83 protein-coding genes, 2 tRNA genes and 1 riboswitch (1 of these 86 running past the window's edge) are annotated in these 115,343 nt (G+C 63.3%); of the genes, 42 read left to right on the forward strand and 43 right to left on the reverse strand.

The genetic code is table 11. The features are described 5' to 3' along the window. Window positions 1–57: 57 nt before the first annotated feature. Together OKA04_RS03555 and OKA04_RS03560 are read right to left on the reverse strand one after the other, a co-directional pair. The gene (locus OKA04_RS03555; protein ID WP_264499751.1) at window positions 58–3,921 is read right to left on the reverse strand and encodes an NACHT domain-containing protein; all 3,864 of its coding nucleotides are present in this window, start codon (window positions 3,919–3,921) and stop codon (window positions 58–60) included. A gap of 112 nt (window positions 3,922–4,033) precedes the next feature. Next, window positions 4,034–5,443: a PQQ-dependent sugar dehydrogenase gene (locus tag OKA04_RS03560; protein WP_264499752.1), complete on the reverse strand. Its 1,410-nt coding sequence runs from the start codon at window positions 5,441–5,443 to the stop codon at window positions 4,034–4,036. A 110-nt stretch (window positions 5,444–5,553) separates the two neighbouring features. On the opposite strand from OKA04_RS03560, the gene OKA04_RS03565 reads away from it, so the two are divergent. The 7 genes from OKA04_RS03565 to OKA04_RS03595 all read left to right on the forward strand — a co-directional run bounded on the left by OKA04_RS03565 (window position 5,554) and on the right by OKA04_RS03595 (window position 12,468). Continuing rightward, window positions 5,554–6,183 (forward strand): C40 family peptidase, encoded by a 630-nt coding sequence (locus OKA04_RS03565; protein WP_264499753.1) that lies wholly within the window; start codon window positions 5,554–5,556, stop codon window positions 6,181–6,183. A 90-nt stretch (window positions 6,184–6,273) separates the two neighbouring features. Then, a complete protein-coding gene (locus tag OKA04_RS03570) occupies window positions 6,274–7,473 on the forward strand; it encodes a sugar isomerase (protein WP_264499754.1) in 1,200 nt (399 codons plus the stop codon). Between the two features lie 72 nt (window positions 7,474–7,545). Then, complete coding sequence (locus OKA04_RS03575; RefSeq protein ID WP_264499755.1) at window positions 7,546–7,959, forward strand: hypothetical protein; 414 nt, start codon at window positions 7,546–7,548, stop codon at window positions 7,957–7,959. Continuing rightward, complete coding sequence (locus OKA04_RS03580) at window positions 7,956–9,461, forward strand: sugar ABC transporter ATP-binding protein (protein ID WP_264499756.1); 1,506 nt, start codon at window positions 7,956–7,958, stop codon at window positions 9,459–9,461. Before OKA04_RS03575 ends, OKA04_RS03580 begins: the two co-directional genes overlap by 4 nt. Next, window positions 9,458–10,393 carry an ABC transporter permease gene (locus OKA04_RS03585; protein ID WP_264499757.1) on the forward strand — a complete coding sequence of 312 codons (936 nt, stop codon included), beginning with the start codon at window positions 9,458–9,460 and terminating at the stop codon, window positions 10,391–10,393. The genes OKA04_RS03580 and OKA04_RS03585 overlap by 4 nt, the downstream gene beginning before the upstream one ends. After that, on the forward strand, window positions 10,390–11,406 hold the full coding sequence (locus OKA04_RS03590; RefSeq protein ID WP_264499758.1) for an ABC transporter permease: 1,017 nt from the start codon (window positions 10,390–10,392) through the stop codon (window positions 11,404–11,406). The genes OKA04_RS03585 and OKA04_RS03590 overlap by 4 nt, the downstream gene beginning before the upstream one ends. A 63-nt stretch (window positions 11,407–11,469) precedes the next feature. Then, window positions 11,470–12,468: an autoinducer 2 ABC transporter substrate-binding protein gene (locus tag OKA04_RS03595; RefSeq protein ID WP_264499759.1), complete on the forward strand. Its 999-nt coding sequence runs from the start codon at window positions 11,470–11,472 to the stop codon at window positions 12,466–12,468. Between the two features lie 143 nt (window positions 12,469–12,611). On the opposite strand, the gene ahr is transcribed toward OKA04_RS03595, so the two are convergent. Beyond that, window positions 12,612–13,622: an NADPH-dependent aldehyde reductase Ahr gene (gene ahr / locus OKA04_RS03600; protein ID WP_264499760.1), complete on the reverse strand. Its 1,011-nt coding sequence runs from the start codon at window positions 13,620–13,622 to the stop codon at window positions 12,612–12,614. 129 nt (window positions 13,623–13,751) lie between these two features. Here ahr and OKA04_RS03605 point away from each other — a divergent pair, with 129 nt between their 5' ends. Further along, on the forward strand, window positions 13,752–15,122 hold the full coding sequence (locus tag OKA04_RS03605) for an autotransporter outer membrane beta-barrel domain-containing protein (RefSeq protein WP_264499761.1): 1,371 nt from the start codon (window positions 13,752–13,754) through the stop codon (window positions 15,120–15,122). A 49-nt stretch (window positions 15,123–15,171) separates the two neighbouring features. After that, complete coding sequence (locus OKA04_RS03610; RefSeq protein ID WP_264499762.1) at window positions 15,172–16,401, forward strand: class I SAM-dependent RNA methyltransferase; 1,230 nt, start codon at window positions 15,172–15,174, stop codon at window positions 16,399–16,401. On the opposite strand, the gene OKA04_RS03615 is transcribed toward OKA04_RS03610, so the two are convergent. Then, on the reverse strand, window positions 16,386–17,735 hold the full coding sequence (locus OKA04_RS03615) for a PQQ-dependent sugar dehydrogenase (RefSeq protein ID WP_264499763.1): 1,350 nt from the start codon (window positions 17,733–17,735) through the stop codon (window positions 16,386–16,388). The two genes, OKA04_RS03610 and OKA04_RS03615, sit on opposite strands and share 16 nt — an antisense overlap. Before the next feature lie 183 nt (window positions 17,736–17,918). After that, window positions 17,919–17,985: riboswitch (guanidine-III (ykkC-III) riboswitch) on the forward strand. Window positions 17,986–18,008: 23 nt separating this feature from the next. On the opposite strand from OKA04_RS03615, the gene OKA04_RS03620 reads away from it, so the two are divergent. Further along, window positions 18,009–18,335: a DMT family transporter gene (locus OKA04_RS03620; protein ID WP_264499764.1), complete on the forward strand. Its 327-nt coding sequence runs from the start codon at window positions 18,009–18,011 to the stop codon at window positions 18,333–18,335. Window positions 18,336–18,352: 17 nt separating this feature from the next. Here OKA04_RS03620 and OKA04_RS03625 read toward each other — a convergent pair whose 3' ends face one another. From OKA04_RS03625 to OKA04_RS03635, 3 genes are all read right to left on the reverse strand, one after another. After that, window positions 18,353–18,790 carry a type II toxin-antitoxin system VapC family toxin gene (locus OKA04_RS03625; RefSeq protein ID WP_264499765.1) on the reverse strand — a complete coding sequence of 146 codons (438 nt, stop codon included), beginning with the start codon at window positions 18,788–18,790 and terminating at the stop codon, window positions 18,353–18,355. A gap of 2 nt (window positions 18,791–18,792) precedes the next feature. Continuing rightward, window positions 18,793–19,023, reverse strand: a complete 231-nt coding sequence (locus tag OKA04_RS03630; protein WP_264499766.1) for a type II toxin-antitoxin system Phd/YefM family antitoxin — start codon at window positions 19,021–19,023, stop codon at window positions 18,793–18,795. Window positions 19,024–19,092: 69 nt separating this feature from the next. Next, window positions 19,093–20,247: a phosphotransferase enzyme family protein gene (locus tag OKA04_RS03635; RefSeq protein WP_264499767.1), complete on the reverse strand. Its 1,155-nt coding sequence runs from the start codon at window positions 20,245–20,247 to the stop codon at window positions 19,093–19,095. A 273-nt stretch (window positions 20,248–20,520) separates the two neighbouring features. Here OKA04_RS03635 and OKA04_RS03640 point away from each other — a divergent pair, with 273 nt between their 5' ends. Both OKA04_RS03640 and OKA04_RS03645 read left to right on the forward strand, forming a co-directional pair. Then, complete coding sequence (locus OKA04_RS03640) at window positions 20,521–21,111, forward strand: methyltransferase domain-containing protein (protein WP_264499768.1); 591 nt, start codon at window positions 20,521–20,523, stop codon at window positions 21,109–21,111. Window positions 21,112–21,922: 811 nt separating this feature from the next. Continuing rightward, complete coding sequence (locus OKA04_RS03645; protein ID WP_264499769.1) at window positions 21,923–22,477, forward strand: hypothetical protein; 555 nt, start codon at window positions 21,923–21,925, stop codon at window positions 22,475–22,477. Window positions 22,478–22,849: 372 nt separating this feature from the next. Here OKA04_RS03645 and OKA04_RS03650 read toward each other — a convergent pair whose 3' ends face one another. Further along, entirely contained in the window at window positions 22,850–24,160 is a 1,311-nt protein-coding gene (locus tag OKA04_RS03650; protein ID WP_264499770.1) for a glutamate--tRNA ligase, read from the reverse strand. 97 nt (window positions 24,161–24,257) lie between these two features. Here OKA04_RS03650 and OKA04_RS03655 point away from each other — a divergent pair, with 97 nt between their 5' ends. The 3 genes from OKA04_RS03655 to OKA04_RS03665 all read left to right on the forward strand — a co-directional run bounded on the left by OKA04_RS03655 (window position 24,258) and on the right by OKA04_RS03665 (window position 26,927). Then, the gene (locus OKA04_RS03655) at window positions 24,258–25,022 is read left to right on the forward strand and encodes an ABC transporter ATP-binding protein (protein WP_264499771.1); all 765 of its coding nucleotides are present in this window, start codon (window positions 24,258–24,260) and stop codon (window positions 25,020–25,022) included. A 27-nt stretch (window positions 25,023–25,049) separates the two neighbouring features. Further along, window positions 25,050–26,054: an MlaD family protein gene (locus OKA04_RS03660; RefSeq protein ID WP_264499772.1), complete on the forward strand. Its 1,005-nt coding sequence runs from the start codon at window positions 25,050–25,052 to the stop codon at window positions 26,052–26,054. Between the two features lie 342 nt (window positions 26,055–26,396). Then, entirely contained in the window at window positions 26,397–26,927 is a 531-nt protein-coding gene (locus OKA04_RS03665) for a hypothetical protein (RefSeq protein WP_264499773.1), read from the forward strand. Window positions 26,928–27,060: 133 nt separating this feature from the next. Here OKA04_RS03665 and OKA04_RS03670 read toward each other — a convergent pair whose 3' ends face one another. From OKA04_RS03670 to OKA04_RS03685, 4 genes are read right to left on the reverse strand one after another with little or no spacing between them, the layout of a single operon-like run. Then, entirely contained in the window at window positions 27,061–29,154 is a 2,094-nt protein-coding gene (locus OKA04_RS03670; RefSeq protein ID WP_264499774.1) for a TonB-dependent receptor plug domain-containing protein, read from the reverse strand. A 49-nt stretch (window positions 29,155–29,203) separates the two neighbouring features. Continuing rightward, a complete protein-coding gene (locus OKA04_RS03675) occupies window positions 29,204–29,611 on the reverse strand; it encodes a hypothetical protein (protein WP_264499775.1) in 408 nt (135 codons plus the stop codon). A gap of 22 nt (window positions 29,612–29,633) precedes the next feature. Further along, window positions 29,634–30,395, reverse strand: a complete 762-nt coding sequence (locus OKA04_RS03680) for a S1 family peptidase (RefSeq protein ID WP_264499776.1) — start codon at window positions 30,393–30,395, stop codon at window positions 29,634–29,636. 33 nt (window positions 30,396–30,428) lie between these two features. Then, window positions 30,429–31,475: an A/G-specific adenine glycosylase gene (locus tag OKA04_RS03685; protein WP_264499777.1), complete on the reverse strand. Its 1,047-nt coding sequence runs from the start codon at window positions 31,473–31,475 to the stop codon at window positions 30,429–30,431. Between the two features lie 226 nt (window positions 31,476–31,701). On the opposite strand from OKA04_RS03685, the gene OKA04_RS03690 reads away from it, so the two are divergent. From OKA04_RS03690 to OKA04_RS03700, 3 genes are all read left to right on the forward strand, one after another. Continuing rightward, window positions 31,702–32,961: a tyrosine-type recombinase/integrase gene (locus OKA04_RS03690; RefSeq protein WP_264499778.1), complete on the forward strand. Its 1,260-nt coding sequence runs from the start codon at window positions 31,702–31,704 to the stop codon at window positions 32,959–32,961. A gap of 1,407 nt (window positions 32,962–34,368) precedes the next feature. After that, window positions 34,369–35,259 (forward strand): toprim domain-containing protein, encoded by an 891-nt coding sequence (locus tag OKA04_RS03695; RefSeq protein WP_264499779.1) that lies wholly within the window; start codon window positions 34,369–34,371, stop codon window positions 35,257–35,259. Further along, the gene (locus tag OKA04_RS03700) at window positions 35,256–36,389 is read left to right on the forward strand and encodes an AAA family ATPase (protein ID WP_264499780.1); all 1,134 of its coding nucleotides are present in this window, start codon (window positions 35,256–35,258) and stop codon (window positions 36,387–36,389) included. The genes OKA04_RS03695 and OKA04_RS03700 overlap by 4 nt, the downstream gene beginning before the upstream one ends. A 536-nt stretch (window positions 36,390–36,925) precedes the next feature. Here OKA04_RS03700 and OKA04_RS03705 read toward each other — a convergent pair. Further along, a complete protein-coding gene (locus OKA04_RS03705) occupies window positions 36,926–37,399 on the reverse strand; it encodes a hypothetical protein (protein ID WP_264499781.1) in 474 nt (157 codons plus the stop codon). 561 nt (window positions 37,400–37,960) lie between these two features. On the opposite strand from OKA04_RS03705, the gene OKA04_RS03710 reads away from it, so the two are divergent. The 3 genes from OKA04_RS03710 (at window position 37,961) to OKA04_RS03720 (ending at window position 39,729) form a co-directional block, all read left to right on the forward strand. Beyond that, a complete protein-coding gene (locus tag OKA04_RS03710; RefSeq protein ID WP_264499782.1) occupies window positions 37,961–38,542 on the forward strand; it encodes a hypothetical protein in 582 nt (193 codons plus the stop codon). 81 nt (window positions 38,543–38,623) lie between these two features. After that, a complete protein-coding gene (locus OKA04_RS03715) occupies window positions 38,624–38,884 on the forward strand; it encodes a hypothetical protein (protein ID WP_264499783.1) in 261 nt (86 codons plus the stop codon). A gap of 20 nt (window positions 38,885–38,904) precedes the next feature. After that, the gene (locus OKA04_RS03720) at window positions 38,905–39,729 is read left to right on the forward strand and encodes a DUF3800 domain-containing protein (RefSeq protein WP_264499784.1); all 825 of its coding nucleotides are present in this window, start codon (window positions 38,905–38,907) and stop codon (window positions 39,727–39,729) included. Between the two features lie 214 nt (window positions 39,730–39,943). On the opposite strand, the gene OKA04_RS03725 is transcribed toward OKA04_RS03720, so the two are convergent. Next, a tRNA-Pro gene (locus OKA04_RS03725) sits at window positions 39,944–40,020 on the reverse strand. An 87-nt stretch (window positions 40,021–40,107) separates the two neighbouring features. Here OKA04_RS03725 and argC point away from each other — a divergent pair. From argC to OKA04_RS03740, 3 genes are all read left to right on the forward strand, one after another. Next, window positions 40,108–41,151: an N-acetyl-gamma-glutamyl-phosphate reductase gene (gene argC, locus OKA04_RS03730; protein ID WP_264499785.1), complete on the forward strand. Its 1,044-nt coding sequence runs from the start codon at window positions 40,108–40,110 to the stop codon at window positions 41,149–41,151. A 62-nt stretch (window positions 41,152–41,213) separates the two neighbouring features. Further along, entirely contained in the window at window positions 41,214–42,467 is a 1,254-nt protein-coding gene (gene argJ, locus OKA04_RS03735; RefSeq protein ID WP_264499786.1) for a bifunctional glutamate N-acetyltransferase/amino-acid acetyltransferase ArgJ, read from the forward strand. Window positions 42,468–42,531: 64 nt separating this feature from the next. After that, window positions 42,532–43,704 carry a hypothetical protein gene (locus OKA04_RS03740; RefSeq protein WP_264499787.1) on the forward strand — a complete coding sequence of 391 codons (1,173 nt, stop codon included), beginning with the start codon at window positions 42,532–42,534 and terminating at the stop codon, window positions 43,702–43,704. A gap of 100 nt (window positions 43,705–43,804) precedes the next feature. On the opposite strand, the gene OKA04_RS03745 is transcribed toward OKA04_RS03740, so the two are convergent. From OKA04_RS03745 to OKA04_RS03770, 6 genes are read right to left on the reverse strand one after another with little or no spacing between them, the layout of a single operon-like run. Then, window positions 43,805–56,389, reverse strand: coding sequence for an Ig-like domain-containing protein (locus OKA04_RS03745; RefSeq protein ID WP_264499788.1), 12,585 nt, complete (start codon window positions 56,387–56,389; stop codon window positions 43,805–43,807). Between the two features lie 26 nt (window positions 56,390–56,415). Beyond that, complete coding sequence (locus tag OKA04_RS03750) at window positions 56,416–57,438, reverse strand: peptidylprolyl isomerase (RefSeq protein WP_264499789.1); 1,023 nt, start codon at window positions 57,436–57,438, stop codon at window positions 56,416–56,418. Next, complete coding sequence (locus OKA04_RS03755) at window positions 57,422–60,037, reverse strand: Calx-beta domain-containing protein (protein WP_264499790.1); 2,616 nt, start codon at window positions 60,035–60,037, stop codon at window positions 57,422–57,424. The genes OKA04_RS03750 and OKA04_RS03755 overlap by 17 nt, the downstream gene beginning before the upstream one ends. A gap of 45 nt (window positions 60,038–60,082) precedes the next feature. Next, window positions 60,083–68,851, reverse strand: coding sequence for a hypothetical protein (locus OKA04_RS03760; RefSeq protein WP_264499791.1), 8,769 nt, complete (start codon window positions 68,849–68,851; stop codon window positions 60,083–60,085). Window positions 68,852–68,886: 35 nt separating this feature from the next. Further along, window positions 68,887–71,457, reverse strand: coding sequence for a hypothetical protein (locus OKA04_RS03765; protein ID WP_264499792.1), 2,571 nt, complete (start codon window positions 71,455–71,457; stop codon window positions 68,887–68,889). Window positions 71,458–71,487: 30 nt separating this feature from the next. Beyond that, the gene (locus OKA04_RS03770; protein WP_264499793.1) at window positions 71,488–72,531 is read right to left on the reverse strand and encodes a hypothetical protein; all 1,044 of its coding nucleotides are present in this window, start codon (window positions 72,529–72,531) and stop codon (window positions 71,488–71,490) included. A 285-nt stretch (window positions 72,532–72,816) separates the two neighbouring features. Between OKA04_RS03770 and OKA04_RS03775 the strand changes: the two genes are divergently transcribed. The 13 genes from OKA04_RS03775 (at window position 72,817) to OKA04_RS03835 (ending at window position 83,102) form a co-directional block, all read left to right on the forward strand. Further along, a complete protein-coding gene (locus tag OKA04_RS03775) occupies window positions 72,817–73,173 on the forward strand; it encodes a hypothetical protein (protein ID WP_264499794.1) in 357 nt (118 codons plus the stop codon). A 132-nt stretch (window positions 73,174–73,305) separates the two neighbouring features. Next, window positions 73,306–73,755: an SRPBCC family protein gene (locus tag OKA04_RS03780; RefSeq protein WP_264499795.1), complete on the forward strand. Its 450-nt coding sequence runs from the start codon at window positions 73,306–73,308 to the stop codon at window positions 73,753–73,755. Beyond that, window positions 73,752–74,138 carry a hypothetical protein gene (locus OKA04_RS03785; RefSeq protein ID WP_264499796.1) on the forward strand — a complete coding sequence of 129 codons (387 nt, stop codon included), beginning with the start codon at window positions 73,752–73,754 and terminating at the stop codon, window positions 74,136–74,138. Before OKA04_RS03780 ends, OKA04_RS03785 begins: the two co-directional genes overlap by 4 nt. Before the next feature lie 27 nt (window positions 74,139–74,165). Continuing rightward, on the forward strand, window positions 74,166–74,582 hold the full coding sequence (locus OKA04_RS03790) for a VOC family protein (protein ID WP_264499797.1): 417 nt from the start codon (window positions 74,166–74,168) through the stop codon (window positions 74,580–74,582). Between the two features lie 48 nt (window positions 74,583–74,630). Further along, window positions 74,631–75,062 (forward strand): urease accessory protein UreE, encoded by a 432-nt coding sequence (locus tag OKA04_RS03795; protein ID WP_264499798.1) that lies wholly within the window; start codon window positions 74,631–74,633, stop codon window positions 75,060–75,062. Window positions 75,063–75,207: 145 nt separating this feature from the next. Continuing rightward, a complete protein-coding gene (locus OKA04_RS03800) occupies window positions 75,208–75,846 on the forward strand; it encodes an urease accessory protein UreF (RefSeq protein WP_264499799.1) in 639 nt (212 codons plus the stop codon). Then, window positions 75,812–76,477, forward strand: coding sequence for an urease accessory protein UreG (gene ureG / locus OKA04_RS03805; protein WP_264499800.1), 666 nt, complete (start codon window positions 75,812–75,814; stop codon window positions 76,475–76,477). Before OKA04_RS03800 ends, ureG begins: the two co-directional genes overlap by 35 nt. Then, on the forward strand, window positions 76,458–77,312 hold the full coding sequence (locus OKA04_RS03810) for an urease accessory protein UreD (protein ID WP_264499801.1): 855 nt from the start codon (window positions 76,458–76,460) through the stop codon (window positions 77,310–77,312). The genes ureG and OKA04_RS03810 overlap by 20 nt, the downstream gene beginning before the upstream one ends. Window positions 77,313–77,506: 194 nt before the next feature. Beyond that, the gene (locus OKA04_RS03815; RefSeq protein WP_264499802.1) at window positions 77,507–78,349 is read left to right on the forward strand and encodes a hypothetical protein; all 843 of its coding nucleotides are present in this window, start codon (window positions 77,507–77,509) and stop codon (window positions 78,347–78,349) included. A gap of 118 nt (window positions 78,350–78,467) precedes the next feature. Continuing rightward, entirely contained in the window at window positions 78,468–79,727 is a 1,260-nt protein-coding gene (gene urtA / locus OKA04_RS03820; protein ID WP_264499803.1) for an urea ABC transporter substrate-binding protein, read from the forward strand. Window positions 79,728–79,950: 223 nt separating this feature from the next. After that, entirely contained in the window at window positions 79,951–80,946 is a 996-nt protein-coding gene (locus OKA04_RS03825) for a YybH family protein (protein ID WP_264499804.1), read from the forward strand. 22 nt (window positions 80,947–80,968) lie between these two features. Beyond that, entirely contained in the window at window positions 80,969–82,885 is a 1,917-nt protein-coding gene (locus tag OKA04_RS03830) for a tetratricopeptide repeat protein (RefSeq protein WP_264499805.1), read from the forward strand. A 142-nt stretch (window positions 82,886–83,027) separates the two neighbouring features. Beyond that, a tRNA-Glu gene (locus tag OKA04_RS03835) sits at window positions 83,028–83,102 on the forward strand. Window positions 83,103–83,178: 76 nt separating this feature from the next. On the opposite strand, the gene OKA04_RS03840 is transcribed toward OKA04_RS03835, so the two are convergent. Continuing rightward, window positions 83,179–84,909 carry a hypothetical protein gene (locus OKA04_RS03840; protein ID WP_264499806.1) on the reverse strand — a complete coding sequence of 577 codons (1,731 nt, stop codon included), beginning with the start codon at window positions 84,907–84,909 and terminating at the stop codon, window positions 83,179–83,181. Beyond that, window positions 84,906–86,381 carry a hypothetical protein gene (locus tag OKA04_RS03845; protein WP_264499807.1) on the reverse strand — a complete coding sequence of 492 codons (1,476 nt, stop codon included), beginning with the start codon at window positions 86,379–86,381 and terminating at the stop codon, window positions 84,906–84,908. The genes OKA04_RS03840 and OKA04_RS03845 overlap by 4 nt, the downstream gene beginning before the upstream one ends. A 130-nt stretch (window positions 86,382–86,511) precedes the next feature. On the opposite strand from OKA04_RS03845, the gene OKA04_RS03850 reads away from it, so the two are divergent. Beyond that, window positions 86,512–87,774: an MgtC/SapB family protein gene (locus OKA04_RS03850; protein WP_264499808.1), complete on the forward strand. Its 1,263-nt coding sequence runs from the start codon at window positions 86,512–86,514 to the stop codon at window positions 87,772–87,774. A gap of 231 nt (window positions 87,775–88,005) precedes the next feature. Here the strand turns inward: OKA04_RS03850 and OKA04_RS03855 are convergent, their stop codons facing one another. From OKA04_RS03855 to OKA04_RS03870, 4 genes are all read right to left on the reverse strand, one after another. Continuing rightward, window positions 88,006–88,320 (reverse strand): YHS domain-containing protein, encoded by a 315-nt coding sequence (locus tag OKA04_RS03855; RefSeq protein WP_264499809.1) that lies wholly within the window; start codon window positions 88,318–88,320, stop codon window positions 88,006–88,008. Between the two features lie 2 nt (window positions 88,321–88,322). Next, window positions 88,323–88,568 (reverse strand): hypothetical protein, encoded by a 246-nt coding sequence (locus tag OKA04_RS03860; protein ID WP_264499810.1) that lies wholly within the window; start codon window positions 88,566–88,568, stop codon window positions 88,323–88,325. A 145-nt stretch (window positions 88,569–88,713) separates the two neighbouring features. After that, a complete protein-coding gene (locus OKA04_RS03865) occupies window positions 88,714–90,849 on the reverse strand; it encodes a multicopper oxidase domain-containing protein (protein ID WP_264499811.1) in 2,136 nt (711 codons plus the stop codon). Window positions 90,850–90,949: 100 nt separating this feature from the next. After that, a complete protein-coding gene (locus tag OKA04_RS03870; RefSeq protein ID WP_264499812.1) occupies window positions 90,950–91,333 on the reverse strand; it encodes a hypothetical protein in 384 nt (127 codons plus the stop codon). A 125-nt stretch (window positions 91,334–91,458) separates the two neighbouring features. Between OKA04_RS03870 and OKA04_RS03875 the strand changes: the two genes are divergently transcribed. Continuing rightward, a complete protein-coding gene (locus OKA04_RS03875; protein WP_264499813.1) occupies window positions 91,459–92,169 on the forward strand; it encodes a hypothetical protein in 711 nt (236 codons plus the stop codon). Here the strand turns inward: OKA04_RS03875 and OKA04_RS03880 are convergent. From OKA04_RS03880 to OKA04_RS03890, 3 genes are read right to left on the reverse strand one after another with little or no spacing between them, the layout of a single operon-like run. Beyond that, complete coding sequence (locus OKA04_RS03880; protein WP_264499814.1) at window positions 92,114–93,352, reverse strand: permease; 1,239 nt, start codon at window positions 93,350–93,352, stop codon at window positions 92,114–92,116. The two genes, OKA04_RS03875 and OKA04_RS03880, sit on opposite strands and share 56 nt — an antisense overlap. Before the next feature lie 10 nt (window positions 93,353–93,362). Further along, window positions 93,363–93,638 carry a metal-sensitive transcriptional regulator gene (locus OKA04_RS03885; RefSeq protein ID WP_264499815.1) on the reverse strand — a complete coding sequence of 92 codons (276 nt, stop codon included), beginning with the start codon at window positions 93,636–93,638 and terminating at the stop codon, window positions 93,363–93,365. A gap of 60 nt (window positions 93,639–93,698) precedes the next feature. Then, the gene (locus OKA04_RS03890) at window positions 93,699–95,342 is read right to left on the reverse strand and encodes a DUF4139 domain-containing protein (protein ID WP_264499816.1); all 1,644 of its coding nucleotides are present in this window, start codon (window positions 95,340–95,342) and stop codon (window positions 93,699–93,701) included. Window positions 95,343–95,471: 129 nt separating this feature from the next. On the opposite strand from OKA04_RS03890, the gene prfB reads away from it, so the two are divergent. Then, window positions 95,472–96,612, forward strand: a protein-coding gene (gene prfB, locus OKA04_RS03895; RefSeq protein ID WP_425503651.1) for a peptide chain release factor 2 whose coding sequence is annotated in 2 segments (ribosomal slippage) — window positions 95,472–95,549 and window positions 95,551–96,612 — 1,140 coding nt in all. Because the reading frame shifts where the segments join, the coding sequence is not laid out codon by codon here. Window positions 96,613–96,755: 143 nt separating this feature from the next. Here the strand turns inward: prfB and OKA04_RS03900 are convergent. The 11 genes from OKA04_RS03900 to accB form a co-directional block, all read right to left on the reverse strand. After that, window positions 96,756–97,415: a GDSL-type esterase/lipase family protein gene (locus OKA04_RS03900; protein WP_264499818.1), complete on the reverse strand. Its 660-nt coding sequence runs from the start codon at window positions 97,413–97,415 to the stop codon at window positions 96,756–96,758. 397 nt (window positions 97,416–97,812) lie between these two features. Beyond that, a complete protein-coding gene (locus tag OKA04_RS03905) occupies window positions 97,813–98,481 on the reverse strand; it encodes a response regulator transcription factor (protein WP_264499819.1) in 669 nt (222 codons plus the stop codon). A 21-nt stretch (window positions 98,482–98,502) separates the two neighbouring features. Beyond that, window positions 98,503–100,566 (reverse strand): ATP-binding protein, encoded by a 2,064-nt coding sequence (locus tag OKA04_RS03910; RefSeq protein WP_264499820.1) that lies wholly within the window; start codon window positions 100,564–100,566, stop codon window positions 98,503–98,505. 72 nt (window positions 100,567–100,638) lie between these two features. After that, window positions 100,639–104,424, reverse strand: a complete 3,786-nt coding sequence (locus tag OKA04_RS03915) for a glycoside hydrolase family 2 TIM barrel-domain containing protein (protein WP_264499821.1) — start codon at window positions 104,422–104,424, stop codon at window positions 100,639–100,641. Between the two features lie 494 nt (window positions 104,425–104,918). Further along, on the reverse strand, window positions 104,919–105,542 hold the full coding sequence (locus OKA04_RS03920) for a PEP-CTERM sorting domain-containing protein (RefSeq protein WP_264499822.1): 624 nt from the start codon (window positions 105,540–105,542) through the stop codon (window positions 104,919–104,921). Window positions 105,543–105,567: 25 nt separating this feature from the next. Then, complete coding sequence (locus OKA04_RS03925) at window positions 105,568–106,536, reverse strand: hypothetical protein (protein ID WP_264499823.1); 969 nt, start codon at window positions 106,534–106,536, stop codon at window positions 105,568–105,570. 447 nt (window positions 106,537–106,983) lie between these two features. After that, entirely contained in the window at window positions 106,984–107,946 is a 963-nt protein-coding gene (locus OKA04_RS03930; RefSeq protein ID WP_264499824.1) for a PfkB family carbohydrate kinase, read from the reverse strand. 11 nt (window positions 107,947–107,957) lie between these two features. Next, window positions 107,958–108,314: a four helix bundle protein gene (locus tag OKA04_RS03935; protein ID WP_264500184.1), complete on the reverse strand. Its 357-nt coding sequence runs from the start codon at window positions 108,312–108,314 to the stop codon at window positions 107,958–107,960. Between the two features lie 15 nt (window positions 108,315–108,329). Continuing rightward, the gene (thiE, locus tag OKA04_RS03940) at window positions 108,330–108,977 is read right to left on the reverse strand and encodes a thiamine phosphate synthase (protein ID WP_264499825.1); all 648 of its coding nucleotides are present in this window, start codon (window positions 108,975–108,977) and stop codon (window positions 108,330–108,332) included. 70 nt (window positions 108,978–109,047) lie between these two features. After that, window positions 109,048–110,400, reverse strand: coding sequence for an acetyl-CoA carboxylase biotin carboxylase subunit (gene accC / locus OKA04_RS03945; protein WP_264499826.1), 1,353 nt, complete (start codon window positions 110,398–110,400; stop codon window positions 109,048–109,050). A gap of 117 nt (window positions 110,401–110,517) precedes the next feature. Further along, complete coding sequence (gene accB / locus OKA04_RS03950; RefSeq protein WP_264499827.1) at window positions 110,518–110,991, reverse strand: acetyl-CoA carboxylase biotin carboxyl carrier protein; 474 nt, start codon at window positions 110,989–110,991, stop codon at window positions 110,518–110,520. 190 nt (window positions 110,992–111,181) lie between these two features. Here accB and trmB point away from each other — a divergent pair, with 190 nt between their 5' ends. Further along, entirely contained in the window at window positions 111,182–111,808 is a 627-nt protein-coding gene (trmB, locus tag OKA04_RS03955) for a tRNA (guanosine(46)-N7)-methyltransferase TrmB (protein ID WP_264499828.1), read from the forward strand. Here trmB and OKA04_RS03960 read toward each other — a convergent pair. From OKA04_RS03960 to OKA04_RS03970, 3 genes are all read right to left on the reverse strand, one after another. Next, window positions 111,797–114,046 carry a ComEC/Rec2 family competence protein gene (locus OKA04_RS03960; RefSeq protein ID WP_264499829.1) on the reverse strand — a complete coding sequence of 750 codons (2,250 nt, stop codon included), beginning with the start codon at window positions 114,044–114,046 and terminating at the stop codon, window positions 111,797–111,799. The genes trmB and OKA04_RS03960 overlap by 12 nt on opposite strands. A 4-nt stretch (window positions 114,047–114,050) precedes the next feature. Further along, window positions 114,051–114,734, reverse strand: a complete 684-nt coding sequence (locus OKA04_RS03965; RefSeq protein WP_264499830.1) for a tetratricopeptide repeat protein — start codon at window positions 114,732–114,734, stop codon at window positions 114,051–114,053. A 66-nt stretch (window positions 114,735–114,800) separates the two neighbouring features. Further along, window positions 114,801–115,163, reverse strand: coding sequence for a hypothetical protein (locus tag OKA04_RS03970; RefSeq protein WP_264499831.1), 363 nt, complete (start codon window positions 115,161–115,163; stop codon window positions 114,801–114,803). Window positions 115,164–115,260: 97 nt separating this feature from the next. On the opposite strand from OKA04_RS03970, the gene OKA04_RS03975 reads away from it, so the two are divergent. Beyond that, on the forward strand, window positions 115,261–115,343 hold the beginning of the coding sequence (locus OKA04_RS03975; RefSeq protein ID WP_264499832.1) for an N-acetylmuramoyl-L-alanine amidase family protein. 649 nt of this gene lie beyond the right edge of the window; 83 of the gene's 732 nt are visible here — the first part of the coding sequence; it begins with the start codon at window positions 115,261–115,263; the stop codon falls past the right edge of the window.

Consider the following 115,343-nt stretch of genomic DNA (forward strand, 5'->3'; position numbering starts at 1 on the left):
AAGCCCTCATCCACCTGTCGATGTCGAGGCGCATGCTGGCGAGAATTACAGCATGAGTTATTTTTCAGACGGCTTCTCAGGAACCAAGCTCCAAGCTTCGACGAGAATGTCGGTTCGTAGACCGCGGCGTGGTTGGACCTCACGATTCACCACCACCCTGGACTGCTGGCCAATCCGATCTCGAAGCCAGCGGGCAATGTAATCTGAAACTGCCTCCTCATCCTTATGGCGGAAATTCGCCCTGCGAAGTCCTCCACTCTCCCATTGCCAGAGATCTTCCACCGCAGGCAGTGTTGTTCCCTTCAGATGGCGTTGAAGCGCATCCAATGATTCCAACACCAAGTTCATGAGATCTCCGCTGTCGCGGACGAAACGCATCCGATCATCAAGCAAGACCGCAGCAAGATTTGACAGTAGCGGCGGCTGCCACTCATTCCGACGGAAAGAGCTCAATGTCTGCTGGCAACGGCGGAGGAGCCATGTTGCCTGATCGGGCAGCGCTACGGCGAGACGCCTCAGTTGAGAGCATGCTGCCCTATTACTGCGTCCCGCGAGAGAATCCAATATCCCGCTCCGAAGGTGGGTAACAGCACGTCGGGGAGTGATCTCACCAGATCGCTCCGCGGGATCTTCCGAATGCGGAAACAATCGGCAAAGCAAAAGGTAAAAGTCGGCGATCTCATCCTCGGTTAGATTCTCAGTGACATTCTTGTTCCGCAATTCAACGCCATCTGCCACCGACAGAATGACCCGCTTGCCGAGTTCGGGCTGTGAACTGAGCACCTGATAGGCAGACCGCCATAGGGACCGAGAATTCGTTCCGATTCCCGCGATGATCAACTCCTCCACCATCGAGTGGTCAGGTCGCCGTGCCCGAAGCGCTCTGCTCAAGAGATATGCCGCCAGCTCCCCAGACAAAGTCTCGTCAAACTCCCTGAGCTCGTAAATCGCCATACTCACGGTCCGAGAATGCTTCAAGCCGATGAAGAGATTGATCAGCTCCTTGGCGAGTATTTCGTCGAAGCAATCTTGTGCCCTTCGAATTGCGAATGGGTGACCATCCCGTTCGCAAGCCCGTCGAACCTCCCGAATCCAGCCATTGATAGCGCGCACCGGATTGATCCTGTAAGCTAGAGCAAAGAGTTCCTTTGCATGTTCAGAAGATGAATCCCAAATCCCCAGAATTGCCTCGATCCACTTTGTCTCGACAGCCTTGCAGAGGGCATCGTCCGATTCAATATCGCCCCGAAGCATCCAAATCGCGACCACACCGGGATCGAAATAGTTTGTGCGACATCCCATTTCTTCCCAACCATCTGATCGCTCCATCAAAAACCTGCGCGCAGCAATACTCACAAATTCTTTCTCCTGATCGGAAATGATAGACCAACCCGGGTAGTTGACGATCTCGTGGTGTGAGAAACCGCGTGATCGACCAGTCTCGTCCAAAGAAAGGGCCCAGCACAGATTGATGAACGCCCATGACTCACCTCCAGATATCTTAGCAATAGCATTTTCTATTTCTAATTTTGGACGGACTTGAGGACGCCTGTTCTGAATCCGTTCGAACCTTCGCTCACGCCAAAGCCACCCAGCTTTTTCACTGCGGCGAGAAGGAGTATCAATTGAAACTTCTTCAATCCATTTCATCCGATCTTGAAGCTGAGGTGAGCAGCGATAAGCCGTGATGAACTCATCCCAGGAAGCTATTCTGACTTTCTCATCCCAAATCATTCGCTGGACAGCCTCCGCCCAACGGGGAGCCGCCTCTGCTCCCGAACTCAGCAAGTTATCCAATACCCAGCAAAAATCATCCTGCTTAATTAGCCTGTAAGTCTCCCAAGTGAGGTGGTCGATTCGATCATCTAGTTCTGGAGAGGGCGAATTTATGATTGCTGCAACCCATTTCAGCCTCGACTCGTCCTCCATCTTCGCGAAGTCGTCGTCGTCCTTAGCACCCGTCCTGAAGAATTCCCGAAAGTTACTCGCCTTGTCTGTCCAGAGCTTCACCAATTCCTCACAGATTGCTGGTTCGTCAATGCGCGACAGACCCCACAACAGAAAGGCCATGCAGAGCTTTCTCCGAAAACTGGTGGAAGAAAATCCGCCGCGCCACGCTTGGATCGCCCGAAGTCCCGGGAGAACATCATGATCCATTATGTGCTTGGGCAGTTCTTCCAAGGCTCGCCAATAGCTGCCGAAATGATTGGGGTCCTTCGTCTTTCCGATGAACCGCAGGACATCGGTGACCGAGAGGTGTGCGGGCACCAGCCTCTGAAGAGCATGGCCAAGGATGGATTGATCAGGATCACTTCCCACCTCTCCCCGAACCAAAGACTCTAGTTCAGCCAAGCGATCGTCCGGCATCGAACTACACAAGGCGTCGGCGACAGAACGTCGGAAATACTGGTCTCCTTCCTCTGATTCGAGGATTTTTAGAAGCGTTGGAACCATCTCTGAACGGCGGCATGCTTCTGCGATATCCACTGCGATTCTCCGTACCGTCGAATGGCCAAATGGAGCCGTCAGTATATTGATCAACTGACCGGGAAGTCCGGGATGATCCAGATCACTCCAGAAGCGCCAATACCCCGACTCATCGAAGAATTGGTTCCTGCCTGCCAAATCGAATATCCGCTCAACCAATTTCGCCTTCTGTTCCGGATCGGCGTAAGCCACTCCACTGCGAAGCAGCACGCCTAGATCGATCTCGACCAGATGTGCAAAGAAGCCGCTGTGGTCGCCAGCGACCCATGCGGCAAGCTCGACAAGTTGCGGAATCACATATTCGGCACCGTCCGCCGGATCTGTCGCGCAAAGTAAGTTTCGGAGCTGGGACAGCGGGAGCTTGGAAAGGGACTGAGCCGCCAGGCACTCCGCAAAGGTTTGATGGGTGAAGCCGAAGCAATCTCCCCCCAATGCAGTAAAAAGGCCCGTTGCTAGGGAATGGTCCACCGAGTTGTCTAGCAGCAACCCGCTGCGGATCAGATCTGCTGCGCCGCATATATTACCACTTGGCTCAGGTGAACGAGTCGACGGGTGCCAAATGGCATTCTTGCCACCGAGTAGGAGCCCGCAAGCCAGCTTGCCAGAAGCATCGAGTTTCTCATCGGTAGAGCAGAAGCGGCGCAGAAGGCGCGCGCGTTCGGGATTACTCTCTTCGCAAAGACGCCGACAACCGTTCTTGTAAAGTTGCCGTCGTGAGACGGTGTGGAATTCCTCGCCATGAAACTCAGCAAGGAGAAGAAACAGGGTGATCGGACGTGAAGCGAGCGAGGCGACATCTGCCCTGTGGACGGCTTCGATGAACTTGTCCCCATCGTGCCCCTTCTGCTCTGCCGCAAGGCGCGCATCCTCCCGGCGAAGAGGCTCAAGCTCGAAAATGAACCCGGTATTTTCCTCTCTCTTCCATAAAGACGCCAACTGATTACCCTCCGCTTCCGGCCATTCAAACGAACGGCAAGAGAGGATCAATCGCAGCCTGTCCGTGGGCTTTGACTCAAGAAAGGGCTTGAGCCTCGTCACGAAGGCCGGCATCAGGATCAACCCTTCATCCAAGCCGTCCAATAGGATGGTCAACCGATCTCCATCTGAAAGCCAATCTGGCCAAAAAGGATGCCCCTCGAGGTGACTCTGAAAGTCGGCAATCGACTCGAAATCGCGGGCTTTCAAAAAGATCAACCGGTCCTTCGGCCCGGAGGATGCCATGAGCCCATCACGCAGTAGCTCCAACTCCGTGGTTTTCCCTAAACCGGGCTCACCACAAAGAACCAAGAGCCCGGTCTCAGGCGCGATCTGTGAAATGGTTACCGCTTGGGGATGCAGATTCTTCCCAAACAAGCCGTGCGGATCTTCGAAAAACTGGCTCGACGTTCCATGGACTCGATCTTTCCTCGGCGACCAGAAGCGCGTCCATGGCAACAGGGCTCTCGAATGTGGGGAGGGGGGCATTGACTGGAGTGACGCTGCTCCATGTGTCAGCACAACTCCATACCGATTTGTCCCCCTCCCTGATATTCGCCGTAGATAGATATCACTCCGCCGGGATGAGGCGGATCACGCGGTCGGGGTCATTGAGGAGGACGTAGATGTAGCCGTCCGGGGCCTCGGTGACGTCGCGGACGCGGCCGATGTTCTTCAGGATGACTTCCTGCTCGGTCACCTTCTTGTCCACGATGCGGAGGCGGCGGATCTCCTGCTGGGCGAGGGCGCCGGCGAAGAGGTCGTTCTTCCACTTCGGGAACTTGTCGCCGCGGTAGAAGGAGAGGCCGCAGGCCGCGATGCTGGGCTGCCAGTAGATCACCGGCTGGTCCATGCCTTCCTCGTGCGTCTTCCCGCTGATGGGCGTGCCGTCGTAGTTCATCCCGTAGGTGATGACGGGCCAGCCATAGTTGTGGCCGGGCTGGATCAGGTTCAGCTCGTCACCGCCGCGCGGGCCGTGCTCGGTGCTGTAGATGGAGCCGTCGCGCGGGTCGATGTCCAGGCCCTGGGGATTACGGTGACCATACGACCACAGGCCTGGGACCGGGGTCTTGCCCTCGAATTTCGGGTTGTCCTCCGGGACCCGGCCGTCGTCGTGCAGGCGGTAGATCTTGCCCTTGGCATTCTCGACGTCCTGCGCCTCGTGCCAGCCGCCGCGCTCGCCGACGGGGAAGTAAATGTAGCCCTTGTCGAAGATGAGGCGCGTGCCGAAGTGGACGCCCACGCCGCTGTAGAATTTCTGGTCCGCCTTCCAGATCCATTCCTGGTCCGTCCACTGGCCGTCCTTGATCCGGCCGCGGACGTAGGCGGTGATGGTCTTCACCCCGCCGTCGCGGGTGCCATCGGCGAAGCCGAGGTAGATCCAGCCGTTCTTCTCATAGTCCGGGTGGACGGCCACTTCCATCAGGCCGCCCTGGCCGTGGTCGATGATGGTCGGGATGCCCTTCACCGGCTCCTCCACGAGCTTGCCATCCGCCCCGATGATGCGGAGGCGGCCCTGCTTCTCGGTCACCAGCTTGCGGCCGTCCGGCAGGAAGGCGATGGCCCACGGGGTGCGGAGGCCCTTCTCGACGACCATCTCGATCTTGTAGTCCTCGTGCTGGGTCTTCGTCACCTTGCCCAGCTCGGGTTTGGGGAATTCGATGCCGCGCTCCTTCGCCTGCTTCTCCTTTTCGCGGATGAAGATGACCAGCGAGCGGATCTGGCGGTCGTCCAGCACGGTCTTGAAGGGCGTCATGCCAAGCTGCTCGTTCCCCTCCTTGATGGACTTCATCAGCTCCTCGTCGCTGCTGCCGTGCTTCCACTCGCCATCGATGAGCGAGCCGCCCTGACCTCCGCTGAGGTCCTGCCCGTGGCAACCGGAGCAGAGCTGCTGGAAGACCTGGTCGGTCTTCATTTTCGAGAAGTCTTGGGCGGATAGCGGCGCGACGAGGGCGACGGCGAGGAGGTGGGCGCTTTTCATGTAACGTGGGAAACGCATACGAGAACGGTTTGGGATTTCAAATTCCCTCGGATTTTCGGCGCGAAAAACTCTCCGTTCGCCCCGGCCCGGGAGCGGTGTTAGGGTGAGGGGTGAAACTGTCCATTCTCCTCATGCTGGCCGCGCTGCCCGCAGCGGCGGCGGATGCCCCCTCACCGGCACGTCCCGGCAAGATCGCTGCGACGGAGCTGAAGGAATACGCGGCCCTGGAGGGCACGCGAAAGAAGATCGTGGACGAGGCACTGGAGCTGGCGGCGCGGGATACATGGCTGCGCTACCGCTTTGGCAGTGCGGAGCCGGAGAGCGGCGGGCTGGATTGCTCCGGGTCCGTTTATTTCGTGCTGCAACAGGCTGGCATCCAGCCACCTAGGTCGTCCGCCGCGCAATTCACCTGGGTGAAGGATCGCGGAGCGCTGAAGGAAGTGTCCTCCTCCATTACCTCCACCGAAGATGCGGCCCTGAAGGACATGAAGCCGGGCGACCTGATGTTCTGGTCCGGAACCTACGAGCCAAAGGACGGCCGCACGGTCCCGGTGTCCCACGTGCAGATTTTCCTCGGTCACGAGAAGGCGACCGGAAAGCCCGTGATGGTCGGCGCCAGCGATGGCCGCACCTACCGCGGCACGAAGCGCGAGGGCTACGGGGTCTTCGATTTCAAGCTGCCGAAGGCCGGATCGAAGGCGAAATTCCTCGGCTACGGGCTGCCTGCGACCACCAAATAGCCCCTGCGGGTGAAGACTTGGAAAATTCTTGCGGATTCATAAGAAACGTTACCTTATCGCGTTCGCGCCGCCGAACCCAAGTCTGCAGCCATGTCCAATCCCAAGGAATCCATCCATCGCGCCCTCGACTCTTTCCGCATCGAAACCCCGTCCTGGGGCTACTCCGACACCGGGACCCGATTCGGGAAATTCCACCAGCCCGCCGCGGCGATCGACCTTGATGACAAGCTCGCCGACGCCGCGCATGTCCATCGCCTGACCGGCTGCTGCCCGACCGTGGCGACGCACGTGCTGTGGGACTTCGCTCCGGGCACCGATCCCGCCGCGGTGGCCAGAAAGGCAGGGTCGCTGGGCATCGCCATCGGCTCGATCAATCCGAATCTCTTCCAAGACCAAGCCTACAAGCTCGGCTCGGTGGGCAGCCCCTTCGAAGCCGCCCGCGACCAGGCGCTCGCGCACATCATCGACTGCATCAAGCTCGGCCAGGTGACCGGCAGCAAGGCGGTATCGCTGTGGTTCGCCGATGGCACGAACTACCCCGGGCAGGACAATATCCGCGCGCGCAAGCACCGCTTCGAGTCCGCGCTGAAGGAGGCCCACGGCCATCTTTCGCAGGACCAGATCATGCTTGTGGAGTACAAGCCCTTCGAGCCCGCCTTCTACCAGACCGACCTCGCGGACTGGGGCATGTCCTTCCTTACCGCGAAGAAGGCCGGCCCGCAGGCAAAGGTGCTCGTCGATACCGGCCACCACTACCTTTCACAGAATATCGAGCAGATCGTCGCATGGCTGCTCGATGAGGACATGCTCGGCGGCTTCCACTTCAACGACCGCCGCTACGCCGACGACGACCTCACGCTCGGCTCGATCGATCCCTACCAGATCTTCCGCATCTTCCACGAGATCCACCTCTTCGCGTGGGAACGCGGCGGCGTGTATCCGGAGATCGAGTACATGATCGACCAGTCTCACAACCTGAAGCCGAAGATCGAAGCGATGATCCAGACGGTCTGCACGGCACAGGAGCTCTACGCGAAAGCCGCGCTGGTCGATCACGAGGCACTGCTCGCCGCCCAGGCAAAGGGCGACATCGTGGATGCCGAGCTCTGCTTGAAGAAGGCATTCAACACCGACGTCACGGAAGCGATCGCCGCCTGGCGCACCGCGAAGGGCCTCGCCGCCGACCCTCTCCTCGCCCACCGCGCCAGCGGCTACGCCGAGAAAGCCGGAGCCGAGCGCGCCAAGCGCAGGCAGGAGCTCGGGATCGCGACGGAGCACAGCTACGCGTGATGTGAATCGCGTATCGAAAGCTCTTCAATTTTGGCGTTCTATCGCGACGTTTTATAGTTAGAAAACGTCTTGGTGATCTCCAAGAAACTGATCGAGAATGCAGTCATTGTCATCTTCGCGCTTCCCATGCTCGGGATCGTTCTCGGAGGTATCTACTCAATTCCAGCGATGAAGGTGACCCGCGAAAAAGATCCGTGGCTTACCCTCCTACTGATCCTTGGATTGGGTTGCACCGCCCTTGGCATCGGATTTTCGACAAATACTCCCTTAGTATGGTCGGCAGCCCTATGGATCTTTGGAATTGTCCTGCTCCTTGTTTCAAGGCGGCTTCACGGTTCCTTGAGGCACCATCTGGAGAGATTCGGAGTCGTCCATTACCCGATTTTCTTAATCTCGCTGTTTCTTGGACCCCTCGCAGACAAGCTTCAAAGCCGAACACAGTGGGAAGCGATTCAAGAAGCTCCGAGAACTAGTTCATCGCCTTGAAACCCATCCTCCAACTCTCCGACATCCGCAAATCCTTCGGCGCCGTGCGCGCCTTGAAGGGCGTGTCGTTCGAGCTATTGCCGGGCGAGGTCCATGCGCTGCTCGGTGAGAACGGCGCGGGCAAGTCCACGCTGATCAAGGTCATCACCGGCGCACATGCCCCGGACGAGGGGACGCTGGTGGTGGACGGGGAGACCCTGCGCTCGCTGACGCCGTCGAAGGCTCGCGAGCTGGGCATCGCCTGCATCTATCAGCAGCCCGCGCTTTTCCCCGACCTCACCGTCGCGGAGAACATCGGCCTGCGGCTGAAGAAGAGATCCGCATTCGCCCGGGTGAACCATGCCGCGCAGCGGGAAAAGGCGGCCGAATTGCTCAAGCGCATCGGCGCGGAAATCTCGCCGGATGCCGAGGTGCGCTCGCTCTCGATGCCGGAGCAACAGCTCGTGGAGATCGCCTGTGCTCTCGGGTCCGGCGCGAAGATCGTCATCATGGACGAACCGACCGCATCGCTCACGCAGAAGGAGCAGCACCTGCTCTTCGCCGTCGTACGCGACCTGCGGAAGAGCGGTGTGGGCGTCGTCTATATCTCGCACCGCCTGGAGGAAATCTTCGCCCTCGCCGATCGCGTCACCGTCCTGCGCGATGGCGAGAGCGTCGGCACGAATCGCGTCGATGACCTCGACGAGGCCGCGATGATCAAGCTGATGGTCGGCCGCGAGGTCGCCGCACTCTACCCGCCCGCAGAGGGCGAGCCCGGCGAGGTCGTGCTTTCGCTGAAGAACGTCTCCTGCGCCGCCGGTGGCGTGCAGGGCGTGAATCTGGAAGTGCGCGCCGGGGAGATCGTTGGGATGGCGGGCCTCGTCGGCGCGGGCCGCACGGAGCTGGCGCGCGTGCTCTTCGGCATCACGCCCGCGGACTCCGGCGAGATCTCGTTGAATGGCGGGAAGCTCACGATTTCCAATCCACGCGAGGCAATCGCGCGTGGCATCGCCTACGTGCCCGAGGACCGCCGCCGCCATGGCGTGATCCTGGAGATGCCCATCGCGCACAATATCACGATGGCCGTGCATCCCGTGCTCTTCCCCGGCACGTGGCTGCGCTTCAAGGCGGAGACGACAATGGCGCAGGACTTCATCCGCGACCTCGGCATCAAGGCCTACGGACCCGAGGCTCCCGGTGGCAGCCTGAGCGGCGGGAACCAGCAAAAGGTCAGCGTCTCGCGCTGGCTGGCGACGAAGCCGAAGCTGCTCATCCTCGACGAGCCCACCCAGGGCGTGGACGTCGGGGCGAAGAGCGAGATCCACCGCATCATCCGCGGCCTCGCGAAAGACGGCCTGGCCGTGCTGATGATCTCCAGCGACCTGCCGGAAGTGCTCGGCATGAGCGACCGCATCGCCGTGATGCGCGAAGGTACGGTGACCGCCGTACTTCCCGGCGGCACGGGCGCGCCCGAGGTGATGGCGGCCGCGCTCGGCCAGAACCGCGGAAAGGAGGTCGCGTGAACGGCAAGCACTCCCGCGAGATCACCGTGGCCGGGGCGCTCGCCCTGCTGCTGCTGGCGCTGGGCATCCTCGCGCCGAATTTCTACGACCTGCAGCCGCTGCTTTCCCGCACCACCTCGCAGATGCCCGCGCTGGTCGCGGCCATCGGCATCACGCTGGTGATCATCACGCGGCAGATCGACATCTCCATCGGCGCGCAATTCAGCATGTGCGGCGTGGTGGCCGGCGTCGTTGCCGCGGCCGGGTTTCCCCTGCCCGTGGCCGTGCTCGCCGCCGTCGGCACCGGAGTCGTGATGGGGGCCTTCAATGGCGTGCTGATCGCCTGGCTCGGGCTGCCGAGCATCGTCGTGACGCTCGCCACGATGGTCACGTGGAATGAACTGCTGCGCCTCTGGCAACAGGGCCGCCTGATGACCCTGCCGGATGGCTTCCAGTGGTTCGGCCTCAGCCAGGCGACCGGCCAGGGCATCGTCATCGCCGTCGCCGTGGCGCTGCTCGTCTCCGCCGCGTGGACGATGAAGCACCTCGCCGCGGGCCGCCATGTCTATGCCGTCGGCACCGATGCCGAGGCCGCACGGCTCGCGGGCATCAATCCGAAGTGGACCACCTTTGGCGTCTTCGTCCTGATGGGCGCGCTGGCGGGCATCGCCTCCGTCCTGAATCTCGTGCAGTCGCCGCAGGTCCAGCCGAATGCCGGGGACGGCCTGGAGCTGAAGGTCATCGCCGCCGCGGTGGTCGGTGGCGTCGCGATCACCGGCGGCCGGGGAAACCTGTGGGGCGTGCTGCTCGGCCTGCTGCTGCTCGCCAATGTGAATCCGGCGCTCACCCACTTCCACCAGCCGCCCTACTGGGAGCGCGCGATCCAGGGTCTGGTGATCCTGCTCGCCGTGGTCGCCGACGGGATGAAACGCACGAAGAAAGCCACCGCATGACTTCCGCAAGATCATCCCTCAAGAGCCTCTTCGCGCGCCATGAGTTCGTGCTGCTCGCCGTCATCGTGCTGGAGGTAATCCTCTTCCAGCAGCTCGGGCGCAGGTTCCTCGACGGTGCGAATGTCTCGAATATCTTCCGCCACTCCGTGGAGATCGGCCTGCTCGCCCTGGCTATGACGCCGGTCATCCTCACCGGTGGCATCGATCTCTCCGTGGGCTCCATGATGGGCCTGTGCGCCGTGTGCTTCGGCATGCTGGTGAAGCAGGCGGAGATGTCGCCCCTGCTCGCGGGCGTGCTTTCCATCGGCATCGGGGCGCTCGGTGGCGGGCTGAATGCCTTCCTCATCGCGCGGATGAAATTGCCGCCGCTGATCGTCACGCTCGGCACCTTCTCGCTCTTCCGCGGGCTCGCCGAAGCCCTCACGGAAGGCTCGAAGTCCTACTCCGGCTTTTCGCCGTCCTTCCTCGCGCTGGGGAACTCGGACATCGCGGGCATCCCTGCCCAGCTCTGGATCTTCCTCGTGGTCGCCATCGGCATCTGGCTGCTGGTCCACCGCACCACTCTCGGGCGGTCCTTCCGCGCGATCGGCTACTCGCCGGAGGGCTCGCGCTACGCGGGCATCCCGGTGGAGCGGAATGTGAGCCTCGCCTACATCCTCGCCGGAGCCGTCGCCGGGCTGGCCGCGGTGATCTTGGTGTCCCGCCTCGGCGAGGCCCGGGCAAATGCCGGCATCGGCTACGAGCTGCTCGCCATCACCGCCGTGGTGCTCGGCGGCACCAGCATCTTCGGCGGCTCCGGCACCATCGCCGGGACGCTGCTCGGCTACCTGGCCATCGCCATCCTGAACAACGGCCTGAAGCGCATCACCGCGCACGAGATCTTCGACCGTCCGATTTCCAGCGTCTCGAATGAAATGTCCGGCATGCTCACCGGCGTGCTGCTGCTGGTGGCGCTGGCCGCCGTGCCGGTGCTGAAATCGATCGCGGCCCGGCGATCGCGTGCCGGGACATGAAAGCATCCCGCGGGATCCCGCGTTCTGTCGCGCCGCACCAACCCCTGAAAAACCCTCGAACCCATGAAACGCATCCTTTGCTCCCTCGCGCTCTGCGCCGTGCCCTTCCTGTCCGCCTGCAAGCCCTCCGGCGGAGCCGCCGGTGGCAAGGGCGACGGCCTCACCATCGCCTTCCTGCCGAAGAGCAAGGGCAACCAGTACTTCGTAACCTGTGAAAAAGGCGCCCGCGCCGCCGCCGACGAGCTGGGTGCCGAGTTCCTTTTCGACGGACCCACGAACTCCGATCCCGCGAAACAGAACGAGATCGTGGAAAACTGGATTTCGCTCGGCGTGGACGTGATCGCCGCCTCCAGCGAGAACAAGGACGGCCTCTCCACCGCGCTGCGCAAGGCCCAGGCCGCGGGCATCAAGGTCATCACCTACGATGCCGACGCGCAACCGGACGCGCGCACTTTCTTCGTGAACCAGGCCACCGAGAAAGGCATCGGCGAGGCGCTGCTCGACAACACCGCCTCGCTCATCGGCGGCGAGGGTGACTTCGCCATCATCACCGCGAATCTCACCGCCGCGAACCAGAACGGCTGGATCGACGCGATCAAGGCGCACCAGGCGGCGAAGTACCCGAATATGAAGCTGGTGGATATCAAGCCCTGCGACGACCTGAAGGACAAGGCCCAGCAGGAAACCACCAACCTCCTCAGCGCCCACCCGAATCTCAAGGCCGTGATCTCCGTCTGCTCGCCCGGCGTCCCCGGCGCGGCTGAGGCCGTGAAGCAGGCGGGCAAGACCGGCACCGTGAAGGTCGTCGGCCTCGGCCTGCCGAGCGAGAACCGCGCCTACGTGAAGGAAGGCGTCACCCAGGCCGTGATCCTCTGGAAGGTGGAAGACCTCGGCTACCTCACCATCCAGGCCGCCGCCGCTCTCGCCAAGGGCGAGCTGAAGCCCGGCGACACCGAATTCAAGGCAGGCAAGCTCGGCACGATGAAGATCGAGGGCGACAACATCCTCCTCGGCACGCCCTTCGCCTTCACGAAGGAGAACATCGACCAGTTCGACTTCTAACAGACCTGAGTTTTCTAAAGTCAAAAGCCGGCACTCCATGTGGGTGTCGGCTTTTTCTGTCAGATGATCTGACCCGCTCTTGGGACGGGTTCGCCAAGTCCGTCCAAGCGGGATGAATCCCGCGGTCCCGGTTTTTGACCGGCTCAATTTTCCAGCACGATGCGGTAGCGTGCCTTGCCTGCCTTGAGGTGTTCCAGCGCGTCATTCACATCGGCCATCGCGAAGCTCTCGGTCTGGGGCGCGATGCCGTGGCGGGCGCAGAAGTCGAGCATGTCCAGCACGGTGGCGGGCGAACCGAGCGGCGAGCCGGAGATGCGTTTCCGCCCGCCGATCAGCGAGAAGGCCTGCACCTCGATGGGCTCCAGCACGGCACCGACGAAGTGCAGGCGGCCATCGGGAGCGAGCAGGTTGATATACGCGCTCCAGTCGAGCGGGACATTCACGGTGGAGAGGATGAAGTCGAAGCTGCCCGCGGCGGAGGCCATCGCAGCGCTGTCGCGTGAATTCAGCACCGCATTCGCGCCGAGGGCCTTTGCCTCCTCCGACTTGGAGTCGCTGGAGGTGAAGGCGGTCACGTGGCAGCCCCACTTCGAGAGGAATTGCAGCGCGAGGTGGCCAAGCCCGCCGATGCCGATGACGCCCACGCGGTGGGTCGGCTTCACGCCGAAATCCGCGATGGGACCAAAGACTGTGATGCCCCCGCAGAAAAGCGGACCCGCCTTCTTCGGGTCGATACCGTCCGGCAGCTTCAGCGCCCAGCTCCAGTGGCAGCGCACGCGATCCGCGAAGCCGCCGTGGCGTCCGACGATCGTTTGCTCGGAGGTGGCGCACAGGTTGTGCCGTCCCGAGAGGCAGGGGCGGCAATGCATGCACGAGCCCGCAAACCAGCCGAGGCCGACGCGGTCGCCCACCTTCACGCCCTTCGCATGGTCACCGGCGGCTTCCACGATGCCGATCGCCTCGTGACCGGCGACGAGCGGATAGACGGAGTTCCCCCATTCATTATCGATCATCGAGATATCCGAGTGACAGAGCCCGCAGCTCTCGACGCGGATCTGGACCTGCTCCGGACCCAGCGGGCCGGGAGAGTATTCGAAAGGCTGGAGTCTCGCCCCGCGATCCGCGGAAGCCCACGCATGAAAGGTATCGGCCATGATTTCACATGGCAGTTTGCACCGGATTCGCAAGCCGCCAGTGACAGTCACGCTAACAAAACGGCCCGACACCAAATCGTCACATGAAGGGATGAATAAATGATCGAAGGTCGGGGTCGCAAAGGCCCCATGAAAACCACCTATCACAAAAACCTCATATTCGCCGGACTCGCCTCGCTGGCCTTCATGGCCACCGCAGCAGCCGACGTCACGCTGAAGGGCACGATCGGGAACAACACGATCGACGACACCGTGGTGATCGCGCCGAACACCTCGTGCATCCTCAACGGCACCATCATCAAGGGCAACCTGCTGGTGCGGAAGGGCGCGAAGCTGGTGAGCAATGGCGCTAGCATCGACGGCAACGTCCAGTCCGAGGGAGGCAACCTCATCGAGCTGAATGACAACACCCGCGTGGAAGGCGATGTGCAGGGCAAGGCAACCCGCTCGATCATCGTCCGCAGCGGCACCACCGTCTCCGGCAACGTGCAGCTCCAGGAGGCGAACACCCCGAAGAACGTCCACGCGCTGCTCGTGCAGGGCGCCACCGTCGGCGGCGACGTGCAGGCCGAGAAAAGCAGCGGCCAGCTCAGGGCGCTGGGCAATACCATCGGCGGCAATCTCCAGTTCACCGAAAATCGCACGGGGGACTACGCCATCGACAACAACACCATCGACGGCGACCTGCAGTTCTTCAAGAACCGCGGCCAGGGCGTGATCAGCAACAACCGAGTGAAAGGCAATCTCCAGGGCAAGGAGAACCAGCCTCTGCCACAGGTGGGCAACAACGTCGTGGAAGGCGAAACCGAGATCCAGAGCGTGCCGCTCGGCTCTTCAAATCCGGGCACGCCGGGGAATCCCGGAAACCCCGGCACGCCACCACCTGCCGAGGATGCCAAGGGCAAGGTGGGAGCCATCACCATCGATGACGACTTCACCGTCGCCTCCGGCACCACGCGCACGCTGAAGGGCACCACGGTGAAGGGGAACGTGATCGTTCAATCCGGAGCCACGGTCATCGCCATCGGCGCGAAGATCGACGGCAATGTCCAGGCCTCCGGCGGGGCCGTCATCGACCTGCGCGGCAAGACCCAGGTCAATGGCAGCGTGCAGGGCATCGGCACCAGCGCCATCCTCATCGCGGGGAATGTCCGCGTGAATGGCAACGTGCAGGTCCAGGAAGCCAGCGCGAGCGGCCGCCAGCCCGCCCTCTCCATCCAAGGCTCCACCGTGGGCGGTGACGTGCAGGCCGAGAAGGGCCGCGGCATCCTGAAGGTCAATGGCACCACCGTAGGCGGGAACCTCCAGTTCACCGAAAACGCCGCCGGTCCCTACACGGTGAATGGCAACCGAATCGGCGGCGACCTGCAGTTCTTCAAGAACAACGGCGCGGGCACCATCAATGGCAACCGAGTCGGCGGAAACCTCCAGAGCAAGGAGAACTCGCCCGCCCCGAAGGTGAAGGGCAACAAGGTCGAGGGAAATACCGAGCTGGAGTGAGTCTCACCCCGCGCTTGGCAAACACGCTGCCGACCCGTAACCCCGGGTCGTGCAGCGTCCTCCGAAAAAATTCCACCCCCACCCCTTCGCCTACCATCAGGAGGTCGAGCTGCGCATCGACGCGCTCAGCAACCTGGGAGTGGGCATCGGCCGGATCGATGGCTGGGTGGTCTTCGTCCCCTTTTGCCTGCCGGGCGAGCTGGTGAAGGCGCGGGTCTTCCGCAACGACAAGAACTGCTCGAACGCGGACCTTGTCGAGGTGCTGGAGCCCTCGCCCGATCGGGGCGATCCGAAGTGCTCGCTCTTTGGCACCTGCGGCGGCTGCCAGTACCAGCACCTCTCCTACGAGGCGCAGCTCGCGTGGAAGACGCGCCAGGTGAGCGAGCTGCTCCAGCACATGGCGGGCATCGAGTTCCCGGTGCTGCCGTGCATTCCCTCGCCGCAGGTCTGGAACTACCGCTCGAAGATCACGCCCCACTTCGACCGCCCGAAGGACGGCGTGATCGGCCCCATCGGCTTCATGCCAAATGGCCGCCGCGGCATCATCGACGTGCCGAAGTGCCCGATCGCGATGGAGGAGATCAATGTGGCACTCCCGCGCGAGCGCGAGTCCTCCCGCCAGCGTGCGAAGCAATTCAAGAAGGGCGCCACCCTGCTGCTGCGCGCCACCGAGGGCCGCGTGGAGACAAATCCGAATGCGGTGGTGACCGAGCACGTCGGCGAGCTTTCCTTCGACTTCCTCGCCGGTGAATTCTTCCAGAACAACCCCTTCATCCTGCCCGCCTTCACCGGTCATGCAGCGGAGGAAGCAAAGGCCGGCGGCGAGCGCTTCCTCGTGGATGCCTACTGCGGCTCGGGGCTCTTCGCACTGACGCTGGCGAAGCATTTCGAGAAAGTCGCCGGCGTGGAGGTCAGCGAGGCCGCTGCCGATTGGGCGAAGCGGAATGCCGAGTCGAATGGCATCACGAATGCCACCTTCCTCGGCGCATCAGCCGAGACGATCTTCGCGGACATCGATTTCCCGCCGGACCAGACCGCGGTGCTCATCGACCCGCCGCGGAAGGGCTGCTCGCAGGAATTCCTCGACCAGCTCATCGCCTTCGCCCCGTCGCGGGTCGTTTACGTCTCCTGCGATCCGGCGACGCAGGTGCGGGATCTCGCCATTCTGAAGCAAGGCGGCTTCGAGCTGCAGAAGGTGCAGCCTTTCGACCTCTTCCCGCACACGCGTCACCTCGAGTGCGTGATGACGCTCACGCGCGCCACTCAGCCCCCCTCGTAGCTCACGCGATACACCCGGCCATTCTCTTCCTCGGTGAAGAGCAGGCTGCCGTCCGGATGCATCATCACGTCCACCGGGCGGCCCCAGGTGCGCGGCGTCGACTCATCGGTGAGGAAGCCTTTCACGAAGTCCTCGTAGTGCCCGGTCGGCTTGCCATCCGCGCCGAAGGGCACGAAGACGATCTTGTAGCCGGTGCCTGCATTGCGGTTCCAGCTTCCGCGGAAGGCGACGAAGGCACCGTTGCGATACTTCGCGGGGAACTTGTCGCCGGTGGAGAAGCAGATGCCGAGCGCGGCGGAGTGTGCCTGGAAAAGCAGGTCCGGTGAGATCGTCTTCGCGGCCAGTTCCGGGTTCTCGCTCTTGCCGTCCTTCACGCGGCGCGGGTCGAGGTTCTCCGGCTTGAGATAGGTGTACGGCCAGCCGTAGAAGCCGCCCTCCTGCACGTGCGTCAGGTAGTCCGGCACGAGGTCATCGCCCAGGCGGTCGCGCTCGTTCACCGTGGTGAAAAGCACGCCGGTCTTTGGGTGCAGCGCGAGGCCCACGGGATTGCGCAGGCCGCTGCCATAGACCGTGCGCGCGGAGCCATCGGGCTTCATCCGCAGCACGGTGGCGCGCGGTTCCTTCTCCACGTCCACATTCGACTCCGAGCCGACGGACACGTAGATCCACTCGCCCTTCTCATCGGCGATCACGTTGCGGGTCCAGTGCTGGTTGTAGCCACCGCCGGGCAGCTCGGTGATCTGCTCGCCCTCGCCTTCCAGCCTGATCTGGCCTTTCTTCCACGGATAGCGACGCACCGCATCGGTATTCCCCAGCAGGAAGTAGCCATCCACGAATGCCATGCCAAAGGGGACATTCGTGCCGTTCGACTTGTCGGCGAAGGTGGTGGTGGAGTCGATGCTGCCATCACCATCGGTGTCGCGGAGGATGGAGATCTTTTCCTCGCGGCTCTGAGCCAGCAGCACATCGCCATCCGGCGTGAGCGCGAGCCAGCGGGCCTGCTTCATGTCCGAGGCATAGAGCGTCACCTTGAATCCCTCCGGAGCCATCAGAGTGGCCTCCGCCGGGACGGGATCGATCTTCGGCCGCTTGCTCGGGCTGTCGTCCGGGGTCGGCTGCGGCAGCGCGTCCAGGTCGATCTTGATCTGCTCCGGGGTGAAAGGGACGGCCCTCAATTCCTCCGCCTTCAGGTCTCCCGAGATCCCGATCGCTAGCATCGCCGCGCCGACGAAGACGAAATTGAACATCCGGACCCGCTGGAAGCGACGGGGCGGGGCGGGACGCTGGCGGCGTCTGAGCAGCGAGAGCAGTGCGGAGAAGCGTGGGATCATCATGATGGTTGCCGCGCGTCCTTGCTCGCCTCGTGCCACCACCGGAATGCCCGCTCTTCCAACGTTCTTTCACATGAGTGGAGCAGCGCATCCATGCAGCGTGCGTGGTCCAGATGCATCTTGCGCGGCAGTGGCTCGTAGTACGCCGCATCTGCGCAGGCATTTCTCCCCTTGACCAAAGTTTGCCACGGGGCTTTGGTTCGGCCGCCCGGACGAGACGCGCCGTACCCGGTTAAGGAAAAGACGACGCACCTGAACCCCATTCACGGTGCTTCTATGAACTCCTGGACCCTACTCATCCTTGCCGGACTTTTGGAAATCTGCTGGGCCGTCGGCCTGAAATCGACGCACGGCTTCACCAAGCTCTGGCCCTCCGTCTTCGTCGGCAGCGCCGTCATCGCCAGCTTCGTGCTGCTCTCGCTCGCTATGAAGCAATTGCCCGTCGGCACCGCCTACGCGGTGTGGGTCGGCATCGGTGCCGCCGGAGCCGCCATCGTCGCGGTCTTCATCCACGGCGAAGCGATGACCCCGGCCCGGGCCCTCTTCCTCGGCCTGCTCGTCGTCGCCATCATCGGCCTGAAGATGACTTCGACGGCGCATTGAGGACTCACCCTCGTCGATTAGATGGTTGGCGTTATGACATTCAATCCGGCGTGCAAGGCTAGTTCTCGCTGTCGGGTATCAAAGGTCATGAAACCGGTTGCCGCGACCTGAACGGCGCAGGCCACGTGGAAGATATCCATCGTACGGCAACCGAGTCTTGGCGTCTCTGCGCTCAGAAAACGGAAAGTCTTCATTAGGTCGCTCCTGTGTATTTCCGGAAACAGGTAAAGGCCCCGCCTCTGGCGATCTTGGAACAGGCCGATCTGGACCTCCGCTTGCTCGCAGGTAATTTCTTTCCAGAAAGCTTTCAGACGGAGGGCGTTGATCAACTCCGCCTCTTGGATTTCCCAGATGGGAAGCGGCAGGTCTTGGCTAGCCACCTGTCGCTGAACCGCCTCTGAACCCTTCTCAAGGATGTAGAGCTTCAGCAGGGCGCTCGTGTCCAAATAGAGCATGATTACCAACGGCCTTCTCGATCTGCTTCGATGGTTTCTTCTGCGGAACGCCCCGCTGACGGAACGGCAGTCGCTAGGTGATTTTCCCACGCCAGAATCTGACGAGGCGCAGCAGGAACAATTCTGACGGTCGGGCGACCACGATTGATAACCTCAAAAGTTTCGCCATCCCGCACCTGCGCCTCCACCTCGGCCCAGTGAGCTTTCATTTCGCGAACTGTGATCGTTTTCACCCCTTCATCAAACCATTTGGGACACGCTTCGTCAAACTTGTGGATTTCAAAATGTGAAACATCAAATGTTTACCGCTTCCCGCGCCGCACCTTCCGCACGAATTTCTCCATCGCGTCCTGCTGGCGCTCGATTTCGGCCACGAGTTTGAATTGCGTGCGGCAACGGTCGAGGTTGTGACCCTCGCGGTGGATCTTGAAGTAGCCGTCGCCCTCAAGGAAATCGGTGAGGAAACGCATCCCGGTCTCGAAGGTGATGAGCTTGCCGCTGAAGGCGAGGTGCTCGACCTCGGCGTCATTCAGGAAATCATCCGCCGCGTCGAGATAGCCATCCACCAGCGCCTCGAACATCGGCATCTGCATCACCACCTTGGAAAGATCCTGCTCATCCTCCGCCGCCGGACTGGTGGCGGTGCGGACCAGATCCCCGAAGTCGTAGAGCGAGGCGCCGGGCATCACGGTGTCGAGGTCGATGACGCACACCGCCTCGTCCGTGTCGGCATCGATCATCACGTTGTTGATCTTCGTGTCGTTGTGGGTGATGCGCGTGGGGATCGCGTGCGTGGCGAGCAGGTCGATGATGACGCTCACGTCCTTCTCCCGCTGCATCACGAAGTCCAGCTCCGCACCCACGGAGCCGGCACGACCGTGCGGATCGGCATCGGCCACGCGCATCAGCCGCTCGAAGCGCTTCCGTGTGTGGTGGAAGTCCGGGATCGTCTCCTCGATCTCGCTCGCCGGCAGGTCGCTCACCAGGTCCTGGAACGAGCCGAAGGCACGCGCCGCTTGGTAGGCCTGGCGCGTATTCTCGATGATGTCGTAGGTGACGCAGCCCTCGATGGAATTGTAACAGCGCCAGATGCCGCCATTCGGACCCACGACCCACGAGCGCCCGCCGCGGCCGGGGTAGAGGCTGAGCGTCTGGCCGCCGAGGTCCTTCTTCACGCGCAGCACCTTCCAGTTGATGTGGCGGGTCACGCACTCCACGTTCCGCATCACCGCCAGCGGCTCCTTGAAGACCTTCTCATTGATGCGCTGCAGGATGTAGCGATGCCGCGCGCCGGATGCGGTCTCGAAGGTCGCCCGATAGGTCGAGTTGATATGACCGCTCTCGATCTCCTCGCCGACGATGAACTCTCCTTCGATGGCAAATTGATTGGAAATGCGGGCGATCGATTCTTGCAGGGCGGGATCGACAGGGTGGACGGGCGATGTGCTTGGGACCATGAGGCGCAGGATTCAGGGAGGAAAGGGAGGGTTGTAACGCCGGATCGGCCCGGATTCAAACTGGAATTCTCGCCGAGGTTTGGAGGCCTCGCGCGATCCTCCCGGCCACCGATGATCCGCGCGATACATTTCCCAGCCAGCAAATGAGAAATAAATGAGATAACAAAATCGCTCGTCCCGCGGATGAGACCGGAGTGCTCTTCAAGCTGCGGAAGGGAAAGCCTTGCAGCGATGGATGGGTCGGCGCATTGCTGCGCGCGCGTGAGTCCTGCCGTGCCATTCAGCTACCCGGGGATCGCCGCGGATGTCCGCCGCCTCGGCGATCTGCTGGCGCTGGGCCTGCGCGCGGCCGAGTGGCAACCACCCGACAAGGCGGCGGTGCTGAACCTGGCCTGCGGGCGGGCGGACGAAACGGGCGTACTGCTGGATGCCGTCGCTCCCCGCGCCACCGACCTCTTTTACCTCGGCATCGACCTGCGGCCACCCGAGATCGCCGAGGCGAAGGCGCGCTGGATTCCGAATGCTCCGCCGGGCTGGCAGCTCGATTTCCGCCCGGGCGACGCGTCGCGGACGGACCGGATGAAGCAATTGCCACCCTTCGATTTCATCTTCATCCGCCACCAGAACTACTGGCACGACGCCGCGGTGTGGGAGGTGCTTTTCCGCAACGCGCTCGACGGCCTGAAGCCGGGTGGCCTGTTGGCAATCACCTCCTACTTCGACCGTGAACACGAACTGGCGATGGCCTGCCTGGCCCAATGTGGCGGGCGGAAGATCCTCGACCTGCGGAATCCCGACACCCGCCTGCTTGAGGACGCACCGGGGAAATCCGTGGACCGCCGGCTGGCCATCTTCGCAAAGTAGCTGCCCGAAGCAGCATCTCAAAGCAACGAAGCGACCACGCAAAGTAGCGGGGCGACTGCGTCGCTCCGGCGGGGTGCGGCCCGCCTACGAAATCAAAGCGGCGATCTCCGGAGAGACCCCGCACAGCCGGAAGCGCGCAACGCTTCCGCTACTCTGGCGGTAGCGGGGCGACTGCGTCGTTCCGGCGGGGTACGGTCCGCCTACGAAATCTAAGCGGCGATCTCCGGGGAGACTCCGCCCAGCAGGAAGCGCGCAGCGCTTCCGCTACGTGCCAGGGAAACCATTCGACGCTCTCCGTCGTGAATGATTGGCTCGCTTGGCTGTCGTCTTCCCGTCACACCTATCATCGAGAGGCGTCCTCATATCCTCCTCCCCGCCCATCGCCGCTATTCGTGGCCTTCGATTTTCCATGAAGAAACGCACTGCCATTTTTCTCTTCGGTGGAGTGCTATGCGGCATCGCCAGCTATGTTGCGTGGTGCTTCCGGGCATTCTACCTGCCCCCACGACTGGAGTTTAACGGGAATCCATCACCCGAAGCACGGAGAGCGGTAGAGAGGTGGCGGTGGAGCCGAAGTTGCCCCCGCGAACTCGAGTTTTCCTGGGAGAGCGCTTGGTGGAGCCTGCAGCACCCTTGGAAGACATCCACAGGCCAGCCCTTGCAGGCAAGGGAGGAGCCGGATTTCGGCCTGTCAACGTGGATTGGCCTTGGCCCTCCCCACGCCCCATCCGGCGAGCGTTGGTGGACTTTCTCAAAGACAGCAGGAGCCTGGGATGCCTCTACCGTGATGGAGCGCGCGACGGCGAACCACATGAATCATGAAGACAGCATCTATACCCATGCAGCCGTGGCCACGCGAATCGGATTCATGGGGGACCAAGGGGCCTCCCTTGAGATCCTATCCTTGGGTGGCCCGAGTCCTCTCGGCAAGATCTTGCAACAAACGGAGCTTTATCCGGACGGTCAGCCGCCACTCTTCAGTATCTTCCGGCATCGCGAGATTCTCGGTAGCATGGTCGTGACGGATACCAACGATCGACAGCACCTGCTCGATGCACTCGCTCGCGCCATTCGCGAGGGAGATGAGACAAGGTATCCTGTGGGCTGGAGCATCGATGCGGAGTATGGAATCACTCTCACCATCGGAAATAAGCGCGCGGAGTATCTCATCAACTTCCGCGATGGCGATTGTGTCGCCTCTGACCCTGGACTCAGTGAAGTCCCTGATTATGTGAGCACCTATTTTGGGTCCCAGCCGATTTACCGCGACGGCATTGTTACCTTTCTCAACATCAATCCCCTCCGTGAGAAGGCCTTCATCGGGATTCTCGATAAGAGCGCCTACCGGCGGACTTCAACTGAGTGACGCCATGGCCTCCGGGGTAATTCGGGAAGCGGAGTTTTCAAAGAGCGGAGCGACTGCGTCGCTCCGGCGGAGTGCGGGCCGCCCACAAAAATCAAAGCGGCGATCTGCGGAAAGCCCCGCACAGCCGGAAGCGCCCAACGCTTCCGCTACTCTTGGCGGTAGCGGAGCGACTGCGTCGCTCCGGCGGGGTGCGGGCCGCCATAGGCCATAACAATGCCTACACACCCGGATCGCCGGGAGCCTGGATATTACTCCTGCTCGCCGCAGCCAGCATGGGCACGGGAGCGTGGCTCCTTTCCTCGCTCGTCGTGAAGTGGTGGGCACAGCGGAAGCACCCGCGGCCCACACCTCACGCCAAACGTTAGCCTACCTTTAAAGCTCCGCGGAGAATGCCTTCAGGCGCTCCACGCACTTCTCCCGGCCCAGCAGGCCGAGGATGTCGCCGAGATCCGGGCCGCCGGACTTGCCGCTGAGGGCGACACGCACGGGGAACATGAGCTGGCCGGGCTTCGCACCCGCGGCCTTCGCCGTCTCACCGATCTGGTGCTTCGCGGCGTCGATGGTCCACTCAGGGATCGCGGCGAAGTCATTCGCCAGCGCGGCGAGCAGGTCCTTCGCGGCGGCATTGCCACGGACCTTCTCCACCGCTTCCGCGTCGAGGTCGAAGGCATCGGCAAGCAGGAAGCCGATGGCAGCCGGAACTTCGGAAAGCAGGCGCACCTTCTCCCGCACCACCGCGGCGACTGCCGGGTAGCGGTCGTCGACCGGCAGGCCGGCGTCCGCGACGAAGGACTTCGCTTCTTCAGCAAATGCCTCCGGCGACAGCTTCAGCAAGTGCTGCTGGTTCAGCCAGGTGCACTTCTCCGCGTCAAAGCGTGCCGGGGCGCGGTTCACGGCTTCCAGCGAGAAGCGGGCGACGAGTTCCTCGAGCGTGAAGATTTCCTCATCGCTCTTCGACGACCAGCCGAGCAGGGCGATGAAATTGATCACGCCGGGAGCGATGTAGCCCTGCCGCGGGTAGTCGCCGACGGCGGCACCCACGTCACGCTTCGACATCTTCGACCCGTCCGCATTCAGGATGAGCGGGATGTGCCCGTACTGCGGGGCCTCCGCACCGAGCGCTTCGAAGAGCTGCAGGTGCTTCGGCGTGTTCATCAGGTGGTCCTCGCCGCGGATCACGTGGGTGATCTTCATTTCGAGGTCGTCCACCACATTGACGAAGTGGAAGACGTAAGAGCCGTCCGAGCGGCGGACGACCATGTCCGGCGTATTCGACTCGTCGCGATAGTCGATGGTCACCTCGCCGCAGACGAGGTCATGCATGGTGATGGGCTTGCGCTCGAAGCGGAAGCGCCACGCGCCCTCCTCCTCGTAGACGCGGCCCTTTTCGCGCAGCACCTCGAACCACTTGTCGTAGATCGCCGTGCGCTCGCTCTGGTTGTAGGGGCCGTAGTCACCGCCCTTCCCCTCGCCCTCGTCCCAGTCCAGGCCGAGCCACTGCATGCCGGAGAAGATCGCATCGCGGGCAGGCTGGGTGTTCCGCGCCTCGTCGGTGTCTTCCACGCGCAGGACGAAGGTGCCGCCATGCTTGCGGGCAAAGAGGTAGTTGAACAAAGCGGTGCGGGCGCCGCCGACGTGGAGGTAGCCGGTGGGCGATGGGGCGAAGCGCGTGCGGACGGACATGGGACGCGCACTCTAGGCGGCGGAACGCGGGAGTCGAGTGGGGTTTCGAGCCGCCGTGCTTGCCACCGGCCGCCGGGATTTCCGATGCTCCGCGCCGATGGCCGATCCTTTCATCCGCGTCCGCGGGCTCGAACAAAAATTCGGCACCCAGCACGTCCTCCGCGGCGTGGACCTGGATATCATCCGCGGCGAGACCCTCGTCATCCTCGGCGGCTCCGGCGGGGGGAAGTCCGTGCTGCTGAAGCACCTGCCCGGACTGCTGCGCCCGTGGCGCGGGACCGTGGAGATCGAAGGGGACGACATCTCCGGGCTGGATGAGCGCCAGCTCGCCCCCTACCGGCGGAAGGTGGGCATCATGTTCCAGGGCGGCGCGCTCTTTGACTCGATGAGTGTGGGTGAAAACGTCGCCTTCCCCCTGCTGGAGGCGGGGGAAAGGAAGGGCGTGCGCGAGCGGGTGGCGGAGGCGCTGGAAATCGTCCGCCTGCCTGGCCAGGAGAAGAAAATGCCGTCCGAGCTCTCCGGCGGCATGCGGAAGCGCGTGGCGCTCGCCCGCGCCGTGGTGGACCGCCCCGCCTGCGTGCTCTACGACGAGCCGCACGCCGGGCTCGACCCCGTCACGGCCGACTCCATCGACCACCTGATCAAGAACCTCCAGACCGGCCATGGTATGACGAATGTGGTGGTGACCCACGAGATGCGCAGCGTCTTCCACATCGCGGACCGCGTCGTCTTCCTCCAGGAGGGACGCATCCACTGGATCGGTGGGCCGGACGAGCTGCGGGCCACGCAGGACCCCCTGCTGCGGAATTTCATCGATGGAAACTCCGGGGAGCCTTGGCCCGGATCGACCTTGCGCGCGTGACCCGGTCCGTGGATGCTATCTCCACACATGGGAGAATCGTCCAGGAAGACGGAACTCTGGGTCGGGCTGTTTGTCTTCATCGGCCTCACCCTGCTCGGCGCGCTGGTCGTCCAGTTCGGCCGCTTCGGCGACCGGCTGCACGGGAAGTATCAGGTGATGGTCGTCTTTGACGATGCCTCCGGCCTCATCAAGGGCTCGGAGATCCGCATGGGCGGTGCCCGCATCGGCAAGGTGGAGGAGCACCCCGAGCTGAACTCCGACGTGAAGGTGCAGGTGGTGATGAGCATCAACGAGGCGATCCACATCCCGGAGAAGTCGATGATCCAGATCGCCTCCGCCACCCTGCTCGGGGACAAGATGATCGTCATCACCCCGCCTCCCTCGCGGGAATCCACCGGCCGCTACATCGAGCCCGGCTCCGTGGTGCGCGGCGGCGGTCCCTCCGGCCTGGACGCCATCCAGAACAATGCCGAGTCGATCAGCCGCGACGCCCGCATCCTGATGGAGGACGCCGGCGTGACCTTCAAGAAGGTGGACGCCGCGGTGGACGACATCCGCGCCGTGACCTCCCGGCTCGTCGCCACGCTCGACAAAGTGAACGACTCGATCCTCTCCGAGCAAAATCTCAAGAGCATCGACGGCACGCTCGCGAACTTCGAAAAGGCGACCGCCGAACTCGCACCCACCGTGGCCGAGGCACGCAGCGCCATCGCCGCCTTTGAAAAGGCATCCGCCAGCGCGCAGGGCACCTTTGCCAATGCCGACCGCCGGATCGACGAGCTGAAGCCCGCACTGGAAGAAGTGCCGAAGGCCGTGGCCTCGCTCTCCCGCGCTGCCGACAAGGCAGGCCAAGCCATCGACCGCGCCGAGCAAGGCGACGGCCTGCTGGGCACCCTGGCCTACGACCGCGATGTCTCCGACGACGCGAAGGTCTTCATCCGCAACCTCCGCCAGCAAGGCATCCTCCGCTACCGCGACAAGGAAACGCCCCAGGACGACCCGCGGAACCGTTTCCGGGGGAGACGGCGGTGATACATCCCCTCACGTAGCGGAACGACTTCGTCGTTCCGGCAGGGTGCGGTCCGCCATCCCCAGCAAACCTCCGCTACGAAGACTGTAGCTGGGCCATCTTGGCCCAGTCCGGTGAGAGGGCGTCCCGCCCTCTCCTATAGAGCCGGGGCGAGACGCCCCGGCAACGGACTGGAGCGAAACGCTCCAGCTACAGAGCTGGCAACGAATGCCGGGAACCGCGCCAAACACTTCTCACGGCAGTGCGGACCAAAGATATCCCCACGCCACGCAGAAGCGTGCGGCCCATCCGCTAAAACCAATCCGCCACGTGACAGCAGCCTTCCCGCTGCTACTTTCCCGCTCATGAAAGCCCTCGCCGCTCTCGCCGCTCTTGTCATGGCCTCTTGCAGCACTGCCACCTGTTGGAAAGGCGGGATCCCGATGCGCGACACGGAGATGCACGCGCAGTGGGGCGCGGAGGTGGACATCAACAAGTCCGCCAGCAGCGTGAAGATCTACCGCGGCCTCGCCCACCCGGTGGCGGACAAGTCCCGCTACGAGAGCCAGGTGAAGAAGGGCGGCTGGGTGGAATTCGAAGGCTTCAAGTTCCACTCCGAGCCCGCCTCCTTCCCCGATGGCACGGCGGACAAGGTGCTGGCGATCTACAAGCGCTCCGCCTCCCACGAGGCGCTGGCGACGAAGACGACCTGCGCCGGCTTCCACCCGGACTACGCGCTGGTCTGGACGAAGGGCGGGAAGCGCCGCGTGCTCCAGATCTGCTACGGCTGCCACGAGTGGAAATACTTCGGCCCCGGCGGCGACGTCCACACGGACATCGAGGACAAGACCTACTTCGGCGAGATGATGAAGGTGCTGCCGAAGCCGAGGAAGTGAGGCCGACCCAAGATGGGGGCCAGTCTGACCGAGGGGACTCTGCGCACCGGCATGAAAAAGGACCGCGGGATGCCTCCCGCGGCCCTTCCTTTACCGAATTACCACTAACGCTTGGGGGGGAACAAAAAAGGAATCACCACATCACCTTCGCACCCAGGATGGCATTGAAGCCGGGCTCGTTCTGTCCCGAGCCATGGTTGCGGTAGTCCTCGTCCGTGATGTTTTCGAGACCGGCGGTCAGCTCCAGATTCTGCGTGGCCAGCCAGCCGGCGTGCAGCATGCAGGTGACGTAGGAGGGAGTGCCGAGGGAAGGGATGCGCTGGTTGTCCGCGCGGTCCGAGGCGGTCAGGCGATCCTCCTCGGATGCGGCGAGCACGCGGCCCTCCACCCAGAATTTCTCCGATGAGTGCGTCCAGCGCAGCGCCAGCGACCCGGTGAGGGGCAGCAGGCGGGAGCCCGGCTCATCGACCAGCGGCCCGCCGAGGAAGGCGCTCGTCTCCGTGCGGCCATCCTGCCATGCGGCGAAGCCGGACAACGTCCACTGCGGGTGGAAGCGCCACGCGCCCTCCAGCTCCACGCCATAGACGTAGCCATCCCGGCCATTCGTCGCGACGGTGGTCGCATTGCCCGCGGTGATCGGCACGCCGACGATGAGGTCATCGATGTCGGTGTAGAAGACGGAGAAATTCAACGAGGTATTGTCCGTCGTGTGGCGCGTGCCGATCTCGTAGGTCAGGTATTCCTCAGGCTCCACATCGACCGATCCGGTGGCCGCCACGCCGGAGCGCGCGGTCAGGTTGCCGGAGAGATCATCCAGATTCGGCGCGCGGAAGGCCTGCGAAACCCCTCCGTAGATATTCCAGCAGGGATTGATGCGATACAGCGCGCGGATGGAGCCGACCACGTGATCCCAATCGTGCTGCGAGCCATACACGTCCGTCGCCGCGGCGGTGTCGTAGTAGCGGCCCAGCTCGGCCTCGGCGTACGTGTAGCGTGCCCCGGCGGTCAGTTCGAAGGCATCCGTGGGCCGCCAGACATACTGCGCGAAGGCACCGAAGAGATCGTAGGAAGAGTCATCGGCGATCGGGCGGAAGGTGCGATCATACAGCAGCGGATTCGCACCGCGCTTCCGGTAGCCCTCGGACTCCACCGTATCCTGATAGTAGTCGAGGCCGTAAACCAGCGAGCCATCCCCCAGCGGAGACTCGAAGGAAACGTCCACGCCCACGGTATCCACCTCGGCGATCTGGTAGCGGCGGTCGGTGACGGAGCGGTACTGCGCCTCCGAGTCGCGCGTGGTCTGGTAGGAGACCGTGGCATTCCAGCGCTTGATGAAGGCGGTATCGTCATTCTCCTGCTCCACGCGCACGTAAGTCAGCGAGCGCTCCTGATCATAGGTGCGCGCCAGCCAGGTGCCGGGCTGGATGACGTGGCCGGAGTGCTGCCAGCCGGGATTGAAGACCGTGGAGTGCCAGCGCGAGACGGAGTCCTGGTTCACCTGCTGGTGCACCACGGTGAGCGTGGTCTGCTCGTTCAGCGCGTAGTCGAAGCGGAAATCCAGATCCTGCTCCGGGTAGCCGGTATTCCGCATCAGGCCCACGGCCGAGTCGCGGATATCGCCGTAGTCCTTTGCCGAAATGCCGAACATCACGCCATACTTCCCGCCGACGCCGAAGGAGCTCTCGATGCGGCCGATGTGCGAGTCGTCTCCATTGCTACGATACTCGTAGTAGGCCGCGCCGTGGGTGAAGAAGGCGCCTTCCGTCTCGTCCTGGAAGCGGGACGACTTCGTGAAGACATTCGCGGTGCCGCCGATGGCGTCCGAGCCGAAGAGCACGGAGCCCTGGCTCTTCACCAGCTCCACGTGATCGATGGAGTGGGGATCGATGGTGTTCCAATACTGGACCGGGCCGCTGCGCCACGCCGAGTTGTTGACGCGGACGCCGTCGATCATCAGCAGGTTTTGCCTGCCGGTGAAGCCGCGGACGTAGGGTGAGCCATGGCCGTTCGCGGTCTTCTGGACCAGGACGCCGGGCGTGTACTGGAGCGCCTCCGGGAGGGTCCGGCGCTTGTTCTGCTCGATGTATTTCCCCGTGATCTCTTCGACCGTGTAGGGAGTGTCACTGCGCTGCGTCTCCAGACGCGACGCGGTGGTGACGAGGGGGTCCAGTAAATCCTGCCCGTGGAGAGCCAACGGCAGGGCTGTGAGGAGGTAATATGGTCGCATGCGAAGGCACGAACGCCCCGCTGAGGACTATCTTAGAGAAATCTTTGTCTTACTCCCCGCTCTCCCTCTTGAGGTTGCGCAGGACCTTCGTCTCCCGCTCCGTCATCTGGTAGGGACCGGCGAAGTCAATGGTGCTGCCGGTCGCGCGATGGGTCCGGCAGGCAAAGGCCCGACGGGTATCGAGATAGTAAAGGATCAGATACTGCCGGTCATCGCTGGAGGTCTCGGCGATGAAATCCGGCATGCCCCGGGATTCCAGGAAGACCCCGAGGTCCGGGTGCGCCGCGGATTGATACACCAGACGGCGGTGGCCGAGGGTCTCCGGCGCATTCCTCACCAGCATGATGCGATCCTGCGCCGCCTTCTCGGTCCAGCCCGCATTCCACCCGGCATTCCACGTCTGCGTCATGGGGACGCAGGAGGTGAAGGCGAGGGCGGCGAGGAGGGCGGACTTCATGGAGAGGGACTACGGAGGAGGATCAGGGCGAATTTCGGCGGCGATCTGCTTCGATCACGCGTTGTAGAGATCGCACGTTCGGACGGTTCGCCTCGGATTCAATGAAAAATGCAGTCTCGAGCGGCACCAAAAACTCCACCGCGGAATTCACGCCGACGAGCTGGCCGCGGGCATCGATCACCGCGCCGCCGCTGTCCCCCGGCTCCAGCGGGATATCGTGCTTGAAGCGGGCGGCATTCCCCCGACCCGGCGGGATGGAGGTGACCAGCTTTCCCGGATCGCTGCGGAAGCCGGTGGCGATCCCGGAGTGGATCACCGGCGTGCCTGCCGGGACCCATTGGTTCGGCGGGGTCCAGTCGTAATGATTCGGCGTGGCGACCGGGATGTGAAGCAGCGCGAGATCCGTCGAGGCGGAGCGCCAGATGATGCGGGCCTTCGTCGCCTGCAGGCCGCTCTGCTGGCCGTGGATGATGAAGATATTCCGCCCGGCCGAGCGCGCGAGGACGTGGTCCGCGGTGATGAAATATCCATCCGGCGAGATCGGCACCGCGGAGCCGCCGTCGGCATCGTCCGGCCCCTGGCCCTGCGTGAAGCGGCTCTCCACCCACGGGGCGAGCTCATCCTTCGACGATATGACCACCGCCGTCAGCCGGGATGCGGCCATCCGGCGCACCGCCTTGCCGGGCGGGGTGGCGTCGGGGGGCGGGACTTCCGGGACGGCGGTGCACGCCGGAAAAATCAATGCCACGAGGGCGATCTGGAACAGGCGGGCAAGCGATGGCATCCGGCCCCAATGAAGCAAAAGATCCGCTATCTCTCACGCGATTTCTTCCGTCTCGCCGAGAACTGCAATCAATGCAGCCCTATCTGCCGGTGGAATCACGAGATCCGCCCAGCGATCCAGCGCGATCCACTCCTCGCCCTCCGACGTCCCGGATGCCGGGTGGCCCTCCGGGCAATCGTGGACATAGAGCGTCACCCGGTAGCGGGTGATGCCGTATTTCCGCCGGTGGAGGACAGGGAGTGCGGCGATCTCGCCTTTTTCCCTGACGGGGAGCCGCCACATGCCCTCGCGGCGACCGCCACGGCCTTGGCGGGAAAGCAGGACCGCCCCCTCCCGCCGGATGAAAGCGGCATGTTCGTCGATTTCCTCGATCGCCTGCTTCTTCGCCTTCACCGGCAGCGCGGCAGGCTCGCGCGTGGAACAACAGGTGGCCACCGGGCAGGACAGGCAATCCGGCACGCCCGGCCGACAATGCGTCTGCCCGAGCTCCATCAGCGCGGAATTGAAGACCCGGGGATGCTCGCGATCGAGCAACGTGGCAGCCGTTTCCCACAGCCACTTCTGCATCGGCGTGGTGTCGATGGGATCGGCACGGTCAAAGAGCCGGGCGAGCACCCGCGCGACATTCCCGTCCACGATCGGTGCAGGCCGGTCAAAGGCGAACGACATCACCGCACCCGCCGTGTAGCGGCCGATGCCTGGCAGCGCGAGCAGCGCATCAAGGTCCGCCGGAAAGGAACCGCCGTGCCGCTCCAGCACCGCCCTCGCCGACTCCCGCAGCATCCGCGCGCGACGGTAGTAGCCCAGCCCCTCCCAGGTCTTCAGCAGGATATCGTCCTCCGCTGGGGCCAGCGTGGCGACATCCGGGAAGCGCTCCAGAAAGCGCGTGTAAAAGCCGCGCCCCAGCACCGTCGCGATCTGGGTCTGCTGCAGCATCACCTCCGACACCAGCACCGCATACGGATCGCTGGTCCGCCGCCACGGGTAGTCCTTCCCATTCCGGCCAAACCACTCCCGCAACGCCACACGGAACCCCGCGGGATCATCGGTCGGGACTTGGCGGGCGACAGGCTTCAGCACGCGCCAAGAATGTCCGGAAATCCTCCCTCCGCCACCCCGCAAAACACGCGGCGCGAAACTTTGGAAAGAAGTGGTCGGGCTGCCGGGATTCGAACCCATGATCCGATGGAGACCCTTGCAACCAAGCTAAAATCAGCATGTTCTGACTCCCCCTAACCAATAAAAGCTTGTAGATCCGGCAAAATTAGGCCACAGCCTAGGGCACAGTTTTTGACCCCTCCGAGCTATGGCCAGCATCTACAAACGACCCGGCAGCGATGTCTATCAGTGCCAGTTTTATGTTTCCCAGCCGGAAGGCGGGTTGAAAAAGATCAGAAAGAGCACCGGCAAGACCAACCGGAAGGAAGCCATGCAGGTGGCGGTGGAACTGGAGAGGACCGGCCAAGGTGCCATCAAGGCAGGGAGCGATGAAGGGCAGCGCGCCAAGGGAATTTTGGCCGAGGCCGTGTCGGAAGTCGAGCGGGGCACCTTCAATGCTGCTGCCGCTCGGAAATACGTCGCCCGGCTCTTGGCCGTGGCCACTGGTGAGGAAATGCCAGAGTTCAGCGTGGAAGGCTGGTGCCAAGAGTGGCTCAGACGGAAGGCTAGAGACAGCAGCAAGGGCACGATGGCCCGCTACAAGACGTCGATTGAATCCTTCCTCCTCCACCTTGGCGCGCGGAAGGTTAAGCCTCTTGAAAGTGTCACGATGGCCAACGTGCGCGCATGGCGGGAGACCTTGCAGGACGGCGGAAGGGCTGGAAAGACTGTGAACAAATACGCGAAAGACGTCGGATCAGCTTTCCGGGCCGCAATTCGGGAAGGACTGATTACGTCGAATCCTTGCTCCGCGTTGGAAGCTGTTTCCACCGAGGACAGCTTGGACCGTAAACCTTTTACCATTGGAGAGGTGGTTTCCCTCATGACTGCCGCCCCCTCCACAGAGTGGAGAGGGCTGATTCTGGCTGCGGCTTTCACCGGCCTGCGTCTGGGGGACGCCTCCCGCCTCTCATGGTCCAGCATCGACCTTGCGTCCAAGACCATCACGCTGGTTCCCAGCAAGACCAAGAAGAAGAAGCGGGAAGTCACTATCCCGATTCAACCGGACCTTCTGAACTTCCTTGAATCGCTGGAGATTGACGACGATTCCCCTGCCGCACCGGTTTTCCCAAAGCTTGCCATGATTGCGGACGCAGGCGGAAGCGGGCTCTCGAAGGCTTTTGAAAAGATCATGAAGAAGGCGAACGTCGACAGAGGACGGGCGTCACGGGAAACGGGTGAGGATGCAAAGGACGTTGGGGCCGGTCGTGTGATCTTCGAAAGGGGGTTTCACAGTTTGCGCCATACGTTCACTACATGGCTCCGCACTGCTGGTGTGGCTGAAGAAGACCGTATGGCACTGACCGGGCACAGCACCCGTGGCAGCCATGCAATCTATTCGCACGCGGACGCTGAAGTGCTTCACAAGGCGATTGCAAAACTTCCCTCACTCACCGAATCGAAGTGATGAATGGCGACCTTCCCTCTGCGCTACAGTTGGCAACGATTGCAGCCGCCACAGAGCGAACCCTTCCCACAAACGACCGGCTGCGGGAGGCTTTCACCCTCTGGCGGGAGGCGGACGCTTTTCTGAAACTGGAGCAGCTAAAGATAGATGCTGCAAAGCATCGCTCACATCGGGAGATCCAACAATGCAACGCGGAGAATGCCAAACGAAGGGCAGAGGCCGAAGAGCACGACAAAGACCCTTTTGGGCTTAGAAAGCTGGCACGTTCAGGCGCTCTCACCGCCGATAGGTTTCTCAAAGCTGTTTTGCCGTCCGTCATGTCTCTGGGTGAGCAATTCGAGAGAGATCCTAAGAATCCGCGAGGACCGCTAGTTTCGAGAGAACGCACGATGAGGTGGAGAACCGGACAGCGTGCGGTCGCACTGCGAGGGTTCCTTTGCGGAGATCAAACAGACTACAGCCGGAGCACTTCCGAACACACGGTTTTCGTTCCCCGGTTTCCTGATGGGACGGAATTACTTCGCGCCTTTTCTGATGGCGGCTTACCGGTAGATCAGGCGATTGAATTCGCTGATGAGTTTCGGTCGTTCGCCACGGCATCAAGGGAGCTAGACCGCGACGCGGGCAGGCGAAAAGGCGGACAGGCAACGAAGGAGAAGCACGCGGCGACAAAGCGGGCTAGAGATCCCAAGCGGAAGCCCACGAAATGGGAGCGCACAACGAAGAGCCGGAAAAGAAAATAGGGTGTTAGAGCCTTTTGCCCTTGCTCTTGCATTTTGTTGGATTCCCCCGAAGGAGCCGCCTTTAGCTGCGGCCCGCGCCATCGCGTCGAGCGTTTAGCTGCGGTCCCTTCACTCCCGACTTGTTGGCAGCCCTCCGCGTCGAGGGCCGTTTCTGCATTTAGCTCTCCCCTTGAGGGAGTAGTGCCGCCGTCAGCCTCTCGATGCCACTTTGCGAGTGTGGAAGCATGGCAACGCAAACGAATACAGCGCCCTCCGAATGCCCGGAGTGGATCAGGGAAAAGCATGTAACCAAACTATTCGGCATCGGTAGGCAAACCCTCCGCAAACTCCGTGAGCGACGCCGAATCGAGGCCGTCTCGCTCCAAGAGGAAGACGAGAAACGCGGAATTGTTCTCTACAACGTCGAGAGCATCCGAGCCTACATCGCGCAGCGGGTCGCAGTTCAAACCGTTCGTGCTCCCAAAGATCCCAAATGAGGAGCGCCATGAAACGAAGCACCCCGCCCAGCGGGTGCCGGACGGGGCAAGTCTTCACGTCGAGACCGAAGTCTGCCACAAGCCCAGCACCGCAACAAGCCGACGTTTTCGCAGAAGCGAGAGCGGCGTTTACAGTCCCGGACATTTGGACAGCTCTAGGGTTCTCCGGAGAAGCAAAGCGACACGGCATGATGCTTTCGCCGTTTCGCGATGAGCGCACCCCTTCCCTTTCCATTTTCGACAATGGCACGAGTTGGAAAGACTGGGGCACCGGAGAGGGTGGGGATGTGGTCGAGTTTGTCCGGTTGTCCCTTGGCGGCTATCGCGAGGCCCGCGAATGGTTTGCAGAGCGACTCGGGACCGACCTATGCCACCACGGCGGCGTAAAGGCTCATAGCAGGCTCGCCAAGGCCCCTTTGTCCCCTCCCCGGCGCATTGAGTGGCCTGCGGAGCTTGTGACGGGCACAGAGGCCACTTGGGAGGCTTTCGCGCGGCAACGGGGCTATTCTCCATCGAGTGTGTCCGTTGCTGTGAAAGCCGGGCTCTTGCGCTTTATTAGAGTCGACGGGCGGGCGTGTTTTGTCGTCACCGATGCCACACGACGAAACGGCGAGATGCGTCGCTGTGATCGCTCAATGTTTAACGGCTACCCGGGATGCAAGCCGACCAAGGCTTTCCGGTTAAAAGGTGTCTCGAAGGCATGGCCGGTCGGTTGCGACCTACTGAGAGGACAGCCCCAAGCAACCAGTGTGTTGCTTTGCGAAGGAGCTACCGACCTGCTAACGGCGTTCGATCTTTACTGCAAATACAAGCGGGCTGGTGGCAGCACTTCATGGGTGCCGCTAGGTATTTTGGGTGCGGGTTGCAAACAGCTCTCACTTGATGCCGCCGACATCATTCGGACTCGTCGCGTGCGGATAGTCTTTGATTCCGACAAGGCCGGTAATGGTGGTGCGGCGCACTGGCGCAACATGCTGTTACCGCTCGGTTGCACGGTGCAAACAGTCAACAGCTTGCCAGCCGGACGCGATCTAACCGACGTGGCCGGACAGATCAAACCGGAGGGCCTTTTCGCGTGATCGGACAAGTTCCAACAACGTCGGAAATAGAGATCGAGATGGATACCGTCGACCCTCCGCCAGAAGCGCGGGGCCTAGCGTTCTTCGCAGTCGATCATACTAACACCATCGGACTTTCTTTGGATGAGATCGAGGCCCTACGCCCGCCGGTCATCATTGACGGGTTTCTTCGCCATGGTGAGGTGATGCTACTCGGAGCGGAATCCAAGAGCCGCAAGTCGTGGTTGGCTCAAGATGCCGGTTTCGCCGTCGCGGCTGGCCAACCATGGCTTACCGATCCGGACGGCTGCGGTGGATTCACTACAGTGAAAGGAAGGGTGCATGTCATCGACCTAGAGCTTGATCGCTCCGAGATTCGATTTCGATTCGCCAAGGCACGCGGCAATCGTCTCCCCGGGGACGTGGAGGCACAGCATGAAGTCACTGAAGCTTTCCGCTCCTACTGTTTTGAGGGGCTTAACGCGGCCCACATTCTCCCGAAGCTGGAGGAGATGAAAGGCACCGTGCAACCCGGCGACCTTGTTGTAATAGACTGCTTTTACCGGCTTGTCGCGGACGGCAACGAAACCAACGAAGTGGCCAAGATGCTGGAAACGATCAAGCGATTCGCCAGCGAGACACGAACGGGGGTGATCGTTGTGGATCACTTTCGGAAGGCTGGTGACGAAAGGGCCAGGAACCGCTTTGCAGGTTCATTCGTGAAGCAGGCGAGCGCCAATACGCTGGTTGCAATCGAGGTGGCTAAGGATGGCTCGCTTGCCCTCAACATTGACGCCCGCACGTTCCATGGATGCCCGGTGGTTCATGCTAGGTTTTCACTGGAGACCTACTCTTTCGAGGCCATTCCGGATGCGGAGATCGCGGCCAGCAGGACGGACAGGAAGAAGGCAGAGCAAACCCACCAGATCGTGGCGGCTTGGCAGGGTATCGGGGCGGCTGGGACCACCACTGCGAGCGATGCTAAAGTCCGCTGGGGAATCACCCGGCAGGCTGCAACCTCGCGGATGAATGCCTTCCTCACGGCGGGTTTCGTGGAAAAAGTGGAAACACCCGGCAACAAGGCTGACCAGTGGAAACTGACTCTCGCAGGCCGCGTGCTCTATGCAGAGGCAGCCCAGCTTGCGACATGACTTGCACCACCGCCTCAAAACCCTTGGAGCTACAGGGAAAGTGAGGTGCAAGCGTGCTTTCACCTCTGCTTTCAACTCCATTGCCCGACGTGTGAGTGCGGGGGGCGACTCATCGCCCCCGCTTTCACCGGATGGTAGGAGCAAGCTGCAAGCGCAAGTCTCCTCTTTAGGTTGCACCTCTTCCACCTTGCACCTCTCCGAAGTTGCCTCCGGATGGATGCTCAGAAAACCGGTCGCAGTGGCCCACCCGCCCCCAACAACACGCGCGCGCGCGAGGGAGTTGCTTTTACCGCATTTCCGACCGTCCTCACCAGAGCTTGGGACGGATGGTTCCATCCCATCATTACCGCCATCCTAGCAGGGGAATGGATTAGACGAGACGTAGGCATTATTTCAGATCTGATTGTGTCCCACCATGTGTCCTAATCGCTGGCATTTGCCTTGAGGGTGCCCCCGGGGGGGCGGTTCGATTCACGGAGAATGGAATACACCTGACCCTTCAGAGAGCCCGGCAAAAATCTCACAACGGGGCGAGATTATCGCAAGCCCTCGATGAACAGGAGGGCCAAGGCAAAGAATGCTATGCCGCAGGCTACTTGGATGATCGCCTTCACAAGGGGATACCGCCACTGGATCGGCTGAACCTCTGTTCCCGATTTACGCCGCATCTTCCGAAATTGAAATTCCAATCCGCCCGCGAAGGCTAGAGGTGCGGCGGGAGGAAATGCCAAGCCAACTAATACGGTGAATGCGCCCGCTATCAATGAGTTGAAAAACAATTCACTTAGAAGCACGACTCGGGGATTTCTGGGCTCACCGCTCTGCGCGATCAAAGCCTCTATCGCTCTATACTGAGGCTGGAGGTAAGACCAAACGAGATTCCCGAATGCCATTAGGAATGCGATGCAACCCATGATCGAGAATATGCCTCCAACAACTTCAAACGCCGTCCACAATGCCAGCAAAGGAAAAGGTCTCATGTTCTTCTCAAGGCCTTCCACCCGGCTCATTCCGGGTGGACGGGGAGTTGAGAAGCTGCCACGAGACAGCCGCAACGGCCTTTGGTCGCCCCATCGGGAGACTTGGACATGCGCCGCCGCCTCCCCGGCCATTTGGCCAGTTTGGCGGCATTGTTGCGGTCAATGCCGACCGCTCGTGGTCAGGGTTCTCACGCCCTCGTCCGCTGTAACGGACGCCTAGGGATTGCCGAAATTCAGCCTGAGAAGCAAGAGATTCGAAAGAAACGTAGGAACATTCCGAATACCCTGAAACGGCGCAAACACCTTGCGGCTTAATGCGCTCTATAAATATTTATGTCCTCAGAAACCCTTAAAATTGCACAATTTTTGCAAATGTGATGATCGCCTGCACTTGCCCAAAAAATTCTAAATAGAAAATCACTCGACCCTTAGTCCCCTCTGATTTACCGTCGGCGCATAGATGCCAGCCAAAACCGAGAGTCACCGTCGAGTTTCGGAGAGCATGCGTTCAGCGAGAGCGCAAGCTTCCTCCCAGAGGATGTCGCGTGCCGGATTTTTGGCCCAGACCCCTTTGGAGGTTCGAGCCAGTGCTTGGAGCAGCCCAAAGGATGGCGGCTGGAAGTTGAAAAACAGCAGCGAAAAGCGGTAGCTGATTCGGGAATTCTTCCTGCTGTCGGTTATTTCGACAGAGTTGACGCTAGAGGAACTGAGCATCGGGTTCGGTTTCGTGGGCGGACAGTGGAAAAGCACCAGCATTCCAGTGGTTGGATTGCCACGATCACGGACACTGGCAAGATCGGATTGGCTTACGCGTTGCCTACAGAATACCTAAGGAGGCTGGATTTGCAGAATAAGCTGTTTGGAGACGATCTCCACGTCATCGGGAAAACCTCTGGCAGTCGGTTTGCAACCAGTCAGCCAACTCTGAAGGGAGGAGAGCCTACGTCCGCTGAAATCAGAGACGTGTTGACGGCTGCGGGCTGGGAACGGGTTGCAATGGATCAGCAAGAACTTCCACCCCCACTAATGGGTTCCGCTTGGTGGCACAGGGGGGAAGACGTCGTCCTTCTAGATGCGCGAAAGCCCAATTTCAAGAAGACCGATTTCGGAGTGTTGCCCATTGATCTGATCCTTACCGATCTAACTCCTGAGATGAGAAAAATACTCTGCTAGTCGTCGCTTGTGCGCGGGTTTTTAGCGTTCAAGTGACGGACGTTGGAAGTGCTTGATTCTTACCTTCCAACCGACGCCGAATTGGATACGTTGCACGTGATGATCCGATTTGAAGTAAATGGCAAAAAGGTTGGTTCGGAAGGTTTAGTTGACGCGTGGAAAGAGGCAGCTCGCAAAGGCATTGAAGAAAACATGGAAGCTAGGCTCCGCAGTGCCTTGACGCCGGAAGAATACTCAAAGCTCACTTGGAGCATCGAAGGGGAGAATTTGGATGAACTGACTCTGAATCTCTCAGGTCCTGATGAGATAGTCTCGAAAGCTGAAGAGGCAGTGAAGGACTGAGAGAGTAAAAGCTTCTCATCATGAAGCGTGAAGAGCCGAGTCCTAAACACTACTTCGTCGATGAGGCGGGAGATCCTGTTCTTTTTTCGGGGAAAGGAAAGGTCCTCATTGGGAGCGAGGGTTGCAGTCGTTATTTCGCTGTCGGAATGTTAGACGTCAAAGACCCGAAGTCCCTGGCAGCCGACTTTGACACGCTACGTGCCGAACTGTTAGCAGATCCCTATTTCAAGAATGTTCCTTCGATGCAGGCGCGTGCTAAGAAGACGGCGCTCTTTTTCCACGCAAAGAATGATCTACCTGAGGTGCGCAGGGAGGTGTTCAAGTGCATCATGAAACACCACGTCAGATTCTCTGCAGTAGTGCGTGATAAGGTCGCTGTATTGGACTACGTGAGGTCAAGAAACGAAAACGATGTGAGCTATCGATTTCGACCTGATGAAACCTATGACCATGCGGTGCGAAGGCTTTTCAGAGATCGCCTGCACAAGCACGATGATTATTCTATTTGCTTCGCCGTTCGCGGCAACAGCGACCGAACAAATGCCTTTCGCGAAGCGTTAGAAGCTGCCCGCACCAACTCCGCAGCACGCCGGGGGGTTGCAAGGTCAGACGCTCGATTGCAGGTAAGAGCATCCTATCCCAATAAGGAGCCAGCACTTCAAGCGGTGGACTACTTCCTGTGGGCCCTACAGCGAACCTATGAGCGAGGAGAGGATCGTTACCTTCAAATGCTCTGGCCTCAGTGCAGTCTTGTGGTGGATGCGGACGACATACGGATTGCGGCCTACGGCAGCTACTACACGTCGAAAAACCCGCTTCTGCTGGAAAAATTAAAGGGTGGTTGAGGAATATAGGAGCAACCCGCATCAGCGCATTGCCCACACGGCGCGTGGCCGACATTCGTTCCTCGAACCGTTGTGAATTAATCACGGTCCTCGATGCTTGTCAACGCATGGGGCCGCTGGAAGGCCGCGGGCCTGGGACACACTTTAGGACTCAACTTCACGAGCAGAGATTCCCGCCTTGGGGTAACTCGCTTAAAATAAGCCATATATGAGATGGTCGGGCTGGCGGGATTCGAACCCACGACCCCCTGCCCCCCAGGCAGGTGCGCTACCAGACTGCGCTACAGCCCGTTTACCTCGTACGGTGACGGGAGCGGGAGAGAATCAGGGCAAATCCCGGTTGGCAAGCCTTGAAAATCATGCATTTTCCCGCGCGCCATGGAACGGATCAAAACCGCGATTGTCGGAGCCAGCGGCTACACGGGTCAGGAACTCCTGCGCCTGCTGCTGGTCCATCCACAGGTCGAGCTCGTCGCCGCGACCTCCCGCCAAGAAGCCGGGAAGCCGCTGTCCGCCGTTTTCCCGCGCTTCCGCAAGCTGCCAGGGGCGGAGCTGCCTTTCATGGAGCCGGATCCGGACGCGATCGCGGCGACCGGTGCGCAGGCCGCCTTCCTGGCGCTGCCGCATGGCGTGGCGGCGGAGATCGCCCTCGCGCTGCTGGAGCGCGGGCTGAAGGTCATCGACCTGAGCGCGGATTTCCGGCTGAGCGATGCCGACGTTTACGAGGAATTCTACGGCCACCCCCACCCAGCCCCGGCGCTGCTGGATGAAGCGGTGTACGGACTGCCTGAGGTGCGGGCGGACGCCATCCGGGACGCGCGGCTGATCGCCTCGCCCGGCTGCTACCCCACCAGTATATTGGTGCCGCTGATCCCGCTGCTGCAGGCCGGACTGATCGATCCCGCGACCATCGTGGCGAACTCGATGAGCGGCGTCAGCGGCGCGGGCAAGAAGGCGGACGTCTCCCTGCTCTTCTGCGAGTGCAATGAAAGCGTGCGCGCCTACGGCATCCCGAAGCACCGCCACCTCTCCGAGATCGAGCAGGAGCTCTCGCTGGCGGCGGGCGAAACGGTGGTGATCACCTTCATCCCGCACCTTATCCCGGTGAACTCCGGCATCGCCACGACCACCACGGCGAAGCTGCGCGAGGGCATCAACCCGGCGGCGATCGGCGAGGCGCTCGAAAATGCGTACCGCGACGCAGCCTTCGTCCGCCTGCTGGGGCAGGGCGGCTGCGCGGACACGAAGAATGTGACCCGCACGAACTTCATCGACATCGGCTGGACGCACGACGCGCGGACCGGGCGGGTGATCCTGACCAGCGCGGAGGACAATCTGGGCAAGGGTGCCGGATCGCAGGCGGTGCAGTCATTCAACCTCATCTTCGGCCTGCCGGAGACCGCCGGGTTGCAAACCGCGTGAGATCTGCGCAGCGTCTCCCGCCCCCATCATTCCACTTCCTTCCTGCCAGAAAAAACCCAGCCATGGACTTTCCCGTCACCCGGATCAAAGGAGGCGTCGGTGCGCCGCGCGGTTTCCAGTGCTCCGCCATTTCCTGCGGGATCAAGAATCCCGCGGCGGAGCGGCTCGATCTCGCACTGATCTACTCGGAGAGCCCGTGCACGTCGGCGGGCACCTTCACGATCAATCGCGTGAAGGCCGCTCCGGTGAAGCTCTCGCAGGCGCACCTGCGCAAGGGCGACCTGCGCGCGATCATCGCGAACAGCGGCAATGCGAATGCCTGCACCGGCGTGCAGGGGGTGAATGACGCGAAGGCGATGTGCAAGGGCGTGGCCGCGCCGCTGGGGCTGAACCGCAGCGAGGTGGGCGTGTGCTCCACCGGCGTGATCGGACTGCCGATGCCGATGGTGCGCATCGAGCCGCGCTTCGACGAGCTGGTCCAGGGCCTCGGCGCGAACCGCGGCACGGACGTGGCGAAAGCGATCATCACCAGCGACACCCACCACAAGGAGATCGCGATTTCCTTCGACCTGGGCGGCCACCGCGTTCGCATCGGCGGCTGCGTGAAGGGCGCCGGCATGATTTCCCCGAGCATGGCCACCATGCTCTGCTTCATCACCACGGACGCGAACGTGCCGACCGAGACGCTGCGCAAGGGCGTGCTGGAAGCGGTGGACGAGAGCTTCAACCGCATCACCATCGACGGTGACATGAGCACGAACGACACCGTGCTGGTGCTGGCAAACGGGCGCTCCGGCATGCCGCCGATCCGCCGCGGCAGCGCGCTCTGCAAGCAATTCCGCGAGGCCCTGCGCCACGTGATGCTGGAGCTGGCACAAGCCGTGGTGCGCGATGGCGAGCGCGTCACGAAATTCGTGACCGTGGAGGTGAAGGGTGCCCGCACCTACCTCGATGCGAAGCTCGTGGCCGAGGCCGTCTGCAAGTCCGCGCTGGTGAAGTCCTCGTGGAATGGCGGCGACCCAAACTGGGGCCGCGTGCTCCACGCCGTGGGCTACTCCCGCGCCCGCATCCGCGAGGAACTCGTGGACATCTTCTACGATGGCAAGCCCGCCTGCCTCGGCGGCCTGCAGGCCACGACGCCGATGGACGAGCTGCGCGAGATCGCCGCGAAGCCGGAGTTCAAGATCGAGATCCACCTGAACCAGGGCGACGCCGACTACTGCATGTATAGTAGCGACCTCTCCCCGGAATACATCGATTTCAACCGCTCCGAGTACGCCTACTGGAAGCAGGCGCGCAAGGACGGGCTGGTGTGACCAGAGCCCGCCGGGCCGGCCCACGACCGGATTGACGGAGAGAGCGTTCTTGGCAAGCTCCCGCATGCCCCGCGCCAAGCAGTTCGACCTGAATCTGGATCTCGACCTGGGACCCGCGCCAGCGGCAGAGCCGAAGACCGACCTGACCATCACGGGTCCGGGCTCGAAATTGCTCAGCCCGGCACAAAAGACCTTCAACCGGCGGGTGAAGGCGCTGGAGAAAGCTCGGGAAGCCTACGAACGCAAGCGGGGCGAACTCGACGAACTGCTTGAGATCTCGCGCCTCGAATTGATGCCCTTGGTCGAGAAATTGAATCAAGCCAACCGTGACCTCGCGCTTCAGGGAGACGAAACGCGGAGGACCATGAAGATGACGTCGAGGCGACATCACTGGCTGGGCAACCTGATCTTTGGCAAGGCTTCCGAACTCCTGGCCGACCCCGTGGGACTGTCGGATGAAGACATCGGACGGCTTGAGGCGCTCGCGGAGGAACTCAAGCCTGCCGGCAGCGAAGAGGCAGGTGACGAGGACGATGAGATGCTCGATTTCCTCAAGCACATCGCACATGAGATGGGCGTGGCTGTCGATTTCGACGGTGCCGAAGATCCCGAGGAAGTCATCAGCAGGCTGCAGGAAGCGATAATGGGAAACACAGGCGGCATGCAGCCGGGTGGCCCGGCCATGCCAAAGCGGAAGCCCACCAAGGCCGCGCTCGAACGCGCCCGCAAACAGCAGGAACTGGAGGAGGCGAAGAAGCGCGACTTCAAGGGGCTCTACAAGCAGCTCGCGAAGGTGCTGCACCCCGACCTCGAACCTGATCCGGTGCTGAAGGAGCACAAGGAAGCGTGGATGAAGCGCCTCACCGCGGCCCATGCCAATGGCGACCTGCGGGACATGCTCGCGATCGAGATGGAATGGCTCGGCGAAGAATCAGGCAACCTCGCGAACGCCAGCGACCAGAAGCTGCTGACCTACGGGATGGTGCTCAAGGAGCAGACCGAGGAGCTGGAAATCAAAACCAGGGAACTCGCCTACGAGCCGGAGTATGCGCCCCTGGCACGCTACATGGACATCTACGGCGACATCCCGCACGTCAGGTTCATCAAGATCGACCTGACCGACGAGCTGGAGCGACTGGAAGAAATGCTGGCCGTCCTGCAAGGCGGAGGAGAAGAGAAGCGCAAGATGATCAACCAGTGGGCGGACGCGAACGCCCGTGCCAATACCGGCAGGTAATCCTCCGTACGGATCCGTCCACCGCAACCGCTCGCGGTAGCCATGCCCTGCCGGGCGGAGGAGCTGCGGGGAGATCCCGCAGCCCCACCGGAGGCTGGCATCAGTGCGGAGCGACGATGCGGACGAAGACCTTCTGCTGGGCGACAGGCGAGGTGATGCTCGCCGTGACGCGGACGACACCATTGACCGCCGGGCCGGGCGTCATGACCACACCGGTGCGGGTCCAGGTGGAGGCATTGGTGGACCATTCCACCGCCACTTCGCCGGCCGGGAATTGCACGCTCTGCGGATAGCTGAGGGTGTATTCGCGGGCATTGATCCGGGTGAAGACGAGCTGCGGCTGGTCGTTCTTGTCGGGATTGAGGCCGAACAGCATTTCCAGCACGTTCGCGCGACCGTCCTTGTCCGGGTCGGCATTCATGCCCCAGACCGTCGCCTCAAGCGCCGGATTCGAGAGCACGGACGGCTGGAACTTGCCGGATGCCCAGCCCGAGTAAGCCGTCGCGAGGGTATTCGAGACGCGGTTCTGGTAGATCCGGAAGACATTCGACAGGACCTTCGTTCCCAGCGGATTCGTCGCCACGAGTTGCAGGCTGTAGTCGCGGCCCTCCACTGCGGTCGGCGTGCCGGAGAAGGCACCCGTGGCAGGATTGAAGGACAGCCATCCGGCGGCCGGCAGCGGGTTGCCATCGGTGAGCTGCACGCTGAGCGTGAGCTGGCCCGGGTAGATCGGATCGCCGAAGGTGGCGGGATTCACCGTTAAGCTGAAGGCCGAGCCTTGCACCGCGATCTGGTCCGGCACCGGCACCGCGAGGCGCGGACCGAGGTCATACTGGAGCTGGAGGACGCGGGCGCTGCCTGCGGAGGCGGCACCGTTCACATTCACGCTGTCGGTATTCGAGCCGGCCACCGCGGTGAAGCCATCGATGGCGACGGCATGGCCGTAGCGGTTCGCAGCGGTAGGCGTGCCGTGGACGATGCGGTCGATCGGCAGCCAATCGGGAGTTCCCGCGCTGCGGCGGAAGATCTCGATGGAACCGCGGGTTTCCACACCGGCTTCGTTGCCAGCGGGCGAGCCGACGAGCAGCAGGTTTCCAGCAAGGCCGACGGAGCCGCCGAAGTAGCGGGACGCCACGCCATCGGTGGGAGCCACTTCACGGACGAGGCCCCACTGGTTCGCACCGCCGGAGTCGCGCTCGTAGACATGGACCCGGCCGGGCTTCAGGCCGCCGAGCGGAGGCGTCGGCGAGTACGCACCCACGGCGATGCGGTCGCCGGAGACATCCACCGAGAAGCCGAAGCCACTGTAGGCGCGTGCTTCCGAGCCGTCGAATTGGTCGAGGCGCTTCAGCTCGCTGAAGGTGCCCGCGGCATTCGGACGGGTGTAAATGTATGCCGCACCGAAGTTCCACTGCGGCGTGCTGCCGCCGAAGTTCGCGCCGTGCGCACCGATGACCACGGTATTGCCGTCAATGGCGATGGCCGAGCCGTAGAACTCGCCGTCATTCACCAGCAGCGTGCCGCGGTTGTCGGCGGCCACCAGCGTCTGCGAGCCCGTCCAGGCACCCGGCGTGGCACCGCGCTTGAAGACGAACACACGGCCGGAGCGGGTCGCGCCGGGGAGGTTCGCATTCGGAGCACCTACCAGGATGGTGTCACCCTGGATGGCGACCGCGCTGCCGAAGGCATCGCCACCGGAAGCATTGACCGCGGACGGATTGAGCTTCGCCACCTGGAGCCAGGCGTTGGGGTTCACCGGATTCCGCTGGAAGACGTAGGCCGCACCGGCGTTGTTCGCACCGGGCTGGTCGAAGCCCGGGGAGCCGACGACCATGTAGTCGCCATCGATGGCCACCGCGCTACCGAAGTTGTCTCCCGCGGCGGAGTCGGAGCCGCCGATTTCCGCGACCTGACCCCACGGGGCACCCAGACCGGCATTCCGCTCATACACATGCACGCGGCCGACATCCACAAGCGAGGTGTCACGCGTCGGAGAACCGATGACGAGGGTGTCCTTGCTGATCGCCGTGCTGGAGCCGTAGCCCGCGCCGGTCTGGCTGGCGTCATTGCCGAGCGAGTTGAGGGCGAGGAGCTGGTCCACCTCGGCATGGTAGATCTCGATGGTGGTCGCGCTGTCCGTCACCGGCGTGGCAAAGCCATCCTGGATGGTGAAGGTGAAGCCAGCCGTCTCCGGAGACGTTGGCGTGATGCGGGTGCCTGGCGTCGGCGTGAAGACGATGCCGCGGATGGCCGCGGAGACCGCAGCCGGTGAGCCGCTCATGCGGTAGGTGCCGCTGCCCTCCGAAAGCAGGGCGAAGCCGCCGAGATTCGAAAGCGTGCCCTTGATCGCATTGTCGATCTGGATGGTCACGGTCTGCCGTTGCAGGCCGAGATCGTCGATGTCCACGATATTGACGCCCACGAAGGGACGGAGCGAGGCGCGCTGGTAGAGCTTCTGGCCGCCGACGGTGCCGGTGATGACAGGGACGTCATTGACCGGGGTCACGGTGACCACGGCCGTATCGACGATGACCGGCGTAGGCACCACGCTATCATCCAGGCTCACGGTGAAGCGCGTCTGCTCAGTGCTACCCACGATGATGCGGTCGAGGAATGGCGTGAAGACCAGCTTGCGGATGGCCACCGTGGCATCCGCCGCGGTGCCGATGAACTCCAGCACACCCGGTGCGATGAGCGTGAAGCCGGGACCAGCCAGGATGCCGCGCTCGGCCGGGAAGGTGACGCGGACGCGCAGGATCTGGCCGGTGATATTGTCCACCTCAATCACCGTGGCGGTGGCGAAGGGATTCATCGCGGTCTTGTCATTCGTGAAGCCCGGGATGGCGCCGAGAAGCTGCGGCGGGTCATTGACCGGAGTGACGGTGATGACGGTCACATTGTCGGTGACCAGCGCCGGGGTGAAGCCATCGTCGATGTCCACGGTGAAGTGGGTATCCTCGGTGGTGCCGATGAAGATGCGGTCAATGAACGGGGTGTAGACCAGATTCCGCATCGCGGTGGTGGCATTCAGGCCCGTGCCGTTGAAGACCAGCTTGCCCGGCTCGATCTGGACGAATCCGGCACCGGCCAGCGTTCCATGATCGCCTTCATAGCTGATGGTCACTTCCAGCGGCTGGATGGTGAGGTCGTCCACTTCCGTCAGCGTGACATTCGGGAAGGGCTTCACCGGAGTCTTGTCATTCGTCGCGCCGCGGGCGGTGCCCGTGAGGACCGGGGCGTCATTCACCGGAGTCACGGTCATGATCGCGGTGTCCACGATGACCGGCTGGGCGGTGAACTTGTCATTGATGCTCACGGTGAACTGGGTGTTCTCCGTGGTGCCGACGGTGATGCGGTTCTGCACCGGGGTGTAGACCAGGCCGCGGATCGCGGTCGTCGCTTGGGCGGCGGTGCCGTTGAACTTCAGCACGCCGGGCGAGACCTGGGTGAAGGAACCCGCAAGGGTGCCGCGGTCACTGGGATAGGTGATGAAGATCTCGAGCGGCTGCAGCGTGAGGTCGTCGATCTCGATGAAGGTCGATGCCGGGAAGGGCTTGATCGGCGTCTTGTCATTCGTCGCGCTCGCCACCGCATTCAGCAGCGTCGGGGCATCGTTGATCGGAGTCACCGTCGTGACGGTGGAGTCCTCGATCACCGGAGTGGTGACATGACCGTCGTCCATGCTGACGGTGAAGCGCGTGTCCTCCGTGGTGCCGACCGTGACGCGGTCGATGGTCGGGACGAAGACCAGGGCACGCATGGCCGTGGTGACCTGAGCCGCCGTGCCGGTGAAGCGGATCACACCCGGCGAGACAACGGTGAAGCCGCCGCCGGAAAGGACGCCGCGCTCGGCCGCGAAGGACACGCGGACGGTGACCGGCTCCTGGCGCTGGCTGTCATACTCGATGACCGTGACATTCGGGAACGGACGCAGGTTGCTCTTGTCCGTCACGCTGTTCGTCTCGGCATTCACCATGCGCGGGGCGTCATTCACGCCGGTCACGGTGATGGAGACGGTGGCGGTGTCGCGGTCCTCGCCCACGGCGCGCTGGTCGATGTGGGCGATTCCAGGATACTCGTTGCCGCCGTCGTCCTTCACCCAATAGGTCAGCTTCGCGTGACCGGTGAAGGAGGCAGCCGGGGTGTAGTTCACCTTGCCATCGGCGACGACCGCCGTGCCGGCACCCACCGGATCCAGCGTGACCGGACGGGCGGTGGTGAGGGTGAAGTCCGCCTGCGAAGGCAGCGGGGTGGCGGGAAAGGCGGTGCGGAGCACGCCGTCATTCGCGGTGACGTCGAGGGCCACGACGCCGTCTCCGGCGAGCACGGTGAAGTGGTCATCGCTCACGCTGATGTCGCCGACCTTCACGGTCACATCGGCTTGGCCGGTGCCACCGAAGCCATCGGAAACGCGGTAGGTGAAGGTCTCGGTGCCGACGAAGCCGGGCTGCGGCACGTAGATGAGATTGCTGCCCACGATCTGCACCGCCGCATTCGCCGGAGGAATGACCTCCGTGATGATCCACTCGCTGGCGCTGGCGGGAAGCACGCTATCATTTGCCAGCACCGGAAGAAGCGTGCCCGTGGAGTCGCTGCGGACCGTGAAGCGGTCGTGGTTCGTCTCCAGGTCGCGGGCACCCGCGCGGTTCAGCACCTCGATGCGGATGGTCGCCTCGCGGCGGTCCGTGCCACCTGCCGAGATTTCATAGGTGAAGGTCTCGGCGAAATTGCCCGGAGGATTCAGGTCGCTCGGCGTGTAGCGCAGGGCTGCACCATCCTCGATGATTTCCAGGGTGCCGCGATGCACCGGGTTCGATGGATTCGACTCGTCGTCACCCACGGCGGTGATGAAGAGCAATTGCCCGCCGTCCGGGATCACGCGGTCGTTCGCGAGGACCGGCAGGCGGTTCTCGGTGCTGCCGCGGAAGACGAGGAAGGAGTCATCACCGGCCACCATTTCGCCGTCCGTGGTGCGGACGGAGACGCGGGCGGTATCGGAGAAGTCGCCGTCCGTCACGGTGTAGGTGAAGGACTCCACACCGCGGAAACCATTGGCCGGGGTATAGACCAGCTTCTTGAAGTCGGCGCTGATCTCCACCGTGCCGCCTTGGTCGGGAGCATTGAGGCCCGTGCCGATGGAGGCCACGGAAAGGGCTCCCGGAAGATCCGAGATGCGAAGGTCATTTGCCAGCACCGCAAGCTCGGATGCCTGGCTGTCTGCCTGGACGGTGAAGTAGTCGCTGCTGGCACGGATGCCTCCGGCGATGACCACCACGGTCACGGTGCCCGTGCCGGTGCGCCCGCCGACGTCGCTCACCGTGTAGGTGAAGTCGTGCTGCCCGGTGGCTCCCGCAGCGGGATCGAAGGTGAGCGTGGCACCGCCCGGCGTGACGCTGATCGAGCCGATCCCCGCGCTGGGCGGAGTGACGCCGGTGATCGTCAGTTGGCCGTTGCCGCCTTGCAGGACGCTGTCATTCGCGAGCACGTCGAGCGTCGTCGTGCCGTCGTCGGTGGTCTTGCCCGGATCATCGAAGGCGACGCTGAAGATGTCGCTGTTGATGGTGAGGAAGCCCACCTTCACGGTCACCTGCGCGGTGCCGGTGCCACCGAAGCCATCGGCGACGGAGTAGGAGAAGGTATCGGTGCCGACAAATCCGGCAGCCGGGGTATAGGTGAGAGCCACGCCATTCATCACGCTCACCGTGCCGTGTGCGGCGGTGGTGACGGAGACGATGTCGAGAGCCTCGCCGTTGCCGGGCAGGATGTTGTCATTCTCCAGGACGTTCAGCGTGTTCGACACGCTGCCCGCCGGGACACTGAAGGCATCGGCGCGGACATTGAGCGTGTTCGCGCGGTTCACCACCAGCATCGTCACCGTGGCGGTGGCGATCGAGGTGCCGCCGCCATTCATCGTGTAGGAGAAGGTCTCCGTGTACGGGAAGGTGGTGACGGAAGGATTCGGCGTGTAGCGCACCTGGCCGCTCTCGATGACCGCCTGGCCACCCTTGTCCGGCGTGGAGGAGATCGTGGCGAGCGTCAGCGGATCTCCCGTCGCAGGGATGATGCTGTCATTCGCCAGCACGTTGATGAGCGGTGCCTGGCCTGCAGCGACGGTGAAGTGATCGTCATTCGCTCGCAGGTTGCCATTCAGGCGATCGATGGTCACGCGGGCGGTCACCATCGCGGAGTCGCGGTTTCCGAGATTGTCCTCGATGGTGTAGGTAAAGACTTCGTCGCCGACGAAGCCGGTCTCCGGAGTGTAGATGAGCGATTGCTCGTCATTCACCACCACGGTGCCGCCGGAGCTGAGCGGACCGACTTCCACGATGCGGCGGCCGGTGGCCAGCCCCTCGAGGCTGGAGTCATTGACCAGCACCTTCAGCTCGATGTCCGAACGGTCCGCCTCGATGCGGTAGATGTCATCGTTCGCGAAGAGGAAACTGCCGTCCTGAAGCGTGTAGGCGTAGGTATCGACGAAGGTCTCGCCGACCGCGAGGCCCTGCAGCGTGTAGGTCGGGCCGCCGGGGAGATCCGAGAAGACCGACTCGCGCGGGTCATACTCGAAATTGCTGGCCAGCACGGTCCAGGAGCCACCGCCGAGCGAGGCATAGGAGGCGTCGTAGGCGACCGGGATGCTGAAGGTATCGTCATCGATGCGCGTCACCACGAACTGCCCGGTCAAGGCACCGCTGCCGAGCAGCACGACTTCCTCGCCCGAGACCAACTCGTGGCCCACGGAAGAGACGGCCGTCGCACCGGGAGTGCCGGAGACGGGGCCGAAGCCATCGACGCCACCGTCGCGACGCTCGAGCAGGACATTGACCTTCGCCGCGAAGACATTCGTCGGGAAAGCATCGGTCGGCTTGAGGAACTTCCGGTTGTCGGGGAGCAGGGTATTCTGGTCGACGTCGGAGCCGCTGAGCAGCAGGCCCGGCGTCGGGACTTCGAGCAGTGTCTTCTCGTCGATCGTCAGCGCGACGTTGTTCGCACGCGGGGTATCGTTGCGACCCTCCACCATCACCGCGACCATCGTATTCACCCGGGCAATGCCGTCGAACACGGTGACGTGGAAGGTATCGATCACGCGCTCCTTGAAGGCGAGAGCCTGCAGGGAAGCCGAAACGCTGGGATCGTAGAAGAGCGTCGCCCCGTCCGGACTCAGGCGGACGGACGCACCCTCGCGGCTGAGAGTCTGGCCGGCGCGAACTTCCAGGCCCAGCACGTCGGAGCGATCGACATCGGAGTCATTCGAAAGGATGTCAGCGCTGGAGAGGGCGAGTTCCGTATCCTCGTCGGTGTGATCGAGGCCATCGATGACCACGATATCGCCGAAGGCACCACCCGGCGGACGGATGGAAACATTCACGCGACCGGGCGTGCCGGAAGCGGGCAGCAGGTGCAGCACGGCAGAGCCGTCGAGAAGTTGCGGGGCGGTCATGCCACCGCCGAGCAGCGGGCTGAGCGCGGCGAGTCCCGGCGGATTGTCCTGCGGGATGGGGACGTTGTTCACGCCCGCCACCACGACCGAGATTTTCGCAAGTGAGACCGCGCCGTGGTTGTCCTCCACGGCGTAGTAGAAGCTGTCCGTGCTGCTCTCGCCCTGCGCGAGGCCGTCGAGGTAGGCCGATGGGCGGGGATTGTAGACGACGTTCGTCTGGTTGCGGCTCGCCCGGATTTCCAAGGTCACCGCGGCACCGTCCTTGCTGGTGGTGGAGAGGCGGTTGGCATTGTTCAAGACCGTCCACAGACCCTTGGTCGCGGCGTCATCGACGAAGGCGATGGGCAGCGTGAAGGTATCCACGCCGGTGACCGTGGCGACATGATAGCCATTGTAGGAGGGATGACCGCCGTAACCGGAAATCAGCACCGTGGTTCCACTCTGCAGGCCGTGGCCCGGGGCGGTGACCGTCACCGGGGAGGCTCCCGCCGTGCCGCTGAAGCCACCGATCGCCTTCGCCTGGCAGACGCCGACCACCTTGAGCTGGGTGTACGGATTCCCGTCGGTATCCGGGTCGGTGTCATTGAAGAGGATGCCGGTGCCATTGAAAGCGCGCGGGGCCGGGTAGAGGCCGTCGGTATCGAGGGCGATATTCGCTATGCGGGGATCGGCGAAGACGCGGAGGATGGTGTCCTCGTCCGTCGTGACGGAGTCCGCTACCGGGGTCGGCGGATCATTGCGACCCAGCACGGAGACCTGGACCAGCGCCTGGGAGCGGGCACTCGGCGTGCGCAGGTCGGAAGCCTGCCAGCGGCCGCGGAGCAGCGGCTCAGGATTTCCAAGGAAGGCGACCGGGATGCTGAAGTGATCCTCATCCACCACGGTGATCGCGTGCGTGGCATTGTAGGCGGGGAAGCCTGCATCGCGGATGGTCACCGTCGCACCCGTGGTCAGGCGGTGCGTCGGGGCCGTGACCAGAGTCGTCGATCCTCCGCCGGAGGCGAAGCCCACCACGGCACCACCGCCGACATCGACGATGGAGTAGGCGAAGGTATCCGTGTAGCGGGCACCCTCGGGCAGGTGATTGAAGGCCACGCGCGGGTCGAAGTTCACCGCGGTGCCGCGCAGCGGCGAGCCAGCCGGGGTAATCGTGACCGTGGCACCGGCATTCGTGGAGATGCTGCTCTTGTTCGACGTCGGCGGTGTCGGGGATAGCGCCTGGTTGAGATCGACGATGAAGAGCTCGTCGGCTCCGTCGGCGTCGAGATCGTTCAGACGGACCGCCAGCGTGGCCGCCATGTCCTCATTGACCTCGAAGCTGTCGATGGTCGCGATAGGATAGGCGTTTGCCTGGCCGAAGGGCGTGCCACCCGTGTCGGCTCCAGGAGAAGTCGCGGCACCCGTGGCACCCATCATCACGCCACCATTTGGCGGAGGCTGCACGAGGCGGTGCGGCGCGAAGGCAGCGCCCTGGAACTGCGGTGCAAGCGTGATCGAGTCCGCCGAGTAGTCGGTCGTGACGGATGGCACCGCGGAATTCGCAAATGCGGCGGAGTAGGAGACCGCCTCCACGACCGCATTGCCGGTCGAGGCTGGCTTGCGCAACTCGATCCGGCCGCGCTGCGATAGCCTGAGGCTCGTATTCGAAACGATGACCGGCGTGGAACCCGCCGCCGCGATCGCGGTCTCGGCGAGGACGAGGCCATGGCCGGGTGCCACCACCTGGGAGCCAAAGGTGTGGCGCTTCTCGCCATCCACCCACACTTCATAGCCGGTGAAATTGAAGCTCGCCTGATCCCGCGGCATGTAGAACTCGACGAACTGCTGGTTCGGATTCGTGGCCGGGAAGATCTCGTGGATGATCAGCTTGCCGAGCGCATCCCTATCGAGCGCGCCCATGTCTGCCGTGCCATTGCGGATCACGCCGCGCTGGTCGACCGCGACGACGCCTGCGATGGCAGCGCCGATCGCGGGGCTGTCCGGCAGCAGGCGATGGCCGCGGGTGTTCCCTTCGACAGCGGCAAGCGGTGCCAGCTTCGGATCGAGGTTGCGCTTGTCGGTATCGTGATTGAGCAGGACGGTGTTGTTCGGCGCGCCGCTCTGGTTGAGATCGGTCGAGCTGTTGTCGTTCGAGATGTTGCCGCCGGCGGAGATGATCTCCGCTCCACCAACCACCTTCAGATTGCGGGAGGAAAAGTCGGCGAAGATGTTGTTCGTCAGCACCACCCGCGAGTTCGAGACATTGTTGTGCAGCGAGCTGCCCTTGTTCGAAGCGTCGAAGTTGCCGGAGAACGTGCAGTGCTTGATGTCGATCTGGACGAACTTTGTCGGCGTGTCGTTCTCGATGTAGATGGCACCGCCGCCGTATCCCGTGGAAGCGTGCTGGGAGTTGCCGGAGAAGGTGGAGTTCGTGATGGAGCTCGCGTGATTCGTGTAGAGCGAGATCGCGCCACCGCCGAGGCCGGAGGAGGCATTGAGGGAGTTGTTCTCGAAGAGGCAACGGGCCACCTTCAGCGAGCCATCGGCCACGTCGATCGCGCCGCCCCACTGGCTGGCGAGGCAGTTCGCGATCACGCAGTCCTCGATGGAGAGCGAGCCCGGGCTCGCAGTGGCCGAGGAGCGCCCGACGAAGGCAGCGCCACCGGTGTCACCAAAGCCCCGCGACAGGCGAAGGCCCTGGATCTGGACGGTGGAGAAGATGCGGAAGATCTGCACGTCACCGACGTCGGTGATCGAGTTCGCATTCGAGTCGCCGGTCAGCGTGAGCTTGTCAGCACCTGGACCACGGAAGGAAAGGTGCTTCCGGATATCAAGAGGGCCATTCTCCTTCTTCAGGCGGATGGTCGCCGGATAGCTCGGCAGCGCGAAGGTGATCACGTCGTTGTTGCTCGCTTGCGCGATGGCATGACGGAGGGTGCCGGGCAGCGTCACATCATCCAGCAGGCTGGTGACGAGGAAGCTGCGGGAGTCGCTCCGGAGGAGGACCGGCAGCGTGCGCGTGGTGAAATTCAGCGCCGAGTCGGTGGCGGTGATGGTGAAGTCCGTGCGCCCCGGCTGATTGGCCGGGAAGAGGTAGGTCGGGCTGACATCGTAGTTGATCGCGCGGATCGCCGTCTGTGCGGCACTGGCCGAGGGAGCATTGTAGCGATAGACGCGGGAGTTCGGCGCGGTCTCGACGAAGCCGCCCAGATTGCTCAGTGCGCCCTTCGCAGCGGTGTCGAGCGCGATGGAGACCTCCACGGGCCCTACGTCCTCGATGGTCACCAGGGCGAAAGGCTTTGGCCCGGTGGATGGATCGATCAGCGCGGGATTAGATGCCGCAGGGAAGACCGGGTTGTTGCCCCAGAGCAGGGTGGGTGCGCCATCGACCGCAGTGACTTCGATCTGTGTCTGGTTGTTCGTCACGGGAACGGTCCCGTCGAACACGCGGATGGTGACGGTCACGGTCTCGCTGGAATTCACCGGGATACGGCCCTGGGTGGGGACGAAGCGCAACTGGCGGAGTCTCGCGGTAAGGTCGGAGACCAGACCCGTGAGAACGGTGACCGTGTTCAACGATGGATCCTTGAAGCTGCCTTGCTGCGGATCGCCCAGCGACAGATTCACGGTGAGAATCTGGTTCGGGTCGCGATCGACGATCGAAATGGTCGCGAAAGGATAGACCGGGGTCGCTCCCGGATCATCCGTCATGCGGATGAGCGTCGTGGTCACGCCGGCCAATTCCGGAGCATCGTTCACGAACTTCATGGTCAGCGACACGCTGGACCTCACCGCATTCCCCATCGTCGTGTCGGGATGGACGTCCCGGACATCGAAGTCGAAGGTGAGGTTGAAATCCTGGCTCTGCTGGATGGGAGTGAAAACGAGGTTCTGGATCGCCGTGCCGATCTGGGCCGCGGTGCCCGTGACCACGGTCTGAGAAAGGGTCCCGCGCGCGGACTCTCCGCTGGCAACCCGCTCGCTGATGGTGACCGAGAAGGTGTCGCCGAAATCGACGTCACCCACTTCCAGACGGAAGGGCGAAACTGCCATCGCGTCGGTGATGGATGCCAGGGTAAGGGAGGCGCTTGCCGTCGGGGCGTCATTGACTGACCTGACGTGGACCGTCCCGGTCGGCAGCGTGGCAGTGCGGGAGGTGCTGTCCCGGACGGTCACATTGACGTTGAAATTGTAGAGGCCTACGGGGAGCGCGTTGGGGAACGGCGTGAAGGTGGCATTGAGCAGGGCTGCCGCCGCATCATTCGGTGCCCGGGCAGAGAGTGTGTAGGCCTTGCCTCCGGCGACATTCGACACGGACGAGCCGGGCAATGCGAAGGTGCCGTAGGATTCCGCAATGGTGGGGATGGTCACCACCACCACCTGATTGTCCACGTTCGGCATCCCGTGATCGACGTCGCCGATCGAGACCGCAGAGAAGACCTTCTCGGTGGCTGCCGGTCCGTTTTCAACTGTGGGATCCGGGGTATCGAGAAACGGGGTCGTAGCGGTCCCGCGGAAGATGGCCGTGATGGTCGGATCGTCAGGGGTCGGAGTGACCGTGATCGTGAAGGTCTGCACGGCCGACTGATTCTCGCCACCATTGGCAGTGCCGCCGTTGTCATTGATGCGGACGCCGATGGTCGCGACCCCGTTCCGGTCTGGCGCGGGCTTGTAGGTCAGCGTGCCATTCGCGGCGACAGATGGCTGGGTCGTGAAGAGCGCCGGGTTGCTGTTCGACGTGACAGTGTAGGAAAGGGTCTGCCCGCTCTCGTTGGAAGGTCCGGCACTACCTGTTGCCCAGCCTGCAACGGTGACCGTGTCAGCGTCTTCCGCCACCGTCTGATTGGACGCGGTGAAGGAGGGAGCATCGTTCACCGCAGTGAGATTGACCCTGACGATGATGTCGGTCCCCGACTGCTGTCCGCCGGCATAGGCGCGCACGCGGAATGCATCGGTGATCCCGTTGTCATCCTGATCCGGCGTCCACACCCAGGTCTCGCCGCTACCGAGCGTTCCATTCAGGGTGACGCTGGAACCGTTCTTCTCCAGATCGCCGGACACGTCGGACTTGAAGCGGAACTCGATCGGATTGTTGTTGGAGTCGGCGGCATTCGAGGCCGCCTTCAGCGTGGCGTAGGAGATCGAAAACGGCTCATCCTCCATCCCGCCGGTCAGGACTTCAATCGTGGTGAGCGTGGGCGCGGCATGGGCGACCCCGGCCAGCGCGAGGCCGGCGAAAATGGAGAGCAAGCGGGAAGGCAGGTCCATGGGAGTGAAAAGCGAGTGGGAGAGGATCAAGGAGGGGAAAGTTCAGGAACGGCAGGCGCAGGCACGGGTGTGACCGGGAGGGTCACCTTCGCGGCGGCCTCGGCATCGATGGATACCTTGGAAAGCTGGACGGCATCGGCGAGGAACCGCTCCTCGATGGCGCGGCGCTTGTCGCGGACGAGCTGCTGCTGGAGATTCCCCGCCACCTCGTCCATCGGACGCGGGCCGCCGGGCCGCGCGTCGGTTTTCATGATCACATAGAAGCCATCGGCCGCCTCGAGGATGCCGCTGCGCTTTCCATTTTCGAGGGCGCGACCGGCTTCGAGGACGTTGGCAGGCAGGCGGCTTTCCTTCGCATCGCTCTCGATCCAGCCGACATCGCCACCGCGGTAGCGGGAGACCTGATCTTCGGAATGCTGGGCAGCCACCTGGCCGAAGCCTCCGGCGGCAGGTCCCCTGCCCCCGGGTGCGGGCTCCGCGTCGGAAAGCGCGACGGCTTCTTCAAGCTGCTTCCTCGCCTCGCCCTTGCGGGCATCGGACGCCTTCGCATCGGCGGCTTGGAAAAGGATGGCGAAGCGATCCAGTCCCTTGCGGGCGAATTCCTCGCTGCGGGCATCGTAGGCGGCCTTCACCTCCTCATCGCTCACCGTCACCTTCGCGATCTCGGCATCGAGCTCCTTCTCGCGGAGTTGTGCGATGATGACTCCCTGGATGCGTCGCCGCGTCTCGGGATCATCGGCGATGCCGGCTTGCTTCGCCTTCTCGACGAGGGCGAGGCGATCGGCCATCTCCTTCAGCAGCTCCGGGGCGGAGGGCACCGCCTGACGGTTCGCCTGGCGCCATGCGGCTTCTTCAAGGAGGTCCTTGGCCGTGATGGCCTGGCCCGCCACGGTGGCGAGCGCATCTTCGGTAACAGGAGTGCCACCCGCAGTGATCGCCGGCTTCTTGCACTGGCCGAGCAGGCAGACAGTGGCAAGGATGGCAACGGTACGAGGCAGGGAGAGGATCTGCATGGACAGGGCGGAGAAGGAATCAGTCTTCGGTTTCAAGCCGCAGCTTCACGCGCATGGCGGCAACCTTTTCGGCGGACATCGGCTTCTTCGAGCGGAAGACGGCGGCACCGGGATCGTTCGGAGCGACTTGCGAAGTGATGTCTTCGATGACATCGGAGCCGGTCTGCCACTCGCCGAGATTGGTCGAGTACTGGACCTGGTAGGCCATGTCGCTCACCCCGGGCTTCTTGCGGAAGCGCAGCGTGAGGTGGCCATTCTCGACCGAAGCCTTCGGCATGCGGGCGAACATCGAGTTGTCGCCTGGCTGCGTGGTTTGGCTGAAGCCATAGTGAAGCAGTGCCTCGTCCGAGGCGGGCAGGCCACGGGCAGCCAGCCACTCATCATAGCTGAGGCGCTGCGGCACGAGCACCAGGTCAGCGGACGAGCCCGTGCTGGCATAGGCGGCATCCGGCTTCACCGTCATGCGGATCGTCTTCGCGTCCGCACCGGAGAAATTCACCGTCGGCTTCGGGATGAACTCGATGACCTTTGTCGTCTGGCCGGGAGCCAACGTGACATAGGGAGCCACCGTATTGTAGTCCGTGCCGCTCTTCGCCGTGCCGGAGAGCGCGAGCTGCACCGTGACCTCGGGCGCGACCATGCCGCTGCGGCGGACGAAGACGGTGCCCGGAGTGCTTCCGGTGACACCGGCGATACCCTCCACGACCTGCAGCGCGATCTGTGGCTTCAGGTCCTCGATGGTGATCTGCGCGGAAGCCGAGCTACCGAGAAGATAGGAAGAGGAAGTCGCGAGCTGGAAGAAGACAGTCTCATTGAACTCCACCAGCGAATCCACATAGGGCAGGATGGAGATCACCGCCGCGGCCTGACCGGCGGGGATGGTGATGGACGAGCCCACGTTCTCGTAGTCCACGCCATTCGTCGCATTTCCACTGATCACCAGGCTCACGGTGAGCGGCACATCGAGATCGCCCTCGCGGGTGACGGTGAATTGACCGGCCACCGGGCCATTCTCGCTGGCCACCGGAGTGGTCGCCGCGATGCTGACCCGCGACGGCAGGCCGATCACGCCGGTCTCCAGATTGCCAGCGTAGTAGAGATTCAGCAGGTCGCCGGGCTGCAGCGAGGAATTCTGCAAACGGACGACGCGGTCGGTGAATCCGGTGCCGGTGCCTGCCGCGGAGATCTCCATCAATGCGTCCGCGCCGTCGCGGCGGATGCGGACGTAGTCGGTGAGCTTCCGGGAGGTTCCATTGAGGACACCGGAGAGATCGATGAGGTCGCCCTGCGCCGGCGTGAAGTCGGTGATGGTATCCACCGCGGTCGACGTGCCGGTGAAGAGGAAGGAGTCCGCACCCGCACCGCCGGTGAAGGTATTCGCACCGGCACCACCGTGGAAGAAATCCGCCGCACTGCCGCCCGCGAAGGTATCGTCAGCCGGGCCACCGAGGAAGACGTGTGCCTTTTCCTCACCGTAGTGGGTGACGTGCGTGGCGTAGGCAGAGGCCGAGAGACCCGCCGATGGAGCGGAGAGCTTGTGCTTCCCTGCCGTCGCTCCGAGGTCCGCGACGAGATGACCGTGCTGGACGGCGAGGCGGCGAGCCTCGATACGCACGCTCTCCTCGGCCGTGGCCGCGACGAGATTCGCAGCGGGGTCGAAGAGCAGGACCTGCACCGTGCCACGCGATTCCGGGTGGCCGGCGGTCTGGTCGCGCACGCTCACCTCGATGGAGCCGGGGGCCTCGCCCTCGGCATGCTGGAAGACCAGGCGACCCGCCGAGACATCGGCCTGCGTGAAAGTCGCGCCCGTGGCCAGCTCGACCGAAGTCTCGGCCGGAAGGTGGGCCGCATTTCGCAGCACCAACTTCCCGCCCGCAGGCGCGCCATGAAGCGTGTAGGTGAGCTGGGCAGGCGTGCTGTCGCTGTCCACCGTCTCCAGCAGGACCAGCGAATGCGCCTTCGAGTAGGCGATCACCTCGCGGGTCACGAGCAGCGGGTGGGTGCTGTTGTGATCCGGATCGGTGCCGGCGCGGTATTCGCCGAGATTGTTCACGCCGTTGCCATTCGCATCAGCCAGCGCGTCGCTGGCATTCTGCTTGTCCAGGCCGTGCTCGTCTTCCCACCAGTCAGGCATCCCGTCGCCGTCCCGGTCGGGCAAGGCGGCATTGATCTCCAGATCCACGCGCATCGCGGACGCGCGCAGGAGCTGGTCGAGATCGAAGACCGAGGTCGCAGGCACCAGCATCTTCGCCGGTGCCCCATTGAAGGAGATCGACGAATGCGTGGCCGTGGAGGTGGTGGTGCCAAGCGGCAACACCATCGGCGAGGCCTGCTGGCCCAGCATCATCGCCTGGTGCGGGATGCGGACGAGGTAGGAGTAATTGCCGTCATTGAGCGCATCGACCTCTCCCGAGAGCACCACGGCGGAGCCGTCGGGCTTCTGGATGGTCCAGTGCAGCGTGCCCTGGGTGACGAGGTGATCGAGGTTCGGATTCGCACGGTTGAGGATGCGGCCGTAGACGAGCGTCTCCGGCTCGCTGATGAAGGCGTGCGCGGTGGACGATCCTAGCAGAAGCATCGACAGCCAGGTCGCGGCGGTGCGCGCCGGACGGGTGGAGCAGTTCCTGGGAGTCATGGAAAATCGGGGTGGGTATGAGGTGCTTTCGATGTTTCCGTTTCCTCAGCCGCCGCTCTGGCCGTAGGTATCGAAGATCAGCTTGATGTCGGAGACCTGATCGACGAAGCGGTCGAGGCCGACATTCGGGTCCGCATTGAGCGTCGCGCCCGGGATGATGAGCAGCCACTGGGTATTCCAGATCGAGCGGCCCAGCAGGCGGATGTCCGTCGTGGGCTCCTCGACCGAGTCGGGGTAGGCGCGGAAGTCCGAGAACTTCCGGGCGTCGCCGAAGCGGCCGTTCAGGCCGTCCAGCAGCGGGATGTAGCCGCTGGTGGTGAGCTGAGATGAGGTCGCCGGCATCGGGGCGGGAATCTTCTGCTCGACCACCTTCCAGGTCCGGAGGTCGTTCGTGTTGGTCGAGTTCGACACGCGCATGACATCCATGCCCGCGGGGACGAAGTAGACGCGCGGCGTGGCGGACATGTCATTGAGCACGCTGCCGGTCTGGTAGCCGTCGAAGGTCACGCCCACGCCGAAGATCTTCGTCGCGAAATTCGCCACGCTGTAGGCGTGGTCACCGCCGCTCAGAGGATTGCCGAAGAAGTTCTTCCCGGTGCTGATGTCGGAGGAGAAACGCAGCACGATGCCCGGCTGCGGGACCTGCTTCCCGGTCGCGTCCACCGCGGCCGCGAACGGACGGCAGAACTGGCGGAACTCCGCCACCTGCCAGAGGTCGGGCACGCGCGCCTTCTGAAGCTCCTGTCGCCACAGCGTGTCGGGCTCGTCTCCCGGCACGGCGGCCAAGGCGGCCTCGGGAGCTTCCTCGGAATCGAGGATGCGCATGAACTCGCGGCGCATCGAGATGTCACCCACCTCGCGCTGCTCATTGTTCAGACCGATCTGGGTCCGGACCACGTCGTGGTTCGCCTTCACCTTTCCGATCGCCCTGGAAATCGAGTCCAGCGAGCGGGCCTTGATGATCTCGCCGAAGGCATTCACGGGCGATGCCGGATCGGTGAGCGAAAAGTTCGTCTCGTAGTCGTAGGCCGAGGCCGCGAGGTAGGCGTAGCGGGCCGCCAGATCGAAGGCGCTGCGGTAGTTCTGCAGCGCGTGGTTGCGGGCCACACGGAACGTCATGTCCTGGTAGCGGTTCTTCTGGGTCTGCGCGGCGACGCCCTTGTTGAACGCGGCGCGCTCGTCGATCAGGCGTGCGCCTTCGTCGATCAGGGTGCGATACTGGTCGGACAGGGCACGAAGGGCCTGGATCTCCTTGAAGATGGCGATGCGCAGGGTCGCCTCGTCGTTGACGGCGTCTTCCGCTTCCTTCAGCCACTCCTTGATCTGGAGCTTCCGCTCTTCATCCGCCTTGGCGAGATTGAGTTCATTCTCGGCAACATCGAGCGCGATCTCGGCAATGAGCTTGCCGATCGTCAGGCCGCTGTCCGTGACGGTGAATCCCGCTCGGGTGCCGGTGGCCGAGAACTCAATGCCGGAACGCACCATCGCCAGGGCATCGCCGGGGGAGATGGCCAGACCGCCGGTGGGCAGGACGACAGACACGCCCTCGGCGGCAGCATGCGTCAGGTTCCAGGTGAGCTCGTCCGCAGCCTCGACGACCTGCTTCGCGGTCTCGAGGACCTTGATCGTGTTGTTCACCGCATACTTCACGCGGACGAAGACCTCGTCGCGGCCCTGGTTCAGGCCGCTGGTGGTAAGGCGCGCATTCACGAGGCGCAGGACTCGGAGGGCCGACTGCGTGTTCTTGTCCCATGCCGCGACCGCTTCCGCGACCGAGGCTTCCTGCTGGATCATCTGGTTGATGATGTCCTGGAGCTGGCCCGTGGCCGGGCGGCTGCCCCACGACTGCGGAGCCTGGAAGGTGTATCCGGCAGCCGTGACCGGCATCTGGTTCACGAAGTTCGTGAGGTTCACCTTCGGGTTGGTCAGGTCGGTGTAGTTCACCGCAAACATCCCCGTCTTGGTATTGGCGGAGTAGGTCATCGAGTTGCTCGCGTTGGCGAACGTGCTCGCGAAGAGCTCGCGGACCCCCACTTCCACATCCTTCATGGCGGTCGCCTTGTTCAGGATGCTGTTCCCGCTGCCGGAGGGCGAAGACGCGAGGAAGGCATTGTAGAGGGTACCCGATTTGAGGGTCCCGTCTGCATTGAAGGCCGCGAATTCCGCGGTCGGGCCGGGGACGGTGCTGCTGTTGATCTGCCGGATCGGCACATACATGTAGAGCGCGAGGTCCGGGCCATTGTAGCCTGCCGGATACAGCCTGCCCGGGCCGACGGTGCCGTCATAGGGCTTGCCGAAGATCGTGATGAGCTGGTTGCGGTAGGAGAGGTCCTCCTGGAAGGTCGAGTTGCGGAACTCTTCCTCGCTGTTGCCGATCTGGCGCAGCATCTGGGTGCTGGTATTCGCCTGATCCCAGACCTCGGTGGCATTCTCCATCATGCTGGAGGCGCGCTCGAAGATCTGGTCGAAGTGCGAGCGGCGGTCGCCACCCGAGGCGTTCTCGATGAAGGCGGGCTCGATGTCGAACATCTGCGCTCCCTTGGCGAGGCCCAGCGGATTGTAGCCGCGGTCGGCCTGGTCCATCGTGGACTGGATCGAGTTCAGGTTGGCCGAGATGACCGCGATGTCGCCATTGGACTGGCGGTCCACCTTGCGGATGCCATCGAGGGTCGTGTTCGGATGTTGCGAAGGCAGCAGCGCGTTTGCGGTGACCCAGTCGAAGTAGGCACCTTGGCCCGCACGGCGCGACCACTCGTCCACGCCCCAGGCGCGGTCGGCATTGGTATCGGTATAGCCCTGCCACTGCGACTCGGGGTCGGCCACGTAGCGGTTGCGGTAGGTGAGATTCACGATCTCCGCGGCGGCCTTCGCCTTCGCGGCGGCGGTGGTGGCGAACTTGCGCTCGTCGAGGAAGTCCACGCTCAGGACCACGTCCTGCAGGTTGTAGGACTCCGCGCGTGACACCCAGTTGAATGCCGGGTGACGCAGCAGGTCGTAGGTCGAGCGCAATGCCGTGAGGTAGTGGCCCCACGCATCGCCGTGGCCCTGCGGGAACATCATCATGGCGTCGTCTTCATTGATGAAGCCGTCGGCATTGATGTCGCTGATATTGTAGCTCGTCGCGTAAGCCGCTTCGCCCTCGCCCTTGGTGAAGTTCCAGAAGAGGCGATTATAGACCGGGCGGGCGAAGTAGTCATCCACACCGCGGAGCAGCGCGAGCTCCTCCTCGATCTGCGAGGACATCTGGTTCTGGAAGGTGAACACCGACGTCGCGAGGCTGCCGTAGTCCGCGCTGTCGCTGCCGTGGCCGATGGTCGGGTCGCCGGCATCCACGTAGGCCTCGTTGCCGAGCAGCGTGTAGAAGTCGGAGATACGGGTGGCGGCAAGCTGCAGCGCGTTCGAGATCGCCGGCGTGGAGACCGGAGTCGAGAGATCGATGCTCAGGTTTCGTCCACGATTGAGGAGCGTCTGGTAGAGCTCGATCAGGCCGACATTCTCGATGACGTTCTTCGCGGGATTGAGCGCGACCGGGCCTTCGTAGCGGGCGCCGAACTGAGCCACCATCGAGGCGAGCGTCGACGGAGCGTCGCCCTCGAAGTCGCGGATGCGGGCTTCGTAAGGATTCACCGCATCCAGCACGCGCTTGATCCAGCCCTGCGCGAGCTGCGCACGGAAGTCAGGGAAGCCGTCCAGGTCCGCATCCACGAAGGGCTGCGAGTTTCCTGCACCGGCCCAGGTGAAATTGACGCCCTGGCGACCGCCCGGCTGGGTCAGCTTCCAGTTGGTGCCGCTGACGTTGTCGTTCTTGTGGCGATAGCGTGCGAACCAGAAGGTATCGGCGAGCAGGGCCTCCGGAGCATTCGGATTTCCCTTCAGCGTGATCTGGTAGCGGGCCTTGCCAGCCTGTCCGCTGGGGTCCGGGAAGAGCTTCCATGGATTCGGCTGACCGGCCGGGATGAGGTCCGGCGGCGGCACGTTCAGGCTGCCATCGTCCGGGCGATACCACCACTCGAAGACCAGATCGTCGGCATTCGCACCGAAGTCACCGGTGGAGCGCAGGTTAATGTTCTCGTCGAAGACATTGTCGGAGAGGACCGTCTGGACGGAGCCACGGTAGCGGTGCCTGCGGTCCACCTTGACGACGTGCGGCGTGATCGGCGATCCGCCGAGCGTCGGGTCGTTGTTCTCCACCACCGTGACCCAGCTCTCGTCCGGGAAGGGCGAGCCGCTGAGCAGCGTGCCGGTCGGATTGAGGAAATCACCGTTCGGCACCAGCGCGAGGCCCGGGCCGTAGGCGCGCATCGGCGTCGGAGTGGTGGTGGTCGGGTAGAGCACGTTGCCCAGCTCGTCCTTCAGGATCTTCCCGTCCGGACCGTAGCGGGGCAGTTTCATCAGGCCCGTGAGGTATTCGCCGGGGTTGCCGGGCAGGCCTTCGGGATTCCGCGAGGCATTGTAGAGGGCATTGACGGCACTCGCCCACGAGGTGCGGGCGGAGGAGCTGACCTCCACCAGGGCGAGGATCGCGTCGCGCTCCTCCGTGGTCAGGATGTTCGGCTCGAGCGAATAGACTGCCGGTGGCGAGGCGGTCAGCGTCGCATTACCAATGTCCTTGTCATTGAGCAGGCCGCTGAACTCCAGCACGCCCGGCACCTGGCTGGTGACGCCATTGACGGTGACGGGACGGGTGGAAAGCGGGTCGTAGCGCAGGCGCTTCTGCAGCGACGCGGGCAGGTCATTGAAGACATACTTACCCTGCTTCACCGTCGTGCGGCCGCTGGCGGGCTGCAGCTCGGAAGGGAAGCTGCCCACGGCGAGAGGAGCGAACCGCTTGTCGAGCGCCTGCACCACGCGGGCGGTCCAGCGGCTCTTCAACTGTGCGGGGATGGCATCCGGATTCAGCGAGTCGAAGACCACCTCGGCGGAAGCGAAGGCAGTGAGCTGGGGAAGGCCGGGCGTCTGGACGGTGGTCGAGACACCGTTGTTCACCACCACGCGCGTCGGATTGTCGGCGCGGTATTCGCCGCCGGAGAAGGTCAGCGTTTCACCGGCCTTCAGCACGGCAGGATTGTCCGGCCACTCGGACTTGTAGATGACGCGGGTGGGCAGATGCTGCTGGAGATTGCTCGCCACCGCGCTGGTCTTCACCGCGGAGGGGAGGAATGCGACGGAGTCGCCCACGCCCGGGACCTTCGGATTACGGGAAGCATCGTAGGCAGCGGTGTAGGTGGCGCCATTCTTGTCCACCTTCACGGGTGGGACCTGCACCGTGGGCGGCCACCAGAAGTCGGGAGCGAGGGGATAGTAGAAGGAGACATTGAACCACGCCCTGTCGCCACCGGAGATCGACCAATAGGAGCCGCGCCAGTCTTCCCAATAGGTCTCTTGGGAAAGGATGTTGTTGCCAAAGGTCTCGGGAGCCGGGCTGGCACCGATGGCGACGCCGAGCGGGTAGAACGGGATGACCGGCTCGCCTGCCTTCATCGAGACAAAGGGCTGGCTGCGCAGGCTGGTCGTGCTGGCCGTGAAGTTGTTGGCGAAGCGATACGCCGGGTTCTCACCGTTGGCGCTCTCCTTCTTCACCGCATACGCCTTCATCTTCACCTCGTCCGCGGCCACGTCGAAGAACTGGGCCAACACGTAGGGGTGCGAGGTGTAGCGCGCATCCCCGTTGGTGACGGAGGGATTCGAATAATTCAGGTCGCCGGTACGCAGCGCGTAGATCGCGGGCGGGCGAGGCGAGACATCGAGGAAGCGCAGCGAAGGCGCGACCAGCGCGTGCTCTTCATTCGGGTTGTATCCCGGTGCGTTGAAGTCCGGCTGGTTGTAGATCTGCACGGCCTGGATCCGGGATGGATCGTAGGACGTGGCCGCAGGAGTGGTGCCGATCGCCGGGGCGACGATCTGGTCCTGGTTGATGCCGTTCTTGCCATCGCTGCCGAGCTGGCTGGCGACGACGATCTGCGGCAGCGTATTCGCGGACGGCCACACGGGCTTGTAGATCCGCGAGACGTAGGGCCAGAGGATGGTATCATTGGTACGAGGGTCGTCGTACCAGACCACGATCGGCAGTTCACGATCCGGCACGCCGGGGTGCTCGTTCACCGGGATGACCGGGCCGGGCAAGGCCGCCTTGTTCAGCACCTTCAGCGAGGAGGCATCGGCGCGCAGCAGGGCCATGTCATAGACATCTTTGGACGCGATGCCGTCCATCTTCCCGCCGTTGTAGATGAAAGGATTGTAGCGGGCCCGTCCGGAGAGATCCAGGACGTAGCCGGTGCCGAGATTCGCGCGGTCCACTGTTGGATCGAGGATCTTCTCACCGACGGTGACCTGCTTCGGCACGGGAGCCAGATCGACATCCCAGGGACGCGTATCGACCACGCGGACCTGGAGGAACTCACGGGGCTGGCCGCGGCCACCGCTCTGGAGCTGGGAGAACAGCAGCACCGAAATGCCGGGACGTTCGGTGATGAACTTCTTGTTCGCATCCACGGACGCACCGGCGGTGGAGTACTTGATCGACTTGAAGCTGAAGCTGTCCGTGGGGTCCGGATCGAGCGCGACGGCGGGTGCCCCCTGAATGTGCGGGTAGTGACCGCGGATCTTGCGCGCGGAATCATTGGGAAGGGTCGCGACCACGCGGACTTCCACCGGATTGCTGGTCGGGCTATTGCCCGGACGCCATGGCACCGTGAAGCGGCCCGGGATGGTGGGGAAAAGCCGGGCACTCACCGGGTCCCACTCCGCCATCATCTCCGCACCCGGGGCAGCACCTCCGGGCGCGATTGCGATCGCCTCCGGAACCGCATTGATGATCGGGTTCGGCGCCTGCGTGAACATCGAGGCGTAGGCGGGGTAGTCCTCGAAGCAATGCTTGCCGATGATCACGTTCACCACGATGGCACCGGCTCCGTAGCGCCACATCATGCGGACGGGGCGCTGGAGATTCATGATCTCGTAGCCGAGCGAGGCTGCCGGGCCATTGCTCAGCCAGGTTGCCACCGGGCCACCATTGACCACCGCCGGGCTGCCGGTGGTGGGCAGGCTGCTGGACGGGTCGATCTCGCCCATGGCAGCGAAGTAGTAGCCGTCACCATTCACCCAGCCCGTCGCGGAAAGGCCGTTCTCGATCGGCTCCTTCTTCGCGGTGACCACCTTCACCCGCGTGCCGGGGTCGAACCACGAGACGCCGTCCTGCACGGTGCGGTCCACGTCGCCGCCGGGAGTGACTTCATAGACTTTCGCGAGGCCCACGCGGTTCGGGTCATCGGCATTGAGACGCACCCCGTACTGGATCTGCCAGACGTAGGTGATGCCCGCCGGGCCATACATCAGGAAATTCGGCTTCACCTGCTGGCGCGGCTCGACGGTCGGGAAATTGAACAACTTCACGTACGTCACATTGCGCCACAGCCCCTTCGCAACCGGAGCGGTGGTGAAGGGGACGTTCAGCGTGAAAGTGTTTCCGGCGACGGACTTGACCGTGAAGGTTCCGTTGTAGGCCGCTTCACTGCTGCCGGTGATCTCAATCGAGTCTCCCACCCGGACCGTGTGGGCCTGGGAATTGGTCACCATCGTGTCGGTGCCATTCGCAGCATAGCTGATAACGGTGCCGACCCCCTGGGCGCGGATGTCCACCAGGTCCGGCGCGAGGCGGACGCTGTTCTGGGTGCTGCTGACAAGATTGTTCGGCGGGCCGTAGGCACGGTAGCCCTTCACCACGTGGCGGATGTCGAGGCCCGGGTGGCTGAAATTATCGAGCACGAAGCCATCGATCTGCACGACCGGCTGGCTGCCCTTCAGCACCCACTGGCGGCTGGCCGGCGGGCTCGGATTACCCGAGGCATCCGATGCGAGGGGACCCGCCCACGGCGTGCCGGCGATGACCTCCTGGCTCTGGGTCTTGCTGAAGTCGTGGCGGACGGTCAGCGCATAGTAGTGCTGCCACTTCACCTGCACGTCGGTATCGCGCGAGATCTCGAAGTCGTAGTTCGTCGGGTCCGCGGTCTGTGCGATGTTGTTCACCGACATGCCGATCGCCACGAAGCGCTCCTCGGCCTGGTTCTTAACCGTCTCCGGGTCGGTGATGTACTGCGCGTGGATGTTCTTGAAGACTTCCGGCTGCGCGACGATCTGGATGCGGTCGCCATGAGCCACCTCGATCCGGTTGTACTCGTTCTCGTTGGAGGCGATGACGATGCCGTCCCGCTTCACGACCACACCGCGGACTGGCGGACCGCCGCCTTCTTCCTCCGTGCTGATCACTCGCAGGATGCGGCTGGGTCCACGGAAGGCGTAGGCATTCTGGTCATCCGGCAGCGGATTCGGGAAGCTCGGGAGCGTGCGCGAGGCCTTGGCCGCGCCAGACCATACCGTGGCGACCGAGTTCGGCGTGTTGCCACCCAGATTGAAGAAGACGTTCTTGTAGTTCTGGACGTCATTGTGCCCGTCGGTGTCCACGTCCACCTGGAAGCTGAAGGTCTCGCCCGGTCCGAAGTTCGTGAGATCAAACGCGACCTTGTCGCTCCGGTTCCCGCTCGTCGGCTCGGTGCGATTCGCCGTGCCACCTGGAGGAGGCGTTACGTTCTGCTGGTAGCCGTCGAAGTTCTTCGCGGTATTGCCGATGGTGAACTCGAAGCGGGTGATGTCCAGGTTCGGCGAGTTGTTCGTCACCGAGATCGTCGGCTCGTTCGTGTTGCCCTCGATCTTCACGGTGAAGAGAAGATCGGAGACGTCCGCCCGCGCGGTGGACGCGGCGGCGAGGCCCAGCAAGAGGCCGGCAAACAGCGTGCGGAATTTCGGAAGCGGGATCATGGGAAGGTGAGAGCGAAAGCGTGAGGGGGAGGAACTCAGCGACCGTTGAGGGTATCGATCAGGCTGATGCGATGGAGCTGGAAGGTACCGGCCACCTTGAGGCCGATGTTCTTGGAAGGACCGAGCGGCTTGTGCAGACCGAAGATCTCCTCGGCATAGGTGCCGGAAATGCGATCCACGCCGTAGCCGGTGCGCGAGAGCATCTCACCGTCGGTCGCCTGGAAGCTGAGATTCACCAGGCGGCGGATGTCGATGCCGCTCGTGTGGTCCGGGTGGCGGCGGTGGCGGAAGGGATTGGTGGGATGATTCGCCGGGAGGACGATCTCCGTGGCGATCGAGTCGCCGAAATCACCGGTCATCGGCAGCTCGGTCAGCAGGGAGCGCGCGGCTGTCGAGAGCACGGAGGAGAGCGCATTGATCGCGGCCTCCGTCGCCTTGTCCTTGATCGAGGCGGTCGTGGCCAGCAGGTCGGCCTTTTCCTTCAGCGCCGCGGTGGCCGCAGCTTCAGCGGCGATGGCCACGCTCCCGGAGAAGGTCGAGGAGCGGACAAAGTCGCTGTAGTCCGTGGATGGCGTGGCGGTCGCGCGAGGATAGCGCGCCACCGAGTCGGACAGCGCCGCGCGGCCCGCGGCCTCGGCCGCCGCGCCGATCTCGATGGCCAGCGGTGATGCAGAAAGCGCGGCCTCGGCGATGATGCTCGAAAGCACGACCTCCAGCGCATCCGGTGCCCGCGTTTCAGGGAAGTCCGATAGCTTGGTATTGGCAGCCTGGGTGCGTGCGGCGGCCACCTTTGCCACCTGGTCGAGCGCGGCGCGGATCGCGGCGGTCCTGCGCCACTGCCCGCCCGGGGCAGGTGCCCAGGTGCCCTTCACCCCGGGATCGCCCGTGGTGCTGTCCCACGGGATGCCGATGGAGAAGGTGCCGGAGTCGATAACCTCGACCACTTGCTCGCCATTGTAATCCTCCTTCGCGGAGCCCGAGATCACGATGCGGTCGCCGGTCGAGAGACCGTGGTTCGCGAAAGTGATACGCGTCGGCACGGAGGCCGGAGGGGCGATGCCGTCGATGGCCTTCGGCAGGTCCCAGCTTCCCTTGACCGCCGGATTTCCGCCAAAGACGACCGGGATGGTGAATGAATCGGCATCGATGCGGGTGATGACCTTCGACCCGTTGTAGGACGCCTGGCCGGAGCCTTGGATGTCGATGGCTTGGCCGTTGTTCAGGCCATGGTTCGGGCTGACGACCTTGAGCAGGGTGCCGCCCGGCGCGCTTTCGAAATTCGTGATGCTGCCCGACTTCACCGACCACAGACCGCGGTCCACCGGATCGGACGAGAACACCACCGGGATGGTGAAGGTATTCGCATCCACCACGGTGATGAGATGGCTGCCATTGTAGCCGGCGAGCGAGCCACGCACCGTGATGCGGGTGCCGTCGGCGAGGCCGTGGGCGGGCGAGGTCACACGGACCGGAGCGATCTGGTCGGATGCCGCGAAGCCACCGATGGCACCGCCCGTCACAAAAGGCGTGGCGAGGCGGATCTTGTTGTCATCGATGCGGGTGACCTTGTGCAGGCCATTGTAGGAAGACAGCCCTGCCCCCTGGATCGCGATCTCATCCCCAGTGACCAGACCGTGCGCGGGCGAGACGGCAGCCACCGCTGCTCCGCCATTGGCAGTTTCAAATCCGGTGATCGGAGCGAAGGGGATGCTCTCCGCAGTGCTCGCGGCCTTCGCGGCGGCATCGGTGATGGCATCTCCGATCAGCTCGCTGGCGAGGAAACGCTCGTAGCCCTGGCTCGTCTCGATGAAGGAGGCGGCGGCATTCAGGGCCGCTTGCTCGCGCTGCTGCTGCGTGGCCGTGGAAGGCAGGGCGGCAAGCGTGGCCTGGATCGCGTCGAGGACCTCGGTCCCGCGCGTGTCCTGATAGAAAGAGCCGCTCTTGAGTGCGTCTGCCGCGGTGCGCGCAGCAGAGGTGGATCCACCATTCGCGATCGCGCGGACCTTCGTCGCATCGAGATGATTCCTGAGAAAGGTGGTGAAAGCCTGGGCCGCGTCCGCTTGGGCGATCACGGGGGTGGCGGCATTCTGGGCAGCGGTCTTGATGGTGGCCTTCGTCGCGCCCGACTGGGTCGCGGCGGTGGCAGCGGCGGAGGCGGCACGCTCGATGACGGCATTCACGGCCGCGGTCGCCTTCGCATCGCCGAAGTCGAAGACCGCGCTGGAGATGCGGGTGGCCGCCTGTGGAGGGAAGGAGCCGTAGAGCCGCTCATCCGTCACCAGCGCCATATCGCTCTCCGTCTTTTGCAGGTCGGCCTTGCGGGCGAGGATGGCCACCTGCTTCAGCAGGCTGGCACGTCCCATCGCATCGACGTGGACGATCACGCGGAAATTCGCAGCGTCGAAGGTCGGCGTCGGCGTGGCCGGGTCGGGTGCGCGCGGGATATTCTGCGCGTCGAGCGGCACGGTCACCTCGTTGACCTTGCCGAGCGCCACTTCCCCCACCCAGAGGCCGCGGTACGGGCTGGATTCGGCGGAGGAATTCACCGCGGCTGCGGTCCAAAAGGCACACGCCAGCAACGAGGAGAGAGAAAAAGACAGCTTCATGTCGCGAAGGAGGAGAGGGAAGAGATCAGATCACTTGCCGAGATCGTCGCGGCGGCCCGACACCGGCACCCAGGTCTCCGTCCCGAGGTCGGTGGTGATTTTCAGGAGCGAACCCTGCAGCGGGCGGAGCAACTCGCCGCTGCGGCACTCGAAGGGGACGGCAAAGGCACCGGAGATCTCCAGTGCCGGCAGGGGCTGCTGCCATCCAGATGCCGGGAAATTCACGGGCACCGATTTCACCGGAGCCGCGGGATCCCCGAAGGTCTTGATCAGGATCGAAAGCGGCAGCGGCGAAGCGTCGCCCGCCACGTGATGGATGGTCGGCGTAAGGGGATGGGGAGCCTCATTCCGGAGCGTGAGCTCGGCGACACCCCGTCCGAGGGCGATTCTACCGCCGGAGGCCTCCGCACGCAGCGGGCCCTGATAAGTCGAGGGGCCCTTGCAGTAGATCCAGAATGCCTCGCCCGAGCGCATCGCCTCAGCGGTCGGCTGGAGCACCTGCTTCCACCGGCCGCTGACGAGCCGGTAGATGGCTTGGTTCTTGTGAGCCTTCGAACCCGCGAAGAATTGCGCGAAGGTCGGGCCTCCGACCGCGGCCACCGGGAAGCCGGTGAAATTGAAAGTGTCCGGCTGCCATGTCACGGCGTCTCCCGTCACCCGGCCCTTCGCGCTCCATTTGCAGTCGGACTTCGCGTGGATGAGATAGGCGCGGTTTCCGTTGATCTCGTCGAGCGACTTCAGGAAGGCCTCCGGCAGCTCCGATGCATACCATACGCCCCAGCCCTGTGCGCTGGTCAGGCTAACCGCGGGATCGGAGACAAACTGCTGGTTGCCCGGGTTTTTAAAGAGAGTCGCGACCTTATCCACCGGCAGTCCCGAGAATACCGTCGCCGGTGCGCCATCCGCCGGATCGACCTCCAGATAAACCGCATTCCACCCCTTGTGCAGGGAGATTTCCTGTGTTCTCTGATGACCGGGAAACTCGTCCTGGGCATGAAGGGACGCGCTTCCCGCGACAAAAATCGACGACAGGACGAAGTAACGGGCGTACGCCCGAAGCTTGGCTCGGATCATGGAGGAGGAGGAAATGAGGAGGAAAAACCACCAAACCCGGCGTGGAAGATATGGGTTCCGCCAGAGCTCTGCGCATATTTACTAAGGAATCTCGCTCACAATCAAGGATTCTTGATCATTAAGCTGATTTTCCCCCTTCTCGTCCGAAATTTCCTCCCTTGTTTATCCCCGGGACAGTGGCCGTTATTTGCCCCTGTTATCCGGCTTCTATTCGATAATTCCCGGTGTGAATTCGGGCTGACTTGGCGCTTCTCACCCGGAGGCGCACTCCCCTAGGCTGGGGCCATGCGTATCCATCTCGGCACTTGGGCCCTCGTCGCGATCCTGACCGGCTGCGGCGGCACCGGCATCCCCACGGACGGCAATATCCAGTCCGAAGACCCGGCCGAAGGAGGCATCTCCGAGGTGCCGAATCCCTCCCCCGCCATGGCGGCGAAGAGCGGCACCCCGCTGGAGCGCCTGCAGCACGGCCACGTGACCTACATGCTGAAGTGCGGCGAATGCCACAACTACATGATGCCAAAGGATCTGGATATCGACGAGTGGGAAGACACCATGCCGAAGATGATCCGCCACGCCGGCCTCGCATCGGAAGACGAGAAGGCCGTGCTCTCCTATGTGATCGCGGTGAAGGCGATGTGAGCGGCACCTCCGTCCGGGAAGGAAACTCGCGGTCCGTGACACGGCCGGAGTTTTACCGCGCGGATTTTTGTGCTGAGTGTGTCTGGTTCCGCCGTTCCCAGACGTCTGGAATGTGAAAACGCACTTCCAGCCATGTCCGACACGACTCCTCCCGCCATCGTTTCCGCCCGCCTGCTGCCCTTCCCGCGCAGTGAGGTCTTCGCGGCTTTCCGCGATCCCGCCCGGCTCGCCGAGTGGTGGGGACCTGCCGGATTCACGAATACAGTCCACGAATTCGACCTGCGTCCGGGTGGCCGCTTCCACATCACCCTGCACGGGCCGGACGGCTCGAACTACGAGAACGAGAAGGAATTCATCGAGGTGGTGGAACCGGAGCGCGTCTCCTTCCGCCACTACCAGCCGATGCATCACTTCACGATGACGCTCACTTGGGACGAGGAGGCCGATGGCACCCGCCTGACTTGGGTCATGGCCTTCGAGCCTGCGGAGGCGGGGGAAAAGATCCGCGAATTCATCCTCAAGGCGAACGAGGAAAACTTCGACCGTCTGGAAAACCACCTGAACCTGAAAACCACGCCATGAAATACCTGCCCTGTATCGCCGGAGGCCTGCTCGGGGCCTTGTTCCTGATGGCTGCCTCGATGTTCTTTTTCAACCTGGGACCTGCCCAGCCGCCTCCGCCCGAGGGATCTTACGTCGCCCTTTTCATGGGAGGATTCGTTCCTTCGGGCTACCTGGCCTTTGTCAAATCTCTCCAGATCGTCGGTGGCATCCTCGTCGCCATTCCAAAGACACGGAACTTTGGTCTGCTCGTGCTCGGCCCCATCATCGTGAACATCATCGCCTACCACGCCTTCATCATGCAGGGCGCGGGCCTCACGTCCCCGATGCTCATCGCCATCTGCCTGCTCGCCCTCTACCTGCTCTGGGACGCCCGGAAGAAATTCGCCGGGCTCGCCAATTGATCCGCCATCCCCTTTCCGACTCATCCCATGATCATCCAGCCCTATCTTTTCTTCGACGGTCGCTGCGAGGAAGCCCTCGCCTTCTACCAAAAGCATCTCGGTGCCGAGGTGATTTCGTCGATGCGCTTCAAGGACAGCCCCGTGCCGCCGAATTGCGGGCCGGGCGGAGGCACGCCGGATCCCGAGAAGATCATGCACGCCTCCTTCAAGCTGGGGGAAAGCATCATCATGGTGTCGGACGGGAACTGCGAGGGTAAGACGAAGTTCGACGGCTTCTCCCTCTCCATCACCGTGAAGGATAAGTCCGAGGCGGAGCGGATCTTCGCCGTGATGAGCGAAGGCGGACAGGTTTGCGCGCCGATGACGGAGACCTTCTTCTCGCCCGCCTTCGGCATGCTCATCGATCCCTTCGGCGTGTCATGGATGGTGCTGGTAGGACAGTGACGCGGAGCAATCCGGCATGACGTATGCTCATGGAGGGGGAACCCATCCATGCAGCTCGTCACACGCATGCTCGCCCCCGCCTCTTCCCGCCCGCCGGAGGAGCAGGTGGTACTGGCCGCGGAGCGCAGGCAATTCCTGAAACGCCGCTGGCGCGGAACAGCGGAGGATGGCACCGAGTTCGGCTTCGACCTGGAAAGCCGGCTCACCGACGGCGGCGTGATCCACCATCACGAGGGCAAGGACTATGTCGTCCGGCAGCTTCACGAGGTGGTCTATGACATCCCTTTCGAAAGTCCCGCCCACGCCGCGCTGGTCGCGTGGAAGACCGGAAACCTGCACCTGCCCGCGCAGATCCTGCCCGACCGCATCCGCGTGCTGCATGACGAAGCGATGGCCCAGTTGTTAGATCGGGAAGGCTGGGCCTTCACCGAGCCAGCCGTGCTCTTCCAACCCCTGAAAGCCATGGCCCATGCCGTCTGAGCCATCATCATCAGGTGGCGGGACGGCTGCGCCGTTCCGTTGTGAAGGGCCCGCCCATTCCCCCGCGCCTCAATCCACGGACCCGCACTTCCCAGCCGGAACAACGCAGTCGTCCCGCCACGAGGGAGATGCGCTGCTATGGCTGATGCAGGCCAATGACTCCCAGTATCCCTCGGGCGCGTATGCCCACTCCTACGGCCTGGAGGAGCTGGTGGAGTGCGGTGTGGTGAAGGACGCCGCGGGACTGGAGAGATTCCTGGAAACGCAGGTGCTGCCCGCCCTGCTCACCTTCGACCTCCCTTTCTTCGTCAGTGCCCACGAGGCGGCGATGAAGGAAGATGCCGCGCGGCTGTTAGAGCTGGATGCCGAGCTGGATGCGTGGCGCTTGCCCGCGGAGACGCGCGATGCCTCGCGCCGCATCGGCTCGCGGCGGCTGGAGCTGCTGCGCCAGCTCTCGCCCTCCGCGCTGGTGGAGAGCCATCACGCGGCGTGTCCCTTCAGCCACCATCTCGTGGTGACGGCCATCGAGCTGTCCTCGCTGCCGGTCGCGCTGGCCGCGCGTGCCTTCGCCTTCCAGACGGTGACCGGTTTCGCGACGGCATCGATGAAGCTCCTGCGCATCGGCCAGACCGCGTGCCAGGGCATCGTGCGCCGCACGCTCGATCACCTCGGTGCCGGGCTCGACCGCTCGCTCTCCCGACCGGCCGACGGCTGGTTCAATCCCTTGTTAGAAATCGCCTCGCTCCGCCATGCCCGTGCCGACGCCCGACTCTTCATTTCCTGACGCCAGCTCCACCCCGGCCTCCGCTTCCAAGCGCCCCTTCCGCCTCGGCGTGGGCGGGCCCGTGGGCTCCGGCAAGACGATGTGTGTGCTGCGCCTGTCGCAGTGGCTGAAGGACGAGCTCTCGCTGGCCGTCATCACGAATGACATCTACACGCGCGAGGACGCGGAATTCCTCCTGCGCGCCGGTGTGCTGCCCGCGGACCGCGTGCGCGGCGTGGAGACCGGCGGCTGCCCGCACACCGCGATCCGCGATGACATCAGCATGAACATGGCCGCCGTGGTGGACCTCGAGCGGGCGCATCCGGACCTGAAGCTCATCCTCATCGAGAGTGGCGGCGACAATCTCTCCGCCACCTTTTCCCCGGAGCTGGTGGACGCCTACATCTACGTCATCGACGTGGCCGAGGGCGACAAGATCCCGCGCAAGGGAGGCCCGGCCATCCGCACCAGCGACCTGCTGCTCATCAACAAGACCGAACTGGCCCCCTACGTTGGCGCGGACCTCGACGTGATGGCGCACGACGCCGCCAAGCAACGCGGCACCCGGCCCTTCCTCTTCGCGGACCTGAAATCGGAAAAGGGCAAGGACGACCTGCTGGCCTGGCTGAAGCATGAGTATCTCTTCGTCTGACGGTAGCGGCATCACGGGCCGCAGCATCCGCGGCCACCTGGACCTCCGCAGCGATGTGCGGGGCGATGGCACGCCGTATCTCTCGCGGCAGTCCTTTCGTGCGCCGATCCATCTGAGCAAGGCTCACGTCGAGTCCGGCTCCTTGCTCGTGCAACTCGTCAATCCTACGGCGGGCTTCTTCGATGGCGATCGCCTCGACCTCGACGTCACCGCGGGGAAGGACAGCCGGGTGGTGCTCAGCACGCCGGGTGCCTCGCGCGTCCACCGTGCCCGCAGCGAGACGCCTGCCATCTGCCACCAGCGGCTCACCGTGGAGAGCGATGCCTTCCTCGAGTGGATCCCGGAGCCTTTCATCCCGCAGGCCGGGGCACGCTACCACCAGCGCACGGAGATCCGCCTCGCGGAGGATGCCGGGCTGCTCTTCTTCGAGTGGATCGCTCCGGGCCGCGTAGCGCGTGGCGAGGTCTTCGCTTACGAAAGCCTGCGCTGGGAGCTGGATCTCATCGCGGCGGACAAGCTCGTCGCCCGCGAGCGCTACGAGCTCACCCCGCATGACCACAGCCTCGCCGCCTTGCGAGAGCGCTTCCCCGCCGCGCACTATGTCACCGCCTACGTCGCCGGCATGGATAAGGAATCATGGCCTGCGGAAGATTTGGATAAGTTCAATGACGAGCGGACCTATTTCGGACACGGACCGCTGACAGGAAACATTCACATCATCCGCTCATTGTGTGCCGATAGCTTGGCGGCACGTGCATTGATCAGTGGATTGCGTACTCTGATTTATCAATCGGCGGGCAAATCCTTACCAAATTTAGGTAGATTCATCGCCTGATTCAAATTTTAACGCGATCTTTCCTGCGTATTGACGCCTCTTTTCTGAAAACCATGAGGGCAACTCATGCGCCTATCAGTTAGATCGGATTCGGTTTCTTGTCATGTACATCCCACAGTTGGCACGGGTGGCCATGCGAATGCTCATGCGGTTATGCGGGGAAGTATCCCCGTACAAAACCATACCGAACATCCATGATGAAACCAGTGAAGTCCTCCGCATTCACCTGCGCCCTGATCGCCTCCCTCCTCGGCACCGCCGCCTCCATGGCGGGTGATGCCCAGACCACCACCACGACGATCACCACGCCGGCTCCGGAATCGAAGTTCTCGGGTACGCTCAATCTCGACCTCAACTCGCACTTCATCTCCTACGGCAATGACGTGTGGGCCGATGGCAACAGCTGGGACGGAGGCACCTTCAATCCATCACTGGAACTCACCTGGGCGCTCCCGGGCAACTTCTCCGCCATCCTCGGCACCTGGTGGGACGTGAATGGCAAGCCCGCCGGCACCGACCCCGTGGGCGGCAATCTCCAGGAAGTCGATGTCTGGGGCGGCCTCGGCTACAAGATCGGCGACCTCTCCATCACCGCCCTCTACCAGGCATGGCTCTACGGTGAGGAGACCGAGGAAATCATCGACCTCAAGTTCGCCTACGATTGCTTCCTCAGCCCGTCCATCCTCATCCACAACCGCATCGACGCGGGATTCGCCGGTGTCCTCGGTGGCAATGAAGGCACCATCGTCGTGGCGGGCATCTCCCACTCGATCGAAGCCGGTCCGGTCACCTTCTCCTTCCCGCTGAATGTCGCCTACTTCTTCGAAGACGACTTCCACCCGGCAAGCACGGACGATGGACTCGGCTACGGCTCCTTCGGCGTGACCGCCACCTACGCCCTCGACTTCCTCGGTGAAGACTACGGCAAGTGGAACCTCCACGGCGGAGTCACCTACTACGTCACCGATGACGATGTCATCGGCAATCCGGACGATGAGTTCCTCACCGGCACCATCGGCATCGGCTGCGCTTTCTGAGCCCCTCCCCCTTCCTTGGTATCATAATCGGTTGCAGCGGGAAGGTCCGTTCCCGGTTCCATCCAGGAACGGGCCTTTCCCCCGCTTGCGGCCAAACCCAAACCATCTGCTAACAAAAATGACCCGCTCCCTTTTCCAACGCCTGCTCGCCAGTGCAGCGCTCTCGGCCGTCCTCTCGGCCGCCCCCACCCACGCCCAGGAGACCGTGAAGGTCGGCGTGCTCCACTCCCTCAGCGGCACCATGGCCATCAGCGAGACCTCGCTGCGCGACGTGCTGCTCTTCGCCTTCGACGAGATCAATGCGAACGGCGGCGTGCTCGGCAAGAAGATCGAACCCGTCGTCGTGGACGGCGCGTCGAACTGGCCGCTCTTCGCCGAAAAGGCGAAGCAACTCCTCGACGTGGACAAGGTCGCCGTGACCTTCGGCTGCTGGACCTCCGTGAGCCGCAAGTCCGTGCTCCCCGTCTTCGAGGAAAAGAAGGGCCTGCTCTTCTACCCCGTGCAGTACGAGGGCGAGGAGATGTCCAAGAACATCTTCTACACCGCCGAGGCCGTGAACCAGCAGGCCACCCCGGCCGTGGACTACATGCTCGCGGAGGGTAAGAAGAAATTCTACCTCATCGGCTCCGACTACGTCTATCCGCAGACCACGAACCTGGTGCTGCTGGAGTATCTCCTCAGCAAGGGCGTCCCGCTCGAGAACATCGGCGGCGGCTTCCGCAAGGAAGGCGACGAGATCGTCTCCGCGGGCAAGTACACCCCCTTCGGCCACACCGACTACCAGCAGATCATCGCCGAGATCAAACAGTTCGCCGCCGGTGGCAATGCCTGCGTGATCAACACGCTGAACGGCGACACCAACGTGCCCTTCTTCAAAGAATACGCCGCCGCCGGTCTCACTGCCGAGACCTGCCCGGTGGTCAGCTTCTCGATCTCGGAAGACGAGTTCCGCGGCCTGCCCGCGAAGCAACTCGTCGGCCAGCTCGGCTGCTGGACCTACTTCCAGTCGATCCGCACCCCTGCGAACAAGAAGTTCACCGACGGCTTCAAGGCCTGGCTGAAGACGACCAAGACCCCCGGCATCGTGAAGGAAGGCCGCGTGACCTGCTCGCCCATGGTCCTGAGCTATGACGGCGTCTATCTCTGGAAGGCCGCGGTCGAGAAGGCCGGCTCCTTCGACGTGGACAAGGTGAACGCCGCGCTCGAAGCCGGCATCTCCTTCGAGGGTCCGGGCGGCAAGGTCACCACCCAGAAGAACCGCCACCTCACCAAGAACGTCTACATCGGCGAGACGCGCGCCGACGGCCAGTTCAAGATCCTGAAGGAATACAAGGGCGTCGTCGGCGAGCCCTTCCTGAAAGGCACCTACAAGAAGTAATCAAGCAAAGCCTCCCCCCCGGGCAACTTTCCTCCCCCCACGACAGTCGCCGCCAGCCCCGTCCCGCCCACCCGCGGGACGGGGTTTCTGCTTTCTCCGGAAGGCGGTTCCGCGGCGACGGATGCGTTGCCAAAATAACAATCGCAACTCCGGTGCGTTCGGGTATTAGCTATGTTTCCCATCTGTTCCGTTAGATGGGGTTCCACCGCTTTCCCTATCCGAAATGAAAATCCGGACCTACCTCCGGCGACCGCTTCTGGCCGCCATCTTCGCCGCGCTGCCCGGCCTCGCGATTGCGCAGGATCCCGCGCCACCGACCGGCCCCGCCGCCGGGGAGCAGTCTCCCGACGATGCTGATGTCGAGTCGCTCGGCAAGGCCGCCGAGCGCTTCGTCGCTGCCTTCAATGCGAAGGACGCCGCCACCATCGCCGGGCTCTTCCTGCCGGAGGGCGAGATGATCGCCCGCGATGGCGAGACCTACCGCGGCCGCGAGGCCATCGAGGCACGCTACCGGGAGATTTTTGAAAAGGACGACGATGTCCCGCAGGTAGCGCTGGAAGCCTCGGCGGTGCATCTCATCGCGCCCGGCGTGGCCATCGAGGAGGGCACGGTCCACTTCACCACGTCCGAGAGCGAGCCGGTGAAGTCGATCCGCTACTCCGCCACCCAGGTGAAGCAGGCGGATGGCACCTGGCTCATCGCCAGCACCCGCGATCACCTGGAAGTCACGCCTCCGTCCGAGCGCCTGAAGCCCCTCGGCGGCCTGGTCGGCGAGTGGACCTATGAGAGCGGCGAGGGCGTCCGCACCGACCTCGCGATGGATCTGGATGCGAGCGGGAATTTCCTCCTCGGTGAAGCGGTGGCATCCGATGCCGACGGCGGCGTCCAGAATACGACCATCCGCATCGGCTGGAATCCCGCGACCTCGTCGGTCTTCTGGTGGACCTTCGACAGCGACGGGGGAAATGCCAGCGGCCAGTGGACCCGCAGCGGCGAGGGCTGGCTGATCCGCACCAGCGGCGTGACCGCGGATGCCGAGACCAGCGCCGCCACCCAGCGGCTATCCTTCGACGGGGAGGACACCCTCGTGTGGACCTCCACCGACCGCGTGCTGGATGGCGAGACGCAGCCGGACGTCGAGATCCGCTTCGTTCGCCGCGCACCCGACCCGGATGCCGGTCCGGTGGCCGATACCCCGGAAGCGCCCGAGGGCGAGTGAACCCCTATCATCCTTTCCCATCATGAAACTCCTCACCCCATGGATGGTCTTCGCCACCATCTGCTCCCTCATCCTCACCGACGCGGATGCCCGCGGCGATGGTGCCCAAGGAGCCAATGCCCGGGGCAAGAATGCCGCCGGGGTCTCCCGCGGGCCCGGTGGTAATGCCCGCCCGGCCCCGCGCAGCCCGATGACCGGCTCGCGCCTGAACCGCCCTCAAGCCCGGCCCGCCGTACGTCCCCAACCTGCCGTCCGGCCCACTCCGAAGCCACAGGTGCGTCCCGGCGGCGGGGGTGCGGTCCCGCAGCGACCCGTCGTGCGCCCGGCACCGATTCCACAGGTCCGCCCTGGTGCAGGTGGCGCCCAGCGGCCCGCGGTCCGGCCCGGCGGCAATATCAAGCCGATGCCCGTGCCCGCCCGCCCGGGGACCAAGCCCGGCAACGTGACCTACCCGCGCCCCGGCCAGCGGCCCGGCGGTGGAGGCAATATCATTCGTCCTCCCGGCGGAGGGAAGCCGGTCATCCGTCCCGGTGGCGGCAATGGCCTGATCAACAAGCGCCCGGTGGTGATCAATCGCCCCAATTTCAACCCCCGCCCGGCAAACCGCCCCGGCTGGGGGAACAACTGGGGCAACTGGGGAAAATGGAACAACAACCGGCCCGGCCGCCCCGGCTACCGGCCGAACGTGAACATCACGAACAACGTCAACATCCAGATCAACAACAACTTCCGCCGCTACAACAACTGGGGCTACCGGCCTGCCTACTGGGGCAGCCGCCCGTGGTGGAATGCGAACCATTACCACGGCTGGCACCATGGCTCCTGGAACTACGGCTGGAATCGCCGCTGGTATGGCCACTACCACTGGAACCGCCCGCGCCCCCTGCCGGGCTACGTGATCTATGACGATCGCGGCAGCTTCTCCGATGGCGTCGCCTGGGGACTCGCCGCGTGGGGGCTGGGGAACCTGATCTACAACCTCGGCTACCAGACCTACACAAATCCCTACCCCGCGCCGCCCGTCCAGAGCAGCACCGGCGTCACCGTCATCAACTACCGCGAGCCGATCACCGTCTCCGCCGGAAAGCTGCCACCGGGTGACGAAACCGCGGACGATAGCGCCGAGGAAAAGGCCAGCGCCGCCCTTGAGGCGTCCCGCGCCGCCTTCAAGCGCGCGGACTACCTCGCCGCGCTGAAAGCCGCAGACGAATCCATCGCCTGGGTGCCGGGCGACACCGCCGTCCACGAGTACCGCGCGCTGATCCTCTTCGCCCTCGGCAAATACGGCGAGGCCGCCGGCGTGCTGAATCCCGTGCTCGCCTCCGGCCCCGGCTGGGACTGGACGACCATGACCGGCCTTTACGGTTCGCAGACCGTCTATACCGAGCAGCTCCGCCGGCTCGAGGACTACACGCGCGCCGCGCCGACGAATGCCGCCGCCCGCTTCCTGCTCGGCTACCACTACCTCGTCTGCGCCCATCTCGATCAGGCCTACGAGCAATTCGACCAGGTGACGAAGCTCCAGCCCGCGGACACCATCGCCGCCCAGCTCCGTGATCTCTGCGCCTCCTCCATCTCCCCGGACACGGGCGATGACACCACCGCCGATCCCCCCGTGGAATCGGAGGCACCCGCCGGCCCGGTGCTCGCCGCCGATCAACTCGTCGGCACCTGGGTCAGCGACCGCGGCGCACAGGGTGGCAAGGTCACGCTGAAGCTCGGCGAGGACGGGACATTCTCCTGGTCCTTCGCCAAGGACGGCGAGAACACCGACCTCGCGGGCACCTTCAGCATCGACGAGCGCGGCCTGCTGGTCTTGGAAAGCGACGACTCCCAGATGGTCGGCGAGGTGAAGCTGCCCGCGGACAAGAAGCTGAACTTCGTCCTCTCCGGGGGACCGCAGGGCGATCCGGGGCTCGATTTTGACAAGGCGCTGTGATACCTTCAGCCCGGTCCAGTGCCGCTCCAAGCGACGCCGGGCCGGGATTTTCCGAGGAATCACAATTTTCCTACCAAAATTGTCTTGCCACGAGGGTCCGCCCGATTATTTTTCCGCCCGCCGCACGCGGCGCCAATAACAAGACCCGTTCGTCTAACGGTTAGGACTCTAGATTTTCATTCTAGCAATAGGGGTTCGATTCCCCTACGGGTTGCCACTTTCGAAAACGCCACTTTCTCCGGAAAGTGGCGTTTTTCTTTGGTCTGCGGGAGGACGATCCCGGAAGCGTCCGCTCACTCCTTCCACGCCGCGCCGCTGTCGAGGTAGTCCGCGACCTCCCCGCGATCCCCCGCAGGCAAGGAGGAAATCCAGGCACGCGCGGCTGCCGGCTCATACTCGGCCCAGCGCCCGGCCAGATTCTTCGCCGCCCACAGGCGGGCGGTGCCCTCGGGCAGGCTCGCCACCCAGCGGCCCGCCGCCCGCGGATCACGCAGTCCCCACCCGCTGGCGAACTGGGAGATACCCTTCTCCACGTCTTCCGCCGTCATCCCCTCTCCCGACGACGGGTCAACGAGCAGATGCCCGTAAGCCGCTGCGGCTAGCTCATGCGGGATTTCATCGGACGCTTGCCCGATCAGATTCGCTGCGATCTTGCCCTTCTCCCCGGCCGGAAGCCCCTGAAACGCCGCAGCCGCCTCCATCGCCTCGCTGGCATCCCACGTTGTGGCGATATTCCCGTCAGCATGACGCGTGTCATCGGTGAAGCTGGCGATCCACTCGGGAATGGAATTCACTTGGGCGGGCTGTGGATCGACCGTGCGAATCGCGACCCCAAAAGTAGTGTCGAGCCGTTCATTCGCGAGCGCTATATCCTCAGGGTCCGTTAGGCAGGCCAACAGGTCGTCGGCATCTTTCTGATCCTGAAAGTTGCGACGGTTGAAACAAGCTTCCACCAGATATCTGCGCTCGTCCGCTGACAAGGAATTCGTCTCCAAAAGCCGAAGCGCCTCTCCAGGTGTTTGCGTCGCCCAGGCATTAAGCGACAGCGATCGGACAAGCCTCACATCCTCCTCATTTAATCCTACCGCACTCAGATCAGCCGCCAACCAGCGTGCGGGATCGTTTGTGGAGAAGCCCATGATCCTTCCCCGGATCGCTGCCTCCAGCCACCCCGGTGGTAGCGATTCCGCGATATCTAGCAGCCCGTCGATGCCACTGCTGAAATCGCTTATGGCACGACTGAAGCGATCCCTTCCATCGGGCTCGTTCACGAGAGCTAGCACGGTCGTGGCGAAGTCCTTTTCAAGAGCGATCGTGTCAAAACAGGCCCTCGCCTCCATCTTGAGATCATCCGGCCATCCATTCATCCGGGCGGAAACGATTTCCGGATTTGATTCCGCCATCCGAAGAAGAAGCCTCGAAAAGAAAGGCTGCTCGAAAGCCCCGGCATCTCTCCAAAGCTCCGAAAGTTTGTCGGCCAGTACTTCCGGAATTTCTTCCAAGAACACATCCAAGTACCAGATCATGGGAAGGTAATCGCCCTTTTGACGATGGGATAGAATAACCTTGAATGCCGCCTCCGGATCTCCCTCGGCCCAACGCTGGATCATTGTGTCCAGTGCGGCATCCTCCGACCGGATGAGATAGTCGATCAGCCCGGCGGGATCATTCTCCAACCAGCGATCCCGGACGATCCGCTCGAAAACCAGCGACTCCATCGAGTCCCGCATGCCGAACCACCCGGCGGCAAGCCATTGCTCCAATTGATCCACGGGGATGGCTGCGGCCAACGCGAGCGTCGCGCGCATCCGCTCGTCAGCCGTGCGGGCCGCCCGGACAGGTGCGAGGAGCTTCTGAACCGATGCCGGAAGCCCTGATTTCATCTCCTGACGTGCGGTCTTCGTGGACAAGGCTGGCGGATCAGACGTGACAGCGGCTTCCCGATCGCCACTTGCCAGCCAGCCCGTGAGAACCCCTGCCGCCAAGGCGAGCAGGCCGAGGGATGATGTTCGGGAGGCTTTCATCGCCAGATCATGAAATGATCGAATTTGTCCAGTTCAGACTCCGATAGCTCCGCACCATCGATCCATGCATCGGCAGCAGCAGGTTCAGCATTTTTCCAATCGATCAAGATCTCCACCCGGAGGCTCGTCCGCGAATCCTCGTCCTCGATCTGCCCTGCCGACTGCAGCGCGTCGGCATACCTGGAGGCGCTGGAAAGTCGTCTGGCGACTGCGGTCTTGCCGCGATCGCGAAGCGGTCCGGGTGGCTGCTCTGAGAGCCAGCCGGAGAAATCCTCCAGATTTTCAGAGGCCCACTTGCCCCCCACACGCGCCATGACCTCCACGCCATGGCGGCTGGCGACGTCCATGGTGGCCCGAGGATCGGCAGCGACCAATCCTTCAATAAAGTCGCCCACCCCGGCGATTGCATCCACGGTTTCGGTGTCCGTGCCACCATCTGAATAGCGGATTTGTGAGATCCGATTCAGCGCGTCCGGGAGCGTCTGGAAAACTTCATCGAAGCGTGCCAAGGCCTGCCGCGGATCTCCGGCAATCATTTCATGGCCTAGCAGCGCAAGTCGCTCGGCCTTGATCCGTGGTGAGTCCGTTGACCTGGCCATCTCCAGCGCGGCAGCGGGATCACTCTTCGAGAGATGGGCGAAGGCCGCGCGCTCCAACTGCCACTTCAGCATCCCCGAACGGCTCCTCGCAGCCAATTCGGCAAGCAGCTCGGGATGCGCCTCCTCAAGGGTCTCGATGAACTCTTCCTCGAAGTCTCCCCCGGTCCGGTCCGGATGCTCCTCCAGCCACGCCAGTGCTGAGTGAGGATCTTCCCGGGTCCATCTCTCAATGACCTCGGTCTCCCCGGACCCGCCACGTTTCCGCAGGAACAGCAAGGCCCCGGCGGGATCGGTGGCGGCCAGGTCCATCGCGATCTGCTCGAAATCCATGTGGTAATCGCCATGCTCCGGATGCGCCTCAATCGCCCACTTCACCCGCTGCGGGTGAAAGCGAGCGAGCGACTGCATGACATCATCAAAGAATTCGCCGGGCACCTCGCGGACAGCCGTTTCGGGGTCATTCATTGCCCATGCCCACCAACAAGCCGATAGCTTGGTGTCATCGGACTTCGCCGCGTCGAGAGCACCTTGGGGATTCAGCTTCGTCCAACGGGCAAATAGCAGCTTCAGCACCTCATCGTCCGCTTCACTCCGTTCATCGTAGCCCTGGAGAAATGCCTGCATCTGGCGTTCATCCGCATCCAGCAGCCAGAGCGCGAGGTGCCGGTAGAGCGAGGCGTCATCCAGCGCCAGCAGGCTCTCCACGGTATCGGTGGACTTCAGCTTTGGCAGGGCAGCTCCCGCACCGGACTCCATCCCGCCAAGGTCATGCCTCGACTGCACGGAGGCTTCCCCGGCCGGAGTCTCCTGCTCCCCGCCAAGATGCCGCGACCCGAAGCCGATGGCGAAGCCCGCGGTCAATGCCAACGGCACGAGAAGATATGCCTTTCGGATCACTTGCCGTGACTTATCCGGCAGGCTGCGCGCGGACAAGCCAAAGCGAGGACCATCGTTCCTTGCGCCACGGCGGGGGTGGACCTAACATGGCAGACCCGATCCACCCATGCCCGATCCCGAAACCATCCCCGGCACCCTGGAGCTGCTGAAGTCGCTCGGCACCGCGCTGGGGCTGGGCCTGCTCGTGGGCCTGCAGCGCGAGTGGACGCGCGACCGCATCGCGGGCATCCGCACCTTCGCGCTCGTCAGTCTCTTCGGCGCGCTGAGCGGGCTGATCTCACTGACCTTCGGCGGCTGGGTCTTCGCCGCCTCCCTGCTCGCGTGCGTGGCAGTCCTTATCGTGGGGAATGTCACCGCGATGCGCGAGGGCAAGGCGGATGCCGGGCTCACCACGGAGATCGCCGTGCTGGTGATGTTCGTCACCGGTGCGGCGACCATGACCGGCTACCTCGTCGAGGCGGTGGTCTGCGCGGGCACGGTGATGGTGCTGCTGCAAAGCAAGGCACCGCTGCACGGCATGGTGCGGAAGATCGGCGAGGACGACCTGCGCGAGATCGCCCGGCTGGTGCTCGCCGGACTCGTGATCCTGCCGCTGCTGCCGAACAAGGAGATGGGCTACCTCGGCGTGCTGAATCCCTTCAAGATCTGGCTGATGGTCGTGCTCATCATCGGCATGAGCCTCGCCGCCTATCTCATCGGGAAATTCATGAGCGGGGCGAAGGGCGCGGCTGTCGCAGGCATTCTCGGCGGACTCATCTCCAGCACCGCCACTACCGCGAGCGTGTCACGTCGTAGCCGCGATGCAGGAGCAGGCAGCGTGATGATGGCGGCCATCATCATGACCGCGTCATCCGTCGTCTTCGTCCGCGTGATCGCCGAGGTCGTGGTGGTCGCCCCGAGCCAATACAAGGCACTGCTTCCACCTCTGCTCGCCATGATGGGATGGACGGCCATCGTCGCCGTGGTCACGCATCGGCTTGCGTCAAAGGAAGGTGCCCCACCGAAAGAGGAAAGCGCTCCCTCCGAACTGAAGGGAGCGATCGTCTTCGGCCTGCTCTACGTGCTCGTGCTCTACGGCGTGGCACTGGCGAAACAGCACTTCGGCAATGCCGGCCTCTACGTGGTGGCTGCCGTCTCCGGCCTCACCGACATGGACGCAATCACGCTTTCAACGGCAGGCATGGTGAACTCCGGCCACGTCGATCCGAAGACCGGCTGGCGCGTCATCCTTCTCGGAGGCCTCGCCAACCTCATTTTCAAGGCGGGGATGGCGGTGAGCCTCGGCGGGAAAGGATTCCGCGTGCCGGTGATCTCCGGATTCGCCGCCTCCTTTGCAGGAGGCCTGGCGATCTTCTTTCTCTGGCCGTGAACGTGGCCCGCGTCAGCTCGCCGTGTCTTCGTGCGGGTGCTTCATTTCATGAAGCTCGTGAAGGCGCTGCTGCTGGCGCTGGACATGTTCGGCCTTGAGCTTCTTTTGCAACTGCTGCTGCTCGTGAAGCTTCCGTAGTGCTTTTGGATTCTTGTCGCCCATGGTTTTGGAAATGGGGGTTCAAGGATACCATGAACCCTTTTCCATGATCCGCAAGCGACGGGGAATCCGCTAGCCCTTTGCCTTTGCGAGTGCCCGCACGTACTTGCCGGGGTTCTTGTTGAACTTCTTCAAGCACGGCTTGCAGCAAAACTCGAAGGTCTGCCCTTCGTACACGGTCGAGACTCGCTCGTCCATGTCATCGAGGCCGTCGTCCGTGACCAGACAGGTCTTCAGCGGATAGGGCTTCGGCTTCGCGGCCACCTTCTTCTTCGCCACCTTGGCAGTGGAGGAAGCGGGTGCCGCATCGGTGGTGGCGGCAGGCACCGGCGCGGCGCAGGACGCCAGGCCGAGTGCCAGCACGGTGAGGATCAGGGTCGCCTTCATCTTCACGGGATCTTCGCGAGGTTGGCATCGAGGTTCTTCTCGAACTTCGCGATGCAGGGCTTGCAGCAGAACTTCACTTCCTGGTCGCCATAGACCTTCGTCACCGGCGTGCCCATCGAGCCGAGCTTGTTATCCGTGAGCGCGCACATGTCGCTGGTGTAGCGCTTCACGTTTGCGGAGGAGGTGCCGCCGGTGCCTGCACAGGAAGCGAGGAGGGCGGTGGTGATCAGGGTCAGTATCGTTTTCATGTTCGTATCGTATGTTATCGTGTTTGTCGGAAAGTGGCGGGTTGGGAAAAAGTAGCGGGGTGTTGGTAGCCGTGGCGTTGATCGTAGCTGGGGCATCCTGCCCCAGTCCGTTACAGGGGCGTCCCGCCCCTGCTCTTGCTGGCTCTCAGAACCGGAAGCGGATGCCGCCGCCGAAGCCGTGGTCGGAGTGGTACTGGGTGGTCAGCGAGAATTGCTTGTTCAGCAGCCAATCGGCACCGGCGCTCCACTCCCACTCGCTGCCGGTGTCGTAGTCGATCTCCGCGAAGACCCCGAGGCGGTCCGTCACCTGGATCGACTTGCCGAGGCCGACGCGCACGTCGCCCTCGCTGTCGAGCTGCGCGAAGCTGTCCACGAGGTAGGGCAGCCGGTAGTTCACCCCGGCGAATGCGCGGTTCTCCTCGTCGTCCTTGTCCGTGAAGCGTCCGCCGAGCACGGTGGAGAAGTTCGGATTGAAGTAGCGGCTCCACGCGACATCGACCTCGTATTCATCCTCGTCATCGCCGTAGCCGATGAACCAGTCCGCGTAGAAATCGTTCCTCGCATTCCGCAGCGTCAGCCGCCCGTCGCTGAGGTGGCTCTGCACGCTGCCATCGAGGAAGAAGTAGAGCGGATCGTGATCGTGATCCCCGCCATGCGGCACGTGGCCGAGCTGGCGCGGGTCCACGGTGCCGGTCTTCGCATCCGGATCTCCCGGCAGGCAGCAGATGTCATTGCAGACGATATTGCTGCCTTCCTTCAGCTTGCCCGGCGGCTGCCACGAGGGATCCTGGTAGGAGAAGATCCGCGTCATGCCCGCGTGCATGTGGTAGAGCAGGTGGCAGTGGAAGAGCCAGTCGCCGGCGTCATTCGCCTCGAACTCGATCGTGCGGCGGGCCATGGGCGGCAGGTCGATGGTGTGCTTCAGCGGCGAGTATTTCCCCTGCCCCATGAGCACGCGGAAGAAGTGCCCGTGCAGGTGCAGCGGATGATGCATCATCGTGTCATTGATCAGCTCCAGCCGCAGCACCTCGCCCTTCTTGATCGGGATGATGCCGTCCTCGGCGAAGGTCTTGCCATTGAAGGACCAGACGTAGCGCTCCATGTCCCCGGTCGCGCGCATCGTCAGCGTGCGGCGAGGCAGGCCCGCGGGCAGCTCGGTGGAGTGCGGCGAGCGCAGGCGGGCATAGGGAGGAAGCGGGCGCTCGGGTTCGCTCGCCAGCGCCTCGGCCTCGCTCACCGGCTTCGCATCCATCTCGTCCATGGCCGCCATGAGGTGGGAGTCCATGCTGTAGTTGTCCGGCTTCGGGACATCCGGCGCGGGATGTTCCTCCCCGCTGCCGATCCACACCGAGGCATGGCCGGAGCCATCCTGCGAGGTCGCGCGGACCTCCCACTTCCCGCTCGCGGGCACGGTGACAAGCACGTCGTACGTCTCCGCCATGCCGGTGAGCAGCCGCTTCACGCGGATGGGCTGCACCGCCGGGCCATCCGCCGCGACGATCTTCAGCGGGCCGGTGGCGGACTGCAGGTAGAAGTAGGTGGATGCCGCCGCATTGATGAAACGCAGCCGCAGCGTCTCGCCCGGCTGGCCCGGCAGCTCGATCGACTCGTGGCCGTTCGCAAGGAAGGCATCGTAGCCCACGTCGGAAATATCCATCGCAGGCATGCGGCCCTTTTCGCGCTCGAAGAAATCCTTCAGCGCACCGGCCTTCGCCGCGCCGGTCAGGCTCTGGGTGGTGCCCTTCTTGAAGGCATACCACTCGCTGCCGCGGGCCAGCGTCCGCATCACCTCGTCGGCGTGCTCGCGCGTCCAGTCGGACAGCACCACCACGTGGTCGCGGTCGGCCTTCACCGGCTCGCCATTCTTTGGCAAGATGACGATGGAGCCTAAGACGCCCATCTGCTCCTGGAGCCCCGTGTGGCTGTGATACCAGTAGGTGCCGGCGTGGGTGATGGGGAACTCGAAGGTGTGCGTGGTGCCGGGCAGGATCGAGGGCGTGGTCACGCCGGGCACGCCGTCCTGCGCATTTGGCAAAAGCAGGCCGTGCCAATGGATCGAGGTGTCCTCGTCCTTGAGCTGGTTGTGGACGCGGATGCGCGCGGTATCGCCCACGCGGAAGCGGATGGTGGGGCCGGGGACGCCGCCATTGATGGTGATGGCCCGGGCTTCGCGGTGGCCGGGCGGGGACCACTTTTGTTCGGAGATATGGAGGTCGTACTCGACCACGCGCGACTGCGCGACTGTGAGGGATAGCAGTAGGAATAGGATGATCGTTTTCATGACGTGATGATGGGAGTTCGGGTGCGGACACGAGGGTGCCGGGCAAACACACGGAACATCGCCGCGGCAAAAGGGCCGCGGACGGGGCATCACATCATCATCAGATCAGGAACCTCTGGAACATCACGAGCCGCAGGCGCGGCGGCCCCGTATCGTGATGGAAGTCCGGCTGCGGAAGCTCGCTCACCGGCACCGGCGGCACCGGGATCTCGGCGAGGGACATCAGCACCGGCGGCAGCTCGATCGCGGTGAAGACCGGCAGCACCGGCGGATCTTCCACCTGCTTCGGGCTCTTCATCGCGCAGATGCACGGGCCGTCCTGATGCGGGTGCTTCTTCCCGTCGCTGTCCTTTTTCTTCGACCCGCCACCGCAGCAGTGGCTCGTCTTCGCCGTCTCATGCACCGGGTCCAGAGCACAGCAGCAGGCCGGGTTCGCGATGACGATCGCGAACAAGACTGCCAGGATGCTGCGGAGCAGTTTCATGATACGGGGTATCCGTGGGACGCTTTGTATTAAGGACTATTCCTTCACTGGTTCAAGAGCTAAGCCGGACTGACATGGAGGCAATCTTGCTCCAGCCAGCCATTCCTGATAAGTCTGTATCCCGGATGAAAGCCCTCCTTCTTTTTCTGGCGCTCTGCCTGCCTGCGGTTCCCGCGAAAGCGGATCCCTTCGAAGGCTTGGAAACGACCGACCTGTGCATCGCCGTCGTCCAGCGGATCGAATCCGGAGGGCTTACGGAAAAGCAAGCGACGGAGATCCTCCAAAAGACCATCGACCGGGCGAAGAAAGAAGTCGAAGCCTACAAGCCGCCGGACGCCAAGGTGGTGGAGCGGTTGCTGGCTGCGGAAGACCTGAGCGCTTCGATGACCCTCATCTATTCCGACGGCTGCACCCATGGGGAAGCAGAGGAAATCCGGTTCACCCGCAAGGATGATCTCCTCACCGTGGAAGCCGGAGAGACCCGGCGGCTTGGCTTCTCTTTTTCCAGCGTGGCTGAGAACGACAAGGCACTGCGCGAACGCTTTCAAAATTGGCAGGAGCTGGTTCGTCAAGTGGTGGCAGCCGGGCCCGACTCCAAATGGTTGGCCGAAACCACCCCCGAAGAGCTGCTCAAACGTGGTCGGCAATTTGAAAACCTGATCGGTGGAGCAGGTTTTCAAAAGGTCGCGATCACTCTCAAGAGCGGGAAAGACCAGCTCGTGATCAAGCAGGAGAACGGGAACCATTTTCATCAGGCAATGAAGTGGCACTCGGAGCTCGTCAAAGCGCTCCCTGATTCAAAAGCCAAGCCAATACTAAAACCTGCGGCACGGTGAGCAGGGGCAGGACGAAGGCGGCCTTCCACGACTTGGTCGTCTCGCGCAGCACCATGATCTCCGTATAGTCGGTGGCGGCACCAGCCATCAGGAAGGTGAAGGCATTCCCCGGGGCGGCGGCACGCGTGAGCAGGTCGGCGGCGACCGGGCTGGAGCCTTCCGAGCAGACCTCGATGGCCGTGGTGGCGATGAGCGTGAGCGCGAGGCCGAGCAAGGAGGGGCCGAAGTATTGCGAGAAGATCTCGGTCGGCACGAAGGCCCGGATCGCCGCGGCGAGGACCACGCCGAAGAAAATCCAGCGCAGGATCATCCGCGACTCGCGCAGGCCATCGATGGCGATCGCCTTGAGGTTCGTGCGGGTCGGCTTGATCTGCGTGAATGCCTCGCGGAATGCCGGACGGAAGCGGAAGTCTTCCGGAAGGTCGCGGTGGTTCGGATTCGCGGGCAAGACCCCGCGCTTTACCAGCCGGTCGGCGAGCCAGCCGGTGGCAACACCGATGACCATGGAGAGCGCGATGAAAAGCAGCATCCACTTCCACCCGACAAGCGCGGCGAGGATGAGCGTGAGCGACAGCGAATTCCACGGGCTGGCCACGAGGAAGGCGAGCGTCTGCCCGAGCGAGGCACCTTTCTTGTAAAGCTGCGCGCCCACCATGAGGATGCCGTGATTGCACAGGTCCAGCAGCGTCCCGGCGAGCACGGCGCGGAGGATGCCGCCGAAGCTCCCGGCGCGACCAAGCAGACCGGAGATCAGCTCCTGCGGCATGCGGCCGATCACGCCGACCGCGACGATGCCCGCGAGCAGACCCCACCAGGCCTTTGACATGAACTCCCAACTGCCGTGGGCAAAGGTGTGCCACCAGGCGGGGCCGCCCCCGATGAAGTGCCCCGCGATGCCCGCGGTGACGAGCACGAGCGAGCCCCACAAGATCCAGTCGGTCTTGCGGGTCGGCGCGCAGCATGAGGAGACCTGCTCCTCTTCACCTCCCCCGCCGCAGCAGGAGGGCTTGGCCTGGCTTTCCTCCACCTGAGGTACGCAGCATGACGGGACGGGCGACTTCCGCTCCATCGACCCGAGCCCAAGCCCGGGCAGGCGGCGGATGGCCGGAACTCCCGAAGCGGCAGCAGCAGCCGAGGCATCGGGTTCCTTCTCCGGCGAGTCGGGATGACAGCAGGATTTCATGGCGGTCGGGTCAGGCGAGGCGGCGCTTGTAGAGCGCGACGAGTTCTTCCAAGCGGCGGTCGAGCTGCTTCGGGTCCGAGGCTGCCTCGGTCACGCAATGCGTCACGTGATCCTCCAGCAGCTTCGCCTCCAGCGCCCGTAGCGCCGCGTGGACTGCCGAGATGGTGTGAAGGATTTCCGGGCAATCGCGGTTCTCCTCGATCATCCGGCCTATCCCCTGCACCTGCCCGGCAATGCGGTTCACCCGCCCGAGCAGGGGCTTCGTCTGGCAGCAGTCGCGGTCCATGCAGATACCCATAGGGGGTATGGGTAAAACTGCAAATGGATTTTTTCCGACCGACTCCCCTCAATGACTCACGAGCACCGAATAGCGGTAGGTCACGGTCTTCTGCTCGCCCGGTGCCAGCTTCAGCGTCCACAGCAGCTCGCGGCGCGGATTCACGCTGGTGACGCCTTCCGTGCGCAGGCGGGCGACGGGCTTGTCCTGTGCCTCGATCATCTCGCCGGAGAACTCCGCCCGGATATCGAGCGTCACTTCCTTCCCGCGGAAATTGTGCAGCTCCAGCGTGCCCCTCACCGTGGTCCGCCGATAGTTGTTGCCGCCCACCCATACGAGCTCGCGCTGGCCTTCCTCCTCGACTTCCGAGGAGCGCGTCTGGAGGCTGAGTGCCTTTGTCATCCGGAGGCAGGTCGATTGCCCCGGGTTCACCCACTGGCTGAGTCCCTGGCTGCGGAAGCGGCCGCCCTCCGTGATGACGACCGGCGCGGTGGTCAGCGGGAAATCGAAGGGATTGACGAACTTCAGCGCGTCCCATGCCTCATTCTCATCCCGCTGCATGCCCGACGAGAGATAGCGGCCATAGGCATCGCGAGGGTCCTTCACCACCCACTCGACCACTCGCTCGCAAGTCGTCTCCGCGGCCGGGAGCTCCATGGAAAGCGAGTCGCCCGGTGCCAGGCTGCGCTTGCCGATGGACTCGTAGTTCAGGTCATCTCCGGCACCGCCTTCCTGGAAGTCCGGCAGTGCATTCGCGGGAGCAGCGGACACCGAGTTATACATCACCATCTGCTGCGTGGCGGCACCGCGTGCGCCGGAGACGCGGCTGGTATCCTGCCCGAGCTGCTGGAAGAAAGCCGTGAGCGTGGCGCCGCCCCACAGCGCGGAATCGACATGCGCGAACTCGATGTTCGGAAACCCGGAGATGAGCTGCACCTCGGTATCGCGGAGGCCGATGAGTTCATTGCGGACCACGGTGCTGCGGCGGATCGAGAGCTTGCCGCCCTCGCCCATGTCCATGCGATAGGAAGGTGCCCACGCCAGCCCCCGGGCGAGATACGTGATGCGTACCCGGCCACCGTCGCGCGGGGGCTGGCTGACATCGAAAACCATCACCGGCTTCTCCGACTCCCGCTTGGCCACGACTGCCGGGCCATCGACGGAGATGGAGGCGATCGAGTAGAGTTCGATGAACTGCCGGCCGCTCGCACTTTCCAGAACAAGGAAGTTCCCCGTGCTGGCCGGGGTCTCGGTGCGCGGCGGGGAGATTCCGCGCCACGAACTCGATGCGTCGAAAAAGCCGCTGTCCCACGACTTCGTCACGGGCTGCTCCGGCAGCGCCCACACCTTGCCCGACACGACCGGCGCTTCACCCCCCTCGCTGCCTTTCTTCAGGCGCAGCGTCACCGATTGCCCCGCCAGGTCGCGCTGCAGGATGCCGGTGGGCACCGCGACCGCTTCATCAACCATCCGTGTAGTTGCCCGCACGCTCACCACGCCATCGCTTTCGATCCAGAAGCCGCCGTGGATGCTGCGCGGCAGCTCGTCCCACACATAGCTGCCAGCCTCCTTTGCCTCGAAGGACGCACGCACGACCGCCACGCCGTTCTTGAACAAGCCGACCGACTCGACCTGTGGCACCGCCGGGATTTCCCCGGAGGCATGAAAGGAGACCGCGAACAGGAAGCCGGTGGCGAGAACGAGTTTCATCATCCTCCCGGCATAGCGGAAGCGGGGCATCCTGTCCGTAAACGCTCGGTAAAAGCGCAGGCTACGCACCCCGCTGCCCGCCACAACACTCCTTGACTCCCCACCCCCGTGCCCGCACCTTCCGCCCACCTTATGGCTGAACCTCAAACCGCCGACCTCTCGGCGCTGGATACGGACGCTCTGAAGAGCCGTCTGACCCAGCTCGGGAGGTATCTTTGACGTCCCTACCTTGCAGCGCGAAATCGCCTCGCTGGAGGCCGCGATGGGTGACCCCGATTTCTGGAACAATCAGGAGAAGGCCCGCGCCACCAACACGCGGATCGCCGGACTGAAGAAGAAGATGGGAGCCTTCGAAAAGCTGAGCGGCCGCTACGACGACCTGCTCGCAGGCATCGAGCTCGCGAAGGAATTCGACGATCACGATGCCGCCGTGGAGGCCGTCAATGGCGCTGCGGAACTCGACAAGGACATCGCGTCCTTCGAACTGCTGACACTCCTCGACCGGCCGAACGATTCCGCCTCCTGCTATCTCATCGTCCAGGCGGGCGCGGGCGGCACCGAGGCCTGCGACTGGGCACAGATGCTCTTCCGCATGTACACCCGCTGGGCGGAGCGCAAGGGCTTCACCTGCGAGACGATCTACTGGGAAGACGGCGACGAGGCCGGCCTGCGCGGCGCGACCATGAAGGTCACCGGCGAGTATGCCTACGGCTACCTGAAGAACGAGCGCGGCGTGCACCGTCTGGTCCGCATCTCGCCCTTCGACTCCGCTGCCAAGCGTCACACCTCCTTCGCCTCCGTCGATGCGACGCCGGAGATCAACGACGAGATCAAGATCGACATCAACGAGAAGGACATCGAGATCACCACCATGCGGTCCGGCGGCAAGGGCGGCCAGAACGTGAACAAGGTGGAGACGGGCGTGCTGCTGCGCCACCTTCCCACCGGCATCCTGATCCGCTCCACGAATGCCCGCTCGCAGGGCGCCAACAAGGAACTCGCCTACGAGATCCTGAAGGCAAAGCTCTTCCAGCTCGAGGAAGACAAGCGCAAGGCCGAGGCCGAGCGCGCCTACGGCGAAAAGGGCGACATCGGCTGGGGCAACCAGATCCGCTCCTATGTCTTCCAGCCCTACCAGAAGGTGCTCGACCTGCGCACCGGCGAGGAAACGGGCAACATCCAGCACGTGATGGACGGCGACATCGACGCCTTCATCGAGGCCAAGCTCCGCGGCAAGGTCCGCGTGAAGGGCGGCAGCAACGACGACGACTAACCGCGGCCGCGGCATCCTGCCGCCAGCCTCCCCCCCCGGGCAACGTAGCTGGAGCGTCCCGCTCCAGTCCGTTGCCGAGGCGTCCCGCCTCGGTACGAAATCCAGAGCTGTAGCCGGTCCGCACAACGGACCGGCCCACCTCCTCAATGCTTTGGCAGCAGCGGCAGCAGCAGCTCCCGCCACACCGCATAGCCCGCATCGCTCATGTGCAGGCCGTCTTCCACGAAAAGCTCCGGGATCGTCTTGCCGTCCTTGTCCAGGAAGCGGTCCCAGGATCCGGCGACGTAGGTGATGCGCTTGTCCGCCTCGGCCGTCTTCTTGAAGCGCGCATTCATGTCCGCTTCCTTGTCGCGGATCGATACGCGCGAGGGGCTGGGCCGCACGCCCATGATGATCAGCTTAGCCTCCGGGACCTTTTCGAACAAACGGCGGCGGAACTCCGTGAAATCCTCCTCCACCTGCTCGGGCGATTTCTTGTCCCACAGGTCATTTCCCCCGCAGTAGAAGACGACCAGCGAGGGCTCGTAGCGCAGCACGCAGCGGTCGAGGTAGTGATTCACCTCGGAGATGTGCGCGCCGCCGAAGCCGCGGTTCAACGCCTTCAGGCCGGGGAAGACCTTGCCCAAGTCCATGAGCCGGATGCTGGAACTGCCGGTGAAAACGATGCCGCCTTTCTCAAACGGAGCCTTCTCGTCCGCCGCATCAAAGGCCGCGATCTCCTTGGCAAAGCGGTCCGGATTCGGATCGGGCGTGGCGAAAGCGATCAGCGGAAGGAACAGCAGCAGGTGGAGCAAGCGCTTCATGCCTCCCCGTTACCGCAATTGCCCCTGCGTTTCATCAACCGAAACGGACATTCGTGCGATGCCGCCACCCGTACACGAAAAGGGGCCGCGCACTCACGCAGCCCCAATGAATTTCGTCATGAAATTTTCATTCCCTGAGGGCCGGAGCCCCTTCGGATGAGTAGAAGCTGCCAGAAAACGCCGGGCCTGTCATGTCCCCAAGATTTGGGACACGCTCATGGCCCGCTCTGGCCACCCGATCCGGGCATCCGGGCAAAAGAAAAGGGGCCGCGCACTCACGCGGCCCCAATAAATTTCGTCATGAAATTTTTCATCCCCGGAGGCCGGAGCCCCTTCGGATGTGAAGACCCTGCCTGAAATCGACCGGTTTGTCATGTCCCCAAGATTTGGGACACGATCAGGACAGGTCGAGCAGGCCGCGACGGATCGCCTCGCTGACCGCGGCGGGCAGGTTCCGCACGTGGAGCTTGTCGAAGCAGCGCTTGATGTACTCCGTCACCGAATGCTGGCTAAGACCGAGCTGGTCAGCGACTTCCTGCCGGGTCAGGCCCTTCGCGGAAAGCTGGAGCACCTCGGCCTCGCGGGCGGAAAGCGTCTCACCGCCCTGGATCGGACTGAGCTGGCGGAAGGTCTGGAGGATCATGCCGGCGATCTTCGGGTCCAGCGGCGTCCCACCGGCCAGCACCTCCTCGAGGGTGGCGATGAGCCGCGTGGCGCTGCCCGCTTTCACCAGATAGCCATGCGCGCCGGCCTCCAGCGCGGCGAAGACCTTTGCCTTGTCCGTGAAGGCGGTGAGCACCAGCACCTGCACTCGCGGCAGCAGCTCGCGGACCTTCTTGATGCCGTCCACCCCGCTCATACCCGGCAGGCCGAGGTCCGACAGCACCAGATCCGCATCGAGACCGCCACGGATCGCCTCGATGGCGTCCTCCATCGTGGAAAACTCGCCGACGCAGTCGTAGCCGCGCTCGGTGAGCACCATCGACACCGACTCGCGGAAGTCGGCGTGGTCCTCGATGAGGATCAGTCGGATCGGCTTGGATTCGTCGGATTTGCTGGCAGCCACGGGAGCATTGAACGCTCGGGATCAGGCGGAGGCAATGCCGGGCTTCCCCCCGGCAGGCTGCTTTTTCTTCCGCTTCGCGTGCAACGGGATGCCGAGCTCCAGGCGCGTGCCCTCTCCCGGCTGGCTCTCCACCTTGAACTCCGCACCCAGCGCCTCCACCCGCTGCCGCAGCGCCCGCAGCGTGGACGGCCGCGCCAGCTTCTCCGGCGGGATGCCGCTGCCATCGTCCGCCACGGTCAGGTGAAAGCGCGCATCATCGCACTCCACACGGATCGTCGCCCGCTTGGCACCCGAGTGCCGCAGGAGATTGTGCAGCGCCTCGCGGAAGAAGAGGAACAGGTGGCGGTTCGCCTCGTCCGTCATCTCGCACTGCCAAGCCGCCTCGTTCGCGGTGAATTCCCACTCCAGCGGCTCCAGCATGATCGAGCTGGTCTCGCGCAAATGCTCCACCGTCCCGATGCGGTGGTCGCCCTGCGGCCGCAACAGCCAAACGATATCCCGCACCGCGCTGACCGTCTCCGCGGCGATCCGCTGGATACGCTTCAGCTCCCTCGTCGGCCCCGTCGCCCCGGCATGCCCCTCGGCGAGGTCCGCCAGCATCTGGATACTCCCGAGATTGCTGCCCACCTCGTCATGCAGGTCCCCGGCGATGCGCTCGCGGACGCGGGAGAGCTCCCTCTTTTCCCTCATGCGATAGCGGATCGGCAGATAGACGAGGACGAAGGCCCCCGCCAGACCGAGCAGGGAGACGCCCGCCAAGCCCGCGCGCCGCCACTTCGCGACGATCATCTCCGACTCGCGCTGGAGCTGATACAGGCGCATCTCCAGGCCCAGCCGCTTGTCGAGTGCCAGCAGCCATTCGCGCTGGGAGACGAGTTTGCCATCCGGGCCGTAGCCGTCGCTGAGGCTGGAGGCGATCCAATACTGCACCCCCGAGCCGACCACCGCGCCCATCCCTCCGGAGGACCGCACCGCGGCTCCGAGAGCGACATTCTTCTCGCCATCCAGCACCTCGACCTCGCTGAGGGCGACGAAGGCCGGGAAATTCTCATACGCCTTCCAGAGTTCGGTCGCCTCGATCTTCACGCTGCGGCCTCGCGTGCGCTCCAGCGGCACGAAGACCGGATTGTGGCCCGGATTCGTCATTTCCACTTCCTTTTTGACCGGAGAGCCGCCCGGCTGCGGGATGGAGACCGTGAACTTCCGCGGGAAGCCGAAGCCACTCGGTAGATCCGAGGTGGGCCGCTTCGCCGGGAACAGGCGGATGGCATCGAAGTCCCGCTCCTCTCCCAGATCCAGCTCCACCCACACGGCATCGCTTGCCTTCGGCTTCCCCTCGGACATCCAGCCGACATTCATGTGCGGCTCGCCCGGGGCCTCCGGCAGCCCGAGCGGCGTCAGACCGTCCACGACGAAGGCATTTGCCCACTGCCAGGGTGCCGCAGGTGCCGAGCCCCCCGCAGCGGTCACCGTGGACTGGTAGGCGACATTCTGCTGGCCGGAAAAGGCGAAGATCTCGGCCCAAGCGTGGACGTAGCTGTCGGAGACATCCGGGTCCAATCTCAAGCGGCTCGCCGAGATCCGCACACCCGCCGCCTCGACGGGCGGGTCCACGGGGTAAACGAAAGGTTGCCCTGCCCGCACGGGATTTGCCCACAGGCCATCCTCCCTCACCACGGACCGGATGACCGCGCCTGACGCATCCAGCAGCTCCACGGAAAATCCATCCGGCAGACCGAACTGCGACTCTAGACCCTCCACCCCGTATCGTCGCGCTGGAACGAGCGCCACCAGGTCCACCGGCTTTGCCTCCGGGAAATCCAGCACCAGCGAGAAGCCTCCCGCGGCAGCAGGCTCCGCCGCCGGGTGCAGGCTCGCGAAGCCTCCTGTGCCCCCTTGGTCCGCCACCGGCACGGCGGGCAGCCGCGGCAGTTCCTCGCGGATCTCACCCGCTTCCTTCCCGATCGCTGCCCATCGCGGCGAAAACCGCCGGGCAAGCTGATGCTCCCAGCTCGCCTCGACCCCCATCGCCGCAGGAGCGGCCAGAAGCAACAGCAACCCAGAGCAAGCGCGGAACAGATTCATGAGATGGCGGAAGCTAGGTGATCCAGACGGCTCACACCAGCTTTCGCCTCGCGGTCCTCGACCCGGACATGATCACCCGCCGGGAGGCGGTGTCGGCTGCTGGGGGATGCCTGGCGGCAGCAACTCCGGCGGCAGGCCTGGCACACCCGCCGGACGGCGCGGCATCGGTGCCGTCTCAAGTGTGAGAAGGAACGACCACTCGTAAACTCCCTCTGCCGGAATGCGATACTTCTCCAACGGCAGCTCACCCCAGGAATTCGTGCCGCCGAGCCCCATCTGGCGGTGGTCGATATTCACGTGGATCGAGTCGGTCGCACGGATGTCGGCACCGTGGCGGGCGAGTTCCAGGACATCTTGCGACACCGGGTAGGCGGAAATTGAAAGGAGGGATTCACCCGTCGCATCCACCTTGAAGCCCGCACCGCCGGAAGCAGGGAGGAAACGAGCCCAGCGGACTTCACCGCGGTTTCCGCTCTCCTGCGGATCCAGATACCGGTTGAAGAGTTGTGAGATGGTCCCCGAATGAACCGAGGTCCAGGCACCCTCCCGGCGGTCCGCGTAGTTCTCGTGGGGACCCTTGCCCAACCAGCTAAGACGGTCGATCGCCACCGGCATCTCGCACTGCATGCCGATCCTCGGGATCATCGGAAGCTGACCCTGCGGGGTGAATTTCACCGCCACCGAAAGCTGCCCCGACGCATGCATGCGCCACTCGATCTCCGCCTGGCTTTCGCCTGCGGGTATCGCCAGCTTTGACAAGGCGACCGCGTCAGCCCCCTCCTGCCTCGCTTCGACGGAGGTGGCGGTGGCATCGATCCCGGCCCGACGCCACACGGCGAGCTGCCGCGGGAGCTTCGCGCCCTCGTCATTGTTCGTCGGCGGACGCCAGAAATTCAGATGAAGGGGAGCCAACAGGAGTTCCTTGTCCTCTTGCTTCCAGGAAACGAGGACTCCGGACTTCTTGTCGATCACCGCGACGGCCTTGCCACCGCTCAGGGTGACTCGGTCGGCACCGTCCTCGATCTTCGCCAGACCGTCGGCAGCCGAGGGTGCCGGCGGCGTGCGCTTGCTCCATGGCAGCGCTAGCTCATCCCAAGCCACCGGCATACCGGCGGGATGCCACTCGGTCGCCTGATTCTGATCGAAGCGGAAACGGATCGTGTATTCCGAGCCCGGCTCTGGTGCGACGCCGGTGGGAATGGGGACTTCCACCGACGCACCCGGCGCGATCTCTGGCAAGCTGAGCTTTCCGGCGGCGGCCTGGACTCCGTCCTTCAGCACCCTCCACGATCCGGCGATGTCCCGCGTGCTGGTGAAAGACCGTTCGTTGGTGATAGAGACCTTCAGGTTCGGCGTGGCCAAATCGACGCCGGACACGTGGATGTCCTGCAGGGCCTTCTTCACCTCCTCGAATTGCGTGCCCGGCTGCCCGGTCGGAAGAACGATACCATTCAAAGAGAATGACTTCTGGTTCGGCCGATCATTGAAGTCCCCACCATAGACAAAGGCAGGAGCAGTGGCGGGCTTCGCGGCATCCTGAACGAAGTCGAGGGAAACCAGCGCCTCCGGTGCATCGAACCCGATCTCGGACTCGCCCAGCGCACGACCGTAGATCGCCGCGCGGCGGATGGAGCCATCGAATTTCCGATCCGGCTTCTCCGTGTCCAAGCCGATTGCCACCGGCCATTGATTGACTGTGATCGGGCCGCTGCACGGACGTGCCGCCGCCTGTTTGCCATTGATGAAAAGCGCAAGCTGCTTGCCATCATACGATCCGGCGATCGTGTGGAAGGACGAGCGCCAGCCGTCCGGAAGATCCGCGAAGACCGCCTCCCATTTATCAGCGATGAAAACGAAGAACTCCGCCTTGGTCGCGTCGGCGTTCACCTTGAGCATGTAGGAGCTGTCGCCCTTCGAGATCATCGGGTAGCCATCCGACTCGTTGCGGTTGTTGTCACCACCGCCCTGCGAGCTGGCTCCGCCGAAGTTTCCGCGGGCTTCCACGATCAGGGTGACGCTCTCGGCGAGATCGAGGTCCGCAGACTCTTCGAATACCACGCCACCGCCATATAGCCCCTCCGTCGCGGAGAGCGATCCGTAGAGTAGGGACTTGTGGCCTTTACCCGAGCGATCTTCCACGGTGTCCAAGCCATGGATCCGCTTGAAGATCCCCTGATCCTTCCAGTCCCAAATGAAGCCGCCCTGAAGGAGGCGCTCCTTCCGATAAATCTCCCAATACTCCGCCAGATTGCCGGAGCTGTTCCCCATCGCATGGTTGTACTCGCACTGGATGAGCGGGCGCTGTGATTCCAAGGGCTTCTTCTCCTCTGCCCTGCAGTACTCCAGACAGCTCTGGATGGAGGCGTACATCGGGGCGAAGATATCCACATGTGCCCGCTGCTGCGCCTGCTCGTAGTGGACCGGGCGGGAGGGATCGCGCTGCTTGATCCACTTGGACATCTCCTGGAAATTGATGCCATCGCCGGACTCATTGCCCATCGACCACATCACGATGGACGGGTGATTCTTGTCCCGCTCAAGGCAGTTCTGCATCCGGTCCATGTGCGCTGGGCCCCATGCGGGATCCTTCGCAAGCGGATTGGCATCCGGGCCCCAGCCCATGCCGTGCGATTCGATATTGGCCTCATCGATCACATAGAAGCCGAGCTTGTCCGCCAGCTCGTAGAAGGCGGGATCATTCGGGTAGTGCGAACAGCGGATCGCGTTGATGTTCGTCCGCTTCATCTGGAGCAGGTCCGCCTCGATGTCCGCCTCGGTGACGTAGTGGCCATTGCGGGGATTGTGATCATGGCGATTCACGCCCTTGAAGAGGATCGGCTTTCCATTGTGCAGGAACTGCCCGTTCTTCACCTCATTGTGCCGGAAGCCGGTCTTGCCCGCGTAGTGCGCCAGAGGCTTGCCCGTCTCATCCGAGATCGTGATGACATAGGGGTAGAGCGTGGGCGCTTCCGCCGACCATCCCGTGATGCCATCCAGCACCCCGCCGTCGATGGCCACTTCCCCGCTGGCACCTGCTTCCACCTTCACTTCCGACTCGCCGGTATAGAGTGAGGCCGCTCCGTCGGGCTGAAGGATCTCCAGCTTCACCTTTGCCAAACCCGCGGTTTCGCCCTCATTGGCCACGGTCGCGGAGAACTTCACGGTGCCCTGGCGATAGTCCGACGTCAGGCCGGCCTGGAGCCAGTGATCCCGCACATCGAGCGTGGGAGAAGTCCACAGATAGACGTCGCGGAAGATCCCGCTCATCCGCCACATGTCCTGATCCTCCAGGTAGGAGCCGTCGCTGTGCTGATAGACCTCGACGGCCACCACATTTTCGCCGTCCTTCAAATACTTCGTGACGTCAAACTCGGCGGGCGTGCGGGAATCCTCGGAGTAACCGACCTTCTCACCATTGATCCACAGGTAGAAGGCGGAGTCCACTCCTTGGAACACGATGTGGACCGGCTGCCCGTTCCATTCCGGAGGCACCGTGAAAGAGCGACGATAGGAGCCGACGGGATTCCGCTGATCAGCGGGGAAATTGGTAAAATGTGCCGGCGGCTCGCCCATCACCGTCGGCGGCTTCGCAGCAAAGGGATACTCCGAGTTCGTGTAAATCGGCACCCCATGGCCATGCATCTGCCAATTCGAAGGCACCGGGATCTCTTTCCATCCGGATACGTCGAACCTGGGCTTGTAGAAGTCCACCGGCCGAGCATCCGGGCTCCCCACATGATGGAATTTCCAAGGGCCATTCAGCAATTGGCACCACGGAGACTCCTTCCGCGGCTTCGCCAACGCCATCGCGCGGTCCGGGAAAGGCATCGAAGTCGCCCGCGGAGCTTCCTTGTTCACTCGGAAAACCGCCGGATTCTCCCAGTCCGGGACTTGGGCATGCGCTCCGATCACCAAAAATAAACTCAAATACGATGCTCTCATCATGCTGGGCTGACTAACCAGAATCTGATGAACGCACAGGTTTTGGCCAAGTCGAAAGCTCTGCAAACAACTACACAGCCAGAGGAGAATGGTCTTCGCCCAGGAAGACGATATTCACTACCAACGCGAACCGAAATAGATAAATTTCCAAACCGTTTCAGCAACAAAAGGAGCAGACGGAATCATTATGATTCACACTCTAAATAATCCAAGACCACAGCATATTCAATAATATCATATACCAAAATCCAGCGCTGAGTCCAAACTTCAGAAACTCATTTCAGTTGATGGGAATCATCAATGCCCCAACAACGCTAAAGACATTCCATTGAACAAACGATCATTCGAAAAATAAAAGAGCCGAGCTGAATTAACAGCTCGGCTCTAAAATTGGAAACAAGAAGTCTATATTAGCGGCGACGGCGAACCAAGCCGAAGACTCCGAGAGCACCAAGCAGAGCGATCGAAGGCTCAGGAACGGCGGTGATCATTTCGACACCGGAAACGAAGGCTGCATTCGCCAGGTTGTCCGGTTGTGTTGTCACTTGTCGGACAGTTCCGAAAACGACGTTTGCAGCGGAAAGAGCATCGAGAGTCTGCGCGCTGTTACCGAAGCCGTCAGGACCGGTGAATGCAACGTTAGCGGCGACGACCGCAAAGTGCGTTGCCAAGCTGAAATCAGCATTGTTTGCGATCACAACGTAAGCCTGCGATCCCGCGAAACCAGCAGGCAGGGTTCCGTTGAAAGTCTGTCCCGTGAACAAACCGCTGCGGGTTCCACCATTGATCGGAGAAGTGTCGATACCGACAAATGCCGACTTGATGATTTCTGCAGTAGCGGTGCTCCAGTTGATCGTCGTGTTGAAGTAACCTGCATTCGCGTGGAAGCTGTTTACTGCCACAGCAGCACCTTCTGAGTTGACGATCGGCAAGCCAACGGAGACGCCTGAGAAGTTCCGGAGGTTCAGTGTGGAAGCCGCGAAGGAACTCGAAATCAAGCCTACGGAGGCAAACAATAGCGCATTAATTTTCATGCTTTTTTAGGGGAATTTATTATTATTACAAATCGCCGTAGAAGCTCGGCGCCGAAAGCTTCAGAGAAAGCGGGGTGTTTTCATTGGAGAAAATCACGCCACTGTCCAGACTGATGGAAGCACCATTCACTGCGACTCCATTGACATCCGCCCAGCTCGTTTCCAAGTCGTCGTAGTAGTATTGATTGTATCCGCCGGTACCATTCGCGACGAAGAAAACGTCAGCTCCAGCGATACTTCCGAAACCACGATCCAATTGGGGAATCGCAGCATCGAAGGTCGAACTAAGAGTCGCACCAGCAGGATAGACGGAGCTGATGTAGTTGAAACCGCTGCTTGTCACAGTTGCGGTCGGGGTAAGCTTGACTTCTCCCGACACCACCAGATTGACTGGAGCGGTTGCAGAAACGATCAAGCTATCGGTGTAGATGATCGGCACAGAAGCGCCATTCACTGCAGCACCATTGACGTCTGCCCAGCTACCTTCGAGATCGTCGTAGTAGTATTGGTTGAAGCCGCCGCTGCCATTCGACACGAAGATGACATCAGCACCGCTGATACCGCCGAAACCACCGGTAAGTCCGGCAGAATTGGTAGCTCCGAAGATGCTGGTCAACGTCGCAGCTTCACGGATGGAGTAAGAAGCACCATTGGCGACGCCTGCAGCGAGAAGGTTGTCGGTGGTATTGATCGTGCTGCCAGAAACGGCGCTACCCAGGACGTCGGTGAGGATACCGGAACCGTTGTTGATCTCGATGATGTAGGTCTTCGTGGCCGTCAGCGCGAAAGTGGCACCTGTGTCGGTGACAGAGTTCGCTGTGATGGTTTCGAAGGTGCCAGCATGCACCACCGGCTGCTGGAGACGAAGGCCGGTGTAATTGAAGCCAGGAGCAAGCGAGAGAGTCTCGTAACCCACCGGGGTGGTTTCGGCAGCATTCACTGCCCCGACAGCGAGAAGCGCTCCGAGAAGCGCGAAGGGAATGATTGGTTTCATGACGAGTCTGGGTTTAGGTCTGATTTTCGGTTCCGTCGAGGAAAAAAGCGGTGGACAGCCGTGACGCATTCGTCATCGGGCACGGTTATCCGGCTGATTTATCCTCATCAGTGACATTCATCGTCGTTTACTCGGGCAAGGCAAGAAAGTTTTGAGATGCTACTTTGATTATTTAAAATCAGCATGTTGCGAAGCCCCCTAATACTGCCTGGCTAATGCGAAAATCGGGATTGGCCCGGTAAATGCGCGGAAGGGCCATCTGTCACCAAGGAGAAGCTCCAGATTTTTTCCAATTCCGTCACCAGATCGACCGATTATCGTGGTTTCCGTATCAATAAGTGCGGTACGAAAAATCGCGTTGTCCCGCTTTTGAGGGACAACGCGATCTGAGAATCTGCCAAGGGGGAATTTCGGCGCAGGAGTCCGTGAAGACCGCCGCGAACGTCCTCACCAAGTGGTGACGGCGCGGAAGCGGTCCATGCGGGCTTGGAGACCTGCGGCGTCGAGTGCTTCGAGGCCGCGGGTCGAGAAGGACTCGCAGGTGAAGGAGGCGACCACGGAGCCGTAGACGACCGCCTGGCGCAGGGTATCGAAGTCTGGCTTGGTGGAGCCCTTGGCCGCCAGATAGCCGGCGAGGCCGCCGAGGAAGCAGTCGCCGGCCCCGGTCGGGTCGGTGAGTTCCTCGATCGGGTAGGCGTGGCTGCGGAAGAATTGTTCCTGGCCGCCCTCGTTCGAGAAGAGCATCGCGCCGTATTCACCGAGCTTGATGACGACGTGGCGCGGGCCCTTGGCAAGGAGCTGGCGACCGGCCTGGAGGAGATTCGACGTGCGGGTGAACTCGCGGGCCTCGCTGTCATTGATGACGAAGAGGTCGAGCTGCTTCAGGACATCGTGGAGGCGGTCGTTTGCGATCTCGATCCACAGGTCCATGGTGTCGGCGATGACGAAGCGGTCGGCCGCTTGGCACTGCGAGAGCATCTGGAGCTGATTGTCCGGCGACATGTTTGCCAGCACGACGAAGGCGGACGAGGCGGCACTGGCAGGGACCTTCACTTCCCAGCTCTCCAGCACGTTGAGGCCGACGCGGTGGGTCGTGCGCTCGTTCATGTTGTTGAAATACTCGCCGGACCAGGTGAAGGAGTCGCCTTCCGAGCGCTCGACGCCATCGAGGGAAATGCCGCGGCCCTCCAGCATCGCGAGGTGCGGGGCGGGGAAATCCTTGCCGACGATGCCGACGAGATTGACCGGCACGCCGGAGAAGGAGGCGGCCAAGGCAGCGTAGGCGGCGGAGCCACCGAGGAGATTGGTTTCGTCGGCGAAGGGCGTCTTGACGTTGTCGATGGCGATGGTGCCGCCGACCACGATTGAGGATTGCGGATTGCGGACTTCGGATTGATTCTCGGCGGACATGATGGGTGGGGTCAGGCGCGTTTGCGTTTGGCGGTGGTAATGGAAGAGATCACCATGGCGACGATCTCGTTCGCCTCGGCGATCAAGGGTTCCAAACGCTTGGCAGGCAAGAGTTTCGCGCGGACGATCACCTCAAGCCAGTAAGCAGACTCATCCGCCTCTTCTTCGACAATGGCCATCTTGTGGATGAAGTCAGCGCTGCTCTTCGCACGACATGCGGCGCGGTAATTGGCTCCGACGGACGTGCCGGAGCGACAAAGCTGTCCGGCGACGGTCTTCCCCTTGGTGGACTTGGGGAGGGCATCGACCACATCGATGACCCTGAGGCCGAACAACATCGTGCGTTCTTTGAACTCCGCGGCATTCATCACGCCGCCATCTTCTCAATCCACAGTCCGCAATCCGCAATCCGCGATCGCCCGCTTCACCATGGCGGTCGCCCCTACGACATCCTCAGCCGTGAGCAGATCTGAAACGATCACCACGTTCCTCGCGCCGGCCTCGAGGACTTGCGGGAGGTTGTCGCGCTTGATGCCGCCGATGCAGAAGACGGGGATCTGCGAGCCGACTTCGGCCTGGACGGCAGCGACATTTTCGATGCCGATGCCTGGACGGCCGAGCTTGGTGGGTGTCGGGAAAAGCGGGCCGAAGCCGATGTAGTCAAAGCCTTCGGCCAAGGCGGCGCGGGCTTGATCCGGCGAATGCGTCGAGCGGCCGACGAGCATGTCCGGCCCGACGATCTCCTGGACGGCGGCGAGTGTGCCGTCGTCCTGGCCGATGTGGATGCCATCCGCGCCGACAGCAGCGGCGATGGCCGGGTAGTCATTCACGATGAAGGGCACGCCGGCCTCGCGGCAGAGCGGCAGGAGCAGGCGGGCAAGGCGCTCGATCTCCCCGGGCTCGTGGCCCTTTGCCCGGAGCTGGAGCAAGTCGGCACCCCCGGCAAGAAGGTCCCCGGTGACGGTCTCCGCATTCTCCGCGGAGACGTAGCCGAGATCGAGGATGGCGTAGAGCTGGCCGGAGAGCTTCATGGGATGACGACGGAGCGCCCATCACCGGACCGGCGCAGCCGTTCCGTTGCACAGGATCCGCTGCATGGGTTCAGCCCTTCCGCTCCTCGAGGTAGCGGGCCACCCAGCCGATGTCGTAGGTGCCGTTGGCGAAGTCCGGATGGTCGATGATCTCCTGTTGGAAGGGGATCGTCGTCTTGATGCCGCGGATCATGAATTCGCCGAGCGCGCGCTTCATGCGGGCGATGGCGATCTCGCGGGTGGCGCCGGTCACGATGAGCTTGGCGATCATCGAGTCGTAGTTCGGCGGGACGGAGTAGCCGGAGTAGACGTGGGTGTCCACGCGCACGCCCTTGCCGCCCGGGGCATACCACATGTCGATCTTGCCGGGGCTGGGGCAGAAGTTGTTGAAGGGGTCCTCGGCATTGATGCGGCACTCGATGGAGTGGCCGCGCGGGGATGCATTCAGGACGTGGCCGGAGAGCGGCTCGCCGGCGGCGATGCGGATCTGCTCCTTGATGAGCTCGCAGCCCATCACCTCTTCCGTCACGGGATGCTCCACCTGGATGCGGGTGTTCATCTCCATGAAGTAGAAGTTCTCACCCTTCTCATCGACGAGGTACTCGATGGTGCCGGCGTTCTCGTAGCCGATGTTCTTGATGAGATTCACGGATGCCTCCGCCATGCGGGCGCGCAGCTCGGGGCCGAGCAGCGGGGAGGGGCACTCCTCGATGATCTTCTGGTTCCGGCGCTGCATGGAGCAGTCGCGCTCGCCAAGCTGGATGAAATTCCCGTGGCTGTCGGCGATGACCTGGAATTCCACGTGGTGGGGATTCAGCACCAGCTTCTCCAGATAGCATTCGCCATTGCCGAAAGCCGCGAGGGCTTCGCCGGAGGCCGCCTTGAAGAGGGACTCGAATTCCTCCTCCTTGAAGCACGGGCGCATGCCGCGGCCACCACCGCCGGCGGTCGCCTTGATCATGACGGGCAGTCCGATGCGCTTCGCCTCGGCCAGACCGTGCTTCGCATCGGTGAGAATGCCGGAGCCCGGGGTGACGGGCACGCCGTTTGCCAGCGCGGTGGCGCGGGCGGTGGCCTTGTCGCCCATGGTCGAGATGACCTTCGCGGACGGGCCGATGAACTTGAGATTGCAGCTTTCGCAGATCTCGGCGAAGCGCGCGTTTTCCGAGAGGAAGCCGTAGCCGGGGTGAATCGCTTCCGCCTCGGTGATCTCGGCGGCGGCGATGATGCGGTCGGGCTTCAGGTAGCTCTCCTTGCTCGGCGCGGGCCCGATACAGACCGCGTGGTCGGCGAGGTGGACGTGCATCGAATCGACGTCTGCCTCGGAGTAGACGGCGACGGATTCGACGCCGAGCTCGCGGCAGGCGCGGATGATGCGCAGGGCGATTTCACCGCGGTTGGCGACCAGGACGCGCTTGAACATGGATGAGTGGGTAGATGCTGGATGGGAGATGGTGGATGGTAGATCCCTAGGACGAGCCCGGTGACAAAGGCGGCACCGGCTTCTATCTGCCATCCGCCATCTACCATCGCGGAGCCGTCACTTGATGCGGAAGAGGGCGTCGCCGAATTGCACCGGCGTGGCGTCGTCCACGAGGATCGCGGTGATCGTGCCCGACTTCTCGGCCTTGATCTCGTTCATCACCTTCATCGCCTCGATGATGCAGAGCGTCTGGCCCTCGCTGATCACGTCGCCGACATTCGTGAAATTCGGAGAATCCGGGCCGGGCTTGCGGTAAAAGGTGCCGACCATCGGCGAGGTGATCGCCTCGCCATCGGCGGAGGGAGCAGCAGCCGGCGTGGCAGCGGCAGGGCCAGCCACGGGAGCTGCGGCGACCGGTGCGGGCGCGTAGGCCGGGGCCGCGGCAGGCAGGCTGCCGAGGAGGCCGCGCAGCGACTCAAGGTCCTGACCCTTGCGGAGCTTCAGGTGGAAGCCCTCCTTCGACATGTCGAAGAGGGTGAGCCCGTGCTCGTTCATGAGCTCGACGATCTTGCGGATTTCCTTGAGGTCCACGGCGGTGAGAAAGCGGTTAGGTGGTGGAGAGCCGGGGCGGCATGGGTGCCAGCGCCACGGTTGCGGAGGGTAGGGAATGGCAGGAAAGAGCGTCAAGCGGGAACCCGGAGCGGAGAAGCGCGAAGTAAGAAGTTCCAAGCACCAAGAAAGCCTTGAAAACGTGCGAGGGACGGGCTGGAAACACTGCGCGATGGAAGCACAGCGCCCTGCCCGCATCCCCGAGCCCCAGGAATTCGTGCCCGCCGACTACTTCCGGCGGCTGGAGAAACACGAGCTCGTCCGCGAGGGACGGCCGCTGGAGATCGACCTCGGCTGCGGCGACGGGAAGTTCCTGCTGGAAATGGCGGCGCAGTATCCGGAGCGCGACTTCATCGGCGTGGAGCGCCTGCTCGGCCGGGTGAGAAAGGTCTGCAAGCGCATCGGCAAGCAGCGGCTGGAGAATGCCCGTGTGCTGCGGCTGGAGAGCCGCTACACGGCGGAGTGGCTGCTGCCGCGCGAGTCGGTCTCCCGGCTGCACCTGCTGTGTCCGGACCCGTGGCCGAAGCTGCGCCACCACCGGCGGCGGCTGATTCAGGAGGATTTCCTGCAGGCCATCTGGGACCTGCTGGAGCCCGGCGGCGAGTTCCTCTTCAAGACGGACCACCCGGAGTACTTCGAGTGGGCGGAGGAGAAGGTGGTGGCCTTCGGAAAGTTCGAGCGGCTGGACTGGCCGGAGGATGCCTTCTTCTACCCGAAGACGGACTTCCAGCTCCTCTGGGAGAGCGAGGGCAAGACCCTGCAGGGCCTGCGGCTGAGGAAATCCGCCTCACCTGCGTAGCCTCAGCTCCGCGCCATCGAGGAAGCCGCGGATGACCAGCGAGCCGTCTTCCTCCGCGACCAGTGTCACTGCTCCGGTGTGTCCCTGATGGAAGACGCGGATCCCGCGGCTCTCGCAGGCGGCCATCCAGTCCTCCGGCACGCGCTGCGCCTCGGGGAAATCGGCGTGACCGGCGACGATCGCGCGCGGCTGCACCGCCGCGAGGAAGTCGTCCCCGAGCGAGTCATCCTGCGAATGCCGGCCCGCCACGATGACGTCCGCCTGGAGATCCCCGCCCGCCCGCAGCATTGCCCGCTCGGTGGCAAGCCCCGCATCGCTGGTGAATAGCACGCGCCAGCCCCGCCAGTGCAGCCGCGTGACCATGACCCGCTCGTCGGCCAGCACGTTCTGGTTGTGAGCGTCCGGCCGGTGAATCACCTCGAACCACGCGTCCGATGAAACGGGGTAGTGCACCTGCGGCAGCCCGACGGTGGTGACGACCCCGCGGTCCTGGGAAAGCGCCTCGATTTCCCGGAAGACGGGGCTTCGCGCACGCTCGACGGGCATCAGCACCTGGCGGATGGGCAGCGCGTCAAAGGCCTCCGCGGTGCCGCCGAGGTGCCCGGCATCCGGGTGACTCAGCACCACGCTCTGCGGGCGCAGGGCCATATAGCGCAGCGATGGCAGGACGGTGCGGCGAAAGCCTGCCCGATGCGCGGTGTCGAAGAGCACGGACGTCCCGCCATCATGCAGGCAGGCTGAGCCGCCACCATGGCCGGTATCGTAGATCACGAGGAAGTTTTCCCCCGGTCGCCCGCGCGCGATCGTCGTGCTGCCCGCGGGGATGGCGGCGAAGGCGGTGGCCATTTTCGTGCAGACGGTGGCGACGCGGCCATTGATGCGGTTCACCTGCTCGCGGACGGCGGGAAAGGGGGCGAGCGCGGTGGCGGCGAGCGCCAGCGCCATCAGCACGAAGACCGGTATCCCGATCAGCGGGCTGGCCAGGATGGAGACCCAGGAGGCAAAACCGAAGTGCCAGAAGGTGAGTGGCAGCGAGCCGAAGCTGGCCGCAGAGGACGCGCCCATGGCCGAGGCGGACTTCTGCCGGATGCGCAGCCACACCGTTCGCCAGAAGCCATAGAGCTGCCTCGGCAAGTAGGGCTCCCGCGTTTCCATCCACTCGAAGTGCTTCCGCAGCAGCCCGGCGGCGATGCCGATGGCAGCCACCACGCCGAAGGAAAGCTGCACGCCCACTTGGAAGATCAGGTGTCCGTCACCGATCAATGCCGCGACGAGTGCCAGCCCCAGAGCATTCAGCAAATCTGGCCGCAGCCTCAGCAGGAAGGCCCCGAGCACGACTCCCGCCATGACCAGCGAGCGCACGGAGGGAGGCTTCGCGCCGGTGATCCAGACGTAGCCAATCATCGCCAGGATAATCACGAAGATCGCCGGGCGTCGGGACACCCGGCACATTTTCAGCACCCACCAGACGATCACCCCGACCATCGCCACGTGCATGCCGCTCACCGAGAAGACATGGAGCGTGCCGCTCGCCCGGTAGGCCTCGATCAGCACGTCCTCGTCCTGCGGCATCTCGCCCAGCACCATCGCGCGGATCACCGCGGCATCCTGCCCCAGCGGATCGAGCCCCGCCGTGACCGCGTCGCGGAACCACGCCTGCGCCCGCGCGGCGGCCTGCTCCTGCCATGATGGCGGCTCCAGCGTCCGCGCCAGCCCGTTGGCCTCGAACCTGCCCCACGCTCCCTGACGGAAGAGCCAGCCCGCCATGTCGAATTCCCCGGGATTCCTCCGCACGGGGAATGGCAGGAAACGTCCCCGCGCCCCGATCAGCGCCCCCTTTCCCGGTGCCGGGCCAAATCCCAGCCACCACACCTTCCCCGCAGGGCCCCCGCTTTCGATCTCCACCAAGGCGGACCACCCTCCGCCCGTCCCCTTCGGCTGGGTCGCCACCCTGGCCGTGACATTTGCCAGCACCCCGTCGGCGGCCTGCACCATCCGCTGCGCCTCGCGCTGCGGGATCACCCGGCTGGCGTGAAGTCCACCAGCCAGCGCCGCGCAGGCGACTGCCGTGAACAAGACATCCGTCCGCCGGACATGGAGGAGGATGGCCAGGATGACCACCCCCATCCCCGCTCCCACCACCACGTGACCATCGGCCACCGCCACGGCTGCGACCGCGAGCAATGCGGTCCACAGCAGCGGGTGGCGCTCCACCGGGTGGCGGAGCGTCACGGACATGGCATCAGACGAGGCCCCACTCGTGGAGCTTGTGGCGGGCGTTGGCCGAGTGACGCGTCTCGGGGAATTGCTCCATCACCTGCTGCATGGTGGTGGCCGCCGAGCCGCGGTCTCCGAGCTTGGTATCGTAAACTTCCGCAAGGCGGAACATGAGGTAGGCGGCGTCGTTTTCCTGCCACTCCTGGTCCTCGATGGCGTGGCGCAGGGTCTGGACCGCGGCGTGCGGGTCCTCGAGCTGCTCGAGCTGGATCTTGGAAATTTCCACCCATGGCAGGCGGTTGAGCGGCTCTGCGGCGGCGGCCTGGCGGAAGCACTCGATGGCTCCCTCCCAGTCGCCCTGGGCCACCTTCGAGCGGGCGTCGTGCATCGGATCCGCCTCGACTTCCTCGCCGCTGTCGTAAACGGCGTGGGTGACGCGGTGCGCCAGCATCGGCAGCACGTGCCCGACCACCACGATGCCGATCAGGCCGGTGCTCATGAAGGCGAGCAGGACTCCCATCATGGTGCGGTCGTTCTCCGCGGAACGGACCTCGCCCTTCAGCTTGTTGGCCTGATCCGGGTCCTCGCCGCTGTTATGGACTTCCTCCCACTTCTTCTGGGTCTCCTCGATCCTCGATCCGGCGGCGGCAAACTTGCCCCAGGCGAAAACGACTCCGATAATCAGGACGACATACAAACCCCACTTCATATGTCGGCAGACTAAGAAAGGGCCCTCACCCGCCGGGAAGCACAAAAATGCGCGACTTTCAGAGGATCAGAGGCGGCGCGCGGCCCGGCCCTCGTCGATGAGCTTCCAGAAGTGCTTCGACTTCGCCAGCTCCTCGTCTTCCAGAAGCGGGATCTTCGAGCGGAAGGCGAAGTCGGACAGGGTGCCCTTGTGCAGCACACGGTGGACAATCACCTGGCCGTCCCGCACCTCGAAGTAGAAGCGCCAGTCCTTTGCGCGGAAGCGATAGAGCGTCTTGCCGTCCCGCTCGATCTTGCCGAAGCGGTCGCCGTCCAGATTCTCCAGATCCTTTTCGGTCACCTTGAACTCGTCGAGCAGGTCGAGCTGCTCGAGCGTGTCGAGACGGGAAATCTCGGCCGCGCTGATCTCATTGAAGACAATCTGGAACACCGCAGGAAGCTGGAATCCCGTCGTGTAATTTCAAACCCGAATTTCGACCGCGCCTTTTTCATCGCGTCCTACCGGATGTGCGCCGATGCTGCGCGGCGTGAAATCCGGTCTCGCCGCCCTCTTCGCCTGCTTGCTCGCCGCGTCCTGCGCGGGCCCCTCCACCAGTGGCTCGAACAATGG

This window comes from Luteolibacter flavescens, assembly GCF_025950085.1.
Classification (GTDB): Bacteria; Verrucomicrobiota; Verrucomicrobiia; order Verrucomicrobiales; family Akkermansiaceae; genus Haloferula; species Haloferula flavescens.

Excerpts from the sequence above, each read along its gene's own strand:
- OKA04_RS03770 (WP_264499793.1), bottom strand. The coding sequence starts at position 72,531 with ATGATCCGAGCCAAGCTTCGGGCGTACGCCCGTTACTTCGTCCTGTCG.
- OKA04_RS03885 (WP_264499815.1), bottom strand. The coding sequence starts at position 93,638 with ATGGACCGCGACTGCTGCCAGACGAAGCCCCTGCTCGGGCGGGTGAAC.
- OKA04_RS03570 (WP_264499754.1), top strand. The coding sequence starts at position 6,274 with ATGTCCAATCCCAAGGAATCCATCCATCGCGCCCTCGACTCTTTCCGC.
- OKA04_RS03745 (WP_264499788.1), bottom strand. The coding sequence starts at position 56,389 with ATGGACCTGCCTTCCCGCTTGCTCTCCATTTTCGCCGGCCTCGCGCTG.
- OKA04_RS03925 (WP_264499823.1), bottom strand. The coding sequence starts at position 106,536 with ATGAAACCAATCATTCCCTTCGCGCTTCTCGGAGCGCTTCTCGCTGTC.
- OKA04_RS03740 (WP_264499787.1), top strand. The coding sequence starts at position 42,532 with ATGCCCCGCGCCAAGCAGTTCGACCTGAATCTGGATCTCGACCTGGGA.
- OKA04_RS03615 (WP_264499763.1), bottom strand. The coding sequence starts at position 17,735 with ATGATGATCCCACGCTTCTCCGCACTGCTCTCGCTGCTCAGACGCCGC.
- OKA04_RS03785 (WP_264499796.1), top strand. The coding sequence starts at position 73,752 with ATGAAATACCTGCCCTGTATCGCCGGAGGCCTGCTCGGGGCCTTGTTC.
- OKA04_RS03605 (WP_264499761.1), top strand. The coding sequence starts at position 13,752 with ATGAAAACCACCTATCACAAAAACCTCATATTCGCCGGACTCGCCTCG.
- OKA04_RS03620 (WP_264499764.1), top strand. The coding sequence starts at position 18,009 with ATGAACTCCTGGACCCTACTCATCCTTGCCGGACTTTTGGAAATCTGC.
- OKA04_RS03810 (WP_264499801.1), top strand. The coding sequence starts at position 76,458 with ATGAGTATCTCTTCGTCTGACGGTAGCGGCATCACGGGCCGCAGCATC.
- OKA04_RS03920 (WP_264499822.1), bottom strand. The coding sequence starts at position 105,542 with ATGAAAATTAATGCGCTATTGTTTGCCTCCGTAGGCTTGATTTCGAGT.
- OKA04_RS03855 (WP_264499809.1), bottom strand. The coding sequence starts at position 88,320 with ATGAAGGCGACCCTGATCCTCACCGTGCTGGCACTCGGCCTGGCGTCC.
- OKA04_RS03680 (WP_264499776.1), bottom strand. The coding sequence starts at position 30,395 with ATGCCATCGCTTGCCCGCCTGTTCCAGATCGCCCTCGTGGCATTGATT.
- OKA04_RS03865 (WP_264499811.1), bottom strand. The coding sequence starts at position 90,849 with ATGAAAACGATCATCCTATTCCTACTGCTATCCCTCACAGTCGCGCAG.
- ureG (WP_264499800.1), top strand. The coding sequence starts at position 75,812 with ATGCCCGTGCCGACGCCCGACTCTTCATTTCCTGACGCCAGCTCCACC.
- OKA04_RS03850 (WP_264499808.1), top strand. The coding sequence starts at position 86,512 with ATGCCCGATCCCGAAACCATCCCCGGCACCCTGGAGCTGCTGAAGTCG.
- OKA04_RS03755 (WP_264499790.1), bottom strand. The coding sequence starts at position 60,037 with ATGACTCCCAGGAACTGCTCCACCCGTCCGGCGCGCACCGCCGCGACC.
- trmB (WP_264499828.1), top strand. The coding sequence starts at position 111,182 with ATGGAAGCACAGCGCCCTGCCCGCATCCCCGAGCCCCAGGAATTCGTG.
- OKA04_RS03590 (WP_264499758.1), top strand. The coding sequence starts at position 10,390 with ATGACTTCCGCAAGATCATCCCTCAAGAGCCTCTTCGCGCGCCATGAG.
- OKA04_RS03815 (WP_264499802.1), top strand. The coding sequence starts at position 77,507 with ATGATGAAACCAGTGAAGTCCTCCGCATTCACCTGCGCCCTGATCGCC.
- OKA04_RS03720 (WP_264499784.1), top strand. The coding sequence starts at position 38,905 with ATGAAGCGTGAAGAGCCGAGTCCTAAACACTACTTCGTCGATGAGGCG.
- OKA04_RS03665 (WP_264499773.1), top strand. The coding sequence starts at position 26,397 with ATGAAAGCCCTCGCCGCTCTCGCCGCTCTTGTCATGGCCTCTTGCAGC.
- OKA04_RS03660 (WP_264499772.1), top strand. The coding sequence starts at position 25,050 with ATGGGAGAATCGTCCAGGAAGACGGAACTCTGGGTCGGGCTGTTTGTC.
- OKA04_RS03635 (WP_264499767.1), bottom strand. The coding sequence starts at position 20,247 with ATGGTCCCAAGCACATCGCCCGTCCACCCTGTCGATCCCGCCCTGCAA.
- accC (WP_264499826.1), bottom strand. The coding sequence starts at position 110,400 with ATGTTCAAGCGCGTCCTGGTCGCCAACCGCGGTGAAATCGCCCTGCGC.
- OKA04_RS03870 (WP_264499812.1), bottom strand. The coding sequence starts at position 91,333 with ATGAAACTGCTCCGCAGCATCCTGGCAGTCTTGTTCGCGATCGTCATC.
- OKA04_RS03645 (WP_264499769.1), top strand. The coding sequence starts at position 21,923 with ATGAATCATGAAGACAGCATCTATACCCATGCAGCCGTGGCCACGCGA.
- OKA04_RS03655 (WP_264499771.1), top strand. The coding sequence starts at position 24,258 with ATGGCCGATCCTTTCATCCGCGTCCGCGGGCTCGAACAAAAATTCGGC.
- OKA04_RS03830 (WP_264499805.1), top strand. The coding sequence starts at position 80,969 with ATGAAACTCCTCACCCCATGGATGGTCTTCGCCACCATCTGCTCCCTC.
- OKA04_RS03625 (WP_264499765.1), bottom strand. The coding sequence starts at position 18,790 with ATGCTCTATTTGGACACGAGCGCCCTGCTGAAGCTCTACATCCTTGAG.
- thiE (WP_264499825.1), bottom strand. The coding sequence starts at position 108,977 with ATGAAGCTCTCCGGCCAGCTCTACGCCATCCTCGATCTCGGCTACGTC.
- OKA04_RS03930 (WP_264499824.1), bottom strand. The coding sequence starts at position 107,946 with ATGTCCGCCGAGAATCAATCCGAAGTCCGCAATCCGCAATCCTCAATC.
- OKA04_RS03790 (WP_264499797.1), top strand. The coding sequence starts at position 74,166 with ATGATCATCCAGCCCTATCTTTTCTTCGACGGTCGCTGCGAGGAAGCC.
- ahr (WP_264499760.1), bottom strand. The coding sequence starts at position 13,622 with ATGGCCGATACCTTTCATGCGTGGGCTTCCGCGGATCGCGGGGCGAGA.
- urtA (WP_264499803.1), top strand. The coding sequence starts at position 78,468 with ATGACCCGCTCCCTTTTCCAACGCCTGCTCGCCAGTGCAGCGCTCTCG.
- OKA04_RS03675 (WP_264499775.1), bottom strand. The coding sequence starts at position 29,611 with ATGAAGTCCGCCCTCCTCGCCGCCCTCGCCTTCACCTCCTGCGTCCCC.
- OKA04_RS03900 (WP_264499818.1), bottom strand. The coding sequence starts at position 97,415 with ATGAAGCGCTTGCTCCACCTGCTGCTGTTCCTTCCGCTGATCGCTTTC.
- OKA04_RS03560 (WP_264499752.1), bottom strand. The coding sequence starts at position 5,443 with ATGAAAAGCGCCCACCTCCTCGCCGTCGCCCTCGTCGCGCCGCTATCC.
- argJ (WP_264499786.1), top strand. The coding sequence starts at position 41,214 with ATGGACTTTCCCGTCACCCGGATCAAAGGAGGCGTCGGTGCGCCGCGC.
- OKA04_RS03875 (WP_264499813.1), top strand. The coding sequence starts at position 91,459 with ATGAAAGCCCTCCTTCTTTTTCTGGCGCTCTGCCTGCCTGCGGTTCCC.
- OKA04_RS03825 (WP_264499804.1), top strand. The coding sequence starts at position 79,951 with ATGAAAATCCGGACCTACCTCCGGCGACCGCTTCTGGCCGCCATCTTC.
- OKA04_RS03705 (WP_264499781.1), bottom strand. The coding sequence starts at position 37,399 with ATGAGCCGGGTGGAAGGCCTTGAGAAGAACATGAGACCTTTTCCTTTG.
- OKA04_RS03935 (WP_264500184.1), bottom strand. The coding sequence starts at position 108,314 with ATGAATGCCGCGGAGTTCAAAGAACGCACGATGTTGTTCGGCCTCAGG.
- OKA04_RS03670 (WP_264499774.1), bottom strand. The coding sequence starts at position 29,154 with ATGCGACCATATTACCTCCTCACAGCCCTGCCGTTGGCTCTCCACGGG.
- OKA04_RS03775 (WP_264499794.1), top strand. The coding sequence starts at position 72,817 with ATGCGTATCCATCTCGGCACTTGGGCCCTCGTCGCGATCCTGACCGGC.
- OKA04_RS03765 (WP_264499792.1), bottom strand. The coding sequence starts at position 71,457 with ATGAAGCTGTCTTTTTCTCTCTCCTCGTTGCTGGCGTGTGCCTTTTGG.
- OKA04_RS03780 (WP_264499795.1), top strand. The coding sequence starts at position 73,306 with ATGTCCGACACGACTCCTCCCGCCATCGTTTCCGCCCGCCTGCTGCCC.
- OKA04_RS03695 (WP_264499779.1), top strand. The coding sequence starts at position 34,369 with ATGATGCTTTCGCCGTTTCGCGATGAGCGCACCCCTTCCCTTTCCATT.
- OKA04_RS03840 (WP_264499806.1), bottom strand. The coding sequence starts at position 84,909 with ATGAAAGCCTCCCGAACATCATCCCTCGGCCTGCTCGCCTTGGCGGCA.
- OKA04_RS03760 (WP_264499791.1), bottom strand. The coding sequence starts at position 68,851 with ATGATCCCGCTTCCGAAATTCCGCACGCTGTTTGCCGGCCTCTTGCTG.
- OKA04_RS03890 (WP_264499816.1), bottom strand. The coding sequence starts at position 95,342 with ATGATGAAACTCGTTCTCGCCACCGGCTTCCTGTTCGCGGTCTCCTTT.
- OKA04_RS03960 (WP_264499829.1), bottom strand. The coding sequence starts at position 114,046 with ATGTCCGTGACGCTCCGCCACCCGGTGGAGCGCCACCCGCTGCTGTGG.
- OKA04_RS03800 (WP_264499799.1), top strand. The coding sequence starts at position 75,208 with ATGCAGGCCAATGACTCCCAGTATCCCTCGGGCGCGTATGCCCACTCC.
- OKA04_RS03690 (WP_264499778.1), top strand. The coding sequence starts at position 31,702 with ATGGCCAGCATCTACAAACGACCCGGCAGCGATGTCTATCAGTGCCAG.
- OKA04_RS03650 (WP_264499770.1), bottom strand. The coding sequence starts at position 24,160 with ATGTCCGTCCGCACGCGCTTCGCCCCATCGCCCACCGGCTACCTCCAC.
- OKA04_RS03880 (WP_264499814.1), bottom strand. The coding sequence starts at position 93,352 with ATGAAATCCTGCTGTCATCCCGACTCGCCGGAGAAGGAACCCGATGCC.
- OKA04_RS03910 (WP_264499820.1), bottom strand. The coding sequence starts at position 100,566 with ATGAATCTGTTCCGCGCTTGCTCTGGGTTGCTGTTGCTTCTGGCCGCT.
- OKA04_RS03595 (WP_264499759.1), top strand. The coding sequence starts at position 11,470 with ATGAAACGCATCCTTTGCTCCCTCGCGCTCTGCGCCGTGCCCTTCCTG.
- OKA04_RS03860 (WP_264499810.1), bottom strand. The coding sequence starts at position 88,568 with ATGAAAACGATACTGACCCTGATCACCACCGCCCTCCTCGCTTCCTGT.
- argC (WP_264499785.1), top strand. The coding sequence starts at position 40,108 with ATGGAACGGATCAAAACCGCGATTGTCGGAGCCAGCGGCTACACGGGT.
- OKA04_RS03795 (WP_264499798.1), top strand. The coding sequence starts at position 74,631 with ATGCAGCTCGTCACACGCATGCTCGCCCCCGCCTCTTCCCGCCCGCCG.
- OKA04_RS03965 (WP_264499830.1), bottom strand. The coding sequence starts at position 114,734 with ATGAAGTGGGGTTTGTATGTCGTCCTGATTATCGGAGTCGTTTTCGCC.